Origin of the sequence: Variovorax sp. J22R115, assembly GCF_030317005.1 — a bacterium.
In the GTDB taxonomy this organism is placed as follows: domain Bacteria; phylum Pseudomonadota; class Gammaproteobacteria; order Burkholderiales; family Burkholderiaceae_C; genus Variovorax.
This window is the reverse complement of the sequence record NZ_JASZYM010000011.1, coordinates 165,815-276,702: the sequence shown is the minus strand read 5'-3', so window position 1 is coordinate 276,702 and position 110,888 is coordinate 165,815. Positions and strand designations below refer to the sequence as shown.

At 65.0% G+C, this 110,888-nt stretch carries 112 protein-coding genes and 1 tRNA gene (2 of these 113 running past the window's edge); 74 read left to right on the top strand and 39 right to left on the bottom strand.

From position 1 onward, the window contains the following. Window positions 1-20 carry the 3' portion of a cytochrome c gene (locus QTI04_RS20935; RefSeq protein WP_286617405.1) on the top strand. It extends 427 nt beyond the left edge of the window, so the window shows 20 of its 447 coding nt (coding positions 428-447); its start codon lies off the left edge, out of view; it ends in the stop codon at window positions 18-20. A 143-nt stretch (window positions 21-163) separates the two neighbouring features. Here QTI04_RS20935 and QTI04_RS20930 read toward each other — a convergent pair whose 3' ends face one another. Then, a complete protein-coding gene (locus tag QTI04_RS20930) occupies window positions 164-661 on the bottom strand; it encodes a TlpA disulfide reductase family protein (protein WP_286617403.1) in 498 nt (165 codons plus the stop codon). A gap of 99 nt (window positions 662-760) precedes the next feature. Between QTI04_RS20930 and QTI04_RS20925 the strand changes: the two genes are divergently transcribed. The 8 genes from QTI04_RS20925 (at window position 761) to QTI04_RS20890 (ending at window position 7,126) form a co-directional block, all read left to right on the top strand. After that, window positions 761-1,300, top strand: coding sequence for a hypothetical protein (locus tag QTI04_RS20925; RefSeq protein ID WP_286601436.1), 540 nt, complete (start codon window positions 761-763; stop codon window positions 1,298-1,300). A gap of 110 nt (window positions 1,301-1,410) precedes the next feature. Next, window positions 1,411-1,866, top strand: a complete 456-nt coding sequence (locus QTI04_RS20920) for a PTS sugar transporter subunit IIA (protein ID WP_028250934.1) — start codon at window positions 1,411-1,413, stop codon at window positions 1,864-1,866. Then, on the top strand, window positions 1,835-2,104 hold the full coding sequence (locus QTI04_RS20915) for an HPr family phosphocarrier protein (RefSeq protein ID WP_286601437.1): 270 nt from the start codon (window positions 1,835-1,837) through the stop codon (window positions 2,102-2,104). Before QTI04_RS20920 ends, QTI04_RS20915 begins: the two co-directional genes overlap by 32 nt. A gap of 145 nt (window positions 2,105-2,249) precedes the next feature. Next, on the top strand, window positions 2,250-4,052 hold the full coding sequence (gene ptsP, locus QTI04_RS20910; protein ID WP_286617400.1) for a phosphoenolpyruvate--protein phosphotransferase: 1,803 nt from the start codon (window positions 2,250-2,252) through the stop codon (window positions 4,050-4,052). 110 nt (window positions 4,053-4,162) lie between these two features. After that, a complete protein-coding gene (locus QTI04_RS20905) occupies window positions 4,163-4,618 on the top strand; it encodes a Spy/CpxP family protein refolding chaperone (protein WP_286601439.1) in 456 nt (151 codons plus the stop codon). Further along, the gene (locus QTI04_RS20900) at window positions 4,619-5,122 is read left to right on the top strand and encodes a DUF4260 domain-containing protein (RefSeq protein WP_286617398.1); all 504 of its coding nucleotides are present in this window, start codon (window positions 4,619-4,621) and stop codon (window positions 5,120-5,122) included. 34 nt (window positions 5,123-5,156) lie between these two features. Further along, the gene (locus QTI04_RS20895; RefSeq protein WP_286601441.1) at window positions 5,157-5,846 is read left to right on the top strand and encodes a response regulator transcription factor; all 690 of its coding nucleotides are present in this window, start codon (window positions 5,157-5,159) and stop codon (window positions 5,844-5,846) included. After that, window positions 5,843-7,126, top strand: a complete 1,284-nt coding sequence (locus QTI04_RS20890; protein WP_286617397.1) for a HAMP domain-containing sensor histidine kinase — start codon at window positions 5,843-5,845, stop codon at window positions 7,124-7,126. Before QTI04_RS20895 ends, QTI04_RS20890 begins: the two co-directional genes overlap by 4 nt. Here QTI04_RS20890 and QTI04_RS20885 read toward each other — a convergent pair. Then, a complete protein-coding gene (locus QTI04_RS20885; RefSeq protein ID WP_286601443.1) occupies window positions 7,101-8,057 on the bottom strand; it encodes a helix-turn-helix domain-containing protein in 957 nt (318 codons plus the stop codon). The two genes, QTI04_RS20890 and QTI04_RS20885, sit on opposite strands and share 26 nt — an antisense overlap. Window positions 8,058-8,241: 184 nt before the next feature. On the opposite strand from QTI04_RS20885, the gene QTI04_RS20880 reads away from it, so the two are divergent. From QTI04_RS20880 to QTI04_RS20850, 7 genes are all read left to right on the top strand, one after another. Beyond that, window positions 8,242-9,435, top strand: coding sequence for an amino acid ABC transporter substrate-binding protein (locus QTI04_RS20880; protein ID WP_286617396.1), 1,194 nt, complete (start codon window positions 8,242-8,244; stop codon window positions 9,433-9,435). 2 nt (window positions 9,436-9,437) lie between these two features. Beyond that, window positions 9,438-10,313, top strand: coding sequence for a branched-chain amino acid ABC transporter permease (locus QTI04_RS20875; protein ID WP_286617394.1), 876 nt, complete (start codon window positions 9,438-9,440; stop codon window positions 10,311-10,313). Continuing rightward, window positions 10,310-11,245 (top strand): branched-chain amino acid ABC transporter permease, encoded by a 936-nt coding sequence (locus QTI04_RS20870; protein WP_286617392.1) that lies wholly within the window; start codon window positions 10,310-10,312, stop codon window positions 11,243-11,245. The genes QTI04_RS20875 and QTI04_RS20870 overlap by 4 nt, the downstream gene beginning before the upstream one ends. Continuing rightward, entirely contained in the window at window positions 11,238-12,005 is a 768-nt protein-coding gene (locus QTI04_RS20865) for an ABC transporter ATP-binding protein (RefSeq protein ID WP_286617390.1), read from the top strand. The genes QTI04_RS20870 and QTI04_RS20865 overlap by 8 nt, the downstream gene beginning before the upstream one ends. After that, window positions 12,002-12,712, top strand: a complete 711-nt coding sequence (locus QTI04_RS20860; RefSeq protein WP_286617388.1) for an ABC transporter ATP-binding protein — start codon at window positions 12,002-12,004, stop codon at window positions 12,710-12,712. The genes QTI04_RS20865 and QTI04_RS20860 overlap by 4 nt, the downstream gene beginning before the upstream one ends. Before the next feature lie 36 nt (window positions 12,713-12,748). Further along, entirely contained in the window at window positions 12,749-14,200 is a 1,452-nt protein-coding gene (locus tag QTI04_RS20855; protein WP_286617386.1) for an aldehyde dehydrogenase, read from the top strand. A 91-nt stretch (window positions 14,201-14,291) separates the two neighbouring features. Then, a complete protein-coding gene (locus QTI04_RS20850) occupies window positions 14,292-15,326 on the top strand; it encodes an NADP-dependent oxidoreductase (protein ID WP_286617385.1) in 1,035 nt (344 codons plus the stop codon). On the opposite strand, the gene QTI04_RS20845 is transcribed toward QTI04_RS20850, so the two are convergent. The 8 genes from QTI04_RS20845 to QTI04_RS20810 form a co-directional block, all read right to left on the bottom strand. Then, entirely contained in the window at window positions 15,327-16,178 is an 852-nt protein-coding gene (locus QTI04_RS20845) for a DMT family transporter (protein WP_286617383.1), read from the bottom strand. Between the two features lie 72 nt (window positions 16,179-16,250). Next, the gene (locus QTI04_RS20840; protein WP_286617381.1) at window positions 16,251-16,961 is read right to left on the bottom strand and encodes an AraC family transcriptional regulator; all 711 of its coding nucleotides are present in this window, start codon (window positions 16,959-16,961) and stop codon (window positions 16,251-16,253) included. 37 nt (window positions 16,962-16,998) lie between these two features. Further along, window positions 16,999-18,126, bottom strand: coding sequence for an SLC13 family permease (locus QTI04_RS20835; RefSeq protein ID WP_286617380.1), 1,128 nt, complete (start codon window positions 18,124-18,126; stop codon window positions 16,999-17,001). Continuing rightward, window positions 18,107-19,651, bottom strand: a complete 1,545-nt coding sequence (locus tag QTI04_RS20830) for a class I adenylate-forming enzyme family protein (RefSeq protein ID WP_286617379.1) — start codon at window positions 19,649-19,651, stop codon at window positions 18,107-18,109. The genes QTI04_RS20835 and QTI04_RS20830 overlap by 20 nt, the downstream gene beginning before the upstream one ends. 112 nt (window positions 19,652-19,763) lie before the next feature. After that, window positions 19,764-20,762, bottom strand: coding sequence for a lipoyl synthase (gene lipA / locus QTI04_RS20825; RefSeq protein WP_286617378.1), 999 nt, complete (start codon window positions 20,760-20,762; stop codon window positions 19,764-19,766). 19 nt (window positions 20,763-20,781) lie between these two features. After that, window positions 20,782-21,438 (bottom strand): lipoyl(octanoyl) transferase LipB, encoded by a 657-nt coding sequence (gene lipB / locus QTI04_RS20820; RefSeq protein ID WP_286617420.1) that lies wholly within the window; start codon window positions 21,436-21,438, stop codon window positions 20,782-20,784. A gap of 26 nt (window positions 21,439-21,464) precedes the next feature. Further along, complete coding sequence (locus QTI04_RS20815) at window positions 21,465-21,764, bottom strand: YbeD family protein (RefSeq protein WP_286617377.1); 300 nt, start codon at window positions 21,762-21,764, stop codon at window positions 21,465-21,467. Further along, window positions 21,761-22,666, bottom strand: coding sequence for a D-amino acid aminotransferase (locus QTI04_RS20810; protein ID WP_286617376.1), 906 nt, complete (start codon window positions 22,664-22,666; stop codon window positions 21,761-21,763). The genes QTI04_RS20815 and QTI04_RS20810 overlap by 4 nt, the downstream gene beginning before the upstream one ends. A gap of 171 nt (window positions 22,667-22,837) precedes the next feature. Between QTI04_RS20810 and QTI04_RS20805 the strand changes: the two genes are divergently transcribed. The 19 genes from QTI04_RS20805 to QTI04_RS20715 all read left to right on the top strand — a co-directional run bounded on the left by QTI04_RS20805 (window position 22,838) and on the right by QTI04_RS20715 (window position 42,979). Then, the gene (locus tag QTI04_RS20805; protein ID WP_286617375.1) at window positions 22,838-23,326 is read left to right on the top strand and encodes an ATP synthase subunit I; all 489 of its coding nucleotides are present in this window, start codon (window positions 22,838-22,840) and stop codon (window positions 23,324-23,326) included. A 12-nt stretch (window positions 23,327-23,338) separates the two neighbouring features. Beyond that, window positions 23,339-24,208, top strand: a complete 870-nt coding sequence (gene atpB, locus QTI04_RS20800; RefSeq protein WP_286601466.1) for a F0F1 ATP synthase subunit A — start codon at window positions 23,339-23,341, stop codon at window positions 24,206-24,208. Between the two features lie 55 nt (window positions 24,209-24,263). Beyond that, window positions 24,264-24,530, top strand: coding sequence for a F0F1 ATP synthase subunit C (atpE, locus tag QTI04_RS20795; RefSeq protein WP_170855569.1), 267 nt, complete (start codon window positions 24,264-24,266; stop codon window positions 24,528-24,530). Window positions 24,531-24,610: 80 nt separating this feature from the next. After that, window positions 24,611-25,081 carry a F0F1 ATP synthase subunit B gene (locus QTI04_RS20790; protein ID WP_286569560.1) on the top strand — a complete coding sequence of 157 codons (471 nt, stop codon included), beginning with the start codon at window positions 24,611-24,613 and terminating at the stop codon, window positions 25,079-25,081. 7 nt (window positions 25,082-25,088) lie between these two features. Further along, window positions 25,089-25,622 carry a F0F1 ATP synthase subunit delta gene (locus QTI04_RS20785; RefSeq protein WP_286601468.1) on the top strand — a complete coding sequence of 178 codons (534 nt, stop codon included), beginning with the start codon at window positions 25,089-25,091 and terminating at the stop codon, window positions 25,620-25,622. Between the two features lie 37 nt (window positions 25,623-25,659). Next, window positions 25,660-27,213: a F0F1 ATP synthase subunit alpha gene (gene atpA, locus QTI04_RS20780; RefSeq protein ID WP_286601469.1), complete on the top strand. Its 1,554-nt coding sequence runs from the start codon at window positions 25,660-25,662 to the stop codon at window positions 27,211-27,213. Window positions 27,214-27,234: 21 nt separating this feature from the next. Then, window positions 27,235-28,110: a F0F1 ATP synthase subunit gamma gene (gene atpG / locus QTI04_RS20775; RefSeq protein WP_286601470.1), complete on the top strand. Its 876-nt coding sequence runs from the start codon at window positions 27,235-27,237 to the stop codon at window positions 28,108-28,110. A gap of 43 nt (window positions 28,111-28,153) precedes the next feature. Beyond that, window positions 28,154-29,569 carry a F0F1 ATP synthase subunit beta gene (atpD, locus tag QTI04_RS20770; protein WP_286601471.1) on the top strand — a complete coding sequence of 472 codons (1,416 nt, stop codon included), beginning with the start codon at window positions 28,154-28,156 and terminating at the stop codon, window positions 29,567-29,569. Between the two features lie 9 nt (window positions 29,570-29,578). Beyond that, a complete protein-coding gene (locus QTI04_RS20765) occupies window positions 29,579-29,998 on the top strand; it encodes a F0F1 ATP synthase subunit epsilon (RefSeq protein WP_286569566.1) in 420 nt (139 codons plus the stop codon). A gap of 225 nt (window positions 29,999-30,223) precedes the next feature. Next, window positions 30,224-31,393: an ROK family protein gene (locus QTI04_RS20760; protein WP_286601924.1), complete on the top strand. Its 1,170-nt coding sequence runs from the start codon at window positions 30,224-30,226 to the stop codon at window positions 31,391-31,393. Continuing rightward, window positions 31,390-32,922 carry a sugar ABC transporter ATP-binding protein gene (locus QTI04_RS20755; protein WP_286617374.1) on the top strand — a complete coding sequence of 511 codons (1,533 nt, stop codon included), beginning with the start codon at window positions 31,390-31,392 and terminating at the stop codon, window positions 32,920-32,922. Before QTI04_RS20760 ends, QTI04_RS20755 begins: the two co-directional genes overlap by 4 nt. Further along, window positions 32,891-33,913, top strand: coding sequence for an ABC transporter permease (locus QTI04_RS20750; protein ID WP_286601473.1), 1,023 nt, complete (start codon window positions 32,891-32,893; stop codon window positions 33,911-33,913). Before QTI04_RS20755 ends, QTI04_RS20750 begins: the two co-directional genes overlap by 32 nt. Window positions 33,914-33,966: 53 nt before the next feature. Continuing rightward, the gene (locus QTI04_RS20745) at window positions 33,967-34,929 is read left to right on the top strand and encodes a substrate-binding domain-containing protein (RefSeq protein ID WP_286617373.1); all 963 of its coding nucleotides are present in this window, start codon (window positions 33,967-33,969) and stop codon (window positions 34,927-34,929) included. Window positions 34,930-35,061: 132 nt separating this feature from the next. Beyond that, window positions 35,062-36,228, top strand: coding sequence for a Gfo/Idh/MocA family protein (locus tag QTI04_RS20740; RefSeq protein ID WP_286617372.1), 1,167 nt, complete (start codon window positions 35,062-35,064; stop codon window positions 36,226-36,228). A gap of 100 nt (window positions 36,229-36,328) precedes the next feature. Then, the gene (locus QTI04_RS20735) at window positions 36,329-37,390 is read left to right on the top strand and encodes a ligase-associated DNA damage response exonuclease (protein ID WP_286617371.1); all 1,062 of its coding nucleotides are present in this window, start codon (window positions 36,329-36,331) and stop codon (window positions 37,388-37,390) included. Then, window positions 37,387-39,033 carry an ATP-dependent DNA ligase gene (locus QTI04_RS20730; protein ID WP_286617370.1) on the top strand — a complete coding sequence of 549 codons (1,647 nt, stop codon included), beginning with the start codon at window positions 37,387-37,389 and terminating at the stop codon, window positions 39,031-39,033. The genes QTI04_RS20735 and QTI04_RS20730 overlap by 4 nt, the downstream gene beginning before the upstream one ends. Next, window positions 39,030-41,681: a ligase-associated DNA damage response DEXH box helicase gene (locus QTI04_RS20725; protein WP_286617369.1), complete on the top strand. Its 2,652-nt coding sequence runs from the start codon at window positions 39,030-39,032 to the stop codon at window positions 41,679-41,681. The genes QTI04_RS20730 and QTI04_RS20725 overlap by 4 nt, the downstream gene beginning before the upstream one ends. A gap of 37 nt (window positions 41,682-41,718) precedes the next feature. Further along, window positions 41,719-42,381 carry a ligase-associated DNA damage response endonuclease PdeM gene (pdeM, locus tag QTI04_RS20720; protein ID WP_286617368.1) on the top strand — a complete coding sequence of 221 codons (663 nt, stop codon included), beginning with the start codon at window positions 41,719-41,721 and terminating at the stop codon, window positions 42,379-42,381. Beyond that, window positions 42,323-42,979 carry a Crp/Fnr family transcriptional regulator gene (locus QTI04_RS20715; RefSeq protein ID WP_286617366.1) on the top strand — a complete coding sequence of 219 codons (657 nt, stop codon included), beginning with the start codon at window positions 42,323-42,325 and terminating at the stop codon, window positions 42,977-42,979. Before pdeM ends, QTI04_RS20715 begins: the two co-directional genes overlap by 59 nt. A gap of 12 nt (window positions 42,980-42,991) precedes the next feature. Here the strand turns inward: QTI04_RS20715 and QTI04_RS20710 are convergent, their stop codons facing one another. The 3 genes from QTI04_RS20710 to QTI04_RS20700 are packed head-to-tail and all read right to left on the bottom strand — an operon-like array spanning window position 42,992 to window position 45,090. After that, window positions 42,992-43,510 (bottom strand): TPM domain-containing protein, encoded by a 519-nt coding sequence (locus tag QTI04_RS20710; protein ID WP_286617364.1) that lies wholly within the window; start codon window positions 43,508-43,510, stop codon window positions 42,992-42,994. A gap of 2 nt (window positions 43,511-43,512) precedes the next feature. Then, window positions 43,513-44,475 (bottom strand): YgcG family protein, encoded by a 963-nt coding sequence (locus tag QTI04_RS20705; RefSeq protein WP_286617362.1) that lies wholly within the window; start codon window positions 44,473-44,475, stop codon window positions 43,513-43,515. An 18-nt stretch (window positions 44,476-44,493) separates the two neighbouring features. After that, window positions 44,494-45,090: a LemA family protein gene (locus QTI04_RS20700; RefSeq protein WP_286601483.1), complete on the bottom strand. Its 597-nt coding sequence runs from the start codon at window positions 45,088-45,090 to the stop codon at window positions 44,494-44,496. Between the two features lie 45 nt (window positions 45,091-45,135). Here QTI04_RS20700 and QTI04_RS20695 point away from each other — a divergent pair, with 45 nt between their 5' ends. The 4 genes from QTI04_RS20695 (at window position 45,136) to QTI04_RS20680 (ending at window position 48,003) form a co-directional block, all read left to right on the top strand. Continuing rightward, window positions 45,136-45,909, top strand: a complete 774-nt coding sequence (locus QTI04_RS20695) for a hypothetical protein (RefSeq protein ID WP_286617360.1) — start codon at window positions 45,136-45,138, stop codon at window positions 45,907-45,909. A 76-nt stretch (window positions 45,910-45,985) separates the two neighbouring features. Next, window positions 45,986-46,438, top strand: coding sequence for a nuclear transport factor 2 family protein (locus QTI04_RS20690; RefSeq protein WP_286601486.1), 453 nt, complete (start codon window positions 45,986-45,988; stop codon window positions 46,436-46,438). Next, window positions 46,438-47,421, top strand: a complete 984-nt coding sequence (locus QTI04_RS20685) for a YheT family hydrolase (RefSeq protein ID WP_286617358.1) — start codon at window positions 46,438-46,440, stop codon at window positions 47,419-47,421. The genes QTI04_RS20690 and QTI04_RS20685 overlap by 1 nt, the downstream gene beginning before the upstream one ends. 36 nt (window positions 47,422-47,457) lie before the next feature. After that, a complete protein-coding gene (locus QTI04_RS20680) occupies window positions 47,458-48,003 on the top strand; it encodes a DUF2946 family protein (RefSeq protein WP_286617356.1) in 546 nt (181 codons plus the stop codon). A gap of 64 nt (window positions 48,004-48,067) precedes the next feature. Here QTI04_RS20680 and QTI04_RS20675 read toward each other — a convergent pair whose 3' ends face one another. The 4 genes from QTI04_RS20675 to QTI04_RS20660 form a co-directional block, all read right to left on the bottom strand. Next, window positions 48,068-48,721, bottom strand: coding sequence for a cytochrome c5 family protein (locus tag QTI04_RS20675; protein ID WP_286601489.1), 654 nt, complete (start codon window positions 48,719-48,721; stop codon window positions 48,068-48,070). Between the two features lie 79 nt (window positions 48,722-48,800). Then, entirely contained in the window at window positions 48,801-50,153 is a 1,353-nt protein-coding gene (locus QTI04_RS20670) for an efflux transporter outer membrane subunit (RefSeq protein ID WP_286601492.1), read from the bottom strand. Between the two features lie 140 nt (window positions 50,154-50,293). Beyond that, a complete protein-coding gene (locus QTI04_RS20665; protein WP_286601494.1) occupies window positions 50,294-53,446 on the bottom strand; it encodes an efflux RND transporter permease subunit in 3,153 nt (1,050 codons plus the stop codon). Window positions 53,447-53,459: 13 nt separating this feature from the next. Then, entirely contained in the window at window positions 53,460-54,704 is a 1,245-nt protein-coding gene (locus QTI04_RS20660; RefSeq protein ID WP_286601496.1) for an efflux RND transporter periplasmic adaptor subunit, read from the bottom strand. A gap of 160 nt (window positions 54,705-54,864) precedes the next feature. On the opposite strand from QTI04_RS20660, the gene QTI04_RS20655 reads away from it, so the two are divergent. The 9 genes from QTI04_RS20655 to QTI04_RS20615 all read left to right on the top strand — a co-directional run bounded on the left by QTI04_RS20655 (window position 54,865) and on the right by QTI04_RS20615 (window position 61,699). Continuing rightward, a complete protein-coding gene (locus QTI04_RS20655) occupies window positions 54,865-55,503 on the top strand; it encodes a TetR family transcriptional regulator (protein ID WP_286617354.1) in 639 nt (212 codons plus the stop codon). Between the two features lie 44 nt (window positions 55,504-55,547). Further along, window positions 55,548-55,622, top strand: a tRNA-Arg gene (locus QTI04_RS20650). 178 nt (window positions 55,623-55,800) lie between these two features. Next, entirely contained in the window at window positions 55,801-57,027 is a 1,227-nt protein-coding gene (locus QTI04_RS20645; protein ID WP_286617352.1) for an integrase arm-type DNA-binding domain-containing protein, read from the top strand. Between the two features lie 72 nt (window positions 57,028-57,099). Continuing rightward, the gene (locus QTI04_RS20640) at window positions 57,100-57,717 is read left to right on the top strand and encodes a hypothetical protein (protein ID WP_286617351.1); all 618 of its coding nucleotides are present in this window, start codon (window positions 57,100-57,102) and stop codon (window positions 57,715-57,717) included. A 187-nt stretch (window positions 57,718-57,904) separates the two neighbouring features. Further along, complete coding sequence (locus QTI04_RS20635; protein WP_286617349.1) at window positions 57,905-58,267, top strand: AlpA family transcriptional regulator; 363 nt, start codon at window positions 57,905-57,907, stop codon at window positions 58,265-58,267. A gap of 9 nt (window positions 58,268-58,276) precedes the next feature. Next, window positions 58,277-58,552 (top strand): hypothetical protein, encoded by a 276-nt coding sequence (locus QTI04_RS20630; protein ID WP_286617347.1) that lies wholly within the window; start codon window positions 58,277-58,279, stop codon window positions 58,550-58,552. Continuing rightward, a complete protein-coding gene (locus QTI04_RS20625; protein WP_286617345.1) occupies window positions 58,549-61,023 on the top strand; it encodes a toprim domain-containing protein in 2,475 nt (824 codons plus the stop codon). The genes QTI04_RS20630 and QTI04_RS20625 overlap by 4 nt, the downstream gene beginning before the upstream one ends. After that, on the top strand, window positions 61,023-61,349 hold the full coding sequence (locus QTI04_RS20620; protein ID WP_286617343.1) for a hypothetical protein: 327 nt from the start codon (window positions 61,023-61,025) through the stop codon (window positions 61,347-61,349). The genes QTI04_RS20625 and QTI04_RS20620 overlap by 1 nt, the downstream gene beginning before the upstream one ends. A gap of 137 nt (window positions 61,350-61,486) precedes the next feature. Further along, entirely contained in the window at window positions 61,487-61,699 is a 213-nt protein-coding gene (locus QTI04_RS20615) for a hypothetical protein (protein WP_286617341.1), read from the top strand. 495 nt (window positions 61,700-62,194) lie between these two features. Here the strand turns inward: QTI04_RS20615 and QTI04_RS20610 are convergent, their stop codons facing one another. Further along, window positions 62,195-62,494 (bottom strand): hypothetical protein, encoded by a 300-nt coding sequence (locus tag QTI04_RS20610; protein ID WP_286617340.1) that lies wholly within the window; start codon window positions 62,492-62,494, stop codon window positions 62,195-62,197. 173 nt (window positions 62,495-62,667) lie between these two features. Between QTI04_RS20610 and QTI04_RS20605 the strand changes: the two genes are divergently transcribed. The 5 genes from QTI04_RS20605 (at window position 62,668) to QTI04_RS20585 (ending at window position 67,374) form a co-directional block, all read left to right on the top strand. Next, window positions 62,668-62,970 (top strand): hypothetical protein, encoded by a 303-nt coding sequence (locus QTI04_RS20605; protein WP_286617338.1) that lies wholly within the window; start codon window positions 62,668-62,670, stop codon window positions 62,968-62,970. A 621-nt stretch (window positions 62,971-63,591) separates the two neighbouring features. Beyond that, window positions 63,592-64,128 carry a hypothetical protein gene (locus QTI04_RS20600; protein WP_286617336.1) on the top strand — a complete coding sequence of 179 codons (537 nt, stop codon included), beginning with the start codon at window positions 63,592-63,594 and terminating at the stop codon, window positions 64,126-64,128. A gap of 1,131 nt (window positions 64,129-65,259) precedes the next feature. Further along, window positions 65,260-65,847, top strand: coding sequence for a recombinase family protein (locus QTI04_RS20595; RefSeq protein ID WP_286617334.1), 588 nt, complete (start codon window positions 65,260-65,262; stop codon window positions 65,845-65,847). Beyond that, a complete protein-coding gene (locus QTI04_RS20590) occupies window positions 65,844-66,758 on the top strand; it encodes an ImmA/IrrE family metallo-endopeptidase (RefSeq protein WP_286617332.1) in 915 nt (304 codons plus the stop codon). The genes QTI04_RS20595 and QTI04_RS20590 overlap by 4 nt, the downstream gene beginning before the upstream one ends. A gap of 103 nt (window positions 66,759-66,861) precedes the next feature. After that, a complete protein-coding gene (locus QTI04_RS20585) occupies window positions 66,862-67,374 on the top strand; it encodes a hypothetical protein (RefSeq protein WP_286617331.1) in 513 nt (170 codons plus the stop codon). Between the two features lie 532 nt (window positions 67,375-67,906). Here QTI04_RS20585 and QTI04_RS20580 read toward each other — a convergent pair. From QTI04_RS20580 to QTI04_RS20565, 4 genes are all read right to left on the bottom strand, one after another. Then, complete coding sequence (locus QTI04_RS20580) at window positions 67,907-68,863, bottom strand: HEPN domain-containing protein (RefSeq protein WP_286617330.1); 957 nt, start codon at window positions 68,861-68,863, stop codon at window positions 67,907-67,909. 555 nt (window positions 68,864-69,418) lie between these two features. Continuing rightward, window positions 69,419-70,327, bottom strand: coding sequence for a hypothetical protein (locus QTI04_RS20575; RefSeq protein WP_286617329.1), 909 nt, complete (start codon window positions 70,325-70,327; stop codon window positions 69,419-69,421). Further along, entirely contained in the window at window positions 70,324-70,920 is a 597-nt protein-coding gene (locus tag QTI04_RS20570; protein WP_286617327.1) for a hypothetical protein, read from the bottom strand. Before QTI04_RS20570 ends, QTI04_RS20575 begins: the two co-directional genes overlap by 4 nt. A 628-nt stretch (window positions 70,921-71,548) precedes the next feature. After that, entirely contained in the window at window positions 71,549-73,396 is a 1,848-nt protein-coding gene (locus tag QTI04_RS20565) for a methyltransferase domain-containing protein (RefSeq protein ID WP_286617325.1), read from the bottom strand. Window positions 73,397-73,917: 521 nt separating this feature from the next. Between QTI04_RS20565 and QTI04_RS20560 the strand changes: the two genes are divergently transcribed. From QTI04_RS20560 to QTI04_RS20545, 4 genes are read left to right on the top strand one after another with little or no spacing between them, the layout of a single operon-like run. Beyond that, complete coding sequence (locus QTI04_RS20560; RefSeq protein ID WP_286617324.1) at window positions 73,918-76,437, top strand: type I restriction-modification system subunit M; 2,520 nt, start codon at window positions 73,918-73,920, stop codon at window positions 76,435-76,437. Next, window positions 76,428-77,762 (top strand): restriction endonuclease subunit S, encoded by a 1,335-nt coding sequence (locus tag QTI04_RS20555; protein ID WP_286617322.1) that lies wholly within the window; start codon window positions 76,428-76,430, stop codon window positions 77,760-77,762. The genes QTI04_RS20560 and QTI04_RS20555 overlap by 10 nt, the downstream gene beginning before the upstream one ends. 14 nt (window positions 77,763-77,776) lie before the next feature. Continuing rightward, window positions 77,777-80,932 (top strand): type I restriction endonuclease subunit R, encoded by a 3,156-nt coding sequence (locus tag QTI04_RS20550; RefSeq protein ID WP_286617320.1) that lies wholly within the window; start codon window positions 77,777-77,779, stop codon window positions 80,930-80,932. After that, on the top strand, window positions 80,932-81,648 hold the full coding sequence (locus QTI04_RS20545; RefSeq protein ID WP_286617319.1) for a M48 family metallopeptidase: 717 nt from the start codon (window positions 80,932-80,934) through the stop codon (window positions 81,646-81,648). The genes QTI04_RS20550 and QTI04_RS20545 overlap by 1 nt, the downstream gene beginning before the upstream one ends. Before the next feature lie 295 nt (window positions 81,649-81,943). On the opposite strand, the gene QTI04_RS20540 is transcribed toward QTI04_RS20545, so the two are convergent. The 3 genes from QTI04_RS20540 to QTI04_RS20530 all read right to left on the bottom strand — a co-directional run bounded on the left by QTI04_RS20540 (window position 81,944) and on the right by QTI04_RS20530 (window position 84,296). Beyond that, window positions 81,944-82,411, bottom strand: a complete 468-nt coding sequence (locus QTI04_RS20540) for a HEPN family nuclease (RefSeq protein WP_286617317.1) — start codon at window positions 82,409-82,411, stop codon at window positions 81,944-81,946. A gap of 367 nt (window positions 82,412-82,778) precedes the next feature. Continuing rightward, complete coding sequence (locus tag QTI04_RS20535) at window positions 82,779-83,144, bottom strand: hypothetical protein (protein WP_286617316.1); 366 nt, start codon at window positions 83,142-83,144, stop codon at window positions 82,779-82,781. A 933-nt stretch (window positions 83,145-84,077) separates the two neighbouring features. Beyond that, on the bottom strand, window positions 84,078-84,296 hold the full coding sequence (locus QTI04_RS20530; protein ID WP_286617314.1) for a helix-turn-helix domain-containing protein: 219 nt from the start codon (window positions 84,294-84,296) through the stop codon (window positions 84,078-84,080). 197 nt (window positions 84,297-84,493) lie between these two features. Between QTI04_RS20530 and QTI04_RS20525 the strand changes: the two genes are divergently transcribed. Next, window positions 84,494-84,985, top strand: coding sequence for a tripartite tricarboxylate transporter substrate-binding protein (locus QTI04_RS20525; protein WP_286617312.1), 492 nt, complete (start codon window positions 84,494-84,496; stop codon window positions 84,983-84,985). Between the two features lie 12 nt (window positions 84,986-84,997). On the opposite strand, the gene QTI04_RS20520 is transcribed toward QTI04_RS20525, so the two are convergent. Beyond that, a complete protein-coding gene (locus tag QTI04_RS20520; RefSeq protein ID WP_336621898.1) occupies window positions 84,998-85,597 on the bottom strand; it encodes an isochorismatase family cysteine hydrolase in 600 nt (199 codons plus the stop codon). Window positions 85,598-85,659: 62 nt separating this feature from the next. Continuing rightward, a complete protein-coding gene (locus QTI04_RS20515) occupies window positions 85,660-86,481 on the bottom strand; it encodes an alpha/beta fold hydrolase (RefSeq protein ID WP_286617309.1) in 822 nt (273 codons plus the stop codon). A 151-nt stretch (window positions 86,482-86,632) separates the two neighbouring features. On the opposite strand from QTI04_RS20515, the gene QTI04_RS20510 reads away from it, so the two are divergent. The 3 genes from QTI04_RS20510 to QTI04_RS20500 are packed head-to-tail and all read left to right on the top strand — an operon-like array spanning window position 86,633 to window position 88,646. Continuing rightward, complete coding sequence (locus QTI04_RS20510) at window positions 86,633-87,568, top strand: pseudouridine-5'-phosphate glycosidase (protein WP_286617307.1); 936 nt, start codon at window positions 86,633-86,635, stop codon at window positions 87,566-87,568. 42 nt (window positions 87,569-87,610) lie between these two features. Next, the gene (locus QTI04_RS20505) at window positions 87,611-87,880 is read left to right on the top strand and encodes a hypothetical protein (RefSeq protein ID WP_286617305.1); all 270 of its coding nucleotides are present in this window, start codon (window positions 87,611-87,613) and stop codon (window positions 87,878-87,880) included. A 37-nt stretch (window positions 87,881-87,917) separates the two neighbouring features. Then, window positions 87,918-88,646 carry a glutathione S-transferase gene (locus QTI04_RS20500; RefSeq protein WP_286617304.1) on the top strand — a complete coding sequence of 243 codons (729 nt, stop codon included), beginning with the start codon at window positions 87,918-87,920 and terminating at the stop codon, window positions 88,644-88,646. Between the two features lie 21 nt (window positions 88,647-88,667). On the opposite strand, the gene rsmI is transcribed toward QTI04_RS20500, so the two are convergent. Next, entirely contained in the window at window positions 88,668-89,603 is a 936-nt protein-coding gene (gene rsmI / locus QTI04_RS20495; protein ID WP_286617302.1) for a 16S rRNA (cytidine(1402)-2'-O)-methyltransferase, read from the bottom strand. Between the two features lie 40 nt (window positions 89,604-89,643). Here rsmI and QTI04_RS20490 point away from each other — a divergent pair, with 40 nt between their 5' ends. Continuing rightward, the gene (locus tag QTI04_RS20490) at window positions 89,644-90,000 is read left to right on the top strand and encodes a YraN family protein (protein ID WP_286617300.1); all 357 of its coding nucleotides are present in this window, start codon (window positions 89,644-89,646) and stop codon (window positions 89,998-90,000) included. Window positions 90,001-90,096: 96 nt separating this feature from the next. Continuing rightward, window positions 90,097-90,732 carry an SIS domain-containing protein gene (locus QTI04_RS20485; protein ID WP_286601511.1) on the top strand — a complete coding sequence of 212 codons (636 nt, stop codon included), beginning with the start codon at window positions 90,097-90,099 and terminating at the stop codon, window positions 90,730-90,732. A 10-nt stretch (window positions 90,733-90,742) separates the two neighbouring features. Here QTI04_RS20485 and QTI04_RS20480 read toward each other — a convergent pair whose 3' ends face one another. Further along, entirely contained in the window at window positions 90,743-92,224 is a 1,482-nt protein-coding gene (locus tag QTI04_RS20480; protein ID WP_286617298.1) for a patatin-like phospholipase family protein, read from the bottom strand. 361 nt (window positions 92,225-92,585) lie between these two features. Here QTI04_RS20480 and QTI04_RS20475 point away from each other — a divergent pair, with 361 nt between their 5' ends. After that, on the top strand, window positions 92,586-93,344 hold the full coding sequence (locus tag QTI04_RS20475) for a BON domain-containing protein (protein ID WP_286617297.1): 759 nt from the start codon (window positions 92,586-92,588) through the stop codon (window positions 93,342-93,344). Between the two features lie 17 nt (window positions 93,345-93,361). On the opposite strand, the gene QTI04_RS20470 is transcribed toward QTI04_RS20475, so the two are convergent. Genes QTI04_RS20470 through QTI04_RS20460 form a run of 3 tightly spaced genes read right to left on the bottom strand, consistent with a single transcriptional unit; the run spans window position 93,362 to window position 96,531 of the window. Continuing rightward, entirely contained in the window at window positions 93,362-94,282 is a 921-nt protein-coding gene (locus QTI04_RS20470) for an NAD(P)-dependent oxidoreductase (RefSeq protein WP_286601515.1), read from the bottom strand. A 33-nt stretch (window positions 94,283-94,315) separates the two neighbouring features. Next, window positions 94,316-95,452 carry a PilT/PilU family type 4a pilus ATPase gene (locus tag QTI04_RS20465; RefSeq protein ID WP_286601516.1) on the bottom strand — a complete coding sequence of 379 codons (1,137 nt, stop codon included), beginning with the start codon at window positions 95,450-95,452 and terminating at the stop codon, window positions 94,316-94,318. A 35-nt stretch (window positions 95,453-95,487) separates the two neighbouring features. Further along, window positions 95,488-96,531, bottom strand: a complete 1,044-nt coding sequence (locus tag QTI04_RS20460; protein ID WP_286601517.1) for a type IV pilus twitching motility protein PilT — start codon at window positions 96,529-96,531, stop codon at window positions 95,488-95,490. 39 nt (window positions 96,532-96,570) lie between these two features. On the opposite strand from QTI04_RS20460, the gene QTI04_RS20455 reads away from it, so the two are divergent. After that, on the top strand, window positions 96,571-97,257 hold the full coding sequence (locus QTI04_RS20455; RefSeq protein ID WP_286601518.1) for a YggS family pyridoxal phosphate-dependent enzyme: 687 nt from the start codon (window positions 96,571-96,573) through the stop codon (window positions 97,255-97,257). A 52-nt stretch (window positions 97,258-97,309) separates the two neighbouring features. On the opposite strand, the gene QTI04_RS20450 is transcribed toward QTI04_RS20455, so the two are convergent. Both QTI04_RS20450 and QTI04_RS20445 read right to left on the bottom strand, forming a co-directional pair. Then, window positions 97,310-97,528: a 4-oxalocrotonate tautomerase family protein gene (locus QTI04_RS20450; protein WP_286601519.1), complete on the bottom strand. Its 219-nt coding sequence runs from the start codon at window positions 97,526-97,528 to the stop codon at window positions 97,310-97,312. Between the two features lie 24 nt (window positions 97,529-97,552). Continuing rightward, the gene (locus tag QTI04_RS20445) at window positions 97,553-98,269 is read right to left on the bottom strand and encodes an SDR family NAD(P)-dependent oxidoreductase (RefSeq protein WP_286601520.1); all 717 of its coding nucleotides are present in this window, start codon (window positions 98,267-98,269) and stop codon (window positions 97,553-97,555) included. A 159-nt stretch (window positions 98,270-98,428) separates the two neighbouring features. On the opposite strand from QTI04_RS20445, the gene QTI04_RS20440 reads away from it, so the two are divergent. Then, window positions 98,429-99,346 carry a LysR family transcriptional regulator gene (locus QTI04_RS20440; RefSeq protein ID WP_286617295.1) on the top strand — a complete coding sequence of 306 codons (918 nt, stop codon included), beginning with the start codon at window positions 98,429-98,431 and terminating at the stop codon, window positions 99,344-99,346. On the opposite strand, the gene QTI04_RS20435 is transcribed toward QTI04_RS20440, so the two are convergent. Further along, window positions 99,343-99,822, bottom strand: coding sequence for an Lrp/AsnC ligand binding domain-containing protein (locus QTI04_RS20435; RefSeq protein WP_286601523.1), 480 nt, complete (start codon window positions 99,820-99,822; stop codon window positions 99,343-99,345). The two genes, QTI04_RS20440 and QTI04_RS20435, sit on opposite strands and share 4 nt — an antisense overlap. Window positions 99,823-99,916: 94 nt before the next feature. Here QTI04_RS20435 and putA point away from each other — a divergent pair, with 94 nt between their 5' ends. From putA to QTI04_RS20415, 4 genes are all read left to right on the top strand, one after another. After that, window positions 99,917-102,892 (top strand): bifunctional proline dehydrogenase/L-glutamate gamma-semialdehyde dehydrogenase PutA, encoded by a 2,976-nt coding sequence (gene putA, locus QTI04_RS20430; protein ID WP_286617294.1) that lies wholly within the window; start codon window positions 99,917-99,919, stop codon window positions 102,890-102,892. Window positions 102,893-102,977: 85 nt separating this feature from the next. After that, a complete protein-coding gene (locus QTI04_RS20425; protein ID WP_286601527.1) occupies window positions 102,978-104,249 on the top strand; it encodes a Glu/Leu/Phe/Val dehydrogenase in 1,272 nt (423 codons plus the stop codon). Between the two features lie 7 nt (window positions 104,250-104,256). Next, complete coding sequence (locus QTI04_RS20420) at window positions 104,257-104,883, top strand: nucleoside/nucleotide kinase family protein (protein ID WP_286601528.1); 627 nt, start codon at window positions 104,257-104,259, stop codon at window positions 104,881-104,883. A 211-nt stretch (window positions 104,884-105,094) separates the two neighbouring features. Beyond that, window positions 105,095-105,634, top strand: coding sequence for a DUF2242 domain-containing protein (locus QTI04_RS20415; RefSeq protein WP_286601529.1), 540 nt, complete (start codon window positions 105,095-105,097; stop codon window positions 105,632-105,634). A gap of 10 nt (window positions 105,635-105,644) precedes the next feature. On the opposite strand, the gene QTI04_RS20410 is transcribed toward QTI04_RS20415, so the two are convergent. Then, entirely contained in the window at window positions 105,645-106,046 is a 402-nt protein-coding gene (locus QTI04_RS20410; RefSeq protein WP_286601530.1) for a response regulator, read from the bottom strand. Window positions 106,047-106,169: 123 nt separating this feature from the next. On the opposite strand from QTI04_RS20410, the gene QTI04_RS20405 reads away from it, so the two are divergent. Beyond that, a complete protein-coding gene (locus QTI04_RS20405; RefSeq protein WP_286617292.1) occupies window positions 106,170-106,430 on the top strand; it encodes a hypothetical protein in 261 nt (86 codons plus the stop codon). Here QTI04_RS20405 and QTI04_RS20400 read toward each other — a convergent pair. Continuing rightward, window positions 106,403-106,630: a hypothetical protein gene (locus QTI04_RS20400; RefSeq protein WP_286617291.1), complete on the bottom strand. Its 228-nt coding sequence runs from the start codon at window positions 106,628-106,630 to the stop codon at window positions 106,403-106,405. The genes QTI04_RS20405 and QTI04_RS20400 overlap by 28 nt on opposite strands. Before the next feature lie 186 nt (window positions 106,631-106,816). Here QTI04_RS20400 and QTI04_RS20395 point away from each other — a divergent pair, with 186 nt between their 5' ends. After that, on the top strand, window positions 106,817-107,194 hold the full coding sequence (locus QTI04_RS20395; RefSeq protein WP_286601534.1) for a VOC family protein: 378 nt from the start codon (window positions 106,817-106,819) through the stop codon (window positions 107,192-107,194). Window position 107,195: 1 nt separating this feature from the next. On the opposite strand, the gene rocF is transcribed toward QTI04_RS20395, so the two are convergent. Both rocF and QTI04_RS20385 read right to left on the bottom strand, forming a co-directional pair. Further along, a complete protein-coding gene (gene rocF / locus QTI04_RS20390; RefSeq protein ID WP_286601535.1) occupies window positions 107,196-108,101 on the bottom strand; it encodes an arginase in 906 nt (301 codons plus the stop codon). A 120-nt stretch (window positions 108,102-108,221) separates the two neighbouring features. After that, window positions 108,222-109,787, bottom strand: a complete 1,566-nt coding sequence (locus QTI04_RS20385; protein WP_286601536.1) for a wax ester/triacylglycerol synthase family O-acyltransferase — start codon at window positions 109,785-109,787, stop codon at window positions 108,222-108,224. A gap of 303 nt (window positions 109,788-110,090) precedes the next feature. Here QTI04_RS20385 and QTI04_RS20380 point away from each other — a divergent pair, with 303 nt between their 5' ends. Both QTI04_RS20380 and QTI04_RS20375 read left to right on the top strand, forming a co-directional pair. Beyond that, window positions 110,091-110,645, top strand: a complete 555-nt coding sequence (locus QTI04_RS20380) for a hypothetical protein (protein ID WP_286601537.1) — start codon at window positions 110,091-110,093, stop codon at window positions 110,643-110,645. Window positions 110,646-110,697: 52 nt separating this feature from the next. Continuing rightward, window positions 110,698-110,888: the 5' portion of a phasin family protein gene (locus QTI04_RS20375; RefSeq protein WP_286601538.1), read on the top strand. The gene runs 265 nt beyond the window's last position; the window shows 191 of its 456 coding nt (coding positions 1-191); its start codon is at window positions 110,698-110,700; its stop codon lies beyond the right edge, outside the window.

Genomic DNA, 110,888 nt, shown 5'->3' with positions numbered 1-110,888 from the left:
ACACCTTCAGGAACAAGTAGCTCGACGAAAGCCAGCGCCTTCCGCCCGAGCGCCAAATTGCCAGAAACACTGCGGAACCGGCTCTGCCGGGCCGCCGGTGTTGCCCCCGGCAGGAGGTGGGCGAAGCGACGCGGAGTGCGCGAAGCCTGAGGGCGAGCCTGTTTTACGCCTCGGCGAGGAGCTTTTCGATGAGCTTGTGGAGTTCGGCGAAGTCGGGTTCGCCTACGTAGCGCTTGACGATTTCGCCGCGCTTGTTGACGACGTAGGTGGTGGGGGTGAGCTTCACGTCGCCCCACGCCTGGGCGACGGCGCCGGTGTTGTCGATCGCGACCTTGAACGGCAGCTTGCGCGTTTCGACGAAGTTGACGACGTAGCTGGGCGGGTCGTAGCTCATGGCCACGGCGAGGGTGTCGTAACCCTGGCTCTTGTATTTGTCGTAGGTCGCGATGACCTTGGGCATTTCGGCGACGCAGGTGACGCAGCTCGTAGCCCAGAAATTGACCAGCGTCACCTTGCCCTTGAGGTCCTCGCTGGACTTCTTGCTGCCATCGAGGAGCACGAAGGTCGAGGCGGGCGCCGCGGAAACCCCTGTGTTCAGGTACACGCCGACACCGACGGCCAAGGCGAGCGCGGTTGCGGCAGCGTAGATGACTTTGTTCATGGTGATCGAGGGAGGCGGTTGATTTTAGTTCCCATCGCCTGACCGCGTCCGGACCTGGGCGCAGGGCTGTTCGGCATGCGTTCGATAATCGATCTCCCGATGCCCTTTCCCTCAACCTCCCGTCTCGCGGCCATCGCCTTGGCTGCCGTCGCCTTCGCGTGCAGCCCCACTTTCAACTGGCGCGAAGTCCCGGTCGGGGACGCCGGCGTGATCGCGCTGCTCCCCTGCAAGCCCGACCGCGCAACGCGGCAGTTGCCGCTCGGCACTGACGCAGTGGCCGTCGACATGGCGGGCTGCAAGGCCGGGGGCGCCACCTTCGCCGTGGCGCACGCCTCGGCCGGCAGTGTGGCGCAGGCCGAAAGCTGGATGCGAGCTTGGCGGGCGGCGACGGCCCAGCAGCTTGCGGGCACGCCGGTCGCAGAAACTTCGGCAAACCTGCCTCGGGCATCGACTTTGGTCGCGCCGGTGCGTCTCGATACCCAAGGGCCCGCGGGAGCCGGTCACGCCGAGGCGGCTCACGTCCTGTGGTTTGCTCAGCAGCGTCCGGACGGCATGGCCCTCTACCAGGCGACGGTGCTGGGAACGCCGTCGTCGTTCGACGCGCTCCAGACGTTCTTTGAAGGATTGAGACTACCGTGATCCGGGAAACGCGAAGGGGCGCTCATGACCGGTTTGTGGGATGCTGCGTGTTGTCCTATTTCTACATCCGGCGGACGCCCCCGCATAATTGACGGGACTCGCCGACCTGCATGAACAGCATCTTCATCATCGCCCATTCGCCGCTCGCTCAAGCGTTGCGGCAATGCGCGCTGCATGTCTTTCCGGACAGCGAGCCGTCGATCGTCGCGCTCGACGTGCTGCCCAATGTCTCGCCGGAAGAAACCCTCGCTGCGGCGCGCATCACGCTGGCGCAACTCCAGCGCGCGCCGCGCTCCCAGGTGCTCGTGCTGGCAGACGTCTTCGGCGCAACGCCCTGCAACGTGGCGCAGAAGCTGGTCGACGGCATCCGCTCGCGGCTCGTGGCGGGCGTCAACCTGCCGATGTTGCTGCGCGCGGTGAGTTACCGTAACGAACCGCTCGATACGCTGGTGCAGCGCGCGGTGACCGGGGGCACTGCGGGCGTGATGCAGGTGGCGGTGGCGGCACCGCAGAATCAAGCAAGAAGAAAGCACAGTGACCAAGACATCCGTGACCATCAGCAATAAGCTGGGCCTGCACGCTCGGGCCTCGGCCAAACTCACCAAGCTTGCGGGGAGCTATCCCTGCGACGTCTGGCTCGCGCGCGGCGACCGCCGCGTCAATGCCAAGAGCATCATGGGCGTGATGATGCTGGCCGCAGGCCTCGGTGTGACGGTGGAAATCGAAACCAATGGCGATCGCGAGCAGGAAGCGCTCGATGCCATCGTGGCACTCATGAACGACAAATTCGGGGAAGGCGAGTAAATGGCTGACCCCCAGACTTTTTCACTGCGTGTAAACGCCCACCCCCTTTCCGGGGGCAATGCCCGCCGCCCGGCGGAGCCGGTTCTGCGGCATTTCATCAACGGCGCTTGCGCTTCGCGCTCGCTTATTTCTTAGGGGCGGCTGCATGACGTTTGCGATCCACGGACTGCCTGTTGCCCGTGGCATTGCCATCGGGCGGGCGGTCCTCGTGGTGTCGAGTCGCATCGATGTGGCGCACTACTTCATCAAGCCGGAGCAGATCGAGACCGAGATTGATCGCGTTCGCATGGCTCGCGACGCGGTGGCCGAAGAGTTGCAGAAGCTGCAGGCCAGTGTGGCGCTGATGGGGCCCAACGACGCGCCGCACGAACTCTCGGCGCTGCTCGACGTGCATCAGATGCTGTTGCAGGACGAAGTGCTCACGGGCGGCGTCAAGCATTGGATCGTCGAGCGGCTCTACAACGCCGAGTGGGCGCTGACTACGCAGCTCGAGGTGGTGGCGCGGCAGTTCGACGAGATGGAGGACGAATACCTGCGCGAGCGCAAGGCCGATCTGGAGCAGGTGGTCGAGCGTCTCCTGCATCGCATGAAAGGGACGGCGGCGGTGCTCGCGCCCAACCCGCCCCGGCGCAAGCGTGCCGCCGAAAACGAAGACGGCGAGCAGTCCGATCCGACCGCGAACGATGCATTCGATGCGCCGCTGGTTCTCATCGCGCACGACTTGTCGCCGGCCGACATGCTCCAGTTCAAGAAAAGCGTGTTCGCCGGCTTCGTGACCGACGTGGGCGGGCGCACCTCGCACACCGCGATCGTGGCGCGGAGCATGGACATCCCCGCCGTGGTCGGCGCACGCAGCGCCAGCCAGCTCGTGCGGCAGGACGACTGGGTGATCATCGATGGCGATTCCGGCGTGATGATCGTCGACCCCTCGCCCATCATCCTGGCCGAGTACGGGTTCAAGCAGCGTCAGGGTGACCTCGAGCGCGGGCGGCTGTCGAGGCTGCGCCACAAGCCGGCCATCACGCTCGATGGGCAGCGCGTCGAGTTGCTCGCCAACATCGAAATGCCGGAGGACTCGGTCGGCGCGGTCAAGGCCGGCGCGGTCGGCGTGGGCCTCTTCCGCAGCGAATTCCTTTTCATGGGCCGCGAGGCGCAGCGCATGACGCGCCTGCCCGACGAGGAAGAGCAGTACCAGGCGTACAAGCGCGCGGTCGAAGGCATGCAAGGCATGCCCGTCACGATCCGCACCATCGACGTGGGCGCCGACAAGCCGCTCGACGGCAAATCGGTGCGCGACGATGCACACCTGAATCCGGCCCTGGGACTTCGCGCCATCCGCTGGAGCCTCGCCGATCCGGCCATGTTCCTCACGCAACTGCGCGCCATCCTGCGTGCGGCGGCGCACGGCGAGATTCACCTGCTGATCCCGATGCTTGCCCACGTGAGCGAAATCCGCCAGACGCTTTCGCTGATCGACTTCGCGCGCGCGGAACTCGACAACCGCGGCGTGGTGCACGGCAACGTGAAGATCGGCGCGATGATCGAGATCCCGGCGGCCGCGCTGACGTTGAAGACCTTCCTCAAGTACTTCGACTTCCTGTCGATCGGCACGAATGACCTGATCCAGTACACGCTGGCCATCGATCGCGCCGACGAATCCGTGGCGCATCTGTACGACCCGGCGCATCCAGCGGTGCTGCGTCTGGTGGCCGACACGATTGCCGAGTGCCGGCGCCAAGGCAAGGGCGTGAGCGTGTGCGGCGAGATGGCGGGCGACGTCGTGTTCACGCGGCTCCTGCTGGGCCTGGGGCTGCGCAGCTTCTCGATGCACCCCTCGCAGATCCTGGCGGTCAAGCAGGAAGTGCTGCGGGCCGACACGAGCAAGCTCGAAGCCTGGGCGCAGGGCGTGCTGGAGGCGGAAGATCCCGCGGCGGCGCTGGTTCGCTAGCCGCAATAAAACGAAACACGCCGAAACCGCCGCGAAAGGACTTCGCGGCGGCCCGAACGCACCATCGGGTCTCCCTGATCGATTCCGATCGTTGTTGAAGGAAGACTCTCATGAAACGCTGGTTCAAACGTTCCCTTTTCGGTATCGCGAGCGCGGCACTGGTCGCCGGCAGCCTCGCGGGTTGTGGTCATCGCCATGGCTGGAGCGGCGCATCGGAGCAGGACCGGGCCGAGTTCCGCACCAGGATGGTCGAGCGCGTGAGCGGCAAGCTCGAACTCGACGTCTCGCAGAAGCAGAAGCTGACGGTGCTCACCGAGAAGCTGCAGGCGCAACGTGCGGCATTGCGCGGCGGCGGCGATCCGCGCGCTGAGTTCCGCTCGCTGTTCGCCGGCGCCAAGCTCGACCAGGAGCGCGCGAAGAAGCTGGTCGAGGACAAGACGGCGGCGATACAAGCAGGCAGTCCCGAGGTGATTGCCGCCGCAGCGGACTTCTTCGACAGCCTGAACCCCGCGCAACAGCAAAAGGTGCGGGACTTCATGGAACGCGGTCGTCGCTGGAGGGGGTAGATGCTCGCCCCCAGGCTGCGCGCACTTCGTGTCGCTTCGCCTACCCTCTACCGGGGACGGGCCGGCCGCTTGGGAGCGGCCCTGCGCGGCGGCCCTCTGGAAGGGGAGGACGGCGCTCTGGTCGGTGCTGCCTCGGGCGGCGTTCGTTGGGTGTTGCGGGTCGAGGGTCTGGTTGTACTCGTGGCGGCAGTCGTTGCCTATGCACAGCTCGGCGCCGGCTGGGGCGCCTTCGCCATGCTGTTCCCGTTGCCCGATCTGTCCTTCCTCGGCTACCTGGCCGGGCCGCGGGTCGGTGCGGCGGCGTACAACACGGCGCATTCGTACATCGGGCCGGTCGCGATGCTGGTGATCGCTTCGCTGGGTGATGCGCCGGTGGCCATGGCCGCCGGGTTGATCTGGTGCGCCCACATCGGCTTCGACCGCGCGCTCGGCTACGGCCTCAAGTACGCGACGGGCTTCGCCAACACGCATCTCGGCCGCATCGGCCCGGTCGATCCGTGGTGATGCCCGGCGTGCTGAGGGCGAGCGAGAATGGTTCATGCCGCGCATCCTGCTGATCGACGATGACGAGCACCTCGGCGCTCCGCTGGCGAGCTACTTCGCTCGCTTCGACTGCGTGCTCGACAGTGCAACGAGCCCGAGCGACGGCCTCGCCAAGCTCCGCGCCGAAAGCTACGACGCCGCCATCCTCGACGTGATGCTCCCCGAGATGGACGGCTTTGCGTTATGCCGCGAGATCCGCAAGGAAAGCGACATCCCGATCGTCATGCTGACCGCCCGCGGCGACGTGATGGACCGCGTGGTCGGCCTGGAACTCGGTGCGGACGACTACCTGCCCAAGCCCTTCGAGCCGCGCGAACTGGTCGCGCGGGTGCAGACCATCCTGCGGCGTCAGCGCACCGTGCCCGCGGCGGCGCCAGCGCAACGCCGAGTGTTCGAAGGACTGTCGATCGACCTCGACAAGCGCGAGGTGCTGCGCCAGGGCGAGCGCGTCGACCTGACCAGCACCGAGTTCGAGTTGCTGGCCTTGCTCGCGGACCAGCCCGGCAAGGTCTGGAGCCGTGACGACATCCTGAACCGCCTTCGCGGCCACGAAGCCGAGCTGTACACGCGCGCCGTCGACATCGTGGTGAGCCGGCTGCGCCGGAAGCTGGAGCCCCTGGACTGCATCAAGACGCTGCGCAACGCCGGCTACACACTGGCCGTCGGCCGGAGCGGGCCGGCGTGAAGGCGGGACGAAGCCATCGCTGGCATCACCGCTGGCGCCATTCCTTGCGCGTGCGCCTGATCATCGTCTTCGTGCTGCTCGCGCTGGCGATGGCGGCGGTCTTCCTCGGCGGCATGCAGCGCGCTTTCTCGACCGGCTGGCGCGACGCGGCCCGGCCCGTGGTTGCCGACTACATGGACCGCATCGTGACCGAGCTGGGCACACCGCCCGACGTGGCGCGCGCGCAGGCGCTGGTGGCGCGGCTTCCGATCTCCATCCGCATCGAAGGCCCGAGCGTGAACTGGGACTCGCATCCCGACCGCCGTGCCCACGGATTCGGCCCGCGCGGCGACTGGCTCAGCCGCACCACCGCCGACGGGCATCGCGTGAGCTTCGGTGTCGGCACCTTGCCCTGGCAGCGCGAGCCGCAGGGCATCGGCTGGATCACGCTGGCCTTGCTGCTGGTGCTGATCATGCTGGCCTATGCCTACGTCCGCCGGCTGCTGCGACCGCTCGACGACATCCGCGCCGGTGCCGAACGTTTCGGCCGCGGCGCGTTCGACGTGCCGATCCCGCTGCGCCGCCGCGACGAGTTGGGCGATCTGGCGCAGCGCATCAACACGATGGCGCGAGATATCCAGGGCATGCTCGATGCCAAGCGCGCGCTGCTGCTGGCGCTGAGCCACGAACTGCGCTCGCCGCTCACCCGTGCGCGACTCAACGCCGAATTGCTGCCGGCGACGCCCGAAGGCGAGACCGAGCGTGCCGCGCTCCTGCGCGATCTTGCGGAGATGCGCGACCTGATCACCGACCTGCTCGAAAGCGAGCGGCTCGCCAGCCCGCATGCGGCGCTGCACCGCGAGCCGGTCGATCTGGCGGCGCTCATTCGCGAGGCGGTGAGCGAGCATCCCGACGGCCAACGCATCACGCTGGATTTCGCGGCGGACCTGCCGACGCTGACCCTCGACAGGTCGCGCATCCGCCTCCTCGTGCGCAACTTGCTCGACAACGCGCTGCGGCACGGCGCCGAGGCCGCACAGCCGCCGCGCATCGCACTGCGAAGGGCGGGGCAGGGCGTCGAACTTGAAGTGCGCGATTTCGGTCCGGGCGTCGATGCCGCGCAACTGGAGCGCCTGACAGAGCCTTTCTACCGGACCGACAGTGCCCGCCAGCGCGCCACCGGCGGCGTTGGGCTCGGCATGTACCTCTGCCGGCTGGTTGCCGAAGCCCACGGCGGCACGTTCACCGTGCGCAACGCCAGCCCGGGCCTCGCCGTCAGCGTCGTGCTGCCTGCCGCCTGAACTCGCTCGGGCTGCCGCCCGTGTGTTCGCGGAACACGCGGCTGAAGTGCGAGAGATTGCTGAAACCCGAGGACATCGCGATGTCCGTGATCGGACGCGTGGCGTTCGCGGGGTCCTGCAAGTCGCGGATGCTGCACGCCAGGCGCTGGTGAAGGATGTAGCCCGTCAGCGTGTCGTCGTCGCCCGCGAAGGCGTTGTGCAGATGGCGCTTGCTGCAACGCAGCGCCTGGGCGATGCCTTCGATCGAGAGTGCGGGGTCGCGCAGGTGTTGTGCCACGTGCTGCCGGATGCGGTCCTTGAGCGCCTCGCGCTGCGTGCGCGGCGTGTCCTGCCCGGCCAGTTCCATCAGCGAGAGCCGCACGAGCTGGATGATGAGTTCGCCCGCGCCGCGCGCTGCCGCCTCGCTCATGTAGGGCAGCTCCAGATAGGTGTTGCGCATGGTCTCCAGCGCCACGCGCGAGATGCCGCTGCCGCCGCCGACACGGCGCGCCACCAGGTCGCCCAGCGGAAGGCCGGGTGCTGCGACCTGCTCCTTCGGCAGCATCACGATGAGATGGTCGCTGCGCTCGGGGTTGGCGACGGTGTAGTCGGCGGTGGTGTCATAGAGCGTCCAGCCGCCGGCACGCACAGCAGCCTCGCGGCCCCGCTGCGCCACTTCCGCCGAGCCTTGCCAGGGCGCCACGATCTTCAGATAGGCCGCCTCGCTACTGCGCGCCATCTGCGGCGTGCGCAGCACGCGATGCCGATTCGCTTCGAGGCGCGTGAGGATCACGTCGCCGGCATGCGAGGCCGCGAGATGCCCGTCGAAATCGCGGTCGCCGTACAGGTCCGACTCCAGCCCGCCGAAGTGTCGCCACACCCACTCGCGCCAGACCGGCGCGCGTTCGCGCGGAGGGACGCCGTCGGTCGACAGAAGGAGGGACGCGGTCATAGGTTGGTTCGTTAAAAGGCTGTGCCTATTTTCCGGTGCACGACTCGCGCCCGGGCTTGCGGGTTAACCACTAGCGGCGTGCACGCTGCGACAACTGCTTTGTGCGCAGCGGGCACAGCGCGCGGAGGCCATTCTTCCTAGGATGCCGGGACCGGACGCACCTCGACGCCCGGAAGGAGACCGTATGTTTCGCCACGCCAATCGCCGCCGCTGGATCCAGGGAACCGCCACCGCTCTCGGCGCTGCCGCCGTTGCACCGCGCCTTTTCGCGCAGGGCGCGCCGGTGCGCGTCGGTTATGCCATCGCCCGCACCGGTCCATGGGCCGCGGGCGCGCAAGTCAGCCAGGAACCCAACTACCTGCTGTGGGCCGAACAGGTCAACGCCGCCGGCGGGCTCTCGGTCAAGGGCGCGAAGCGGCCCATCGAACTGATCGGCTACGACGACCGCAGCGAAACCGAAACCTGCGTGCGCACCTACGAGAAGCTGATGGGCAGTGACAAGGTCGACCTCATCTTGCCGCCCTGGGGCTCGGGCGCGAACTTCGCGGTGGCGCCGCTCGCCAACCGCTTCGGCTATCCGATGCTGGCGCCCACCGCGCTGTCGCGCAAGCTGATCGACATGCGCCTGCCCTACTTCTTCTCGTTGCTGCAGCAACCCGACAAGATGATGGGCGCGCTGGTCGACCTGATGGTGGCGAACAACGTGAAGACCATCGCCATCGTCTACATGGACGACCTGTTCGGCCTGGAGAACTTCGCGGCGCTCAACAACGCGCTCAAGAAGACCAGCATCCAGGTCGTGGACCGCAAGAGCTATCCGCTCGGTGTGAAAGACCTGGCGCCCGTGCTGCGTACGATGAAGGACCTGAATCCCGACGCCTTCATCGGCATCACCTACCCGCCGGACACCATCCTTGCGAGCCGCCAGTCGCGCGAAGTGGGATTCAACCCGAAGTACTTCTACGCCTCGGTGGGGACCGCCTTCCAGCTCTACAAGAATGTGATGGCCGGGAATGCCGAAGGCGTCATCGGCATGGGCTCGTGGAACGCCAACACCAGCCCCGAGGCCAAGGCCTACTTCGAAGCCCATAGCAAGAAGTTCGGCAAGGAGCCGGACCGCTGGGCCAGCGGCCACGCGTGGGCAGGCCTCGAGATCCTGCAACAGTCGGTGGGCAAGGTGGGGCTCGACCGCAAGGCGCTACGCGACCACATCGCGAAGAGCGAGTTCAAGACCATCCTGGGCCCGATCCGCTTCGACGGCAGCGAGAACGCCTCGATCCCGGGCACCGTGGCCCAGTGGCAGAACGGTGAATTCGAAGTGGTGTGGCCCAAGGACCGCGCCACCGCGCAGCTGAAGCCGAAACAGGCCTGGAAATAAGCGTGTCGCTGAGTGGATGGGCCGAACTGCTGGCCGGCGGATTGATCACGGGCGGCATCTATGCGCTGGTGGCGATCGGACTGAACCTGCAGTACGGCCTGATGCGCATCATGAACATCTCGCACGGCGAGTTCCTGATGCTCGGCGCCTTCCTGACCTGGTGGGCCCACACGACGTGGGGCATCTCGCCGCTGGTGTTCCTGCCGGTGGCCTTCGCAGTGCTGATGCTGATCGGCATGGCGGTGCACTGGCTGTGCTTCCGGCAAGTCGCGGCGAGGGCGCCCAACGTGGATGTGTTCGAGGCGCGCAGCCTCATGGCCGGCTTCGGCCTGATGTTCCTCGTGCAGAACACGGCGCTGCTGATCTGGGGCGGTGACCTGCGCGGCTACGAGTACCTGGCGGAGCCGGTGCAGGTTGCCGACATGCGCTTCACCGCCAACAAGCTGGTGCTGTTCGGCATCGCGCTCGCGCTCAGTCTCGCACTCATCGCATTGCTCAAGCTCACGCTGCTGGGCAAGGCCGTGCGGGCGCTGATGCAGTCGCCCATTGGCGCGCAGCTGGTGGGCATCAACACCAAGCGGCTGCATCCGCTCATGTTCGGCATCGGCTTGGGCCTGTCGGGCGTGGCGGGTGCGCTGCTGTCGATGACCTACGAGATATCGCCCTCGATGGGCGAGCCCTACACCGTCACGGCGCTCATCGTCATCACGCTGGGCGGCTTCGGCAGCATCGCGGGCAGCCTGGTCGGCGGATTGTTGCTGGGCGTGGTCGAAGCGCTGGGCATGTATTTCACGAGCCCCTCGCTCAAGATGCTGCTGTCGTACGCCGTGTTCATCGGTGTTTTGATCTGGCGGCCCAACGGATTGTTCTCGCGATGAAGGCACCTCTTGCCAACAGGCCCTGGCTGACGCTGGGCCTCGGCCTGGCGCTCGCCGCCGGGGTGCCATGGATCGCCTCCGATTTCGTGGTGTCGGTGGCCTTGAGCTGCCTCATGTACATCGCACTCGCGACGAGCTGGTCGCTGTTCTGCGGCGCGACGCGCTACCTGTCGCTCGCGACCTCGGCCTTCTTCGGCCTCGGGGCGTATTCGAGCGCGAGCTTGCTGGAGTTGCTGCCCTGGCCACTCGTCATCGTGAGCGGTGCGGTCGTGGCGAGCGTGGTGGCCGTGGTCATGGGTGCTGCCGTGCTGCACTTGCGCGGCACCTATTTCGCCGTGCTGACCTTCGGCATGACCGAGCTGATCCGCCATGCCGTCACCTTCGTCGAGAAGCAGGTCTCGGGCACGGTGGGCCGCGTGCTCGCGGTCGTGCCGTCGAACGAGACGGTCTACCTGACGGTGCTCGCGATCGCCGGCGCCGCCATCGCCACCGCGATCGCGGTGAAGCGCAGCCGCTTCGGCCTCGCGCTTGCGGGCATCGGTGCCGACGAGCAGCGCGCGCAGACGCTGGGCGTCGATACGCGGCGCTACAAGATCGCCGGTTTCGCGCTCACGGCCGCCTTTGCCGGTGCCGTCGGCGCGGCGATGGCGGTGCGCTGGACCTACATCGAACCGGCGGCGGTGTTCAGCCCCTTCATCGGCTTCCAGACCGTGCTGATCGCGTTGATCGGCGGCGCGGCGAGCATCGGCGGCCCGGTCGTCGCTGCGGTCGTCTTCAGCCTGCTGGCGGAGACGCTGCGGCTGCAGTTGCCTTACGGCTACATGATGGTGCTGGGGCTGTTGCTGATTCTCTGCGTGATGTACCTGCCCAACGGGTTGGCGTCGCTGTGGCAGCGCAAGGCCGCCGCGTTGCGGGGGAATGGCCATGACTGAAGCGCAGGTGATGGCCGCGATCCCCTTGCTCGAAGCCCGCGAACTCACGGTGCGCTTCGGAGGATTGACTGCCGTGGATGCCGTCAGCGCACGGCTGCATGCGGGGGAACTGGTCGGCATCATCGGCCCCAACGGCGCGGGCAAGACCACTTTCTTCAACGCCGTCTCCGGCGTCGTCCCGCCGACCTCCGGCAAGCTGCTGGTGCAGGGCGCGGTCGACCTCACGGGGCGTGGTCCGCACCACTACGCCGCGCACGGCATCGCACGCACCTTCCAGACACCGCGCGTGATGGCCGACCTGACGCTCACCGACAACGTGCGCTTCGGCATGCAGTTCGCGGGGCGCCATCGCACGCCGATCGCCGGCCTGCGCAGCGAGGGTGACATCCTCGACATGCTCGGGCTTTCCGCGCTGGCCGATCGCATCGCGGCGGACGTGACGCCGTCGCAGCAGCGCCTGCTGGAGATCGGCATGGCGCTCGGCACGCGGCCGCGTGTGCTGCTGCTGGATGAGGTCGCGGCAGGCCTGACCGAAGCGGAAGTCGACGCAATGGCGCGCCGCATTCGCCGGCTGCGCGACGACCACGGACTCACGGTGGTGTGGATCGAGCATGCGGTCACGACGCTGCTGAAATACGTAGAGCGCGTGCTCGTGCTGCACCAGGGCCGCAAGATCGCCGACGGCACGCCGGCCGACGTGGTGCGCAACGCCGAGGTGGTCGAGGCTTACCTGGGTGACGAGATGGAGGGCGCGGCATGAGTTCCAGCGAGCTACGGGTTCGCGGTCTGGCCGCGGGCTATCACGGCTTCCAGGTGCTGCAGGGGCTGGACCTCGACGTGCTCCCGGGCATCACCGTCGTGCTGGGGCCGAACGGCGCCGGCAAGACGACGCTGCTGAAGGCCCTCGCCGGATTGCTGCCGCGAGACGGCGAGGTCGTGCTCGACGGCGTGGCACTGCCTTCGGGCGAGGCCACGGCCTGTGTGCGCCAGGGGCTCGCGCTGGTCGCCGAGGGCCGGCAGCTCTTCCCGCAGATGACGGTCACCGAGAACCTGGAGTTGGGCGCCTGGCTCTCGCCGCCGCGCCTGCGCACCGAACGCCTCGCCCGCGCCTTCAAGGATTTCCCGCGCCTCAAGGAGCGCTCCACCCAACTCGCCGGCACGATGAGCGGCGGCGAGCAGCAGATGGTGGCCGTCGCTCGCGCCATGATGAGCGGGCCGCGCCTGCTGATGCTCGACGAGCCCTCGCTCGGCCTCGCGCCGCGCATGGTCGATGAACTGCTTGCCATCGTGCGTCGCATCGCGGCCCAGGGCGTGACCGTGCTGATGGTCGAGCAGAACGTGCGCAAGGCGCTGCAGGCGGCAGACCGCGGCTATGTACTGGAACGCGGAAAGATCGTCGCTTCGGGCGATGCGCAAGACCTTCTTCATTCCGACGTGATCCGGCAGGCCTATCTCGGTGTGGCCTGAATCACCCCAATCCCTTTTTCAGCTAGAGGACTTCGCATGACCACCATCTCCATGCTCATCAACGGCGAGCGGCGCCAGGCCGCGGGCGGTGCCAGCTTCGAGCGGCGCAATCCGCTCGACGGAGAAGTTGCCACGCGCGCGCCGGCGGCTACGCCGGCAGATGCGATTGCAGCCGTCGAAGCCGCGCACGCCGCTTTTGCTGCATGGTCGCAGACCGGGCCGGGTGAACGTCGTGCCTTGCTGCTGAAGGCGGCGCATGCGCTCGAATCCCGCACCGACGCCTTCGTGCAAGCCATGGCGCGCGAGACGGGCGCCTCGGCGATGTGGGCCGGCTTCAATGTCCACCTGGCCGCCGGCATCCTCACCGAAGCCGCCGCGCTGACGACGCAGATCAGTGGCGAGGTCATCCCGTCCGATGTGCCCGGCAGCCTCTCGATGGGCGTGCGGCAGGCGGCCGGCGTGGTGGTCGGCATCGCGCCGTGGAACGCGCCGGTGATCCTCGCCACCCGCGCCATCGCGACGCCGCTGGCTTGCGGCAACACGGTGGTGCTCAAGGGATCGGAGCTGTGCCCCGAGACGCACGCGCTCATCGTCGACGCCATCAACGAGGCCGGCCTGCCGTCCGGCGTGGTGAACTTCGTGACCAACGCACCGGCCGATGCGGGCGCGGTCGTCGAGGCGATGGTGGCGCACCCGGCGGTGCGCCGCGTCAACTTCACGGGCTCCACGCGGGTGGGCCGGATCATCGCGCAGACCTGCGCCAAGTACCTCAAGCCCGTGGTGCTCGAACTCGGTGGCAAGGCGCCGTTGGTCGTGCTGGACGACGCCGACATCGATGCCGCGGTGAATGCCGCTGCCTTCGGCGCTTTCGCCAACTCGGGGCAGATCTGCATGTCGACCGAACGCATCGTGGTGGACGCGGCCGTCGCCGACGAGTTCGTCGCCAAGTTCGCGGCCAAGGCCAGGAGCCTGCCGGTGGGCGACCCGCGAGAGGGCCCGGTGGTGCTCGGCTCGGTCGTCGATGCGAGCACGGTGACGCGTTGCAACGCACTCATCGACGACGCGCTTGCCAAGGGCGCGAAGCTGGTGTGCGGTGGCCGCGCCGAGAACACGCTGATGCCGGCCACGGTGCTCGACCACGTCACGCCCGACATGCTCATCTACCGCGAGGAATCCTTCGGACCGGTGAAGGCGGTCGTGCGTGTCGACGGCGTGGAGCAGGCCGTCGCGACGGCCAACGACAACGAGTTCGGCCTTTCTTCCGCAGTGTTCGGCCGCGATGTGGCGCGCGCCTGGAATGTCGCGCGTCGCATCGAGGCCGGCATCTGCCACGTCAACGGCCCCACGGTGCACGACGAGGCGCAGATGCCCTTCGGCGGCGTCAAGGCCTCGGGCTACGGCCGCTTCGGCGGCAAGGCCGGTGTGGAGGCTTTCACAGAGTTGCGCTGGATCACGGTGCAGACCACACCGAGGCATTACCCCTTCTGACGGCCTGCTGCTTGTCGCCTTCGCTACCGGCGTGCGAGGAGGCCGGGGCTACGATCTGGCTGCCCCAGACAGCTCCCAAGGAGACATGAGCATGAGCAGCACCCTCACCAATCACCAGGTCCGCCTCGCCAAGCGGCCCGAAGGCATGGCCACGCGCGACAACTGGCAGTTCACCACCGAGCCGGCGGGCGAGCCGGCCGAAGGCGGAGTTCTCGTCAAGACGCTGTCGCTCTCGCTCGACCCCGCCATGCGCGGCTGGATGAACGAAGGCAAGAGCTACATCCCGCCCGTCGAGATCGGCGCCGTCATGCGCGCCGGTGGCGTGGGGCGTGTCACGGCCTCGCGCAACCCGGCGTTCGCGGTCGGGGACATCGTGTACGGCACGCTCGGAGTGCAGGAGTACGCGCTGGTCCCACAGGAGGAGATCAAGCGGGCCGGCCTCACGAAGATCGACCTGAATGTCGGCTCGATCACGCAATGGCTCAACGTGCTCGGCATGCCGGGCATGACCGGGTACTTCGGCCTGATGGACATCGGCGAACCCAAGCCCGGCGAAACCGTCCTGGTCTCCGGTGCCGCTGGCGCGGTCGGCCAGACCGTCGGCCAGCTCGCGAAGATCAAGGGCTGTCGCGCGGTCGGCATTGCCGGCGGTCAGGCCAAGTGCGAGTGGGTCGTGAAGGAACTGGGCTTCGATGCCTGCATCGACTACAAGGCCGGCCCCGCTGCCGTACGCGAAGGCCTGAAGACGCACTGCCCGAAGGGTGTGGACGTCTACTTCGACAACGTCGGCGGCGAGATCCTCGACGCGGCGCTGGCCAAGCTGGCGCGCGGTGCCCGCATCATCATCTGCGGCGCCATCAGTCAGTACAACAACACGACGCCGGTGCAGGGCCCGAAGAACTACCTGAGCTTGCTGGTGAACCGGGCGCGCATGCAGGGCATGGTCGTGTTCGACTACGCCGATCGCTATCACCTCGCGGTGGCGGAGATGTCGGGCTATCTCAAGGATGGCCGCATGAAGAGTCGCGAAGACGTGGTCGAAGGCATCGAGACCTTTCCCGAGGCTCTGACGAAACTCTTCACCGGCGAGAACTTCGGCAAGCTGGTTCTCAAGGTCGCCGACTGACTACCCTCGCGCCCGTGTCCCCATCACCGCAGCCGCGATGATGAGGACTGCGGCGAGCGCGATGGTCCAGCTCAGCGGGCGCTGCGTCACGATCAGCAGCAATGCGGTCGACGCCAGCGGCGTGATGTAGCTCAGGATTCCGATCTGCCGCGCGTCGCCGCGCTTGAGCGCCATGTCCCAGAAGAAGAAGGCGGCGCCCAGCGGGCCGAGTCCGCACAACGTCACGAGCAGCCAGTCGCGCGATGAGAGCGCGATGGAGGGCTCCAGCAATGCGTGGCACCCCAGCGAGAGCGCACCCGACACCAGTCCGAAGAGGCCGATCGCGGTGGTCGGAAAGGCGGCCACGCGCTGCGTCCACAGCGAGTAGCTGGCCCAGATGAAAGCCGAGCCCAGCGCGGGCAGAAAGCCCCAGTAGCTGCCACCGGCGGCGCTCGTCGAGATGCCACTGCGTGCACCGAGGATCGCGATCGCCGCGCCCGCGAAGCCCAGCAGCGCCGCCACCACGTGGAGCGGACGCAGCGACACGCCCGGCAACAGCACCGGCGCCAGCACCACCATGAACAAGGGCCACAGGTAGTTGACGAGATTGGCCTCGACCGGCGGCGCGTGCCGCAGCGCGATGAACAGCAGGAAGTGAAAGCCGAACAGGCCGTAGATGCCCAGCGCCAGCGTGCGCACCGGCACCGCCCATGCGCGGGGATTGCGCAGCACCAGCGGCCAGCTCATCACGCTGCCGATCATCAGCGCGAGGCCGGTCAGCAGGAAGGGCGGCAGATGCGAGAGCGATGTGCCGAGCGAGGCAAGCGTGGCCCAGAGTGCGATGGCGGCGAGAGCGTTCAGCGTGGAAGACATGGCGGCCGAGCTTAAGCCGACCGATCGTCGCGCAACGCCGGACCATCGTCGCGCGGCGACGATTCGGCGGCGTCAGTCGTCGCGGCCGGTGGCTCTGCGCAGCGCGGCCGTCAGTGCCGAAGGCGAGCGGTAGCCGGTGCGACGTGCCGTCTCGGCCACGGCCATCCCGCCTGCGCGCAATTGCCTCGCGTGCATGAGCCGTTGCGTGCGCAGCCACTGCATCGCGCTCATGCCCAGCTCGTCGCGGCAGCGCTGGGCGAACTGACTGGGGCTGAGGCAGGCGACCGACGCCAGGTCCGCGACACTCAGCGGCCTGTGCCAGTGCGACTGCGCCCACGCGGAGAGGGCGCGCCAATCGATGGGTCGACCGCGACCGTTCGGCACCGATGGCCCCCAGGCCTCCAGCAACAGGGACTGCGCGTGATGGAGCGCCAGGGTGGGCGTCGATGGCTGCGACAGGCAAACCGCAAGGTAATGGCCCAGCGACAGCACCTGCGGCGCAAGCGGCGAGCGATCGGCGCATTGCGCCCACAGAGCCTGTGTCGTATCGAGGACGAGGCAGCGGCTGCCGTCCTTCGACTCGAAATCATGGGAGTCGCCGGGCTGGACGACGCAGCCGTCCCCGGCTCCGATGCGTCGACCGCGGCCTTCCACTTCCAGCTCGAGCACGCCATCGAGCCCGACCAGCACCTGGAAGTGATCGTGCGCATGGCTCCCGCGCGAGGCGCCGTAACGGCGCAGCGTGAGGCCGGATGAACTGGATGGAGCGTCGCGGAGCTGCATGGGAAGCCGGCGATTTTCCTCGCCTTGCCGGCGCCTGTCACCCCAGGCGCAAGAGCAGCGCCGACGCGCCGCACACCAGCAGGAACGGGATGCTGATGCGATGGAATTCGCGCAGCCCGTTCGGCACTTTCGCGAGGCGCAACGCGATCAGGTTCGCCAGCGAGCCCAGCACGCACCCGAAGCCTCCCACGCTCACACCCGCCGCGAGAGCGGGCAGATCGTGCACGAAGCCCTCGAGCAGGATGGTCGCCGGCACATTGCTGATGAACTGCGAAGTGACGATCGCCGCGAGATAGGCGCGCCATCCTTCGCCGATCGGCATCTGCCCCAGCAACGCCGCGACTGCGGGAAGCTCCGCCAACTGCCGCAGGTCGACGAACATCAGCGCGATGATCGCGAGCAAGGCCCAGTCCACGCCGAGCAGCACGCGCGGACGCAGCAGCAGGAACGCGCCGAAGACGCCTGCCAGCCCGACAAGCAACCAGCGCTGGTCGAGCGCGATGACGAAGCCCACGAAGAGCACACCCGACAGGGCCAGCAGGCGCGGCTGCATCGGCACCGCTTCGGTCGACGGCTTGAGTGTGATCGGCGCGCGAGGCACCAGGAAGCGGATCGCCGCGAAGAGCCAGAACAGCATCACTGCCACGGTCGGCGCCATCATGGCCATGAAGCCGACGAAGCTCTCGCCCGATCGATGCCAGAGGAAGAGATTCTGGGGATTGCCGATCGGCGTCAGCGCCGACCCCGCGTTGACCGCCAGGGCCTCGATGACGACCAGCCGTGCCAGCGGTAGATGGGCCTGCGTCGCCAGCACGCGCGTGAGCGGCACCAGGAGAAACAGGCTGACGTCGTTGGTCACCAGTGCCGACAACACGGCAGCACTTGCCGCGAGGAGGAAGACCAGGTTGCGCAATTCGGTCGTGCGCGACAGCAGCCGCGCCGCGGCGGCCTGCAGCATGCCGCTGCGCTCGACGCCCTGCGTGATCGCCAGCAGGCCGGCCAGCGCGCCGACGGTCTGCCAGTCCACGAGCCGGAGGTAGTCCATCGGCGCACGCGGACGGACCACCGCGAAGACGACAGCCGCGGCCAGCAACACCCACAGAAGGCCGTTGCCGCCGCCGTGCTCGGCGTCGGCCGGCGCCGCCTCAGCGGGCGTCGAGTTCACGCAGTTCGCGCTTGAGCACCTTGCCGATCGCGCTGCGCGGAAGTTCGTCGATGAACTGCAGGCGCGCGAGCCGTTGCGTCTTGCCCAGCTGAGCGTTGACCCACTGCAGGAGTGCCTCGGCCGTCGTGGCGTCCCCGGCGCGCCGCACCACGAAGGCCACGGGCGTCTCGCCCCACTGCTCCGAAGGCACCCCGATCACGGCGGCATCCGCCACCGCCGCATGGCCACGCAGCACCGCTTCGAGATCGCTCGGATAGATGTTGAAGCCGCCGCTGATGATCATGTCCTTCTTGCGATCGAACAGCGTGAGAAAGCCGTCATCGTCGAAGCGGCCGACATCGCCGGTGCGGATGAAGCGCTTGCCTTCCGGATCGAACCACTCGGCCTCGCGCGTCTTGGCGGGCTGGCGGTGGTAGCCGACCATCATTCCGGCCGAGTGGCCCACGACTTCGCCGGCCTCGCCACGCGCGACTTCCTTGCCGGCTTCGTCGATCAGCCGGATGTCGCTGCCTTCGGCCGGGCGGCCGACGGTGTGCAGCTTGTCCGGGTGCAAATGGGCTTCCAGGATGCAGGTGCCGCCGCCCTCGGTCATGCCGTAGAACTCGATCAGGCCGCCGGGCCAGCGCGCGAGCACGTCGCCCTTCAAGGCTGCGTTGAAGGGCGCGCTGGTGCTGAACTTGAAGCGGAAGCTCGAAAGATCGTGCGCGCCGAAATCGGGGTGCGCCATCAGCCGCTGGTATTGCACTGGCACCAGCATCGTGTGCGTCACGCGATGGCGTTCCGCCAGCTTCAGGTAACCGGCGGCGTCGAACTTCGGCATCAGCACGACGCAGCCGCCGAATGCGATGGTCGGGAAGAACACGACCAGCGTGGTGTTGGAATAGAGCGGCGTCGACAGCAGCGTGACCGTGTCGGGCCCGTACTCGTACTTCGCGCCGCGCTTCACGTGCGCCCAGCGCATGCCGTGGCCCTGCACGATGCCCTTGGGCTCGCCGGTGGTGCCGGACGAATAGATGATGTTGAAGGGCGACGAAGGTTGCAGTTCAACCGCAGTCGGCCGCGCGCCGGCCGACTCGAGCCAGGCCTCGAAGTCGACGCCCGCGCGGGACCCGTCGAGCGCGATGCGCGGGATGGCGCCGGACGCGGCGGGTCCGATGACTTCCGCTGCCGCCTCGTCGACGAACAGGATGCGCGCACCGGCGTCCTCGATCATCCGCGCGAGACTCGCGGGCGTGGAGCCGGGCGCCAGCGGCGCGACCGCAACGCCCGCACGCAGCGCACCCAGGAACACGGCCGCGTAGTTGACGCTGGATGCCGCGCAGACCGCGATCGCATCGCCGGCCTGCAAGCCGTCGCGCTGCAGACTGGCCGCGATGCGGTCCATCAGTGCGTCGAGTTCGCCGTAGCTGAACGTGCGAGTGGCATCCGCGAGTGCTGCCCGTTCCGGGCTTGCCTGCGCATGGAGATGGACAAGCTCGGCAATCACGCCAAAGTCAAGGTTGATGGCTGTCTCGAAATCGCTCATATCTTGCTCAATGGATTCAGCAACTCGGCCGGCGAAGCCAGGCCCCTTCGCGAAACACCGCGGAGCCGGCTTTGCCGGGCCGCCGGTGTTGCCCCCGGTAGGGGGTGGGAGGCTACACGGAGTGAGCCGACCTGGGGGTGAGCCCATGCGCCTGCTGGTCCGCGTGGTAGCTGCTGCGCACCATCGCGCCGACGGCGGCGTGGCTGAAGCCCATCTTGTAGGCCTCTTCCTCGAACATCCTGAAGGTGTCGGGATGCACGTAGCGGCGCACCGGCAGGTGGCTGTTGCTGGGCGAGAGGTACTGGCCGATCGTCAGCATGTCGATGTCATGCGCGCGCATGTCACGCATCACTTGCAGGATCTCTTCGTCGGTCTCGCCGAGGCCGACCATGATGCCGCTCTTGGTCGGCACGTCGGGGTGCAGCGCCTTGAACTTCTTCAGCAGGTTGAGGCTGAACTGGTAGTCGCTGCCCGGGCGTGCTTCCTTGTAAAGGCGCGGCGCGGTCTCGAGGTTGTGGTTCATCACGTCCGGCGGTGCGGCCTTGAGGATCTCAAGCGCGCGGTCGTCGCGGCCGCGGAAGTCGGGCACCAGGATCTCGATCTGCGTCTGCGGCGAGAGCTCGCGGATGTTGCGGATGCAGTCCACGAAATGCTGGCTGCCGCCGTCGCGCAGGTCGTCACGGTCCACGCTCGTGATCACCACGTACTTCAGACGCAGCTTCGCGATCGTCTTTGCGAGATTGAGCGGCTCATCCTTGTCGAGCGGGTCGGGGCGGCCGTGGCCGACGTCGCAGAAGGGGCAGCGCCGCGTGCACTTGTCGCCCATGATCATGAAGGTCGCGGTGCCGTTGCCGAAGCACTCGCCGATGTTGGGGCACGAAGCCTCTTCGCAGACGGTGTGCAGGTTGCTTTCGCGCAGGATCTGCTTGATCTCGTAGAAGCGGGTCGTGGGCGAGCCGGCCTTGACACGGATCCATTCGGGCTTCTTGAGGACTTCGCCCTGGACCACCTTGACGGGGATGCGCGAGAGCTTGGCCGCGGCCTTCTGCTTGGCGAGGGGGTTGTAGTCCTCGGAGCTCTGGGCGTCGCGGACAACATTGAGTGTGCTCATGGCTTCTCTTTGGCGGGGCTCAAGGTGCGAGGTAGGCGCCGAGCTTGTTGCCCAGCACCTGCGCGGCTTCGTCCCAGGTTGTTTGAACGCCGATTGTAGAAAGATCGACGGTTTTCAGCCCCGCGTAGCCACAAGGGTTGATGCGCGAGAAGGGTTCCAGGTCCATCGCCACGTTGAGCGCGACGCCGTGGTAGGTGCAGTGGCGGCTGACCTTGATGCCGAGTGCGGCGATTTTTCCGAGGCCGCGAAACGGGTCGTTGGGATGCACGGGGCCGGTGAGCGCGGCATGCGAGAAGGGATCGTCGAGCCGCACGTAGATGCCGGGGGCACCGCCCACGCGGTGGCCGGTGACGCCGAAATGAGCGAGCGTGCGGATCACCGATTCCTCGATGCGGTAGACGTATTCCTTGACGTAGTAACCGGCACGCCGCAGGTCGATCAGCGGGTAGGCGACCACCTGGCCGGGCCCGTGATAAGTCACCTGGCCGCCGCGGTCGGTCTGCACGACCGGAATATTGCCCGGGTTCAACAGATGGTCGGCCTTGCCCGCGAGGCCCTGGGTGTAGACCGGTGCGTGCTCGCAGAGCCAGAGCGCGTCGGCCGAGTCCGCGTCGCGCTCCTGAGTCCATTGCCGCATCGCGGCGTAGGCCTCGGCATAGTCGACGCGGCCGAGCAGCGCGACATCGGGCGCCCAGGCAGCGATCAGAGCACCACCTTCACCATCGGATGGCTCGACAGGGCGCGGTACAGGTCGTCGAGCTGCTCGCGGCTGGTGGCGGTGACGGTGATCGTCACGCCGAGGTAGTTGCCGGCCTTGCTGGGGCGAAGTTCGATGGTCGTCGCGTCGAAGTTCGGGTCGAACTGCTCGGCGATCAACGTCACGGCGTGCACGAAGCCGTCGACCTTCGCGCCCATGACCTTGATCGGGAACTGCGAGGGGTACTCGATCAGCGATTCCTTGCGCGCGTCGATCGGCGCTTCCGGCGGGGTGGGGGTGTTCATGCGGTGACTCCGTTGTCTTGCGTGCTGCGCGCCTTCGCCTGCTCATAGCCGGCATGGAGCGCCTGGTAGATGGGGCCGGGGCGACCGGTGCCGATCGTTTGTCCGTCGAGCGTCACGACGGGCAGCACTTCCTTGCTGGCAGATGACAGCAGGAGCTCGTCGGCGTCGAACACTTCGTTGCGCGCGATGCGTCGCAGCGTGAACGGGATTCCGGCGTCGGCGCAGATCCGCTCGATCAGCCCGTAGCGAATGCCGGCCAGCACCAGCTCGTCCCTGGGTGGGCCGAACACTGCACCGCGCTTCACCACCCAGACGTTGCTGGACGAGGCCTCGCTGAGCCAGTCGCCGCGGAACATGATGGTTTCGGCCGCACCGGCCTCGACGCTGATCTGTCGCGCCAGCACCGCACCCAGCAGGCTGGTGCTCTTGATGTGTGCTTTCTGCCAGCGGAAGTCCTGCGCGCTCACGCAGGCGACGCCCTTGGCACGAACCGCTTCAGGCACCGGCTTCATCGGATTGACCATGACGAACACCGTCGGCGTGAGGCCCTGCGGCATCGCGTGGTCGCGGGGAGCCACGCCGCGCGTCACCTGGATATAGACGCCTTGCATGCCCGCACGCACCGCGGACGGTGCAGCATCGATCAGGCGAATGGCAACCGCACGCCATTCCGCGTGGGAGAGAGGGTTCTTGATCTGCAGCTCGGAGAGCGAACGATCGAGGCGGGCCATGTGCTCGTCGAAGCAGAACAGACTCCCACCGTAGACGGGCACGACCTCGTAAACGCCGTCGCCGAAGATGAAGCCCCGATCGAGCACGCTGACCTTGGCATCCCGCAGCGCGGTGTAGCTTCCGTCGAGGTAGCAGAGCGAGTCGGGGAGGGCGTCTGTGATCGGGTGCATGAGGAATTATCGTGGGGGCGCTTCCGCGGATTCCAACCCTGGGGCGATACCGCAGCGGGGCGCAAGGATCATTTCCTCCACTGCCCCTCGAACTCGGCGGAACCCCGTGGCTTTTTACCTATAATCAATGGCTTTGTAGAAATTCTGGGTCGTCATCCGGGCTTCATTCCAATGAAAACAATCGCCCGCGATGTCTCGAAGAACGTCCATGAGGACAGTTCCGATCTGGACGAGGATTTCAAGCCGTTGACCGCCGAGGAGGCCCAACGGCTACGCGACAGGAAGCCGTTGATCTCGCCATGGCGCGTGATCGCGGTTCAGGTCGTTGCGGGACTGCTGGTGGCGTTGGTCGCTTGGGGTCTGACAGGGAGGCAAAATCTGGGATGGTCCGCCGGATACGGCGCACTGGCAGTGGTTATTCCATCTGCGGTGTTCGCACGGGGGCTGACCGGACGGTTTTCGTCCCTGAATCCAGGCACTGCGGTGTTTGGGTTCTTCTTGTGGGAAATGGTCAAGATGGCCTTGACGGTGGCGATGCTGATCGCCGCGCCAAGGCTGGTAGTGGCGCTGAGCTGGCCGGCAATGCTGATCGGCTTGGTGGTGACAATGAAGGCAGCTTGGGTGGCGGTGATGCTGGCCCCCAAGCGCCTGAAACTTTGAGACGAGTAACGGATGGCTGCTGAAAACGCTGCGGAACACGGTATGACCGCTGGTGAATACATCGTTCACCATTTGACGCATCTTCAAAGCTCGAAGCCCGGAGGCGTCGCCGACCTCTCCGTATTCAATTTCGATTCGCTGTTCTTCTCGATCGCGCTCGGCGCGCTCGGCTGCTGGCTCCTGTGGCTGGCCGCGCGCAAGGCCACCTCTGGCGTGCCGGGGCGATTCCAGGCCGCGGTCGAGATTCTGGTCGAAGTCGTCGACCAGCAGGCCAAAGGCATCGTGCACAACGCCGAGAGCCGCAAGTTCGTGGGTCCGCTGGCGCTGACGATCTTCCTGTGGATCTTCATGCTCAATGCGATGGACCTGCTGCCCGTCGACCTGCTGCCCGCCATCTGGGCGCAGCTCTTCGGCGCGACCGGCCACGACCCGCACCATGCGTACCTGCGCGTCGTGCCGACGGCCGACCTCTCGGTGGCCATGGGCTTCTCGGTCACGGTGCTGTTGATCTGCATCTACTACAACATCAAGATCAAGGGCCTGGGCGGCTGGGTGCACGAGCTCTTCACCGCGCCGTTCGGCAACCACTGGGCGCTGTACCCCTTCAACTTCGCGATGCAGATGATCGAGTTCATCGCCAAGACCGTGTCGCACGGCATGCGTCTGTTCGGCAACATGTATGCCGGCGAACTGATCTTCCTGCTGATCGCCCTCATGGGCGGCGCATGGACCCTGTCGGCTACCGGGGTCTTCCTGGCCCTGGGTCACATCATCGCGGGTACGGCCTGGGCCATCTTCCACATCCTGATCATCACGCTGCAAGCCTTCGTGTTCATGATGTTGACGCTGGTCTACGTGGGCCAGGCACACGATCACCACTGATCATCCCGTTCGTTTTCGTTTTTCTTTTCTCTTCAACCAAAGTCCTCTAGGAGTCATCATGGAAGTTATCAGCTTTGTCGCACTGGCCGCCGGCCTGATCATCGGTCTGGGCGCGGTCGGTGCTTGTATCGGCATCGGCATCATGGGCAGCAAGTACCTCGAATCGGCTGCACGTCAACCCGAACTGATGGGCGAACTGCAAACCAAGATGTTCCTGCTGGCTGGTCTGATCGACGCCGCGTTCATTATCGGTACCGGTATCGCGCTGTGGTTCGCAACGGCCAACCCCTTCCTCTCGCAAATCGCCAACCTGCCGAAGTAATCGGGTCCAGGCTTTCTCGTCGAACCCATGTCGTTCTTCGTTGAATGGCCGCGGATTCATTCCCAAAGAGAGGGTGAAAAGTGAGCATTACCGGTACCCTGATCATCCAGATGATCGTGTTCCTGATTCTTGTCGGGTTCACGATGAAGTTTGTGTGGCCGCCGATCGCGAAGGCGCTGGACGATCGTGCCCAGAAGATCGCCGAAGGCCTCGCAGCCGCCGACAAGGCCAAGAGCGAACTGTCTGCCGCCAACAAGCGCGTGGAAGTCGAACTCGGCCAGGCGCGCAACGAGTCCGCCCAGCGTCTTGCCGATGCCGAACGTCGTGCGCAGGCCATCGTTGAAGAGGCCAAGGCCCGCGCCACGGAAGAAGGCAACAAGATCGTTGCGGCCGCCCGCGTGGAAGCCGACCAGCAGGCCCTCAAGGCGCGTGAAGCACTGCGCGAGCAGGTCGCTGCGCTGGCCGTCAAGGGCGCTGAGCAGATCCTGCGCAAGGAAGTGAATCCGGCCGTCCACGCCGATTTGCTCGCCCGCCTGCAAACGGAACTCTGATCAAGCCATGGCAGAACTCGCCACCATTGCACGTCCCTACGCCGAAGCGCTGTTCAAGGCGTCTTCGTCGGACCTGGCAGGTGCCGGCGCATGGCTCGAAAAAGTCGCAGCCATCGCCAGCAACCCAGAGCTCCAGCAGTTCGCGGACAACCCCAAGGCCACGCCCGAACAGGTGCTCGGCGTCGTCGCCGGTGCCCACGGTTCGCCGCTGCCGCCCGCAGCGAACAACTTCCTGACGGCGTTGCTCGAGAACGGTCGCTTCACCGCGCTGCCGGAAATCGCGAAGCAATTCCGGACGCTGGCGAACGCGCAGAGCGGCTCCTCCGATGCGGTGGTGTACAGCGCCTTCCCGATCGATGCCAGCGCTCTGGGAACCGTTGCCGCCACGCTCGAAAAGCGCTTCGGCCGCAAGCTGCAGGTCACGGTCCAGCAGGATCCGTCGCTGATCGGCGGCATTCGTGTGGTGGTCGGCGACGAGGTGCTCGACACCTCCGTCAAAGCGCGCCTTGAACAAATGAAAGTTGCGCTGGCAGCCGCCTGAGGCCGTCAGCCCCTTACAAAGAAAGAAGGAAAGAGTCATGCAACTCAATCCCGCAGAAATTTCCGAACTGATCAAGAGCCGCATCGAGGGTCTCGGCGTCAGCGCGAACATCCGCAACGAAGGCACCGTGGTGTCGGTGACCGACGGCATTGTGCGCGTGCACGGCCTGTCGGACGCGATGCAGGGTGAAATGCTCGAGTTCCCGCCCAGCGCCGACGGCACGCCGTCGTTCGGCCTCGCGCTGAACCTCGAGCGCGACTCGGTCGGCGCCGTGATCTTGGGCGAGTACGAGCACATCTCCGAAGGCGACACCGTCAAGTGCACGGGTCGCATTCTCGAAGTGCCGGTCGGCCCCGAACTCATCGGCCGCGTGGTGAATGCCCTGGGCCAGCCGATCGACGGCAAGGGTCCGGTCAACGCCAAGATGACCGACGTGATCGAAAAGGTCGCTCCCGGCGTGATCGCCCGTAAATCGGTCGACCAGCCGATGCAGACCGGCCTGAAGTCCATCGACTCGATGGTGCCGATCGGCCGTGGCCAGCGCGAGCTGATCATCGGCGACCGCCAGACCGGCAAGACAGCCGTGGCGATCGACGCGATCATCAACCAGAAGGGTCAGAACATGACCTGCGTCTACGTCGCGATCGGCCAGAAGGCTTCGTCGATCAAGAACGTGGTGCGCGCTCTGGAACAAGCTGGCGCGATGGAATACACCATCGTGGTTGCCGCCTCCGCTTCGGAATCGGCCGCCATGCAATACGTGTCGGCCTACTCGGGCTGCACGATGGGCGAATACTTCCGCGATCGTGGCCAGGACGCGCTGATCGTCTATGACGACCTGTCCAAGCAAGCCGTGGCATATCGCCAGGTCTCGTTGCTGCTGCGCCGCCCGCCAGGCCGCGAAGCCTATCCCGGCGACGTGTTCTATCTCCACAGCCGTCTGCTCGAGCGCGCAGCCCGCGTGAACGCCGACTACGTCGAAGCCTTCACCAAGGGTGAAGTCAAGGGCAAGACCGGTTCGCTGACCGCACTGCCGATCATCGAAACGCAAGCCGGCGACGTGTCCGCCTTCGTTCCGACGAACGTGATCTCGATCACCGACGGCCAGATCTTCCTGGAAACCAACCTGTTCAACGCCGGTATCCGCCCCGCCATCAACGCCGGTATCTCGGTGTCGCGCGTGGGTTCGTCGGCGCAGACCAAGGTCATCAAGGGCCTGTCCGGCGGTATCCGTACCGACCTGGCGCAGTACCGTGAACTGGCTGCGTTCGCGCAGTTCGCTTCGGACCTCGACGAAGCGACTCGCAAGCAGCTCGATCGCGGTGCCCGCGTGACCGAACTGCTGAAGCAGGCGCAGTACAGCCCGCTGCCCATCTCGCTGATGGGTGCCTCGCTGTTCGCGGTCAACAAGGGCTTCATGGACGACCTGGACGTGAAGAAGGTTCTGTCCTTCGAACACGGCCTGCACCAGTTCCTCAAGTCCAGCCACGGCCCGCTGCTCGACAAGATCGAACAGGCCAAGGCCATCGACAAGGACGCCGAGGCCGAGCTGACCGCAGCCGTCACGTCGTTCAAGAAGTCGTTCGCCTGATCGACCACGCAAGGAGCCCCAATGGCAGCTGGTAAGGAAATCCGCGGCAAGATCAAATCGGTGGAGAACACCAAGAAGATCACCAAGGCCATGGAAATGGTGGCCGCGTCGAAGATGCGCAAGGCGCAGGAACGCATGCGTGCCGCCCGCCCCTACAGCGAGAAGATCCGCAACATCGCGGCCAATCTCGGCCAGGCGAACCCGGAGTACACGCACGCCTTCATGAAGACGCACGACGCGAAGGCGTCGGGCTTCATCCTCGTCACGACCGACAAGGGCCTGTGCGGTGGCATGAACACCAACGTGCTTCGCGCCTTGACTGCCAAGATGCGCGAGGAGCAGTCGGCTGGTGTCGCCATCGAGGCGGTCGCGATCGGCAACAAGGGCCTCGGGTTCCTGAACCGAGTCGGCGCGCGCGTGGTCTCGCATGTCACCCAGCTGGGCGACACGCCGCATCTCGACAAGCTGATCGGCCCCGTCAAGGTGCTGCTCGACGCGTACGCCGAAGGCAAGCTCAGCGCGGTCTACCTCTGCTACACCAAGTTCATCAACACGATGCGCCAGGAGTCGGTGGTCGAGCAACTGCTGCCGCTGCAGGCCGACTCGCTGAAGGTCGAAAAGGGCCAGCATTCGTGGGACTACATCTACGAGCCCGATGCGCAAAGCGTGATCGACGAGCTGCTGGTGCGCTACGTGGAATCGCTGGTGTACCAGGCCGTGGCCGAGAACATGGCTTCGGAGCAGTCGGCGCGCATGGTCGCGATGAAGTCGGCCACCGACAACGCGGGCAACGTGATCAACGAACTCAAGCTGGTCTACAACAAGACCCGCCAGGCAGGCATCACCAAAGAGCTGTCGGAGATCGTTTCGGGCGCCGCGGCGGCCGCGGGCGTCTGAGCCCTTCGGACCTCAACAGATTTAAATTTTTATCGGAGCAGACATGGCTCAAGCAGAAGCAGTTCAAGGCAAGATCGTTCAATGTATCGGCGCCGTGGTCGACGTGGAGTTTCCGCGCGACAAGATGCCCAAGATCTACGACGCCTTGAAGTACGAAGGCGGCGGGCTGACCCTCGAGGTGCAGCAGCAACTCGGCGACGGCGTGGTGCGTACCATTGCGCTCGGCTCGTCCGACGGCCTGCGTCGCGGCCTGATCGTGACCAACACCGGCGCACCCATCACGGTGCCCGTCGGCAAGGCGACGCTCGGTCGCATCATGGACGTGCTGGGTCGTCCCATCGACGAGCGTGGGGACGTGGGCCAGGAGCTCACCGCCTCGATCCACCGCAAGGCACCCGAGTACGACGAACTCTCGCCCTCGCAAGACCTGCTGGAAACCGGCATCAAGGTGATCGACCTGGTTTGCCCGTTCGCCAAGGGCGGCAAGGTGGGCCTGTTCGGCGGCGCCGGCGTGGGCAAGACCGTGAACATGATGGAGCTCATCAACAACATCGCCAAGGCGCACTCGGGTCTGTCCGTGTTTGCCGGCGTGGGTGAGCGCACTCGCGAAGGGAACGACTTCTATCATGAGATGGCGGACTCCGGCGTCGTGAACCTCGAGAACCTGCCTGAGTCGAAAGTGGCCATGGTCTACGGCCAGATGAACGAGCCCCCGGGCAACCGTCTGCGCGTGGCGCTGACCGGCCTGACCATCGCCGAGTCGTTCCGCGACGAAGGCCGTGACGTTCTGTTCTTCGTCGACAACATCTACCGCTTCACGCTGGCCGGTACCGAAGTGTCGGCTCTGCTGGGCCGCATGCCTTCCGCCGTGGGCTACCAGCCGACGCTGGCCGAGGAAATGGGCCGCCTGCAAGAGCGGATCACGTCGACCAAGGTCGGCTCGATCACCTCGATCCAGGCCGTGTACGTCCCTGCCGACGACTTGACCGACCCGTCGCCCGCCACGACCTTCGCCCACTTGGACTCGACCGTGGTGCTGTCGCGTGACATCGCCTCGCTCGGTATCTACCCAGCCGTGGACCCGTTGGACTCGACCTCGCGCCAGCTCGACCCGCTGGTGGTTGGCGAAGAGCACTACAACGTGGCCCGCGCCGTGCAAGGCACGCTGCAGCGCTACAAGGAACTGCGCGACATCATCGCGATTCTGGGCATGGACGAACTGGCACCGGAAGACAAGCTGGCCGTGGCGCGCGCCCGGAAGATCCAGCGCTTCCTGTCGCAGCCCTTCCACGTTGCCGAAGTGTTCACCGGCTCGCCTGGCAAGTACGTGCCGCTGTCGGAGACCATCCGCGGCTTCAAGATGATCGTGAACGGCGAAGCCGACCACCTGCCGGAACAAGCGTTCTACATGGTGGGCGGCATCGACGAGGCGTTCGAAAAGGCCAAGAAGGTCGCTTAAGGAATCACCATGGCAGGCACCATTCACGTGGACGTGGTCAGCGCCGAGGAGTCCATCTTCTCGGGCGAGGCCAAGTTCGTCGCGCTCCCCGGCGAAGCTGGCGAGCTCGGCATCTACCCGCGCCACACGCCGCTGATCACGCGCATCCGCCCCGGCGCGGTGCGCATTGAAACGGCCGACGGCGGCGAGGAATTCGTCTTCGTGGCCGGCGGCATCCTGGAAGTGCAACCCAACACGGTGACCGTGCTGTCCGACACCGCGATCCGCGGCAAGGACCTCGACGACGAGAAAGCCAACGTGGCCAAGGCCGCCGCCGAGGAAGCGCTGAAGAACGCCAAGACGGACATCGACATCGCGATGGCTCAGTCGGAACTGGCCGTGATGGCTGCCCAACTGGCCGCACTGCGCAAGTACCGCCAGAAGAAGTAAGCGGCACCGCTCGCTTCGAACAAAAAGCCGCCTTCGGGCGGCTTTTTTCATTTGCGCGTCGCTTTAGCGTCACTTCGGCTCGAATTTGTCCGAAGTTAAGTCTTGTTCGGCTGAAGCTCCGACCCTAGTATTCGCCTGCGCTCCGACCTGTCACACCGGCGGAGGCAAAGAAGAACACGACGGAGACAACGCTTGGCCCCTTGGAGCCGACTGACCGCGGACGAGATGCAACTGCTGGAGACCACCTTCTGGTCAGCCGGCGGGTCGCGCCATGGCATGGCCGAACAACTGGGTTTCTCCAAGAGCAAGGCCAACTCGCTGATCGCCGGCCTCGTCGAGCAGGGGCTGCTCGCGGAAGCGGGACTGCAGCGGTCGTCGGGCGGCCGGCGCCCCGAAAACCTGCAACTGCATGGCGGCCTTGGCGCGCTGGTGGGTGTCGACATCGGCGCCACGAGCCTCGATGTGGCCGTTCTTGCCCCCGACCTGGCGGTGCTGGCGCACCACGCGGAACCTACCGACGTGCGCGAAGGCCCGGGTGTCGTGCTGGCCCGCGTACGCGTGCTGGTCCGCGAGCTTCTGGCGCGGGCGGGCTTCGACGCCAGGCAGGTCATCGGCATCGGCATCGGTGTGCCGGGCCCCGTGAACTTCGAAATCGGGCAACTGGTCAACCCGCCGCTGATGCCGGCCTGGGACAGCTTCTCGATCCGCGACTATCTACGCGAAGACTACGCAGCGCCAGTGTTCGTCGATAACGACGTCAACCTGATGGCGCTGGGCGAACTGTGGCGGCTGAAGCGTTCGCTCTCCAACTTCCTCGTGATCAAGGTGGGCACCGGCATCGGCTGCGGCATCGTGTGCCATGGCGAGGTGTATCGCGGCGCCGCCGGTTCTGCCGGCGACGTCGGCCACATCTGCGTCGACCAGGAAGGCCCGCGCTGCCACTGCGGCAATCTCGGATGCGTCGAGGCGATGGCGGCGGGTCCGGCGATCACCCGCATGGCGGTTCAGGCAGCCGAAGCCGGCGAGAGCGCGGCGCTGGCCGAATGCCTGCGCACGCAAGGCCGCATCGAAGCAGTGGATGTCGGCCAGGCCAGCCGTGCCGGCGATGCGGCGGCCAACGCCATCGTGCAGCGCGCCGGCAGCCTGATCGGCCAAATGCTTGCGTCGATCGTCAACTTCTTCAATCCGTCGCACGTGTTCATCGGCGGCGGCATCACGCGCATCGGGCCGCTGTTTCTCGCGGCCGTGCGCCAGAGCGTGTATCAGCGCTCGCTGGCCCTGTCGACGCGGCACCTGGAGATCCAGTACACGCCGCTGGGCGCGCAGGGCGGTCTCATCGGCGCGGGCGTGCTGGCCATGCAAGAGACGCTCAAGGCCCGGGGAGTGGCGCCATGAGCCCATCGAACCCCCAAGTGCTGAGCCCCAAGGCGGCCGTCTCTGTCGAATTCGAGAAGGTGGTGAAGTCCTTCGGCCCCGTCGAGGTGCTGCACGGCGTGAGCTTCTCGCTCGAACCCGGCCGCATTTACGGCTTGCTCGGCGAGAACGGCGCGGGCAAGTCGACGCTGATGAAGATCCTAGCGGGCTACGAATCGCTGACGGGCGGCAGCTTGCGAGTCAACGGCGAGCTGCACGAGTTCGCCAGTTCGCGTGATGCGGAGGCGCTGGGCATCGTGCTGATCCACCAGGAGTTCAACCTTGCGGAAGACCTGAGCGTCGCGCAGAACATCTTCCTCGGCCACGAAAAGAAGAGGGGCTGGCTGCTCGACGACGTGGCGATGGAGCGCGACGCCGCCGCCGCGCTCGCGCAGGTCGGGCTGAATATCGATCCGACGAGCAAAGTGCGCCGACTGATCGTCGCCGAAAAGCAGTTGGTCGAGATCGCCAAGGCCGTCTCGCGCCATGCGCGCCTGCTGATCATGGACGAGCCCACCGCCACGCTCACGCCCGGCGAAACCGAACGCCTCTTCAAGCTGATCGCGCAACTCCGCGCGGACGGCGTGACCATCGTCTACATCTCGCACAAGCTCGACGAAGTGGAGCGCGTGACGGACGAAGTGATCGTGATGCGCGACGGCCGCTTCGTGACCCGGGCGCTGACGTCGGACGTCACACGCCACCAGATGGCGAATCTGATGGTCGGCCGTGAGTTGGCCGACCTGTATCCGCCCCGTGATGCGGTGGTCACGGACTCCGCGCCCGCGATGCAGGTGCGCAACTTCACGGTGCCTGGCTGGGCCGACAGCGCGAGCTTCGAAGTGCGCCCCGGCGAGATCCTCGGCTTCGCAGGTCTGGTGGGTGCCGGTCGCACGGAGCTGTTCGAAGGCCTGCTGGGCCTGCGCCCCGCGAGCGGCACGGTAGAGATCCAGGGCCGCGCGGTGAGCCTGCGCAACCCTCGCCAGGCTGCCCTGCACGGCCTGACCTACCTCAGCGAAGACCGCAAGGGCAAGGGCCTGCACGTGCACCTGGGCCTGCGCCAGAACCTCACGCTCATGGCGCTCGAACGCTACGCCAAGCCGTGGCTCCAGCCCGACGCAGAACGCGCCGCGCTGGCCGACGCCGTGAAGGACTACGGCATTCGCACCGGCGATCTCGATGCGCGCGCCTCGTCGCTCTCTGGCGGCAACCAGCAGAAGCTGGCGCTCGCCAAGGTACTGCAGCCACAACCCAAGGTCGTCGTGCTCGACGAGCCGACGCGCGGCGTCGACGTCGGTGCCAAGCGCGACATCTATTTCCTGATCCAGCGCCTGGCCCGCCAGGGGTTGGCCGTGATCGTCGTCTCGTCCGAACTGATGGAGTTGATCGGCCTGTGCCACCGCGTCGCGGTGATGCGGGCCGGCCGGCTCGTCACGACGCTGGACGCCGACCATCTCACCGAAGAGGAGCTCATCGCTCATGCCACCGGAACCGCCCCCAGCCACGCCTGAGGCCGCTGCGGCCCATCGCGGCGACGCCAAAGCGCACTGGCTTCACCGCCTGCACGGCTTCGGCCCCGTCATCGGCCTGGTGCTGTTGTGCATCGCCGGCACGCTGCTCAACGGTGATTTCGCCACGCTCGACAACGCGATGAACGTGCTCACTCGCACGGCCTTCATCGGCATCATCGCGGTCGGCATGTGCTTCGTGATCATCTCCGGCGGCATCGACCTGTCGGTGGGCTCGATGGCCGCACTGATCGCCGGCTGCGTGATCATGTTCATCAATGCCATGGGCCCGGCGCTCGGCTCGCCGCTGTTGGCGGTGATGCTCGGCGCGGTGCTCGCCGTGGTGCTGGGAGCGACCTTCGGCCTTGCGCACGGCCTGCTGATCACCAAGGGGCGTATCGAGCCCTTCATCGTGACGCTGGGCACGCTCGGCATCTTCCGCGCGTACCTGACCTACTTTGCCGATGGCGGCGCGCTCACGCTCGACAACGAACTCTCGGACCTCTACGCGCCCGTCTACTACGCGAGCCTGCTGGGCATTCCGGTGCCGGTGTGGATCTTCTTCATCGTCGCGGTGATCGGCGGCGTGATCCTCAACCGCACCGCTTACGGCCGCTATGTGCAGGCGATCGGCTCGAACGAGCAGGTGGCGCGCTACGCCGCCGTCGGCGTGGACGGCGTGAAGATCCTCACCTACGTGCTGCTCGGCGTCTGCGTCGGCATCGCGACCCTGCTCTACGTGCCGCGGCTCGGCTCGGCATCGCCGACGACCGGGCTCCTGTGGGAGCTGGAGGCGATCGCCGCGGTGATCGTCGGCGGCACCGCGCTCAAGGGCGGCGCGGGCAGCATCACCGGCACCGTGATCGGCGCGATCCTGCTTTCGGTCATCAGCAACATCCTGAACCTCACCAGCATCATCAGCGTGTACCTCAACGCGGCGGTGCAGGGCATCGTGATCATCGTCGTCGCCTTCCTGCAGCGCGGGCGACGCTGATGCGCGTGGATTTCCGTCCGTTCCATTTCATTCACCACAAGGAGACAAGCAGCATGACTTCCATCACCCGACGCCTGGCGCTGAGCGCCGTCGCCGCCGCGAGCTTCGCGGCCTTTCCGGCCCTCGCGGCCGAGCCGGTGAATCTCGGCGTGTCGATCCCGGCGGCGACGCACAGTTTCATGGGCGGCATCAACTACTGGGCCAACCAGGCAAAGAAAGACCTGGAGAAGGAGCACAAGGACCTGAAGATCACCATCAAGACGGCAGCCAACGCGCCCGAGCAGGCCAACCAGCTGCAGGACTTGTCGACGGTGACGAAGATCAACGCGCTGGTGATCTTCCCCTTCGAGTCGGCCGCGCTGACCAAGCCGGTGGCCCAGGTCAAGGCCAAGGGCACCTACGTCACCGTGGTCGACCGCGGCCTGACCGACACCAGCGCGCAGGACGCCTACGTCGCGGGCGACAACACCGCCTTCGGCAAGATCCCGGCCGAGTACATCGCGAAGAAGCTCAACGGCAAAGGCAACGTTGTTGCGCTGCGCGGCATTGCCACCACGCTCGACAACGAGCGCATGGACGCCTTCAACAGCGTGCTCAAGAATTACCCCGACATCAAGCTGCTCGACGCCAAGTACGCCAACTGGAACCGCGACGACGCCTTCAAGGTCACGCAGGATTACCTGACGCGCTTCAAGAACATCGACGCCATCTGGGCCGCTGACGACGACATGGCCGTCGGCGTGCTGAAGGCGGTTGAGCAGGCCAAGCGCGACGACATCAAGGTGATCTTCGGCGGCGCCGGTGCCAAGGGCATGGTCAAGACCATCATGGACGGCAAGGACAAGCGCATCGACGCGGACGTGAGCTATTCGCCGAAGTTCATCTACGACGCGATCAAGCTCACGGCAGAGGCGCGCCTGAAGGGCGAGAAGCTGCCGGCGACGACGATCATTCCTTCGGTGCTGATCACGAAGGACAACGCGAAGAGCTTCTATCACCCTGATAGTCCTTTCTGAGCTCGCCCCCCAGGCTGCGCGCACTTCGTGTCGCTTCGCCTACCCCCTGACCGGGGGCGACACCAGCGGACCGGCAAAGCCGGTTCCGCGGTGTTTCACCAACGGCGCGCGCTTCGCGGCGCATGAATACCCATGACTCACGATACTTTTCAACGCAGGCTGCGCTACGCCATGGTTGGCGGGGGGCGTGACGCTTTCATCGGCGCGGTGCATCGCAAGGCGATCGCGCTTGACGGACAGGTCGATCTCGTTGCGGGCGCGCTGTCTTCGAGTCCGGAGAAGGCCAAGGCGTCGGGGCGCGACCTGTTCCTGGCGGACGACCGCAATCACGGTGATTGGCAATCCTTGCTCGACGACGAAGTGAAGCGGCCGCTCGATGAGCGGGTCGACTTCGTTTCGATCGTCACGCCGAACCATGTGCACTTTCCGGTGGCGCATGCCTTTGTGGAGGCGGGCTTTCACGTGGTGTGCGACAAGCCGCTCGTGCATACCGGCGAACAGGCCGATGCGCTGGTGGACGCGGTGGCGCGCAGGGGCACGGTATTTGGCGTCACGTACAACTACACCGGCTACCCCATGGTCAGGCAGGCGCGGGAGATGGTGCGCACTGGCGAGTTGGGCGAGATCCGCAAGGTGGTCGTCGAATACAACCAGGGCTGGCTTGCGACGCGGCTCGAAGGGGAAGGCAACAAGCAGGCGGCCTGGCGCAGTGATCCGGCGCGCAGCGGCGCGGCAGGTGCCATCGGCGACATCGGTTCGCACGCGGAGAACCTGGTGGCCACGGTCACGGGGCTGGAGATCGAAAGCCTCTGCGCGGACCTGAGTTCGATGGTGGCCGGGCGTGCACTCGATGACGATGGCAGCGTGCTGCTGCGCTTTCGGGACGGCGCGCGCGGCGTGCTGATTGCATCGCAGATCAACACGGGGCTGGAGAACGACTTGCGGCTTCGCGTCTCGGGCTCGCTGGGCACGCTCGAGTGGCGGCAGGAGCGGCCGAGCGAGTTGGTGCATCTGCCGCACGATGGGCCGAAGCGCATCCTCACGCGGGGAGCGCCCTGGCTGTGCGAGGCGGCACAACGCGCGAGCCGGTTGCCGGCCGGGCATCCGGAAGGCTTCATCGAGGCTTTCGCGAATGTCTATGGCGGCGTCGTGGCGGATATTCGCGCGCGGCTCTCGGGTGTGCCGGTCGATCCGCTGGCCACGGACTATCCCCGCGTAGAGGACGGCGCGCGTGGGGTGCGTTTCATCGAACGCACTGTGGCTTCGGCGCAGAGCGAAGCCAAGTGGACGGCGTGGTGAACTGAGCCCTGCCGCCAAGGCGTAGGCCCCTACCGACAACGTATCGCGCCGGGGCCGCGACGCAGGATCGGGCAGCACGACCTAGGATGGCGGTCGCGCCATGACCCATCCATCGACCGATGTCCCCGCTTCAAGCGACCTCGTCGTCGCTCGGCCCGAGGGCCTCTACTGCCCGCCGGGCGATTTCTACATCGACCCGTGGCGCCCGGTCGATCGCGCCGTCATCACGCACGCGCATTCGGACCACGCGCGCGTGGGGCACGGCCACTATCTCGCGCACACCGACAGCGCAGGCACGCTGCGCAACCGGCTCGGCGAGATCGCGCTGCAGACGCTGGCGTATGGCGAGAGCATCGTCCACCACGGCGTGCGGCTGTCGCTTCATCCGGCAGGCCACGTGCTTGGATCGGCACAGGTGCGGCTCGAGCATGGCGGGCGCGTGTGGGTCGCGTCGGGCGACTACAAGACCGAGCCCGACAGCACCTGCGTGCCCTTCGAGCCGGTGCCTTGTGACACCTTCATCACCGAGTCGACCTTCGGCCTGCCGATCTACCGCTGGCCGACACAGCAGGTGCTGTTCGCCGAGATCAATGACTGGTGGCGGTCCAACGCGCAGCAGGGCAGGGCGTCGGTGCTGCTCTGCTATGCGTTCGGCAAGGCGCAGCGGATCCTGCACGGCGTGGACGCGAGCATCGGACCGATCGTGGTGCACGGCGCGGTCGAGCCGCTGAACGCCGTCTATCGCGCAGCCGGAGTCGCCTTGCCTCCCACTTTGCGCGTGAGCGATCCGGGTGTCGATGCGGCGCTGCTCCAGCGTGCGCTGGTGCTCGCGCCGCCGTCGGCGCAAGGCACGCCATGGATGCGCCGCTTCGGCAACTACTCGGATGCCTTCGCGAGCGGCTGGATGCAGCTGCGCGGCACGCGGCGGCGCCGGGGTGTGGACCGCGGCTTCGTGATGTCGGACCACGCCGACTGGCCCGGTCTGCAGCAGGCCATCGCCGGGACCGGCGCGGAACGCGTGTTCGTCACGCACGGCAGCGTGGCCGTGATGGTGCGATGGCTGAGCGAGAACGGCCTGGATGCGCAAGCCTTCCGGACCGAGTACGGAGATGAGGACGCAGAGAGTGGCGCAGAGGCCGCAGCGACCACGGCAACGCCATGAAGCAGTTCGCCGCGCTCTACCGTGAGCTGGACGCGACCACTTCAAGCCTGGCGAAGCAGGCGGCCCTGCAGCGCTATTTGCAGAGCGCCGCGCCAGAGGATGCCGCTTGGGCCGTGTACTTTCTCTCCGGCGGAAAGCCGCGGCAACTCGTTCCCTCCAAGTTGCTGCGGCTGCTGGCGCAAGAGGCCGCAGGCTTGCCCGAGTGGCTCTTCGACGAAAGCTACGAGGCCGTCGGCGACCTGGCCGAGACCATCTCGCTGTTGCTGCCCCCGCCCGACGAAACGCACGACCTCGGGCTTGCGGCCTGGATCGAGCAGCATCTCCTGCCCCTGAGAAAGACCCCGCCCGATGCACTGGCGGACGCCCTGCGCTCGCAATGGAAGCGACTGGCCGCGGAAGAGCGGCTGGTGTACTTCAAGCTCATCACCGGCGGCTTTCGCGTCGGCGTCTCTCGGCTGCAGGTCACTCAAGCCTTGGCGGCCGTCGGCGGGCTCGATCCCAAGCGTGTCGCGCAGCGGCTCATGGGCTACACGCACGTCAGCGGCCAGCCGACGGCTGCCGACTACGCCGCATTGATCGCGCCGGAAAGCACGGGCGAACTCGATCAGCAGACGAGCGGACAGCCCTATCCCTTCTTCCTTGCGCATCCGTTCAACCTGCCTGTCGAAGCATTCCAGACCACGATCGGCCCGCCGTCGCAATGGATCATCGAATGGAAGTGGGACGGCATTCGTGCGCAACTGGTCAAGCGCGCCGGGCAAGTGTGGCTGTGGTCGCGCGGCGAGGAGCTTGTGACCGATCGCTTCCCCGAACTGGCGGTGATGGGCGAGACGCTGCCCGAAGGCACGGTGCTCGACGGCGAGATCGTGGTGTGGCGCGACGATCGGGTGCAGCCCTTTGCCGAATTGCAGAAGCGCATCGGGCGGAAGACGCTGGGCCCGAAGCTGCTGCGCGAGATCCCCGTCGTGCTGCTGGCCTATGACCTGCTCGAATGGCAGGGGCGCGACCTGCGCGCGCTGCCGCAGCAGGAGCGCCGGGTGCAGCTCGACGAACTGCTCGCCGACGCGCAGCACCCGGCGCTCCTTGCCAGCCCGATGCTGCACGGTGCAAGCTGGGACGATTTCGCACGCCAGCGCGAAGCCGCTCGCTCGATGGGCGTCGAAGGGATGATGCTCAAGCAACGCCATGCGCTCTACGGCGTCGGCCGCACGAAAGACGTGGGCGTGTGGTGGAAGTGGAAGATCGATCCGCTCTCCGTCGACGCCGTGCTGGTCTATGCCCAGCGCGGCCACGGCCGTCGCGCGAGCCTCTACAGCGACTACACCTTCGCCGTGTGGGACGGGCCGTCCGAAGCCGGGGATCGCAAGCTCGTTCCCTTCGCGAAGGCCTACTCGGGGTTGACCGATGCCGAGATGGCGCGCGTGGATGCGGTGATCCGCAAGACCACCGTGGAGAGCTTCGGCCCGGTCCGCAGCGTGCGGCCGACGCTGGTGTTCGAACTGGGCTTCGAAGGTATCGCGCGAAGCACCCGGCACAAGAGCGGCATCGCGGTGCGCTTTCCGCGCATGCTGCGCTGGCGGGAGGACAAGCCGGTGGAGGAAGCCGACACCTTGCAGACGCTCGCCGCGTTGCTGCCCTCATGAAGGTGACAAAGCGCGCGCTGGATGAGTGGTTCGCCGCACGCGGCTGGACGCCCTTCCGGTTTCAGCGCGAAGTGTGGAAGGCGATCGCAGACGGCCAATCGGGTCTGCTGCACGCCACCACGGGTGCCGGCAAGACCTACGCGGCCTGGCTCGGTGCGCTGCTTGCGTTTGCGGGTGAAGCGCCGAAGCGCCGCACCGGCGCAGGTGCTCGCCAAGCGGCGCCGCTCACCGTGCTCTGGCTGACGCCGATGCGCGCGCTGGCGGCCGACACCTTGCGCGCCTTGCAGCAGGCCCTGGACGGCTTCGGTGCAGAGGCGGACGCCTGGAGCGCCGGTGCGCGAAGCGGCGATACCAGCGCGGCCGAACGCAGCGCACAGAACCAGCGGCTTCCCACCGTGCTGGTGACCACGCCGGAGAGCCTGTCGCTGCTGCTCTCGCGCGCCGACGCGAAGGAAGTGCTCGGTACGCTGCGCATGGTGGTCGTCGATGAATGGCATGAACTGCTCGGCAGCAAGCGCGGCGTGCAGGTGCAGCTTGCATTGGCTCGACTGAGGCGCTGGAACGCAGGGCTTCGCGTGTGGGGCATGTCGGCCACTCTGGGCAATCTGGATGAGGCGATGCGCACGCTGCTGGGCAGCGAGCCGGGCGTGCTGGTGCAGGGCGAGGTGCCCAAGACGCTGGTCATCGATTCGCTGCTGCCCGGCCGCGCCGAGCGATTTCCGTGGGGCGGGCACCTGGGTCTCACGATGCTGCCGCAGGTCATCGACGAGATCGCGGCCAGCACCACCACGCTGGTCTTCACCAACACGCGCTCCCAATCGGAGATCTGGTATCAGGCGATGCTCGAAGCGCGGCCGGACTGGGCCGGGCAGATCGCGCTGCACCACGGCTCGCTCGATCGTGCCGTCCGCGAATGGGTCGAGCTTGGCCTGAAGAACGGCGAACTGCGTGCGGTGGTCTGCACGTCGAGCCTGGACCTGGGCGTGGACTTCCTGCCGGTCGAGCGCGTGCTGCAGATCGGTTCGCCCAAGGGCGTGGCGCGACTGCTGCAGCGCGCCGGGCGCTCGGGCCATGCGCCGGGGCGGCCGTCGCGGATCACGCTGGTGCCGACCCACAGCATCGAAATCGTGGAAGGCGCGGCTGCACGCGCCGCGATCGCGGCCGGCCACATCGAGGCCAGGACTTCGCCGGAGCAGCCGCTGGATGTGCTGGTCCAGCACATGGTAACGATCGCGCTGGGCGGCGGTTTCCTGCCCGATGCGCTTTACGACGAGGTGCTTGAGACCGTCGCCTATGCCAACTTGTCGCGCGAGAGCTGGCAGTGGTGCCTGGATTTCGTGTCGCAAGGCGGTCCATCGCTCTCGGCCTATCCGGACTACCGACGCGCCGTGCCTGATGCGGCGGGCGTCTGGCGTGTGCCCGATGCACGGCTCGCGCGTCGCCATCGGTCGAACATCGGAACCATCGTGAGCGATGCGAGCATGTCGGTGCAGTTCGTCAGCGGCGGCAAGATCGGCAGCGTGGAGGAGGGCTTCGTCGCGCGGCTGAAGCCCGGCGACTGCTTTCTGTTCGGCGGACGCCTGCTGGAACTGGTCCGCATCCACGACATGACGGCCTGGGTCCGGCGCGCGAGCGGAAAGCGGCCCGCCGTGCCGCGCTGGAATGGCGGGCGCATGCCGCTGTCGAGCACGCTGGCCGATGCCGTGGTGCAGCAGCTCGCGCTTGCCGGCGAAGGCCGCTACGACACGGCCGAACTCCGGTGCGTGCGCCCCTTGCTCGACATCCAGCAGCGCTGGTCCGCGGTCCCGACGCCGCAGACACTGCTCGCCGAAGTGCTGAGGACGCGCGAGGGATGGCACCTGTTCCTCTACCCGTTCGCCGGGCGACCCGTGCACCTGGGCCTCGCGAACCTCATTGCGTGGCGCGTTGCGCAGCACGAGCCGCGCACCTTCTCGATCGCGGTGAACGATTACGGCTTCGAACTGCTGAGCGCGACGGAAGTCGACTGGCCGACCCTGCTGCCGCAGGTGCTCGTGGCCGGACATGACGCCCAGGCGCTGGAGGCCATCGCGCAGCATGACGAGCGCACGGCGCTGCTGCACGAGGTGCTCGCGTCGCTGAACGCGAGCGAGCTCGCACGGCGGCGCTTCCGCGAGATCGCGCGGGTGTCCGGCCTCATCTTCCAGAGCTTTCCGGGTGAAAGACGGAGCAACAAGCAGCTTCAGGCGTCCTCCTCGCTGTTCTACGAGGTGTTTCGCAAGTACGACCCGGCGAATCGCCTGCTGCAGCAGGCCGAGGAGGAATTGCTCGCGCAGGAACTGGAAATCGGCCGCCTCCGTGCCAGCCTCTTGCGCATGGCGACGCAGCGGCTGGTCGTGCAATCGCCGACGCGTCCCACGCCCTTTGCCTTTCCGTTGATGGTGGAGCGATTCCGAGAAAAGCTCTCCAACGAAAGCGTGGCGGACCGCATCGCGCGCATGGTGCAGCAACTGGAGACGGCCGCGGGCGGTGGGATGCAAGTCGGCGATGCGGAACAGGTCAGGGAGACGCTGCGCTTCGGCCAGGAGCAGACGTCGGACGCGAACGCGCCCGGGGACGCGGCTTCGCACAGAAAGCGCAAGGCCTCCCGGCCGCTTCCTCCGCTGTGAGCCGGCTGGGCAGCCCGGCATCTGGGAAACTCGAAGCGTGACCTCCACCCCGAAAGCCTGCCGCGTCGAATTGGCGGGCCAACAGATCGAACTCCTGCCCGACCCGGCCCTGTGGTGGCCGGCCGAACGTGTGCTGTTCATCGCCGATCTCCACCTGGGCAAGGCGGCCACCTACCGTGCGCTCGGCCAGCCGGTGCCCAGCGGCACCACGCAAGCGAATCTGGCGCGCCTCGATCGGCTGATCGATCGCCATGCGCCGGGCGAGATCGTGTTCCTCGGGGACTTCCTGCACGCCGCCCAGGCTCGCACATCGCAGTTGCTGGCCGCGGTCGAGGCATGGCGTGACCGGCATCCGGCGCTGGCCTGTACGCTGGTGCGGGGCAATCACGACAGCCGCGCCGGCGACCCACCCGCCTCGCTGCGAATCGGCGTCGTGGACGAGCCGCATCCCGTCGGGCCGTTCGCCGCCTGCCATCACCCTCAGCGACAGCCTGCGCGCTTCGTGCTGGCGGGCCATGTCCATCCGACCTTGAAGTTGCACGGACGCGGTCGCGACAGCGTGCGACTGCCGTGCTTCGTGCAGGAGGGCGACCAGCTGATACTGCCTGCCTTCGGCGAGTTCACCGGTGGCTGGCGGGTCGATGCCGCACCGGATCGCCGTCTCTATGCGGTCGGCGGTGATGCCGTATGGAAGGTGTGAAATCGATGTGCAAAATGGCCCCATGGACAACCCTGGCGAAGTGAACCCCGGCGTGGATCTGCGCGAGCACGCCGTTTACCTGTTGACGGAAATCGCGCCGATGGCCGACATGGCGTTCGAAGAGGCGCGCGTCGTGGTCGATGCCATGCGGCCCGTGCACGTGCTGGCCGACACACTCCTGTTTCAAGAAGGGGATGCGGTCGGCAACGACTACATGGTCCTCGTGCTGGAGGGCCAGGTCCGCGCGGAGACGAGCACCGGCATGCCGGGCGAGGACGTGGTGATCTCCGTCATCGGTCCGGGCAGCCTGATCGGCGAGATGGGCGTCATCGACGGTGGCCCGCGCTCGGCGAGCTGCACGGCGATCACCGACGTCAAGATGGGCGTGCTCTCGCGCGCCGCTCTCATGACGCTGATCGCGGAACACCCTGCCGCGGCGGCGCGCCTGATGCTGGGCTTGTCCAAGGGGCTCGCCGAGCGGCTGCGCGAAAGCAATCGCCGGCTGCGCACGGTCTCGCAGGTCACGCGCGCCTTGCAGTCCGAACTGGACGCGGCGCACTCGGTGAACCGCAGGCTGCTTGATTCGCAGGATCTCTGAAGTCTCTCCGCCTCAGAGCACCACGGGCTCGTCAGGCAGTTCGTTGCTGTCGGCCTGGCCTTCGGCGAGCGGGAAGTGCTCGACCAGCAGCGCCGAGACTTCTTCGAGCGCCTGAGTGAGGCCGTCTTCGAAGCGCCCTTCGCGGAAAGCCGCGCCCATGCGCTGCGCCATCGCGGCCCACTGGTCGTCGCTCACGCGCGCGTCGATGCCGCGGTCGGCCACGATCTCGATCGCGTGCTCGGCGAGCAGCAGGTAGATCAGCACACCGTTGTTGTCCTCCGTGTCCCACACGCGCAACTTGCCGAACAGCGTGATCGCGCGCTCGCGCGGCCGCGCGTCGCGCCACAGGTAGGACATCGGCAGGCCGGCCTCCACGCAGATGCGGATCTCGCCACTGTGCCGCCGCTCGCTCGCGCCCACGCGGCGCTCCAGGCGGTCGAGCAGATCGATCGGCAAGGCGCGGCGCACCTCGGCTTCGTCGATCCAACGATGGCGCCAGAGCCGCGCGAGACGGGAAAGCATCGATGCCATGGTCACCAGTCTCCCGAGGCGCCACCGCCACCAAAGTCACCACCGCCACCCGAGCTGAATCCTCCACCCGAGGAACCGCCGCCCCACCCTCCGCCGCCGCCGCGTCCTGCGCCCCAGCCCCCCAGGCCGCCGCCCAATGCGCCGCCGCCCAATGCGCCGCCGCCGAAGCCGCCGCCGCGCCGCCCGGCGCCCGCGCCGAAGGCCATTGACAGCAGGGTGAAGAGCAGGGCGCCCAGGCCGGCCAGCACCGCGATCACGATGCTGGACGTCAGCACCATCACGACGACCCCGGTCAGCCCGCCCATCGCGAGCGAGCCCGGGATCTTGCCGAGGATGCGGCGCGCGATCGGCCCGCCCACCAGCACGGCGATGAAGAAGAACACCGCGAGGTCCTGCCAGTTGAATCCCTCGCTGCCGCCGCGGCCGTCGCTGAAGTCACCGCCGCGCGCATCCACCTCGGGCAGCGCCTCGCCCTTAACCCTTGCAATGAGCTGGTCGGCCGCGGCGTCGAGCCCGCCGGCGAAGTCGTTCTGCCGGAAGCGCGGCTTCATCGCGTCATCGATGATGTGCGCGGCCGCGAGGTCGGGCACCGCGCCCTCCAGCGACTTCGCGACCTCGATGCGCATCTTGCGGTCGTTCTTGGCGACCACCACGAGGATGCCGTCGCCGACCTGCTTGCGGCCGATCTTCCATTCGTTGCCGACCCGGTTGGCGTAGCTCGCGATGTCCTCGGGCTGCGTGGTCGCGACCATCAGCATCACGATCTGCGAACCCTTCTGCTGCTCGAAAGCCTGCAGCTTGGCTTCGAGCGCCGCGCGCTGCGCTGCGCTCAGCGTGCCCGTCTGGTCGATGACGCGCGCGTTGAGCGCGGGCACCGGCAGCAGATCCTGCGCGTGCGCACCGAAGAGCGCGCACGCCAGCAGCAGAAAGGCCGTCAGCGCGTGCCGAAAGCGGACAGCCGTCATGGCGGGTCGCTGCTGCGCCTACTTCTTGGGTGCGTTGAAATCGACCGTCGGCGGCGTCGAGATCTGGGCTTCGTTCTGCACCGTGAAGTTGGGCTTGGGGTCGTAGCTGAACACCTTGGCCGTCAGATTGGTCGGGAAGCTGCGCGCGAGCACGTTGTATTCCTGGACGGTTTTGATGTAGCGGTTGCGTGCCACGGTGATGCGGTTCTCGGTGCCTTCCAGCGTCACGCGCAGATCGCGGAAGGCCTGGTTGGCCTTGAGGTTGGGGTACTGCTCGGCCACGACCATCAGGCGCGACAGCGCGCCCGATAGTTCACCTTGCGCCTGCTGGAACTTGTTGAAGGCCTCGGGGTTGTTGAGCGTCTCGGGCGTCACCTGGATCGAGGTGGCCTTGGCGCGCGCCTCGATGACCCTGGTGAGCGTTTCCTGCTCGAAATTGGCTTCGCCCTTGACCGTGGCGACGATGTTCGGCACCAGGTCCGCGCGGCGCTGGTATTGATTGAGCACTTCGCTCCAGGCCGACTTGCTCGCCTCGTCGAGACGTTGGAAATCGTTGTAGCCGCAGCCCGCCAGCGTCAGCGCTGCGAGGATGATCAATAGCCAGCGTTTCACCATGATGGCGCTCCCAGGTTGCGAAGTTCGCGAAGGTAGCATAGATGGATGGCGGTCGACCCTCTTCAAGTCCTGCAGGCCGCGAATCGCAGGCCAGCGCCAAGCCTTGCGCCCGGCGATTCGGCGGGCACCTTGCTGATCGCCGGCGCCACCGGCGCGCTCGGCCATGAACTGGTGCGGCGCCTTGCCGGCAGGCATCGCTTCGACCACACCCGCGTGCTGGCGCGCGAGCCCATTCGCGACGGGCTGCCGGGCGTCAAAACCGTGGTCACGCCGAGCACTCCGATCGCGCAATGGCCGGTCCTGAAGGCCGATACCGCGTTGATCTTGTTCGAGCCGCCGCGTCTCTATTACGACCGCGAACGCGCGCTGTGGACGCCGGAGCCCGCGCAGCTGCCGGCGCTCGCCGCCTGGCTGCGCGAGTGCGGCGTGCAGACCCTGGCCGTCGTGCAGCCGCATGCGCAAGGACGGCTGCCGGAAGCGCTGAAGCGCGGCCTCGCCAGCCTCGACGAACAGGCGGTCGTGGCACTCGGCTTCGATCGTGTGATCCTCGTGCGCTCGGCGCAGAAGCCGGCACCGGAGCACTTTGCCAATCCCGCCGAGCGGCTCGCCGCATGGATGCTGTCCATCGGCCGGTTCATGGTGCCGGCGAGCGAGCAGCCGGTGCGTGCGTCGAAGGTGGCCGAGCTGGTCGACGTGGCGTTGCGCATCGCGCCGCCGGGCGTGCACGTCGCCGCGCCCGAATTGGTCTGGCGGGCGGCGCAGGGCGAACTGCGCGCCGTCGTGGAAGGCTGGGTGACGCCGGCATTGCCCGCTCCATGATGCGAAACGGCGCTACGCCGCGACACGTCGTCCTTCTCCGCCCGAGGCAAAATCGACGCATCCGACAGCACCATCCATGTCCACCAAGACCAAACTCCGTGCCGCCACCGTCGGCGGCACCGCCGACGACATCGAAACGGCCTTCTACGAGGCCTTGCAGCGCGGCGACGTCGATTCGCTGATGGACTGCTGGGCCGACGAGGAGGAAATCTTCTGCGTTCACCCCGGCGGCCCGCGCCTCGTGGGCGCCGACGCGATCCGTGGGGCGTTCGAGCACATGTTCGGCAATGGCGCCATCCATGCGACGCCGGCCCGCGTGCGCAAGGTCGAATCGCTCGCGAGCGCGGTGCACAACGTGCTGGAGCGCATCGAGGTCATCACCGCCGAAGGGCCGCGCCATGCCTTCGTGCTGGCCACCAACGTCTATCACAAGACCCCGCAAGGCTGGCGGATGGTCGCCCATCACGCCAGTCCAGGCAGCGCCCAGGATCCTGGGGACACGGGCGACGCACCCCAGACCATCCACTGATGCAATACGTCGCACCCCGTTGGTTGCCGGGCGGCAACCTGCAGACCATCTGGCCCGCGCTCTATGCGCGGCGTGTCGAGGCGCCTTTGCCCGACTACCGCCGCGAGCGCTGGACCACGCCGGACGGCGATTTCATCGACGTCGATTTTCTCGAAGCCGCTGCGCCGCGGCCGCTGGCGAGGCCGCTGTTGGTGCTGTTCCACGGCCTCGAAGGCTCGTCCCGCAGCCACTACGCCGAGGCCTTCGCCGCCTTTGCGATGGAGCGGGGCTGGGACTACGCGGTGCCGCATTTCCGTGGCTGCAGCGGCGAGCTCAATCTGGGGCCGCGTGCCTATCACTCGGGCGATTTCGAGGAAGTCGGCTGGATCCTCGCTCGGCTGCGCGCTCGGCAGGAACAGAACGGCGGCGGGTCGATGCTGGCGGCCGGCGTCTCGCTCGGCGGCAATGCGCTGATGCGCTGGGCGGAAGAGGCGGGCGGCGAGGCCTCGAAGCTGGTCAGCGCCGTCGCTTCCATCTCGGCACCGCTCGATCTCGCCGCGGGAGGCGAGGCCATCGGGCGGGGCTTCAATCGGCTGGTCTACACACGCATGTTCCTGTCGACCATGAAGCCCAAGGCGCTGGCGAAGCTGGCGCAGCATCCTGGGCTTTTCGACCGCGACAAGCTCCTGGCGGCCCGAAATCTGTACGACTTCGACAACATCTTCACGGCACCTCTGCACGGCTTTCGCGACACGGACGACTACTGGACGCGTGGCTCGGCCAAGCCGCTTCTGCATACGATCCGCGTTCCCGCGCTCGTGGTGAACGCCGCCAACGACCCCTTCGTCCCCGCGAGCAGCCTGCCGCGCAAGGGCGAGGTCGGAAGCCACGTCACGCTATGGCAGCCCGCGCACGGCGGCCACGTCGGTTTTCCGCTCGGCTCGCCGCCAGGGCACGTCCGAGGCATGCCCGAGCGCGTCGTCGATTGGCTGGCCGGACGCTGATCCCCAGCCTGCTCCCGGGCGGAGCAAAATGGCCCAATGGATGACATCGTCAAACAGGCGCTTGCCAAGTGGCCGAATGTGCCGCACTGCTACGGCTGGCTCGGGCTCGACGCGCGGGGCAACTGGTACTTGCGCGACGACCGCACGCAGGCCACCGGGCCGTTTCCCGTTGCCAAGGGCTCGCTGCTGCAGCACGAAAAGCTGATCGACTTCATCCAGCGCAACTACGAGCATGACGCGCAGGGGCAGTGGTTCTTCCAGAACGGTCCGCAGCGCGTGTACGTCGAGCTTGAAGCCGCACCCTGGATCTGGCGGCTCGGCGGAGATTTCTCCGTCAAGTCCCATTCGGGCCTGGCCGTCGAGCCATCGGCCTGCCTGCTCGACGAGGAGGGCAAGCTCTATCTGGTTGCGCCCATCGGGTTGGGCCTGATCCACACGCAGGACACGGGCCTGGCCGCCGAGGCCGTCGAGCAGGGGCGTTGGGTGCCGGAAAACGTTCGCGCTGCGGATTTGCCTGCGCGCTTCGGGCACGTGATGAGCCCGGCCGCGAGCCAGCCGGCCAAGCCCGCTGCGCCGGGCTGAGCGAAAACGGCGCAATGAAAAAGCCCGCAGGACGCGGGCTTTCTTGTCTGGGAGGCGGAGGTTCTTACTTGCCGTTCGTCGCGGTGGCGGCGGGAGCTGCCGGCGCCGCGGCGGGCGCAGGTGCCGCAGCATCCGCGGCGGCAGGTGCTGCAGCGGCCGCTTCGCCCGCCGCCGGGCGTTCGGGCGTCGGGAACTTGGCGCCCCCTGCATTGGCCAAGTAGGCCACGGCACGGCCGATTTCGAGGTCTTCGAAGTCTCCGCCGCCTTGCGGAGGCATCGCGCCCTTGCCCTTCAGCGCATGCTCGAGCAGCGTGGCAAAGCCCTGCCCAATGCGAGGGCCCCAGGCCGCAGCGTCGTTCAGGTGCGGTGCGCCGGGGATGCCCGGGCTGCCGTGACAAGCCACACACTGGGCCTTGAACACGGTTTCGCCGGTGGCGAGGGGACGGTTGGCATCGCGAATCTCGATAGAGCCCACCTTCTTGAGGCGTTCTGCGATCTCGCGATCCCGGGCTTCCTTCGAAACCCCGTAGAGCGACATGCTGTCACCCTCTGCGGAACCCGAGGGATGGGTGCCGGAGACCACGTACGAAACGAGGGCAGCAATGATCAGGATGGGCGCAATGAAGGAGAAAAATACCGCCAGCAGGAGTTGCTTCGGGTTCTTGATCGGGCCGGTGTGGGCTTCTTCTGTCGCCTGGTAGTGCGGTTCTGCGCTCATTGCGTCCTCGGTATCGGGGGCTTTTTTCGGATCAACCGGCGATTATAGAGAGGCGCCCTGGGCGCCCCCCTTTCACCCGTCAATGTGTGGCCCAGCCGCCACCCAGCGTCTTGTACAGCGTCACCTGGTTCTGCAGCAGCGACTGCCGCGTCTGCGCCGTCGCGAGTTGCGACGTGAAGAGCGAGCGCTGGGCGTCGAGCAGGTCGAGTCCGCTGGCGATGCCGTTGCGATAACGCATGTCCGACAGCCTGAATCGCACCTCCTCGGCATTCGTCTGCGCCACGAGTGCGCGCAACTGATCGTCGAAGGTTGCGCGGCCCGCGAGGGCGTCGGCGACTTCGCGGAATGCCGTCTGGATGGTCTTCTCGTACTGCGCCACCGCGATCTCGCGTCCAGCGCGTGCCGAGTCCAGGGTGGCCTGGTTGGCGCCCGCATTGAAGATCGGCAAGGTGATCTGCGGCGCAAACGCCCAGGCCTTCGATCCGCTCTTGAAGAGACCCGAGAACTCGGTGCTCGCCGTGCCGATGGACGAGGTCAGCGTGACGCGCGGGAAGAAGTTCGCACGTGCCGCGCCGATGTCGGCGTTGGCCGCGATCAGCTGTTGCTCGGCGGCGCGGATGTCCGGGCGTTCGCCCAGCAGGTCGGACGGCAGCCCGGCCGGCAGGTCCTGCATCGGCGCCAGGGCCTTGAGCCCTTCCTTGCTGCCTACGATCGCCTCGGGCGGCACCGGGGCACCGATCAATTGCGCGAGGGCGTTCTCGTTCTGCATGCGCACGCGCTGCTGCTGTGCATAGGCTGCGCGCGCCGTTTCCGCCTGCGATTCCGCGAACCGGAAGTCGATCTCCGACGAGACGCCGTTGTCGAAGCGCAGCTTCGTGAGTTTGAGCGACTCGTCGCGCGTCGCCATCGTCTGGCGTGTGATCTCGAGCACTTCGTCATCGCCCAGCACCGCGAGCCATCCGTTGGCCACGGCGGCGATCAGGCTGATCTGCGCCGCCTTGCGTGCTTCCTCGGTGGCGAGGTACTGCGCGAGCGCGGAGTCCTTGAGGCTGGCGATGCGGCCGAAGAAGTCGATCTCCCATGCCGTGAAGCCCAGCCCGACCGAGTAGCTTTCGGACACTCCCGGCCCGAGCAGCGATGGCCGCTGCCGAGTGCCGCTCGCAGTCGCGTCCACTGCCGGGAACAAGGCCGAGCGCTGGATCTGGAACTGCGCGCGCGCCTGCTCGATGTTGAGCACCGAGATCCGCAGGTCACGATTGTTGGCCAGCGCCAGTTCGATCAGCTTCTGGAGCCGCGGATCCGTGAAGAAGTCCTGCCACGCAATCGTGGAAGTCAGCGGCTCCCCCGCACTCGAAGGCTGCGCGTTCGGAAAAACCGCCGGCACCGGCGCCTCCGGCCGCTCGTACTTCGGAATCAGCGAACAACCGCTCATCAAAAGTGCTGCGCCAAGCGCAGCGAGCCGAGTTCGTGAAACACCGCGGAACCGGCTTTGCCGGGCCGCTGGTGTTGCCCCCTGCAAGGGGGTGGGCGTAGCGACACGAAGTGCGCGAAGCCTGGGGGTGTACTTGGTCATCATGCTTCCTCGATCCCAGCCGCCTGCGCATGGCGCTTGTCGGCCTCGTGCTGGCGCTCGCTGCCCTTGAACAGGCTGCGCACGACCACGAAAAACACCGGCACAAAAATCACCGCGAGCGCCGTGCCGGTCAACATGCCGCCCAGCACGCCGGTGCCGATCGCGCGCTGGCTCGCCGAGCCTGCGCCCGTCGCCAGCACCAGCGGCAGCACGCCGAGGCCGAAGGCCAGCGAAGTCATCACGATCGGCCGGAACCGCAGGTGCGCCGCGGCCAGTGCCGACTCGATCACGCCCTTGCCCTGCGCCTGCAGGTCCTTGGCGAACTCGATGATCAGAATCGCGTTCTTCGCCGAGAGGCCGATGATCGTGATCAGCCCCACCTGGAAGTACACGTCGTTCGCCAACGAGCGGAACAGCGTTGCCAGAAGCACGCCCAGCACGCCCAGCGGCACCACCATGATCACCGCCAGCGGGATCGTCCAGCTCTCGTACAACGCGGCCAGGCACAGGAACACCGCCAGGATCGCGAAGCCGTAGAGGATGATGGCCTGGGAGCCCGCGAGCTTTTCTTCGCGCGACTGGCCGGTCCATTCGTAGCCGAAGCCCGGGGGAAGTTGCGCGGCCAGCTTTTCCATCTCGGCCATCGCAGCGCCCGAGCTGAAACCATGTGCCGCCGAGCCCGAAATGCGGATCGCCGGATAGCCGTTGTAGCGCACCGTCTGCTGAGCGCCCGTGATCCAGCGCGTCGTCGCAAAGGCCGACAGCGGCACGGGCAAGCCCTTGCTGTTGCTGGCGTTGAGCTTGAGCAGATCCTCGGGCTGCATCCGCGCCGGCGCATCGGCCTGCACCACCACCCGCTGCAGACGACCCCGGTTGGGGAAATCGTTCACATAGGTCGAGCCGAGCGCGGTCGACAGCGTGGTGTTGATCGCATCGAAGGTCACGCCCAGGGCGTTCGCCTTGTCGCGGTCGATCTCGATCTGCAGCTGCGGCGCATCTTCGAGGCCGTCCGGCCGCACCTGTGTGAGGATGGGGCTCTTGCTCGCCATGCCCAGCAACTGGTTGCGCGCATTCACCAGCGCCTCGTGGCCCGCGCCGGCGCGGTCCTGCAGGCGGAAGGTGAAGCCGCTCGCGTTGCCCAGTTCGGGAATGGGCGGCGGGCTCAGCGGATAGATGAAGGCATCGCGCACACTCGAGAGCGCACCGAAGGCCCGCCCCGCGAGGGCATCGGCCGACTGGCTTTGCTCATGGCGCTTGTCCCAGTCCTTGAGCGTCACGAAGGCGAGACCGGCGTTCTGGCCCTGGCCCGAGAAGCTGAAGCCCAGCACCCCGACCATGCTCTGCACTTCAGGCTGCTTGAGGATGTAGGCCTCGACGTCCTTGATCACCGACAGCATGCGTTCCTGCGTCGCACCCGGCGGCAGCTGCACGTTGATGATGATGTTGCCCTGGTCTTCCTGCGGCAGGAAGGAGGTCGGCAACTGGCGATACACCACCACGACCGCGCCGATGATCGCCGCGTAGATCACGAGGTAGCGTGCCGCGCGCTTGAGGATGCGCGCCACCACGCTCTCGTAGCCCTTGGCCGTGCGCGAGAACCCACGATTGAACCAGCCGAAGAAGCCCTTCTTCTCGTGGTGATGACCGGCTTCGACCGGCTTGAGCAAGGTCGCGCACAGCGCCGGCGTGAGCGACAGCGCCATGAAGGCCGAGAAGCCGATCGACGCCACCATCACCGCCGAGAACTGGCGGTAGATGTTGCCGGTGGAACCCGCGAAGAAGGCCAGCGGCACGAACACCGAGATCAGCACCACCGTCACACCGATGATGGCGCCCGAGATCTGCCGCATCGCCTTGCGCGTGGCTTCGAGCGGGGAGAGTCCTTCCTCGCTCATGATGCGCTCGACGTTCTCGACCACCACGATCGCATCGTCCACCACGATACCGATCACCAGCACCATGCCGAACATCGTCAACACGTTGATCGAGAAACCCAGCGCGAGCAGCGTCGCGAAAGTACCCAGCAGCGCGATCGGCACGACGATGGTCGGGATGATCGTGTAGCGCCAGTTCTGCAGGAACAGGAACATCACCAGGAACACCAGCGCCACGGCCTCGAACAGCGTCTTGACCACTTCGGTGATCGAGATGCTCACGAAGCGCGAGCTGTCGTAGGGGATGGTCCACTTCACGCCTTCGGGGAAGAAGCGCGAGAGTTCGTCCATCTTGGCGCGGATGGCCTTGGCCGAAGCCAGCGCATTGCCGTTCGGCGCGAGCTGGACGCCGATACCGACGGCCGGCTCGCCATTCAGGCGCGCCGACGTCGAATACGACTGGCCACCCAGCTCGATGCGCGCGACGTCGCGCAGCCGCACCGCCGAACCATCGGTGTTGGCGCGCAGCACGATGCTGCCGAACTGCTCGACCGTCGTGAGCTGGCCGTTGACCACCACCGTGGCGGCGATGGCCTGGCCGGGCGAATTGGGCAGGTCGCCGATGATCCCGGAGGACACCTGCGCGTTCTGCGCCCTGATCGACGCGTTCACGTCGGCCGGCGACAGGTTGAAGCCCTGCAGCTTGGCCGGATCGATCCAGATGCGCATGGAGCGCTCGGTGCCGAACAGCTGCGCCTGGCCGATGCCGGGCACGCGCTGCAGTTCAGGCACCACGTTGCGCGCCGCGTAGTCGCCCAGCGCGATCGGGTCGTAGGCCGGGTTGTCCGACGAGAGGATCGTGAACAGCAGGAAGTTGTTGCGCGACTTGTCCACGCGCACGCCCTGCTGCGTCACCGCCGCCGGCAGCCGCGGGGTGGCGCGCGACAGGCGGTTCTGCACGTCCACCTGCGCGAGGTCGGGATTGGTGCCCGTCTCGAAGGTGATCGTGATCGTGCCGGTGCCGTCCGCCTGCGCGACCGACTCCATATAGATAAGACCTGGCGAGCCGTTCATTTCGCGCTCGATCACCGACAGCACGCTGTCTTCCAGTGTCTGGGCCGAGGCGCCGGGGTAAGCCGTGTTGATGACGATGGCCGGCGGAGCCACCGGCGGGTATTGCGAGATCGGAAGCTGCGTGATCGCCACGCTGCCCATCACGATGATGAACAGCGCGATCACCCACGCAAAGATCGGACGGTCGATAAAGAACTTGGCCATGCGGGCGCGCTCCTTACTGCTTCGCGGCGGGAGCCGGAGCGGCGGCTGCCGCGGCAGCAGGAGTGGCCGGTGCAGGGGCCTTCCACGGCACTGCCTTCACGGGCGTGCCGGGCGGCATCATCTGGAGCTTCTGGAAGCCGTCGACCATCACCTGTTCGCCGGCCTTCAGGCCTTCGAGCACCACCCACTGGTTGTCTTGCGCGGCGCTGATCTTCACCGTGCGCTTGCTGAGCTTGCCGTCGGGCTCGACCACGGTCAGCGTGTCACCTTGCTGCGTGCGCGTGACAGCCTGCTGCGGAACGGTGATGGCGTTGGCCGCCTGCGCCTGCTCCAGCCGCACGCGCACGTACAGGCCGGGCAGCAGCTCGCCCTTGGGATTGGGAACCTCCGCGCGCAGCGTGACCTGGCCCGTGGTCGCGTCGACCGTCAGGTCGGAGAACAGCAGCCGGCCGGGCAGCGCGTATTCGGTGCCGTCTTCGAGCACCACGCGAACGCTCGCGGCATTGGGGCCGCTCGCGCGCTTGAACTGGCCGGCCTCCATGGCGCGGCGCAGACGCAGCACATCCGTCGCCGACTGCGTGAAGTTCACGTACATCGGATCGATCTGCTGGATCACGGCCAGCTCCGTGGCGTCGTTCTGGCCCACCAGCGCGCCTTCGGTCACCAGCGCGCGGCCGATGCGGCCGGAAATCGGCGCGGTCACGGCGGCGTAGCTCATGTTGATCTTGGCGGTCGTCAGCGCGGCGCGGCTCACGCCCACGTCGGCCTCGGCCGTCTTCTGCGCCGCCACCGCGTTGTCGTATTCCTGCTTGCTTACCGCGTTGGCTGCGACCAGCGGCTTGTAGCGCTCGGCCAGCGCCTTCGCCTGCGCCGCATTGGCTTCGGCGCGCGCCAGGCTGGCCTCAGCGCTGCGCTGGGCTGCGGCGTAGGGGGCCGGATCGATGCGGAACAGCGGCTGGCCCGCCTTCACGTCGCTGCCTTCCTTGAACAGCCTTTCGAGCAGGATGCCGGCCGCACGGGCACGCACCTGCGAAACGCGCGAGGCTTCGAGCCGGCCCGGCAGTTCGGTGATCAGGCCGACGTTGGTCGGCGTGGCGACCACCACGCCGACTTCGGGCGGTGGCGGCGCGGCGCCACCGGCTCCCGGGGCGGCGCCCTTGCCGCAGGCCGTCAGTGCCAGAAGCACGGCGGTGGCGGCGGCAGCGGCTGCGAGGCGCGGGGAGAACAATGAGTGGCGCGAGACATGCAGGACGGGCATGCGATTCCTTTGAAGCGAGGAAGATGACGATGCATGGTTCGCGCCAGCGCCTAAAGCAACACGGCGAACATGACCATCGGGAAAGGGCTGTAGTTTACATACATTCATGCATGTATAGTGACAGCCGTGCGCAATTGCGCATTCTAAGAAGGGAGACTAAGTGGTTCGTCGTACAAAGGAAGAGGCGCTCGAGACGCGGCATCGGTTGCTCGATGCCGCCGAAGTGCTCTTCCAGGCCCAGGGGGTGTCGCAGACCTCGCTGCAGCAGATCGCGCAGCAGGCTGGAGCCACGCGCGGCGCGATCTACTGGCACTTCAAGGACAAGGCGGACCTGTTCAACGCCATGATGGACCGCGTCAAGCTGCCGCTGGAGGCAGCCGCGCAGCAGGTGACCGGTGGCCCCGAAGCCGACCCCATCGAGGACGTGGAACGCATGATGGCCGAAGCCCTGAAACTGATGACCTCCGACCCCCAGGTGCGCCGCGTTTTCGACATCGCCACGCACAAGGTCGAATACACGCACGACATGCAATCGGTGCATCAACGGCACCTGGACGCCCGCAACGCCTGCGTGATCGATTTCGAGAAAGCCATGCTCGCCGGCGCCCGCCGCGCCCGCATCCGGCTGCCGATCCCCGCGGCGGCGGCGGCGCTGGGGCTGCATGCGCTGATCAGCGGATTGATCCAGGACTGGCTGCTGGACCCAGAGGCCTTCGACTTGGTATCGACCGGGCGGCGGACGTTCCGGGTCTACCTGTCAGGGCTGGGTTTTGTCAGGCCTTTGGCGAGCGGCGGCTGATAGGCGATAATGGAGGGCTTCTGACCTCGTCAGGAGACAACCATCTCGCTGTATTTCAACGGATAGAATTCGGCCCTCCGAAGGCTGAGATCCAGGTTCGATTCCTGGCGGCGGGACCAGTTGGCGAGATCACAGCGTCTCAATAAGCATCAAAACCCGCACGTTTCCCCAGCGTAGCGGGTTTTTCTTTGCCTCAAGTCGCCTCACGGCGTAACATCCCATCGCAGCGAAATACCATCATTTTTGTTGGTAGTTCTGGTAAACCAAAAAACGGATACCAACACAGGGGGATCAGCGATGGCACTCAACGCCACCTTCGTGAAGCAGCAAGCGCACAAGGGATCAAGTAACGGGGAGAAGTACGCGGACGGGGGTGGCATGTATTTGCACGTCACAGCGACGGGGAAGTACTGGCGGCTGAGCTACCGGTTTGCTGGCAAGCAGAAGACCCTTGCCCTTGGCACCTATCCCGACGTTTCCTTGATCAAGGCCCGAGATCGGCGCGCCGCTGCAAGGACCTTGCTGGCTGATGGGATTGACCCGGGGGTTGCAAAACGCGAAGAAAAGCAAAACAAGGCCGAGGCGGCGGCGAACACCTTCGAGGCGGTGGCGCGTGACTGGCTGGCCAAGTCGGCGAATCGTCGCGCAGCAGTGACACAGGCCAAAGTCACCAATTGGCTGGAGAAGGACGTATTCCCCTTCATCGGCACGATGCCAATCACGACCATCAAAGCCAAGGATGTGCTGGACAGGGTCGCCCGCCGGATGGAAGCGCGTGGAATCCACGAGAGCGCGCATCGGATCGTGCAAATTTGCTCGCAGGTTTTTCGCTTCGCAGTGGCGACTGGCGTCGTTGATCGCGACGTTACTGCGGACTTGCGTGGAGCGTTGGTGGCGATCAAGAAAACGAACTACGCCGCGATCACCGAGCCGAAACCGGTCGGCCAACTCATGCGGTTGATCCATGCTTACAGCGGGCATCCGACCGTCGTCGCGGCGTTGAAGCTTTCGCCGTTGGTGTTCCTGCGCCCAGGTGAGTTGCGGGCAGCGGAGTGGTCTGAGATCGATCTCGACGCAGGGCAGTGGCGCTTGCCCGCCAGCAAGATGAAGATGAAGATTGAACATGTTGTGCCGCTTTCGCGCCAGGCAGTCGCGATCCTGCGCGAGGTGCAGCCGGTCAGCGGCCATGGACGCTACGTGTTCCCCAGCATCCGCACTGGCGAGCGCTGCATGAGCGAGAACACCATCAGCGCAGCGCTGCGCGGCATGGGATATTCAAAGGATGCGATGACCGCGCATGGTTTTCGCGCCATGGCCAGGACGATCATGGACGAGGTCCTGGGGGAGCGCCCAGACTTGATTGAGCACCAACTCGCGCACACCGTCAAAGACCCCAATGGCCGCGCCTACAACCGCACTGCGCACCTTCCCGCACGCAAAGAGATGATGCAGCGTTGGGCGGACTACTTGGACAAGCTTCGTGTTGGTGCGGAAGTGATCGAGTTCCGCAAGTCCCATCGATAGCCCGCTTTTTGCTCAGAAAGCAGCAGGTGTAAAGGGCCGTTTCTGGCCGATTTTCAAGGTGTGGAGGAAAAATTGAGGAAGAACTACGTGCGTCGCAGCGACGTGACCTTGCTTGTCGATCTGACCGATCGTATCAAGGAAGAGATGGGCATGGATTTAGCCGAGGCTGCTCACGTTGTCCACGCCTGCTTGCCAACTGCCATGTGCGAGGCCGAGGTCTGGATCTTGCCCGCTCGAGGTGAATCTCCATACCTGTCCGATAGCGAGCCCAGCGAGTTGATCTCACGCTACATCAGTTCCAAGTGGTGGCTGTATCGACGCGCCCCAATTGACCCTTTGCAGGGCGGCGGCCCCGTTGACGAAATCCGCGAGATGGGGCTTCTACAGCTTGACGCGGAGGAACTTGTCCGGCGCGTTCATGAGTATGTTGGTGATCCGACTCAGATCCCCGATTTACGGCACGGATACATGAACCCTTTGCATCCACGCTACGCGCCCAAGTTGGCCGCGGCTGTGCGCGCGTGGCAGGCCGTCGATGACGAAGGCAAGACGAGTCCGAAGCAAGCGCTCGAAGGATGGCTTCGGGCCCATGCAGACGATTTCGGGCTCACAAACGCAGCCGTCGAAGAATGCAGCAAAGTGGCGAATTGGAAAGCTCAGGGTCGCGCCCCCAAGACCCCTTCTGCGTAACCTACCCACCCCCTGGGGGCTAACCTACCCCCCCCTTGGAGGCCGCGCCGCTGTTGGGTTTCCAGGGTTTTGGGGCTGATCTGAAGCGATTGTTTCGGCCTAGATCCTCTGCGCAATTGTTCGAGGGGGATGGGTAGGTTTTCGCAACCTGCCCACCTATTCGGCAGCGTCCGACGTGAAGATATTCGTGTCCTTCTACACCACAGGACGACACGAAATGTCTCAGAAACCCAAGTGGATGCTGACCGCGATCGCAGCCGCAATCCCGCCTCAATTGGCAGCATCCAGCATCCCCACTGAAAAGCCCGCGCAGATCACCCAGTCGATTTTTGATGCGCTTCCCGACAGCGCATTCATCCGCGAAGCTCAGTTGGTGCAAAGCCCCAAGCGGCCCGACACCCCCGCGCCGTTGCCCTTCAGTGCAGCTACGCTCTGGCGCAAGGTGAAATCCGGCACTTTCCCGGCGCCGTGCAAGCTTTCTGCGCGCGTCACCGCGTGGGAGGTGCGGGCCGTCCGGGCTTGGATCACCGCGCAATCCGTGGCGGACTGAAGGTCGGAAATGGACACGAACTCCAGCATCACCGAGAAGCGCATTGGGGACGTAGCGGATCTCGCAGGCCAAATCGGCCCTCACACTGAACTGAAGCCGGGCAACATCGACAAGGCATTCGCCACGCTGACGGCGCTATACGCGCTCAAGGGCTACGAGTTGATCAGGGGCAACCCGGCCGACGGTGCAGCCGCCTACTACGCCATGCGCTGGGACATGGTCAAGGTCTTGCCCACCCTCGATGCAGCACGCGCATTCCTGGCGCAGATCGGGGGCGCGGCTTGATCGACGCCATCCAACAATTCCGCGCGGCGCTCGCATTCCGCGGCATCGTTCCCCCGGTCGAAATCATTGCTGATGGCGAATTTCATCGCTGTGATGCCGCCGGCAAGATCGGTCAACACGACGCGACCTACAAACTGCACCTCGACGGTGTGCCTGCCGGTGGCTTCGAAAACCACCGCGACGGGCTCGGCTGGCAAGCCTGGAAGGTAGATATCGGCCGCCCCCTCAGCGCTGCCGAGACGGAGGCTCAACGCGCCCGCGTTGACGCCGCCCGCCGCGTCCGCGAGCAGGCCGAGGAAGTGCGTCACGAGGCTGCAGCGACCGACGCGAGCGTGCTCTGGAGCAAGTCCAAGACCGCCGCGCCCAACCACCCATATCTGGTCAAAAAGGGAGTCAACAACTACGGCCTGCGCGTTGATGGTGGCGACCTGATCGTCCCGATCACGGACGTGAAAGGCAAGCTGACGACGGTGCAGCGCATTGACGAGAACGGCGAGAAGCGCTTCCTTCAATACGGCCGCAAGCGCGGGAGCTACTTTGGCATCGGCAACCCGGTGGGCACCATCTACATCGTCGAGGGCTACGCCACTGGCGCAAGCGTTCACGAGGCGACCGAGCACGCCGTTGCAGTCGCCTTCGACTGCGGCAACTTGCTGCCGGTGGCCAAGGCTTTGCGCGCCCGCTTCCCGGAGATCCAGATCGTGCTGGCCGCCGATGACGACATCGAGACCGAAGGCAACCCCGGCATGACCAAGGCTCGGGAAGCCGCCAAGGCGGTCGGTGGTTCCGTCGCGATGCCGGCGTTCGGCAGCAGTCGCAAGCCGGGCCAGACCGACTTCAACGACTTGCACCAGGCGCAGGGGCTCGATGCGGTGCGGAAGTGCTTCGCGAAGGTCCTCGACGAGGCGCCCGACGACGAACATCCCGACCTTCATCGCAATGCCCCCCGTGCTGATCCGGCCGCCCTGTACGGCCTGATTGGTGAGATTGCCCGCGCCGCCGCCGAGACGACCGAGGCGAACCCCTTTGCCGTGGCGTTGAACGTCATCAACTACCTGAGCGCGGCGGTCGGCCGCGTTGCCTACCTTCCTGTGGGCAACACCTGGCACCACCCACGCTTGTTCGGGATCCACGTCGGACGCACCGGCCGGGGCCGCAAGGGCGATGCCGTCAGCATCGTTCACCGCATCGACATGGCAATCCGTGCGAAGGACGAGTACATCGCGCCGCAGGTTCACCGCGGCGGGTTGTCGTCCCGCGAAGGTCTGGCCTACCTGATCCACGACGGCTACATGGACGGCAAGACCGAGGTCGCGCCGATCCACGACAAGCGCTTGTGGGTGGTCGAGTCGGAGTTCGCCAATGTCCTGAGCCAGACCAAGCGCGAGGGCAACACGCTGTCGGCCGCACTGCGCGATTGCTGGGACGGCGTTTCCATCCGGCCGGCAACCAAGACCAGCCGCGTCTGGGCGTCCGATCCGCACGTCACCTTGTCGTGTGCAGTGACGCCCGGCGAGCTGCGTTCGATGCTCGCGGCCCGCGAGTTGACCAACGGCTTCGCGAACCGCTTCATGATGGTGTATGCCGAGCGCGACCACTACGTGGCATTTCCCCAGGCAACACCGCAGGACAAGATCGACGACTTCGCGAGCCGGATCATCGATGTCCTGAGGACGGTTGGCGCCGATCGCCATGTGGAGACGGATGCGCGCCGAATGCAACTCACGCCGGCCGCGCAAGAGCTGTACGAAAAGCTCTACCTCGGCGAACTCAACGACCAAAGCGCAGGCGAACTCGTCAACGCGCTGATCGAACGCCGCGCCCCGACGCTGCTGCGCCTGGCGATGTTGTTCGCGATCTTCGACAAGAGCGAGGCAGTCGATGTGCCCCATGTCGAGGCCGGGCTGGCATGGGTTCGCCTCTGGACGGACTCCGTCAAGTTCGTCTTCGCGAGCGCGCTGGACGAAGTGACGGCGGCCGAGACCAGTGCCACCGCCGACAAGATCATCAAGTTCCTGGCCGACAAGGGCAGCGCCAGCCGCAAGGCGATCACGGTCGAGTGCTTCGGCGGTCATCTGTCCAAAGACAAGATCGACGCAGCGCTGGACGAGTTGCTCTTGACCACGCCAGCACGGATCGAGGTTGAAACGGCGCCGACCGCCGGCCGCCCTGCAAAGATTTACCGACTGACGGACGCGAACAAAGCGAAGGTGGCGAAGGATCAACAACGGCGCGCCCTGCAGCCCGATTCGCATGCCGGCGAGTATTGCGAAGCAGGCGAAGAAAGCTACCTCACCCAGGACGATGTCGAGGCCTTCGTTAGCGACGTTCGCCTTGTTCGCGACGCCCAAGAGCAGGCCGCAACCCGCATGGATATTGGTAGTTCGCCAAGTTCGCCTAGTTCGCACGGCGAACTGGAGATCGCCACCCAAGAACCCCTCACCGCAACCGCAACCATGGAGAAAATGTAATGAAACCAGAATCCAACCTCGCTCAACCCGGGCAACCGACTGCCCGTACGTCCGGCAGTGCGCTGCGCAAGCGGCAGCGCAAACCGTTGGGGGGCAAGTCGTTGCTGAATGGCCTTGACTTCCTGAATCACGTTGACCGCAGGGCTTTCGATCACCTGACGGATTCGCTCGAACTCGCGATGCACGCAACTGACCTATGTGCCAAAGGAAAAGCCGACCGCGAGGCAAAGCGCGCCGAACTGCTGGAGTACTTCCGTCAGAAGTACGGTGTGAATTTTCTTCGTAGTGTGACGGAGTCGCAAAGCCGCAGGAGCAGTGCTGCGTAACCCACATCGCAGTCTGTTCAGGCCCCAGCGGCGTTCCGCGGCCGATTCGAGCGCGGAACGTCAACCTGGGGCTTGTCCTTTCGACTTCAGTCCTGCGTGCGCACACGCACGCATGCGTCCATTTCAGGAATCCCCCTATGCCCCGACAAAAGCCCCCTCCCATCTCCGCCTCCATCTCCGGCGACCTTCGCCGCCGCGTCAACCAGATCGCTCACGCCCAGGGGATGAAGCATGAGCTTGCGGCCCGCACGCGCATCGTCGATGAACTGCATCGCATTGCAGCGGACGACACCCTGAATGACCCGGTGAGCACGATCGCCACCTACCTGAAGGCGCTTGAGGGCGCATAGGAACGGCAAGACGCGCCCCCTTGCGCCGGGCAAGTGCGACGACAGCGTGCAGCTCGTTGTCGTCCATCCACCTTTTGCGCGCGCGCACGCGCCCGCGTGCGTAGATGGCGGAAATCATCGTGAGCGCCCCCCCACGGCCGCGGCGGATCTGGCGAACGACCCTTACCGCACAGCAAGGGTGGCCGTTTGATCGAGGCGCACATGATTGCCTGCGTTCATCGCGCCGGGCAAAAGCTGCAACTGTTCGTCAAGCAGAGTCGGTCGCAGCGCTGAGGTACGTGCTACTTGGGGAGCGCCGCTGGACTGCAGATGACGTTCCCCGATGCGACGGCGCCGATGCACATCACGACGCGGTTGTTCGCCTTGTCGTACAGCCAGACATTCGACTGAGTGCTCGACCCGCCGACCCCGATCGCGATCCAATCGGGATGAGGCGTCGGAGCGACGGAGCCGATAGCCACCCCGAACGATGACCACGCGCTGTCCACGAGCCGGTCAAGGCCGGTTGAGCCGACGAAATTCCGCCTCCATCACATCCAGTTCGCTGCGCTCCCACTGCTCCATGTCGGCCCCGTGCTCCGGCTTGAGTTGGATGAACTCGCTGCGCACCACCTCGTCCGCCTCATGCTCCCGAAACCCCTGTTGCATCAGCTCCAGCAGCCGAGCCTGCGCCTGCTTGCCCACCGTCTGCAGCGTCGATTCCAGATCCCCGTCCGCCTTCAGTGCGGCCACCTTCCGCGGCAGCCATTTCGTCCAGTGCTTCCGGGCCATCGCCGCGTAGTTCTCTGCGCTCATCGTCGCTCTCCGTTTCGTTTTCGTCAGTATCTGCGTCGGCTTCGCATTCGACAACCTCGCCCAAATTGACAACGCGCTGAGGCGGACGCGATCGATACCGTCCTGGATTGCCTGGGGCGGCGCGGATAGCATCTGCCAAGTCGCAGCCCCCCCCGATCCGAGGAGTCGATGTAATGGCCAGCAACCGGATAGCGCCCTTGCCGGCAGAACTGCCCGTGAAGCCGGTCGGATGGAACAAGCGCATGTCGCTGCACATGAAGACCAATGGCGGCGGCGTGGCGGTGTACGACATAACCGATGACAGGGGCGAGCCCATGCCGATCGGGTTCGGCTATTGCTTCGACCGCGTAAATCAGGGGAAATCACGCAGCGGATTTTTCCTACACGGCGGCCCCGCCGACAGCTACCTGAGTTGGGCCGAAATGCGTGAAGCATGGCCTGCCTACTTCCAACGCTTGGAAGGCGAAGACTTGTGACGCCCAGCCCGAAAGCGCGATGGCCATGATGAGGCAGTTCCGACCCGCCGAAAGCGAGGAGCGCTGGATGCGCAACCCGGCGTTTGTCCGTGGTGCCAAAAGAGGATGACGGGCTTTCAGCGCACTAATTGATAGACCCAATCACTAGCTGCGGCGCCTATTTATTCCGCCACCACAAAGCCGGTTGCACTGGCAGGGCGATGCCAGCAAAGCTATCGCGGAACATGCGACCGAACACCGCCGCTGGGTTGGCGAAGGGAAGTGCTGGAGGTAAACCTGCAGGCCGCCGATGTAGAAAGCCACCAACTGCGCAACCTTGCCTGCTGGCCAGTGCAGGATCACAAGCACCAAGCCCGTGCCCGATGTCGCCACCAGTTTAGCCAACCGTTGCTCCGACCCGTAGCGTGCCTCGGCACTCCATTGCAGCAAGCTTAGATCGAACATTGCGTGGGGCAGCCACGCCCTCAGCATCGCGCCCGTCAATTGCGCCGCCACGTAAGCGCCCAGGCTCCCCGCCGGCAGCTCGCAGGGCAAAGCGACGCGACCGGCGGCGCCGTGTTCGGTTTGCTACGGCTGTATCGCCAAGTACCATCCTGCGCTATACAGATGGAGGAGAGCGACATGGAAGCACTGCTTGTGCCGCTGATCATCGGCGCGGTGATTGCGGTTGGGGCACTTATATGCCGGCTCGTGCTGAGCGAGCGCTGGGCAGCATTTCATACGCGAACGCTGGCCGTTGTCATATTTGCGTTTGGCGTGTACCTGGCAACGCTGACGGGCACGAAGACGCAGTTCGTGTTGCCGGGCTTTGGCGCGATGGGGCTGGGTGCCGTGGCGGGCGGTGCGATCGGCTTTGGCACTTATCTGGTCGTTGGGGCGGTTGGCCTCGCCACTGGCGGTGTCGGTTTGGCCCTGGGCGCAGGGGCCATGACCCTAATCGGGGCAGGCGTCGGGGCAGCGGGTGGAGCTGCCGGGGGCTTCGGGTTTCGGGTGGTTGAGTACCCGCTCGTCAGCCCGTTCGTTTGGGGGCCGATCCTGATGTTCGCGGTCTATCTATTCGTGACCGTGAGGCGCAACAAGCTTGGAGCGCCTGCACTGCCCGGGGGCCCCGATGCGGCCGGGAAGCTTCAGCCGGCGCCGTCCCAAGACCCCCACTGACTTCCCCTTTCAGCACGCTCGCGGGACCGGCCTGCGCCACACGCACTACTCTTGGTATTGAACCCTGCCCGTGACAAAAACGGAGTAGGTGCCATCGAGCGTGTTGCGAGTCGGAGCGGCATTGATGTCGCCGAGGAAGATGGGCTTCATGGTCCTACCTTCTTGCTTGGCGAGTCGCTCAGCGGTTCGGAGAAAGCACTGCTTGGCGCCCTGTACCGGCTGGTCCGCTGACGACAGGAACTTGTACTCCTTGTAGAAGACCTCCAGTGCGAACCCTGCCTTTTCGGTGGGCTCTATGCGATATCCGCAGCTTGAGGGGTCGACTGGGTCACGCACGTATCTGTCGGGAACAGTTGTGCAACCGGCCATGCCAAGGCCAATCGCAAGGGAAAGTATTGAGCAGGTTTTCATTCCAAGGGGCTCGACTAAGTAACGGGGATTGTGGCTGACGACGGGGGGCCGCTTTGGATAGCGGACGATGTGAAGCGCTTTTCCGTTTTCCGGTTCGTGAGAGATCTCACGATTGTCCAGGCCGCTCGAAAGGCAACATTGCGCATGTCCGCGGGATCGTTTTGCGCACGTCGCTCGACGCGGCCCTGCGCCTTCTACAAGTGCTGCTCGGGCGGGGGAGCGATTTGCATTGTTTGGGCTCGCGCTGCATTCCCCGCCCCTTGATACGCCAGCAGGTCCGCAAAGACAAGCGGCACCCGAAGGTGCCGCTTGCTGCCTACAGTCGAACGCATGTCGTGGTGCCGTTTTCCTGATTGTTGGCGTACCCGCAGGTAGTAGCAAACGCCTGGTCATCAGACGCGCAAGTCGATCTTATTCGGGAACCCTCTTGACCATGGCCGTGGACTTCATCAAAAGGCCCCCGGGCGCGCCGTCGCGCCCGAAAGTCCTCGTCCTTCTTCTGACGGTCTCCTCGACCAGGCCGCGGAGAAGGGGATTCTTTTTCAAATCGTCGAGCTGGATACGTCTCTGTCGGCAGATCGTCCATCTGGAGTACACCCGTATACGACATAGGGGAAGCCGCACGACTGTGTCTATTTAGGATTATTTTTGGAATTGATTGACATATTCCATAATGCCTCTTAGAGTCCAGACATACAGAACTTAGGAACTTCCCTCCCCATGAGCACACAGCGCCAGACGGACGCGCGGCACACTGGAAAACACATTGGCTACGTTCGGGTTTCCAGTGTGGACCAGAACGATGCCCGGCAACTGGACGGTGTTGAGCTGGACAAGACCTTCACCGATAAGGCGAGCGGCAAGGACACCCAGAGGGCTCAGCTTCAAGCGATGCTCGACTATGTACGCGAAGGCGACCACCTGTTCGTCCACAGCATGGACCGCCTTTCGCGGTCCCTGAAGGACTTGCAGGATGTGGTGGAAGCACTGACGGCCAAGGGAGTGTCAGTGACGTTCACGAAGGAACGTCTCACTTTCGCGAGGAACGACAGCGACCCGATGTCGATGCTGATGCTGCAGTTGCTTGGCGCGATCGGTCAGTTCGAGCGATCTCTGATCAAGGAGCGCCAGCGCGAAGGGATTGCTATCGCCAAGGCCCGAGGGGTCTACAAGGGGCGCAAGCCAGTGCTCGACGCCGACGCCGCCAAGACGCTCCGGGAGATGGCTGCGCGGGGCGTTCCGAAGGTGGACATCGCGCAGGCCCTCGGCATCTCCCGGGCCAGCGTGTACGAGTACTTGAAGGCATGACCGCCCTCACCTCTGCGAGCGGAGCCAACTTGCACAAAGCATCGGTGGAGCAGACCGACTTGTTCGATGACCGCGTAACACGGTCTCTGCTCGATCAGTTGCTGGACGACTCCAGGCTGTATCGGAAGGGAGGCGACTACCAAGCATTGCTTGACTTTGTGGTTCGCCTGCGGAACTTCGCGCCCTTCAACGCCATGTTGCTGCAAATCCAGAAGCCGGGCCTGAGCCATGCCGCATCGGCGCCGGATTGGCGTGACCGATTCGACCGGCAGATCAAGGATGGAGCGCGACCCTTGCTCATACTTCGACCCTTCGGACCGGTCGCCCTCGTCTATGACGTTCTGGACACCGAGGGTGCCCCCTTGCCTGATGGCGTGGAAGCCTTTTCGGCAGAGGGTGGGACAACGTCCGCCACCTTGGAAGCCTGCTCCAAGAAGCTGGCTGGCAAAGGCATCGAATGGAATCGCGTGGATACCGGCGACAACTTTGCGGGGTCAATCCAACTGCTGGGGCGATCGGCCGACCCCGAGGTTCCTTCGCACTACCGCCTGAGTGTGAACCTCAACCACAACGCCGATGTGCAGTTCGCCACGTTGACCCACGAGCTCGGCCACCTCTTCTTGGGGCATCTCGGCGCCGACAAGTACCTCAACATTCCAGATCGCCCGAGGCTTGCGCATAGACAACAGGAACTGGAGGCCGAATCCGTCGCGTACGTCGTCTGCGGCCGCAACGGCGTCGAGAACAACTCGAAAACCTACCTCGCGGGCTATGTGCAGGAAGACACGACCGTAGAGAATCTCGACCTGTACCAGATCATGCGCGCAGGCGGGCAGGTTGAAACCTTGCTTGGGTTGGCGGCACGTGCCAGGTTCGACCGGCCAAGCAAGCAAGGCGCAGGGCCGTCTTGACCGGCCGGACTCTGGCACCTCGACGGGCAGGCGCCGCCAAAAGCAGACCTACGGAATCAGGCGCTGGTATCTGCACCAGCCACACTACGAATGCAAGGAAGCCTTGGAACTCGATTCAACGCCTGACCCGGGGGAAACTGCCGGACAACTGTGGGCACGCCGAGAGGCGATGCAGGCTGAGGCTTCATCGTTGCTTGGACAGATGCTCTTCGCGTTCTCGTACATCGATGTGAATTTGGGGCTCTGTCTGGCGTGGGTGGACAACGGGACAAAATTGGAAGCCCTATCGAGGTCGGTCGAAGGGCAGAACATTTATACAAAGCTCGAAGCGCTTTCGAGGCAAGTCGCGGAAAAGCTCCCGGCCGGTTCCAAGCGCCGTGCGGCCTATGAGCGCTGGATTGAGCGTGTGCATGCCGCTCGGGTGCAGCGCAATCAGATGGTCCATGGACGATGGGGCATCGAGGCGCACCGTCTCAAGGTCGTCAATGTGATTGGACTCCCCTCCGGCACGCAGCAAAGCATTGACTACACCCTTGCGGAATTGACCGCGTTCAACCAAAAGTTGCGCGCATTGGAGCGAGAGCTAGCCAGGCTAAGAGAACGCTGGCCTCTCTAGGCAGTTCGCCTAACAGGCGGAATCATCGCGTCAATGTGGTGTCCGATGAGAACAAGATAAAGGTGTTGCCGCCTGGAAGCACTTGGACGTAGCCGGCGAATCAACCCCCCAATACGTGGGCAAAGAGCAAAGGATCATGCTGCGACTCAGAAAAAAGTGATGGTCAAAACCGGCACGGAAATGGCCAAGTGAAGTCTGGCCTTTCTTGCTGAGCTTTGTGACCACACATCGCTTATGAACTCAGCGGTTGGCAACGGCATGGTGGCGAAAAGACATAGAAACCAAGACTGGCTTTGATCGACTGCGGCCGTCTTGAGAAAAATCAAGCCATTCATCCAGGATTGGCCCAGGTATCAAGCGCAACTTCAGTTTGCCGTGACGGCGCCTGGTCGCGCCGTCCGCAGGTGATTGTTGCGCAGTGAACCGCATCGCTCGTTTCGGTTGGCTAGATTCGTCGTTCCGCGAACGGCGCGTTGCTGCAGATTCGTCGCATGCGGACCCCAGAATAACTGGGTACTTTTGCCGCGGCTGCTCAAGACAAGTCAGTCGTCGTTTCAATGCCAAAAATCAAGTTCAGCATGTGAGCGTCCAGCAACCCGTTCGAGCCGCTATTAAAGAGCCGCCTTAAGTCTGCATCTTGGAGGATCTTCAGAAGCAAGGCACGGGCCACTTCGTCACACACGTGTGCAATCTCCACCAAGCCAGAAATTAAGCCTGGAGAAAGGACATCACCATGGACGATCTTTGACCTCACGCTGTAGGCCCTTTTTACTTGTCTGAATAGACGCAACCTTTCGCTTGGCTCCCCCGACAGCAGAAAAGCCACCCGCTCCGCTAGCTGATGGGAAAGTTCAGAAGCCGACGTGCTCAACAGCGCCTCGAAGAACGAACAATAGTTTGCGATCTTCTGGCCCAGGTCCTCCGACGATCGAGCTTGTTGAAGGAACCTCGCGGCACGATCAGTCCGTGTGAAGGTATTTCTGAAGGCTGTATGGGCAGGAAAGTCCTGCTCCTTAATGCCCTGGAAAGATGTGGCATGAAAGGCGCAGATTTCCGACAGTGATGCCGTGTCTACCGATATTTCCTTTCGTCCCCCTGAATGATCCGTGTACTGCAGCGCCAATGAATTGCTATGTACGTTTCCATCTGGTTCTTGGGAGAAACCGAAAGCCATCTCGCAGTTGGCGCTGTTGTCCTGCTTCAACCACGTGGCGGTCAAAAATGCTTGTGTCTCCCGGAGAAAGTTGATTACCTCCTCCGGGCCGCGCGAAGTATCCGAAAATTCGTCGATCCGATACAGCACCGTGTCGCCGTTCGTGAACGGACGAGTCTCCATTGATCCGATTGTCACGATGTGACCTGGCTTCATGAAGCCCGCCAAATGCGCGGGATTGTTAGTGACGAACAAGCCACTCTTGATTGGCATAGGGTTCTTGAGAACTTGAGCGATTTTGAAGTCCACCAATGCCGTAGCAAAAACATATTTCATCGAAGACGAGCTTAAGAAGGGATGCAAGACTGTGCCGGCGGCATCCGGGCCGGAGACTGCCTCAGAACACTGGACTCGCTGCTGAGTCCAGGAAGACGCTCATGAAAGCTTCGGGCACGTGATTTCAGCCAGCCGCGAAAGTATGTCGAGTGCACGGGCAGGGTCGGGAGGTCGTCCGGCCTCGGGGTCCCATTCGGCCACGCTGGCGAGCCAGAGGGACATGTTCTCGGCATTGCGCTCTAGCAGGTCGCGCACGACCTCGCGAAACTCTCGCGTGACCCTGTTGACGCCCCCCTGGGACGCCCGCTGCCCGGCACGCGTCCGCGCTTCCTGGCGGGCTCGCTGTTCGCGGTGGCGTCCGCGACCAACTCAGAATCCCGAGCGAGTGTCATCAGCGTTTGCGATTCGATCGCGTTGATCTCGTCGGCATGGTCATTTGCCAATGGTGGCAATTGAGAAAGGCGTTGTCACGCACCCGGATGACGGCACCGCTGCTGCACTAAAGGTCGGCCGTTTAGCGCCGGGAACTTGGAATGATTTGTGGTCGCAAGAGCGTCAGGACTCGCCCCACCCATGCGCGGTCAAGTTCGCTTGATATTTTTCCAAATCAATAGCCAACGTCAATGCTGAACCAACCGAGCCATCTGGGCGATGGTTCGTGAAATTCGACATTATATATCGAATCTGTTGTTCAACTTTTTTGCCTTTCCCGTCGTTCTTGTAAACGGGGAGAATCGTTATTTGCCGAACATAGGTTTCTTCATTTGCCAACTCGACATTGAGCATGAATTTACCGCGTACGCCGTTCACCTCAAACTCAAGGCCGAATCTCTCGCAAAATCGCCTTAGAACATCGACAAGATCCTTCGCATTCTTAAGATCTATGTCATCAGCGTAAATTCGCCACGCCTGATGCACATGCAATGTCAGCCCTGCACGCTGTCCCGCCACAAGCATCATGAAATTCCGGTACGGGAACTTATTTGTGTACGATTTGGCAAATAGAGAAATCAGCGTTGGCTCTCCTCCATGCTCCTCAGGTCCAAAGTGTTGCTCTTGGTCGGCAGCCTTGACAGTGTTCGAAATAATATCAAATTCGCTAGCCCAGTGTCGCTTATATATGTCCTGGACTTGATCGATGATTTTTAGGACGTATAAGTCAGAAGGGACCTCTCCCTTCTTGGCCATATTGTCCAAGACGGTATCGACATTCGTTTTTCCGGTCAGATTGATTAGTTCGTCATCAATGACATCGCTGAGAAGTTCGATGGCACGGGGCGATTGGTCATCTGGGGCCAGCCCCGCCCGGCGCCTGACCTCGGCAATCACTTCTTGTAGAACACGATCGTAAGCGGGATCTGGAGTTTCCTCGCCGATCGGGTCTTCATATTCGATCGAAAACGCCGCACGCGCCAATAGATTTGCTGCGGTGCGTTGATCTAAATTTTCGAGTGCTGATATCATCGTCGAATCTCAATGACGTCAAATTCATTTGGCAAAAGATCGACTATTTGGAGTTCAGGGCCGTATGCCGCACGATTCTTGTGATTAACCGATTTTATTCGTGCGGGGTCAATTAGGTCTTTTGCGATAGTAAAAAGCACCGGCCGCCAAATTTTCCAACTTTTCGACTCAACTGTCGCAACAATGTCATCTTTTTGTTGTTGATTTATGGCTCCATTGGCCAACCACTGGGCGCTCAGGATTCGGAATTTCTTCTTGTACCCTTTAATTAAGAAGCTATGGGTATCCTCGCCGTCCACATCGCGCCACAAATTATCGTAGATCAATTTTGGGTTTGAACTCGGCGCTATGGCAGCAGCTCCAGTTCCAGGCGTTGCAGCCGTTGCATCAAAATGCTCAGAAACCCAAGCAAAGTGAACGCCTTTCAAATACTTAACCGCTATTTCGTGCGATATCCAAGGATTTGTTGAATATAAAATCGGACCAGCCATCTCAATTTGATTCGTTATTGTTTCTGCCGCCTGCTTGGAAGGGCGCGCACCAAAATTTGCGCCGTGTCTCCAGCAGATGACGTACGGGATCGATCGTTGCATCCCCGGGCGACCGTGTCTAGCTGTCGGAGTCACGAGGCGCCAGGAAGATACGCACTCTTACACACCTTGTTACTATTTTGCAAGGAGAGCGGGCCGACATGATTCATCGTGGCCCGAGGTGAGGATGGTAAGTTAGTGCCCGCCTACTTACGTGATCCTTGGGTGAGCGTCTCAGCGGCGAAATATGGCTTGATTGCGCGCAATCACATTTTTGGTGTCTCGGCCGACCACAACCCAGTGCAAGGCTGCGTCAGTGTGCGCAAAAAATGGATTGTTAAATCAGCGAAGCGCGCATGAAGAGCGGGTTGAAAAATCGATGACGCACACCCTGGATGGCGAACCCGGGGGTAGGGATGCAGCCCCATCCCCTTTCATTGCGACCCCGCCCGATTTTTCGCGCAACTCGCTGCGATGTTTGGCGGTCGTCGAGGTCCGGGACCTGAAGGTCGGTAGGTCGTGCCGCTGTGTTCCAAAAAACGGCGAACACTGGCGTTCGAACCGAGACGATCAGTAGTCCCTCGCGAACGTCCCGCCTAAGAGACCGCTGCATCTTTCGCCGAAGCGTTTGCTTGAGCCGATGGCTGGCCAACCGAAGTCCACTCCACTTCATCGACATAAACACCGTCGATCACTTGCCGTCGCGAGGCATCCATCGCTCGGCGCCTCGTTGCAATGCCACTATCTCTACGGCCTGACGTATTCGCGCAAACAAGTCGTCCTGCCAGGAGAGATGGCCGCCGATCTCTCGCCCTAGCAATTGAGAGGCTTGTCGCTGAAATGCTTCGGGGGCCGCGGCCCGCAGCAGCGTCCAACACGCGATGATCGATTCGCGGCGGGACACAAGGAGATCCGCAGCAGGTAACTTGTCGGACTTGTCCCGGTTGACTACACCATCGACTGGCAGCAGGTTCCAGAGATCATTGCAGCCCCATAGCGCGAACGGAATCACATGGTCCACCGCAAAGCCTGCGCCGAGTAATCTATCGCTCCACGCGCAGCGCGTGACGCCAGCCTCGATGAAGACTCGTCTGGCAAAGCCATTGGCCCGCTCCTCTGTCGGCTGTGCAAGAAGCAGAGGGAGTACATCGCCCGCTGTTATGCCCTGCCGGTACGAGAACCGCTCGCTCAACGCGGCCCATCGCAATATCACGGCATCGATGATCCAGTGACCCTGGAGACTCAGCTCGCGCCAGATACCTGCCGTCACGAGCACTTCTCGCGCGGCACCGTCGTACTCAAACACTAAACCGGAATCGAGCGAGCCGCCGGCGAAGGCGACGGGACCGCCGACTATCGTCTTGCTGATGCTGCTCAACGCCGCAGAAGTCATTCGACCGACATCGGCGTTCAACTTGCCTGCAGACCAGGCGAAGTGCCAAGCAGACAGGCCGCCATGCTCCCCTTGTCCCTTGAATACATCCATCAGGGCAGTCGTCGGCGCCCTGAACGCAACTGGGTTGCGCTCGCCCTTTCCTTCGGCAGCGGATTGAGGCATGAAACGGGCGCTGGCAAATATAGGCCAGTAGTAGAGCAGCCATCGCTCGGCTATGTTGCTTAGCGGCACGCCCACTCTCCCGTCGGTGCGCCAGGACATTGCGCGAGGTTCCAGTAGCGCAATTTCAGCGAGCGCCCGGAACAGCGCCAGCTTGTATGTCGCAACCTTCTTGTCCCGGTTCAGAATTCCCTCAATCTGATCTACGGCTCTCACCGCCCCACCGGCGTGCAGCTCAAACAGCAGCGTGTACCAGGTCGTTCCGGTGCGACCCAGTGCGTCACCGGTATTCCACCTGCCGATCTGCTGGAACCCCAGTCGCTCAAGCACAAGGCGCACATACTCGGGCGGATAGTTCTTGAAAAGCCGCCCGGCATCATCGCGCTCGCCAGAAGCTATGTCCCCGCGGGTCAACGGCAGAGAGACCAAGAGCCGACCATGTGGCCGCAATAAGCGGCGCAATCCCAACACTGAATCAAAGAGATCTTCTTCGGGCACATGCATGAGCACCGCACTGCAAAGGACGCCCTCAAAGCCGCCGCCGAAGGGTTCCCCAATGCAAGGCAACGAACCGGGCATCAGCCGGCCCACAAGCTCTTTGTGATTCGCTGAGGCGGCGCCGCGGAGTGCGTCGATTGGCTCTACTCCGTAGGCATCGTAACCAAGCGCAATTAGCGCGGCGAGATCGCGCCCGCTGCCAGCCCCAACATCGAGCACGCGACTTCCACGCGGAAATGCCAGTGAAAAATACGGCTCCATCGGACTGGCCGCGGCGTCGTATCGAGCCGCGATTTCAGCGGCTCCCTCGGTGTAGTACGTGGCAGTGGGTTCATCCATAAAGTGGGCGACAGTGACTAACAAAGCCCAGATTCTGCGGCCTCTGAGCACGTCACCGCAGCAGCGACGCCCCCGCATCGCGATGAAGCAACCGAGATGCATGGCCGCCGAGATCGCCACCTTCGGCGCCCGCGTGGTCCGCTTCATAGCGCGGGGCTTGGGCGCGTCCGAGGCCTAGCGACGAACGTCTATCGCGGACATAGCAAGCATGTTCCGCCGGGCCTTTCATGGACCCTGAATTGGGCTGTGGCCGAGGGCTTCGCCGTAGGCCATCGCGGCATCGCTGAGAGCCGCCGCCGATCAGCAAAGGATGCTCGACGCGCTCAAGCGCGCCGCCACTCGGGCCTGCGACCACTGGGGCGACAACGACGACACCAGGGCGAAGATGCGCGTCCAACGCCTGGCGCTGCCCATTCAACTTCAACGCGACCTGCTGGAGCATTTCGAGCGCGAGTACGCCCAAGTCCTAGCATCGAACCCTGACCATTCATGCGATCAGGCAATGCAGGAGGGCGCGCACTGGCTACAGGCTACGTGTGCGACGTGCGACCGGAAGCGCCTCCTTGTGCGCGCCATCTGCAGATTGGGCCGGCTGGGCCGGCGCAACGCAGGCCAAAATTCAACCGGGCGACAGGTATGCTCACGGCTTAGATTGCAGTCCTTACAGAATGGCCCTCAAGAAATCCGAACTCTATTCATCGCTCTGGCAGAGCTGCGACGCGTTGCGCGGCGGCATGGACGCCAGCCAGTACAAGGACTACGTGCTGGTGTTCCTGTTCATCAAGTACGTGAGCGACAAGTACGCCGGCAAGCCCTATCAGCCGCTCACCATCCCGCGCGGCGCCAGCTTTGCCGACATGGTGGCGCTGAAGGGCAAGAACGACATTGGCGATCAGATTAACAAGAAGATCATCGCGCCGCTGGTGGCGGTCAACAAACAGCTCTCGTTGTCCGACTTTCCAGACTTCAACGACGCCACCAAGCTTGGCAGCGGCAAGGAAATGGTGGACCGGCTCACCGACCTGGTAGCCATCTTTGAAAGCAAGGCGCTGGACTTCTCAAAGAACCGCGCGGATGGCGACGACATCCTCGGCGACGCCTACGAATACCTGATGCAGCACTTCGCCACCGAGAGTGGCAAAAGCAAGGGCCAGTTTTACACGCCGGCCGAAGTGAGCCGCATCATCGCCCAGGTGCTGGGGGTCGGCGCCGCGCAGACGAGCCACGAAACCACCGTGTACGACCCAACTTGCGGCTCGGGCTCCCTGCTGCTCAAGGTGGCGGATGCGGCGCACAGCAAGCTCACGCTCTACGGCCAGGAAAAAGACTCCGCCACTAGCGGCCTGGCGCGCATGAACATGATCTTGCATGACAACCCCACGGCAGAGATCAAGCAGGGCAACACCCTGGCCGACCCCAAGTTTCGCGAAGGCAAGGCCAACAACGAGAGCATCAAGGTTTTCGATTACGTGGTGGCCAACCCACCTTTCTCCGACAAGCGCTGGAGCACCGGCATAGACCCGCTGCACGACCCCTGGAAGCGCTTCGAGGCCTTCGGCGTGCCGCCGGCCAAGCAGGGCGACTACGCCTACTTGCTGCACATCGTGCGCTCGCTCAAGAGCACTGGCCGTGGCGCCTGCGTCCTACCGCATGGCGTTCTTTTTCGCGGCAATACCGAGGCCGACATCCGCCGCGCGCTGGTCCGCAAAGGCTACATCGAGGCCATCATCGGCCTGCCTGCCAACCTGTTCTATGGCACCGGCATCCCGGCCTGCCTCGTTGTCATCGACAAGTCGCGCGCCGCCGAGCGCGTGGCCGCTGGCACCGGCATCTTCATGATCGACGCCGCTCAGGGCTTCATGAAAGACGGCCCCAAGAATCGCCTGCGCGAGCGCGACATACACCGCATCGTCGATGCCTTCCAGCGCCGCCAGCCCGTGTTGCGCTATGCCCGGCAGGTGGACCTAGAAGAGATCGAGGAGAACGAATACAACCTTAACCTGCAGCGCTACATCGACAGCCGAATAACCGAAGATCGTCAGGACATCGAAGGCCACCTGCGCGGCGGTATTCCCGAGGCGGACGTCACCGCGCCGGACAGCCTGGTCAGCCGCTATTGGGCGGTGTGCCCGCAGCTCGAACGCGCGCTATTCACAGCCGGCCGTCCAGGCTACCTGGAACTGGCCGTGGACAAGGCGACCATCAAGCCCACCATCCACTGCCATCCTGAGTTCGCCGGCTTCATCAGCCGGATGAACGCGCACTTCACCGCTTGGCGAGAAGTGCAGGCCAAGGCGCTCAAGGCCGTGCGCCCGCGCACGCCCAAGGCCCAGCCCAAGCGCGTGATCGCCGAGTTGTCTGAGAGCCTACTGGCCCACTACTTGGGCCAGCCGCTGATCGACTGCTACTCGGTCTACCAGCACCTGATGGACTACTGGGCGCAGACGATGCAGGACGATGCCTACCTGATCGCGGCCGAGGGCTGGCAGGCACAGACCTACCGCGTCATCGGGACCGACAAGAAGGGCAAGCAGAAAGACAAAGGCTGGGCTTGCGACCTGGTGCCCAAGGCGCTGATCGTGGCGCGTTACTTCGCCAAGGAACAGGCAGCGCTGGATGCGCGGCATGCCGAGCTGGAAGGTATTAGCGCGAAGCTGACCGAACTGGAGGAAGAGCATGGAGGCGAGGACGCGGCCTTTGCTGGCTTCGACAAGATCAACGTCGCAGCGGTAAAGGATCGCCTGCGCGAGATCGAGGAAGAAGTGAAGGCCGAGATCAAGGCGGCGAAGGCGGGCAAGGGACTGCCAGCCGTTACCGACGAGCAGCAGGAACCGGTGGCGGATGAACTGCGCGTGCTGCTGGAATGGCTAAAGCTGGCCGCCGAAGAGTCGGCGTTGAAGAAGCGCGTAAAGGAGGCCGACACTGCGCTGGATGCGGCGGCCTATGCCCGATACCCCAAGCTCACCGCAGCCGAGGTGCAGGCGCTGGTGGTGGACGACAAGTGGCTCGCCGCGCTGGATGCCGCCGTGCACAGCGAGATGGACTGGCTGAGCCGGCAACTCACGTCGCGGGTGAAGGAGTTGGCGGAGCGGTATGAAGCGCCGGTGCCGCAGATAAATGAACGGGTGTCGGAACTGGAGGCGCGGGTGACCCGGCATCTGGAGAAGATGGGGTTTGCATGGACGTAGACGAACCCCGCTCGCGATATGGCAGCGACGGCGAAGGTTACAAGTCCACCGATATCGGAGTCATACCTTGTGATTGGTCAGTTGGAGCCATTGGCGACATAGCTGAAACATCTTCAGGAACGACACCTTCGCGGGCTGCATATGACCGCTATTACAAGCGCGGCCATGTCGCGTGGGTCAAGACGCTTGATCTGAACAACAGAGAGATTCGTGTCACCGACGAGATGGTGACATCCGCTGCACTGGCTGAAACCAGTCTTCGCGTCTATCCACCTGGGTCAGTTCTTGTCGCAATGTATGGTGGGCTGAACCAGATTGGGCGCACCGGTCTTCTGTGTATTCCAGCGGCAGTCAACCAAGCGTTGACTGCGATCAGGCCACACGACGGCAAGGTCGATTCCGACTATCTTCTGCGAGTACTCAACCACCGCGTTGATTATTGGCGCAGCGTGGCAAGTAGTAGCCGGAAGGATCCGAACATCACCAGCAAAGATGTTCGGGCATTCTCATTGGCGCTACCGGATATTCCGGAACAACAAGCCATCGCCAAGGCGCTCTCCGACGCAGATGCCCTGATCGAATCCCTGTCGTTGCTGCTGGTCAAGAAGCGCCAGATCAAACAAGGCGCCATGCAGGAACTACTTACCGGCAGAAGGCGCCTGCCTGGGTTCGATGAAGCATGGTCTCAAGTACCTTTGGGGGAGCTGTTTGACTTCAAGAATGGACTGAACAAGGCCAAGAAATTCTTCGGTCACGGCACCCCCATCGTGAATTACATGGATGTCTTTTCCAAACCGGCACTGTTCGCAGAAAAGCTTGCTGGACAGGTTTCTGTTGGATCTGACGAAGTTCGGAACTTCGACGTACGCAAGGGGGATGCTTTTTTTACTAGGACCTCTGAGACCATCGCCGAAATCGGACTCGCCTCGGTCATGCTTGATGAGACCGAAAACACGGTATTTAGCGGTTTTGTCCTTCGCGCCAGGCCGCGCGACAACCGTTTGAACAGTCGATTTGCCGTGCATGCACTTCGGTCAGCATACGTCAGAGAACAGATCGTAGCTCGGGCGTCCTACACCACTCGCGCATTGACAAATGGCCGCCTGCTTGGGACGGCAAGGTTGCGGATGCCGTCACCTGAGGAACAAGAAGCACTTGCGGAAATTCTTGAAGACATGGATGCGGCGACTCTTGCTGTGCAAGCCAAGCTCGAAAAGGTTCTTGACCTTAAGGCGGCAATGATGCAGGCATTGCTTACCGGCAGCATCCGTCTAGTGCAGCCGAATGCCAGCCGTTGTTCGGCGGCTGACGCGACCGTAGCCTAAGGAGTACCCCCGCCATGCCTTCGATTGGACAACCGGAACGCGCCACGCAGAACCGTGTGATTGCGCTGTTCCGCGACGAACTTGGCTGGCGCTACCTGGGCGACTGGTCGGATCGCGAAGGCAATGCCAACATCGAGGAGAGCCTGCTTTCACCCTGGCTGCAGAAACGCGGAGCGACGCCGGCGCAGATCAGCGCCACGCTGCTGCGCCTCCGCACCGAGGCCGGTAACCACCATCGTACGTTGTATGCGAACAACCAAGCCGTCTATGGCCTGCTGCGATACGGCGTGCCAGTCAAGACGGCGGCCGGCGAGCAGACCCAGACAGTGCAGCTAATCGACTGGCAGCACCCCGAGGCGAACGACTTCGCCATCGCAGATGAGGTGACGCTTAAGGGCGACCGCACGCGGCGGCCCGACCTGGTGATGTACGTCAACGGTATCGCCATCGGCGTGATCGAGTTGAAGAACAGCCGCGTGTCAGTGGGCGACGGCATCCGCCAATGCCTGTCGAACCAGCAGCCGATGTTTCACCAGGCCTTCTTCGGCACCGTGCAGATCGTCTTCGCGGGCAACGATTCCGAAGGACTTCGCTACGGCACGGTCGGCACGCCGGAGAAGATGTTCCTCCAGTGGAAGGAGGACGAGGCGGAAGACAGCCGGTTCAAGCTGGACAAGTACCTGCTGAAGATGTGCGACAAGGCGCGGCTGGTCGAGCTGATGCACGACTTCGTGCTGTTCGACGGCGGAGTGAAAAAGCTTCCGCGCGTGCACCAGTACTTCGGCATCCGGGCGGCGCAGGCCCATGTGCGTGAGCGCAAGGGCGGCATCCTGTGGCACACGCAGGGCAGCGGCAAAAGCATCGTGATGGTGCTGCTTGCGCGCTGGATCCTGGAGCACCAGGCACAGGCACGCGTAGTGATCGTGACCGACCGCGACGAGCTAGACAAGCAGATTCACCGTGTGTTCACCGATGCCGGCGAGAAGCTGCTCCGCAGCCGCAGCGGGCGCGACCTGATGGCGCAGCTGGCGCAGCCCGCCCCGCGTCTGCTGTGCTCGCTGGTGCACAAATTCGGTGTGGAGGCGCGCGGGCGTGATAAGCGCGGGTTCGAGGTCTTCATCCAAGAGCTGGAGGCGCAGCCTGCGGTGGCGCCCGGCGAGCTTTTCGTGTTCGTGGACGAATGCCACCGCACCCAGAGCGGCCGGCTACATCGGGTGATGAAGGCGCTGATGCCCAATGCGGTGTTCATCGGCTTCACCGGCACGCCGCTGCTCAAGGCCGATAAGCAGTCCAGCCTGGAAGTGTTCGGCGGCTACATCCACACCTACAAGTTCAGTGAGGCAGTGGAAGACGAGGTGGTGCTGGACCTGGTATATGAGGCGCGCGACATCGACCAACGGCTGGGGTCGCCCGCGAAGATTGACGCCTGGTTCGAGGCGGCGACCGAGGACCTAAATACCTGGCAGAAGAACGAGCTCAAGGCCAAGTGGGGCACCATGCAGCAGGTGCTGAGCTCGCGCTCACGCATGCAGCGCGTGGTGGACGACATCAAGTTTGACTTCAGCGTCACCAAGTTCGGCAAGCCGCGCCTGTCCAGCGGGCGAGGCAATGCCATCCTGGTAGCCTCCAGCATCTTCGAGGCCTGCAAGTATTTCACGTTGTTCAATGCGGCCGGCACTGGCTTCAAGGGCAAATGCGCCCTTGTCACCTCGTACAGCCCGTTGGTCAAGGACGTAACCACCGAAGAGGTAGGCGCCAATACCGAGAGCGACAAGCAGCTAATCTTCAATACCTACAGCGAGCTGCTGAAGGGCGTGGAAGCCAGGCCCGGCATGAGCGCCACCGAGACCTACGAGGAGAGGGCCAAGGGGTTGTTCGCCAGGGAACCGGCCAACATGAAGTTGCTGGTGGTGGTGGATAAGCTACTCACCGGCTTCGACGCGCCGCCGTGCAGCTACCTCTACATCGACAAATCGATGCAGGATCACGGTCTGTTCCAGGCCATCTGCCGCACCAACCGGCTGGACGGCGAGGACAAGGAGTTCGGCTACATCGTCGATTACAAGGACTTGTTCAAGAAGGTGGAGAAGGCCATTGCCGTCTACACCTCGGAGCTGGATCACAGCGCCGGCGGGGCTGACCCCGAGGTGCTGATGCAGAACCGACTGGAGCTGGGCCGCAAGCGCCTGGACGACGCAGTGGAGGCGCTGGCGCTGCTGTGCGAACCGGTGGCGGCGCCTCGCGGCGAGCTGGAACACATCCGCTACTTCTGCGGCAACACCGAGATTGCAGACGAGCTGGCGGCGCGCGAACCGCAGCGCGTGATGCTCTATCGGGGCGTGGTCGCGCTGCTGCGCGCCTGGGCAAACGTTGTCGATGAATTGCTGGCGGCCGGCTATTCCGAAGCCGACGGCGTTCGCCTGCGCAGCTTGCTGGACCAATACGTGAAGTTACGCGAGATCGTGCGCAAGGCCAGCGGCGAAACGCTGGACCTGAAGCCTTACGAGGCGGACATGCGGCACCTGCTCGATACCTACATCGAGGCCGAGGAGCCGCGCCAGATCTCACCGTTTGAAGGTATCGGCCTGCTAGACCTGATCGTCAAGACCGGCATCGCCGATGCCATTGCCGCCAAGCTCGGTGAGCTGAAGGGCAACCGCGACGCCATTGCCGAGACGATCGAGAACAACGTGCGCAGCAAGATCGTGAAGGACCATCTGAACGATCCGGCGTTCTACGAGCGTATGTCGGCGCTGTTGGACAGCATCATCAAGCAGCGCAAGGAGAAGGCGGAGGAGTACGAAAAGTACCTCCAGCGCATTGCACAGCTGGTGCAGCAGGTGGAGATAGGCCAGGCAGAAGACGCTCCCGTTGAGCTGACCACGCCGGGGCGGCGGGCGCTGTTCAACAATCTCAAGCCTTGGCTCGGTGCAAAGCCCGAGCCGCATCATGTGGCGGAGCCGATACCGGCTTATGGCGCCGGTACTCCCCACCCCGCGCTGGCGCTGGCCTTGCGGATCGACCAGACCGTCAAGGCGGTCCGGCCGGATGGCTGGAGAGGCCATCCCGCGAAAGAAAACACGATCAAGGCCGCTTTGTTCGCGCTGCTCCAGGATGCCGAGCAGGTCGAGTGCATCTTCCTGATCATCAAGGCTCAGGCCGAGTACTGATGACCTCCCGCATCGCCCTGGGCGCCATCGAGGCGGACGTGGTGTTCAAAGACATCCGCAATGTGCATCTGACGGTGCTTCCGCCGAAGGGGCGAGTGCGCATCTCGGCGCCACGGCACATGCAGCTCGACACGGTGCGCGTCTTTGCCTTGTCCAAGCTCGCGTGGATTCGGGACCAGCGGACAAAGTTGGCAGGCCAGGAACGTGAGGCGACGCGCGAGTTCCTGGAACGTGAGAGCCACTACGTGTGGGGTCGCCGCTATCTGTTGAAGCTGGTCGAGGTCGAAGCCGTGCCGTCGGTCGAACTCCGCCATCGCAACCTGGTGCTGGCCATGCGGCCGCACGCCGATGCTGTTGCCAAGGAGGCACTGCTCTCCCGCTGGTATCGCGACCAAGTCAGGGCGCGTGCAGCAGGATTGGTAGCCGAATGGAGCCGCACCCTTGGAGTAGACACGCCGCGCATCCATGTTCAGCACATGAAGACAAGGTGGGGAAGCTGCTCGCCGTTGCGCCGATCGATACGCCTCAACACGGAGCTGGCCAAGAAGCCACCAGGGTGTCTGGAGTACATCGTCGTGCATGAACTGGTGCACCTGTTGGAGCCGACCCACAACGAACGCTTCAAGGCTCTCATGCGGACCTTCCTGCCGGAATGGGAGGCCCGGCGTCGTGAACTAAATGGATTGCCCGTCGGGCACGAAGAGTGGCTTTACTGAAGCGCCGAGTCTCGCGCGTCCCCGCAAGCAATTGCGTAGTGCCGCTGTGCTTCAGCAGCGCACGGCTTCCCAACGTGCCCACGAATCAGCCAGAGCTTTGTGCCGAAATGGCGCGTCCGCTGAAAAATCGCCAGATGGTACCTAGCAGCAAATGTGGGGGTGGGATCGCACGAAGGGGGGGGTGGAAAGCTCTTACCTGGTCATTGAAATATGCGGCCATAGCCCTTTCAATTTCCAAGTCGTCGAATCGCATGCCGAGTTGGAAGCAAAGAATGCTTTTTCTTAGGCTAACTTCTCACTGATACGTTTCGCGATTCAGGAGAAGCTCAATAAACCTCTCGGTGATGGCGTCGAGGTCTGCAATGGATAGTTCAGCCCTCCATGTCTCCGTGCCCTTAAGATTGGTGTTCCAAACCGTCAGCGTCTTGATCTCGTTCTCGGCATCTGGACGAAATGCAAGGTTGAAGTGTGCAATCGCGTTGCGCAGCATACGGACCAAATCTCGAAGATCCTCTACCTGTGGATGGTTACCGGTAACCTTCGGTACGGGCCACCCTTGCTCTTGCAATTCCGCGAGAGGTGTCCTTGGGATGCGGTCCACATAGCGCTGTTGCGGGAATACCAATAAACCCAGCATTGAATTGATCAGTTGTGTCACTTCATAGACTGGAGCTTCGCGATTGTTCTGGCGAATTTCCCGAATGGCTCTCAAGTTCGCGGATGTGCGCGCTGCAAGATCGGCAACTATGTCTTCGTACATCATTTGAGCCACCCACCTTCCGTCATCAACTGCGCGAGCAGCTCTTCAGCCGCTCGGCGGGGGAAACACATCGCTACGAACCCAGCAGCGCGTCGATGACGCAGGAGCACGGCGATCATCGTGGTGGTCGGACCAGTGCGCGGCGCCGCAGCGCATCGTAGCAACAAGACGATGCTTGGAAAGCGCACACCGAAGCGGCATGTCAACACTCATGCTCGTCACCGCGTCCGACCAACGCGATCATTCGGTTAACGGGAATCTGATCGCGCGCGAACGTTTCCCAGCGCGGGCCTGCCGACCAGAAATCCGACTTTTCTGATCGTCATACTCGACGCAGCCAAGTCGAGCACAAGCCACGGACATGGCCGCATCAGGGGGTCTGGCTGGCGAGATAGGCTGGCGCCTGCGCGTGCACAAATTCGATTTCAATGAGCGTGGCCGGGGCCCGACCACCGCCCATGTCGTCCATGTGCTCCATGCGGGCCAGCTTGGGCGCCGCGAATTCGGCAAGCTTCGCCAACAGATCAAGTGCACGCGCAGGGTCGGGAGGGCGTCCGACCGGGGGATCACCTTCTGCGACAGCATCGAGCCAGAGTGGAATCTTGTCGGCAAAGCCTCTGAGCAGTTCGTTCACCGTCTCGCGAAACTCGCGCGTCACCAGGTTCGGCGTGCCCTTCAGTCGGCCACCGGATTTCCGGGAGCCGACTGGCTTGCCGCGCTTGCATGGCGTACTCATGGCGGGATTGTGGAACGGGGCAGCCGCCACGCCAAGTGCCAGTGCGTCCCATCCCCGCCCGCCATATCTACTTCAGAAATTCGTTCGCGTGATTTCGTACGACAACAATCGTGGATTGATGCACACAAAAACTCCGGCGCACCTTGGCCGTGCGGGTTGCTGGCCTCCCTCTATGAGAATCGACTCCCGCACCCGAATGGTCGCCACTACTTGCACTACGAAATCTGAAATCCGCGGCACGACTTAATGAGTGGCATCAATCAGGCCGCGGCTGCGCATCTGCGCGCACGTCACCGTCTGTGCTCAAGCCATCACACCGCTGCCGCAGCATCGATAACCCTGTACTGGTGGCTACATGGTGGCTACTGCGATTGGTGCCGGAGAGCTGAATCGAACACCCGACCTTCTCATTGCGAATGAGTTGGCGACTTCGCCGCCATCACTGCTTCAGGTTTCAGCCGTTTTCCGTCTGACCGCACGGGCGGGACACTCTTTGGCTTGAGGTCCTGAGGTCCTGAGGTCCTGAGGTCCTGGCGCCATCAATTTTTGTGAGATCCTCGCGGCCGCAATGCCAACAAAAAGCGGCCACGTCCTGCGTGGACGTTGCACCCGCGCGACACGTTGAAGTTTGTCGGTATTTTTGTCGGTATTGCGAAGTATGAAATCTCATCTTGCCAGCATGCACGCGGGTTTTGGAAGACATTTCGATTCCTGGCGGCGACCAAATTTGAGGCCGGAAGCATGCAAATGCTCCCGGCCTTTTTCGTTTCTCCCAGAGTCCACGCACTACCAGTCTTGCGAGTGCGTGCGTCCAACTTGGCAGCACGCTTGGCCGGCGGTGGGCTCGCCTTGCTTGGAGCAGATCTCTCAGCCAACGGTCCATGTGGCCATCGAACAAGGACGGCGTGTCGTCAGTGCGCAGACAAACAGTGCTCATAAAAGCTGATTGATCAGCGCCGCTGGTGAAACGCCGAGCGCTTTGCACACATCCATGAATTCGACCACGTCGAGTTGCCGCTCTCCGTTCTCGTATTTCGACACGAAGGACTGGGGTCGCTTCAAGCGATTCGCTACCTGCGACTGTGTGATGCGGGTCTCGTCAACTCGCGCATCTGTACGCGCGAAACGTGGGGCTCTTCGCGGCAGTTCCAACAACGAGTTTCAGGGAGACACCATGCACCACTTACTCAGACACCTCGCCCTCGCCGCCACATCCTGCTTGCGGCAGACGGCCCAGGCGTTCGAGCCACCTGCCTCGACCTACCCCACCCGCCCGATCCGCATGGTTGTCGGCTCCTTACGCAGCGGCGCCATCGAAAACATCGCGCGGATGGTGGCTGGCAAGCTCGGTGCCGAGTTCGGTCAGCCGGTCGACATTGACACCCGGCGTGGGTGGCACCTTGGGACTCGCGGCAGTGGCGCGGGCGGCGCCGGATGGCTACACGCTGCTGATGAGTAGCACCACGACGATGTCGATCGCGCCGCAGATCTTCAACCAGCGCCCAAGCAACCCGCGCGCCGCCTTCGTGCCCGTGGCGCTGGTCAGCCTGTTGCCATGCGGCGTGGCGGAGAATTCGTCCACGCCCGTGCCCGACCTCCAAAGCCACATCGAGTGGCTGAAGAACAGTGGTGGCAAGGTCGACGGCATCTACGCACCACCGGGCACGCCCGGCGCGATCGTCGACAAGCTGGCCGACGCGATCAGGCGCATTGTTAGAACGGACGACGTGCGGGCGCAATTGGTGAAGCAGGACGTCGACCTCGTGCTTCTCACGGGGCCTGCCGCCCGTGTTTTCCTCGACCAGGAAGACGAGAGTCGAGCCGCGGCAGTGCGTGCCTGACCCTCGGCCGTGTCACCCACTTTCGCCGCCGCTCCATGTCGCGAGCAACTCGGCGGTCGTCACGATCGCATGCGCATACGTCGGCCCGTTGATCTCATGCGCGACCTTCATCGCCTCCATGGAAAACGCCGCGGTCGCATCACGCACGAGCGTCACGTGATACCCCAGCTCCACCGCGAACTTCCCCGTCGTCTCGATGCAGGTATTCGCCAGCAACCCGATCAGCACCACCTTGCTCACCCCATGCTGCCGCAACTGAATATCCAGATCCGTATTCGCAAACCCGCTCGACCCGCGATGCTCCTTGATCATCACGTCCTCAGCCTCCGGCTGAAAATCCGGATGCCACTCCGCCCCCCAGGTGCCTTCGGCAAATAGCTGGATGCGATGCCCGCCCAGCTGATAGGGCGTCGGATGCGCCCACCCGCTGAAGTCCGAAGGCTTCGAGCGGTTATGCGGCACATAGAACACGCGGATGCCCGCCGTCCTGCAAGCCGCGACCACCTGGCGCATGTTGGCGATCGTGTCCGTCTGGTCGATCACGGCCTTGGCGCGGCCTTGCAGCTTGCCGCCCTCCGAGAGAAAGTCGTTGTACGGGTCGACCAGCAGCAAGGCAGTGCTCATGGTTCTCTCCTTCGAGGCGGCCGGCATCGGCCGCAGGAACAAACGCTCAATCAGCCCTTGATGAACGCCAACAAGTCCTTGTTGATCACATCCGGATGCGTCGAGCACATCCCATGCGGCAGCCCCGGATACACCTTCAGCTCCGCACCCTTCACCAGCTTCGACGACAGCAGCGCCGAATCGGCAATGGGCACGATCTGGTCGTCGTCGCCGTGCATGACGAAGGTCGGCACGTCGATCTTCTTCAGGTCTTCGGTGAAGTCGGTTTCCGAGAAGGCCTTCACGCAGTCGTAGTGCGCCTTGATGCCGCCCATCATTCCCTGCCGCCACCAGTTCTGGCGGATGCCTTCGGAGATCTTCGCGTCGGGGCGGTTGTAGCCGTAGAAGGGCAGAGTGATGTCGCGGTAGAACTCGGCGCGGTTGCCGGCGACGCCGGCGCGGATGCCGTCGAACACGTCGATCGGCAGGCCGCCCGGGTTGGCCTCTGACTTCACCATGATCGGCGGCACCGCGCCGATCAGCACGGCCTTGGCGACACGCTTCGTGCCGTGGCGTCCGAGGTAGCGCGCAACTTCGCCGCCGCCTGTGGAGTGCCCGACGTGGATGGCGTCCTTCAGGTCCAGCGCGGCGGTGAGTGCGGCGAGGTCGTCGGCGTAGGTGTCCATCTCGTTGCCGGTCCATGTCTGCGTCGACCGGCCGTGGCCGCGCCGGTCGTGCGCGATCACGCGGTAGCCCTGCGCCAGGAAGAACAGCATCTGGTTGTCCCAGTCGTCCGCCGACAGAGGCCAGCCGTGCGAGAAGACGATCGGCTGGCCCTGGCCCCAGTCCTTGTAGTAGATCTCGGTGCCGTCTTTGGTGGTGATGAAGGGCATGGTCAAGCTCCTTGTGGGAATGGGTTGGGGGGAGGATGGCGGAGCCGGCAGTATGCTCGGATACTCCGCAAAAGTGGCCCCCCCGAGGGGAGGCTCCGACCCCTCCCGAATGCGGATCGGCGCATTGGCCTTTGGAGATAGAGACACCCCGATGGCTCCCGAACTTGCCCGCTCCTGGCTGACCTTCAGCGCTCCCGTGGCCGCGGCGCAGGCCGCCGGGCGCCCGGTCGTGGCGCTCGAATCGACCATCATTGCCCACGGCATGCCGTACCCGGAGAACGTCCGCACGGCGCGCGAGGTGGAAGCGCTGATCCGCGGTCTGGGCGCCGAGCCCGCGACGATCGCGGTGATCGGCGGACGCATCCGCATCGGGCTGTCCGATGACGAACTGGAACTGCTCGGCCGCTCGAAGGAGGCGCAGAAGGTCAGCCGCCGCGACCTGCCGGCCGTGCTGGCCGGCAGCGGGCTCGGCGCGACCACGGTGGCCGGCACCATGATCTGCGCGGCGCTCGCTGGCATCGAGGTTTTCGTGACCGGCGGCATCGGCGGCGTGCACCGCGGTGCGCCGGAGAGCTTCGACATATCAGCCGATCTGCAGGAGCTGGCGAAGACGTCGGTGGCCGTGGTGTGCGCGGGCGCCAAGTCCATCCTCGACATCGGGCTCACGCTCGAATACCTGGAAACGCACGGCGTGCCGGTACTCAGCTGCGAGCAGGACAACTTCGCGGCCTTCTACACGCGCGACAGCGGTTTCAGCGCGGACTACCGGTTCGACGACGCGGAGGCGCAGGCCCGCTTCATCTGCACCAAGTGGGATCTGGGGCTTGCAGGCGGCGTCGTGCTGAGCACGCCGGTCCCCGAGTCGGCCGCGATGCCGCGCGAGGAGATCGACGCGCTGACGCGGCAAGCGCTCGACGAGGCCAAGGCGCAAGGCATCGCGGGCAAGGCGGTGACGCCCTTCCTGCTGGCGCGCATCAAGGCTCTGACCGGCGGGCGCAGCCTCGCGACCAACATCGCGCTGGTGAAGCACAACGCCGAGGTGGGTACCCAGCTGGCGCTGGCATTGGCATCGTTGTCGCGTCGTTAACATGCCCGATCAAATGATCAATCCAAGGGAAGCAGAGGCCGCATGACGAACGAGAGCAACCAAAGAGCCGCCGAGCTGAAGAAGATGACGCTCTGCGCCTCCTGCGCTGGCATCCAGCGGAACTGGCGCCGCGCGCCGGGGCACGCCGAACTCGTGCAGCAGTCCAGCCGCAAGGCCGTGCGCAGCGATGCAGATGGCGGCAGCCACACGGTCACGCTGACCAGCTACCGCTGCGACGCCTGCGGCACGCGCTGGGAATACGAGAACGACAAGACGAACCAGGAAGCGGGCTGGTCGGTGGTCGGACAGTAGGCCCGGCTTACCCGGCGGCTTGTGGCGCGGAGGGCGTGTGACGTACCAACTGCACTACTGGCCCACGATCCAGGGCCGCGGCGAATTCGTGCGTCTGGCGCTGGAGGCTGCCGGCGCGGCCTATGTCGACGTGGCGCGCGAACCGCCTTCGAAAGGCGGCGGTGAGGCAGGGCTGGGGCGTCGCCTGGCCGATCCAGGCAATCCGCGTCCCTCGTTCGCGCCGCCCTTCCTGGTCGATGGCGACATCGTCGTCGGGCAGACCGCGGCGATCCTCCTGTACCTGGGTCCACGCCTGGGGCTTGCAGGTGTAGGCGACGCCGACGGGATCTGGGCGCACCAGTTACAGCTCACCATCGCCGATGCGGTGGCCGAGGCGCACGACACGCACCATCCGCTGTCGACGGGCCTCTACTACGAAGACCAGCGCGAGGCGGCACTAAAGCGGGCGAAGGCGTTTCGCGAGGAGCGCATTCCCAAGTTCCTCGACTGGTTCGAGCTGATCCTGCAGCGCAATCCCGCCGGTGACCTGCATCTGGTCAGCGACGTCCTGACCTACGCCGACCTGTCGCTGTTCCAACTCGTGGCGGGGTTGCGCTACGCGTTTCCGAAGGCGACGGCGCGGGCACTCGCGCGGACGCCCGCCGTCGCCAAGCTCGCGACGAAGGTGAGCCGCCGCCAGCGGGTGCAAGAGTATCTGCAGAGCCCTCGCCGCATCCCCTTCAACGAGGACGGCATCTTCCGGGCGTATCCCGAACTCGACGGCTGATCGCGAAGGGCAGCGAGGCGCCTAGTCGTTGGGCTCTTCGCGGATGCGCAGGGCCGCGTCGTAAAGCGCATTGCGCGGTGCGCCGCTGATCTCGGCTGCCACGCGCACCGCGCTCTTGACCGGCAGTTCGGCCAGCAGCAGGCGCAGCACGCGCTCGCCTTCGACACCGTCGTCAGCCGTCGCAGGCTTGGGATGCAGCACCAGGGCGAACTCGCCGCGCGTGCGATCGCGGCTTGCCGCGAACCAGTCGGGGAGGGCGGCCGCGGTAACGGTTGCGATTTCCTCGAACTGCTTCGTGAGCTCGCGGCCCACGGTGATCTGCCGCTCGCCGAGGGTCGCCAGGGCACGCGCCAGCGCCTCGATGCGATGAGGCGCTTCGAGCAGCACCACGCTGCGCGGCTCGTCGGCCAGTTCGAGCACGGCGGCATCGCGCTCGCCCGTCTTGCTGGGCAGGAAGCCGGCGAAGACGAATGCGCTGCCGGCGTCGCCCGTCGCAACCAAGCCCGCCGCACCGACCAGCGTCGTCACGCTGCTGGCACCGGGCAGCGGCAGCACGCGGTAGCCTGCCTCGCGCACTGCGGCAACCAGGCGTGCGCCAGGGTCGCTCACTCCGGGCGTGCCGGCGTCGCTGACGTAGGCAACGCGCTCACCGTTCGCCAGCCTGGCGATCACGGCCTGTGCAGCCTCGGCCTCGTTGTGCTGGTGAAGTGCCATGAGCTGGGCGGATGTGCGCTCGATGCCATAGGCGCGCAGCAGGCTTTGCGTGTGGCGGGTGTCCTCGCACGCCACGGCATCGACGATCTGCAGGACGTGCAGCGCGCGCAGCGTGATGTCCGCCAGGTTGCCGATCGGCGTCGCGACCACGTAGAGCGTCGCCTGCGGATAATGCTGCGCGCCCGCGGCATCGCGCGCGGCCTGCAGGGCAGCGCCGAACGAAGCGGGTGCGAGTGAGGTCAATGGGTTTCTCCAGAACAAGACGACAGGGAGGTCGCCGCAGGTGACGACAAAGCAGCGAGGCGACGCGGCGGAAGACGCCGCGCTCGACCACTTGCAGGCGGCGGGCCTGAGCCTGGTCGCGCGCAATTATCGAACCCCCGGCCGCGGCGGCGGCGAGATCGACCTGATCATGCGCGATCCACGCGACGGCACGCTGGTGTTCGTCGAGGTGCGACAGCGCGCCAGCGGCACGCATGGCGGCGCCGGCGGCAGCATCACCGGCGGGAAGCAGCGCCGCATCATCTTCGCGGCGCGGCACTACATCAGCCGGCTTCGCGTGCTGCCGCCGTGCCGATTCGACGTGGTGCTGATCGAGGAGCGCATCGAGTGGATCCAGGGCGCTTTCGATGCGGGCTGAGCCGTTCGCGGAACCCATCGGGCCGATCCCGGCTCCATTGCGGTACACGTTTTGTTTCACTGAGCGCGCTCCATCGCGCAGTTATCATCCCGCCCCATGCTTGAGCAACGCATCCAGCAGCATTTCATCGACAGCGCCGACCTGAAGTACCAGGCAGGCCCCCTTCTCGGTAAACCCATTTCGCAAGCGATGCAGGCGCTGCTCGCGTGCGTCACCAGCGGAGGCAAGATCCTCGCGTGCGGCGCGGGCGTCTCCGGCTTTCTGGCGGCGCAGTTCGCTTCGCAGTTCGTCGGCCGTTTCGAGCGCGATCGCCCCGAGCTGGCCGCGATCGCCTTGCCTGGCGACCCGACCGATCCCGCGGCCGACACGCCCGATGCACTCGACGCCGACCGCTTCGCGCGGCAGGTCCGCGCCCTCGGCCAGGCCGGCGACGTGCTGCTCGTCCTGAGCGCGAGCGGCCAGTCCGCCGCGGTGCTGGCGGCGGTCGAAGCGGCCCATGCGCGGGACATGACGGTCGTCGCACTGCTCGGCAACGCCGGCAGCTCGGGCGGAGGCTCGGGTGGGGCGGTAGGGCGCGCGCTGCGCGAAACCGATGTCCAGGTCACCGTGCCGCACGAGCGCGCGGCGCGCATCCACGAGGTGCACCTGCTGACGCTGCACTGCCTGTGCGACGGCGTCGACGCGCAACTGCTCGGCGATCAGGACAGCGATTCGTCGCTCCTGTCGGCCTGAGCCGGCGCAGTCACTGCGCTGCGGCTGCGCCTCGCTTCGACGGCGGGTTGCTGTCGTCGATTCTCTGCAGCAGGCCGCGATAGGTCGGAGATTCGCGCAGCAGCCGTCCACCGAGTGCGCGCAGACGGTCCACGGCCTCGTCCGGCAGCACGAAGCTGGTGGGCAGGTTCATGAAGTAGCGCTTCTCCTCGGGATCCTGGATTTCATCGAAGCTCACGTCGATGGCGTCAAAGCTCAGCTTCATCACCGACGCCTCGGCTTGGGTTTTCGACATCCCGCCCAGCCGCAGCTCGGCCACCGCCAGCTCGCGCTTGTCGGCCCAGCGCTGGGCAATGTCCTTGAGCAGTTCGACCGATTCGTAGGAGAAGTGATCGATCGGCACGCTCGACGATTGCAGCAGCTGCGAGACGATCCCCGGTGCAATGGCGCGGCGGTCCCAATCGGTGTCCGGCGCCGAGCGCGAGTTGACCACCACTACCACGATCCTGCGAATGTGCTGCAGCCCTACCTGCTGCTGAAAGGCCGGGCTCGCTTCCACCTCTTCCAGCGCTTCGAGAAGCCCGCGCAAGCCGAGGTTGTCGGAGACGCCGCCGTCGACCACGTGGAGATACGGGCGGTTCTTGCTGTCCTGGAAGCTCTGGATGTCCCGGTAGCGCAGCAGGGCGCGGCCAGCCGGGCGCTCGGGGCCCTCGGCCTTGGTGACGTCCTTCACCCACGCGGGCATGACCGCACCGCAGGTGCCACCGTAGTTGTGATACGTGACCGGCGACAGCACGGCGGGCACGGCGGACGAGGTTGCGGCTGCGCGCGCCAGCCTCACCCTGCCCAGGTCGGAGCACAGCAGGTCGAAGTGGTCCTGAGAAAACGGAAAGCGCGCGCCGGTCGAGAGGTCCGTGCCGGTGACGGCGGTCACCGGCGTGGGCTTGTCGAGGAGGTCATCGAAGGTCGCGCCGCCGAAGAGGATCTGGTCGTAGTAGTCGGCCGCGAACTCCGAGCGCCCGTAGAGGCCGCTGCCCAGCGCAAACCAGTTGAGGGGATTCAGCGCGCCCCAGGTGAGGGCACCCTGCACATTGCGCTTGAGGAAGCGCGGCTCGTATTCCGTGAACAGCCGGTCGCCATAGAGCGCGTAGGCCAGCGCGGTGAAACTGCCGCCGGAGACGCCGGCGATGGCATCGACCTCCGATAGGAGATTGACCGGCTGGCCCTTCACCATGACGTTCGTGCGCCGCAGTTCTTCGAGCACGCCATAAGAGAACGCCGCCGCGCGCGTGCCGCCGCCCGAGAAGGTCAGGAGAAACAGCGTGTCCGCATCGTTTTTGACGCCGTGGGTGCGCTTCAGCATGTTGCCGACGCGGTAGCCGCTGTCCAGGTCGACATGGTCGATGGGCGGGTTGACCGGTGCGAAGGAGTTGCATCCGCCGAGGACCAGCGCCGCGATGGCGCCCGTCATCTTTCGGAGAAATTGCGTCTGCGACCCAGGGGCTTGCTTCAAGGTGAATCCTTCCTCGTTCGCCACCTGCGAACCGACACGAATCGAGACTTGCAACAACTGCGCCACCACCTGGTGGGCGAGCCGCCGACGAGCGCGAATTGTAGGGAAGCACCTTGATGGCTGCGTGTAGGAGCTGGGCGATGACACGCGGTAACGGGCCTTCGAATTCGCTGGGCTAAACTCGCCGCGATCGGAGACAGGGAGCTGGCAAGGCACTGACCGGCGTGAGCCCGGGACAGAACTTTTGCGCACCGACCCCACTCATCCAGCAGCAGGACGTCAAACAGGTTTCCGAATGGGATGCCTCGGCCGGCCTGCGCATCATCCATCTCACACCCACAAGCACTGGAAGGTCCTATCTATGACGACGAGATCCACTCAACGCATCGCGATGGCATTGGCTGCAGGCGCCGTATTGGTCGCCGGCCTTTCCGCCTGCGTTCCGCTGGTCGTCGGAGGGGCCGCGGCTGTTGGCGTGGGCATGGTGGCGACGGACCGCCGCAGCTCCGGCGCGCAGGTGGATGACCAGGGCATCGAACTGCGTGGCGGCGCGCGCATCCGCGAGATCGCCAACGACAACATGTACGTCACCATCACGAGCTTCAACCGTCAGGTCCTGCTGACGGGCTCGGTAGGCACGGAGGCGGATCGCGTCAAGGTCGAGGAGGTGGTCCGCCGCGTCGACAACGTGCGCTCGGTCGTCAACGAGCTGACGGTCGGCCCGCCGGCGAGCTTCCAGGATCGTTCGAACGACACCTTCATCAGCGGCAAGGTGAAGGCCTCGCTGCTCGATGCTAAGGACGTCTTCGCGAATTCGTTCAAGGTCGTGACCGAGCGGGGCACGGTGTACATGATGGGCATCGCCACCCGCCGCGAGACCGATCGCGCCACCGATATCGCGCGTGGCGTGTCGGGCGTGACGAAGGTCGTGCGCGTGGTGGAGATCGTCAGCGAGCAGGATCTGGCGAACATCCAGAGCCAGCCACAGCAGCAGCCCTCGCAAGGCGGCGCCACGCAGGGTGGAACAGGCGGGGCTTCGAGTTCGCGCGTGCCGCTGCCGCCGATGGAGCCGCTGCCGTCGACGCCTTCCGGCGGTGCGACGACGTCGCCCGTCCGCTGAGGCGGCGCCTCTTTTCTTTACTTGAGCCGGGTGATCAGGCTCGACGTGTCCCAGCGATTGCCGCCGGACTGCTGCACATCGGCGTAGAACTGGTCGACCAGCGCTGTCACCGGAAGCCGGGCGCCGTTGCGCTTGGCTTCGTCGAGCACGAGGCCGAGGTCCTTGCGCATCCAGTCGACCGCAAAGCCGAAATCGAATTTGCCTTCGATCATGGTCTTGCCGCGGTTGTCCATCTGCCAGCTCTGAGCCGCGCCCTTGCCGATGACGCCGAGCACTTCGTTCATGTCGAGTCCGGCGCGCTGGCCGAAGGCGATGGCTTCGGAGAGGCCTTGCACCAGTCCGGCGATCGCGATCTGGTTGACCATCTTCGCGAGCTGGCCCGCGCCGCTCTCGCCCACCCGGGTAACGGCGCGCGCGAAGGCGGCCGTCACGGGCTTGACGCGATCGAAGGTGGCCGAGTCGCCGCCGCACATCACCGTCAGCACGCCGTTCTGCGCACCGGCCTGGCCGCCCGAGACGGGGGCGTCGATGAACTGCAGGCCGCGTTCGATCGCGGCCTTAGAGAGTTCACGCGCCACGTCGGCCGAAGCCGTGGTGTGATCGACGAACACCGATCCCTTGGCCATGCCCGCGAAGGCGCCGTTGTCGCCGAGCACGACCGAACGAAGATCGTCGTCGTTGCCGACGCAGCAGAAGACGATGTCCGCATTGGAGGCCGCGCCCCGCGGCGTGGCAGAGTGGGTCAGGGTGCCCTTGGCCTGCGGCTTGAATTCCTGCTGCCAGGCGATGGATTTGGCGTCGGTCCGGTTGTAGACCGTCACGTCGTGGCCAGCCAGCGCGAGGTGGCCGGCCATGGGATAGCCCATCACGCCCAGGCCGAGGAAGGCGACCTTTTGCGAGGGGATGGAGTCGTAGGATTTAGGGTTGAGGCTGCTCATGGGGCGATAGCTTATCGCCCCATGGGCCGCGCCCTAGACGATCGCGAAGTGCTCGGTTCCGGCCGAGAGGTCGGTCGTTCGGGCGCGCTGGCTATTGAGCTTGATCTGCAAGCGAAGGTCGTTCGCCGAGTCGGCATTGCGGATCGCGTCCTCGAAGCTGATCGCATTGCCTTCGAACAGGTCGAACAGCGCCTGGTCGAAAGTCTGCATGCCGAGGTTGCGGCTCTTCTTCATGATCTCCTTGATCTCGCCGACCTCGCCCTTGAAGATCATGTCGGAGATCAGCGGCGTGTTCAGCAGGATCTCGACGGCGGCGATGCGTCCATGCCCGTCTTCGGTCGGAATCAGGCGCTGGGACACCAGCGAGCGCAGGTTCAGCGACAGGTCCATCAGCAGCTGTGCGCGGCGCTCTTCGGGGAAGAAGTTGATGATCCGGTCCAGCGCCTGGTTGGCGCTGTTGGCGTGCAGCGTGGCCATGCACAGGTGGCCCGTTTCGGCGAAGGCCACGGCGTGCTCCATGGTCTCGCGGTCGCGGATTTCGCCCATCAGGATCACGTCGGGTGCCTGACGCAGCGTGTTCTTCAGCGCGGCTTCCCAGCTGTCGGTGTCGATGCCGACTTCACGTTGCGTCACCACGCAGTTCTTGTGCGGGTGCACGAATTCGACCGGGTCTTCCACGGTCACGATGTGGCCGAAGGAGTTCTCGTTGCGCCAGTCGATCAGCGCGGCGAGCGTGGTCGACTTGCCCGAGCCGGTCGCGCCGACCAGGATGGTGAGGCCGCGCTTGGTCATCGCCACATCCTTGAGGACCTGCGGCATGCCCAGGCCGTCGATGGTCGGCAGCTTGGCGGGAATGGTCCGCAGCACCATGCCGACCTTGCCCTGCTGCACGAAGGCGTTGACGCGGAAACGGCCAATGCCGGTCGGCGAGATCGCGAAGTTGCATTCCTTGGTGCGCTCGAACTCGGCCGTCTGGCGGTCGTTCATGATGGAGCGGGTGAGCGCCAGCGTGTGCTGGGCTCCGAGCGCCTGCTGCGACACCTTGGTGACCTTGCCGTCGACCTTGATCGCCGGCGGAAACTCGGCCGTGATGAACAAGTCGCTGCCATTGCGGCTCACCATGAGCTTCAGCAGGTCGTTGATGAACTGACTGGCTTGATCGCGTTCCATTTAGGTGCTCCGGGTGCGGCGGTTTCAGGGGCTGGTCAGCCAGGGAAATTCTCGGGGATCTTTGCCTTGCCCCGCGCTTCTGCGGAGGAAATGACACTGCGGCGCACGAGGTCCGTGAGGTTCTGGTCCAGCGTCTGCATACCCTGGCCACTGCCGGTCTGGATCGACGAATACATCTGCGCCACCTTGCCCTCGCGGATCAGGTTCCGGATGGCGGGCGTGCCCAGCATGATCTCGTGCGCGGCGACGCGGCCCTGGCCGTCCTTGGTCTTGCACAGCGTCTGCGAGATCACGGCCTGGAGCGACTCCGACAGCATCGCGCGGATCATTTCCTTCTCTTCGCCGGGGAAGACGTCGATGATCCGGTCGATGGTCTTGGCGGCCGACGAGGTGTGCAGCGTGCCGAACACGAGGTGGCCCGTTTCGGCCGCGGTCATCGCGAGGCGGATCGTTTCGAGGTCGCGCATTTCGCCGACGAGGATCGCGTCCGGGTCTTCACGCAGCGCGGAGCGCAGCGCGTTGGCGAAGGAAAGCGTCATGGGCCCGACTTCGCGCTGGTTGATCAGGCACTTCTTGGATTCGTGCACGAACTCGATCGGGTCCTCGACCGTCAGGATGTGGCCGTACTCGGTTTCGTTGAGGAAGTTGATCATCGCGGCCAGCGTGGTCGACTTGCCGGAGCCGGTCGGGCCGGTCACGAGTACCAGGCCACGGGGCTTGAGCGCGAGGTCGCCGAAAATCTTGGGCGCGTTGAGTTGCTCCAGCGTCAGGATCTTGGACGGAATGGTCCGAAACACCGCCGCAGCGCCACGCGCCTGGTTGAAGGCGTTCACCCGGAAGCGCGCCAAGCCGTCGATCTCGAACGAGAAGTCGACCTCGAGGAACTCTTCGTAATGTTTGCGGTGCGTGTCGCTCATGATGTCGTACACCATGGCGTGAACGGCCTTGTGGTCGAGCGCGTCGACATTGATGCGCCGCACGTCGCCGTGCACCCGGATCATGGGTGGAAGGCCGGACGACAGATGCAAGTCGGACGCCTTGTTCTTGACGCTAAAAGCGAGCAGTTGGGTAATGTCCACGCAATTCCTTGGTGACGTTTTGATACGACTTTGAAGATTATGACGATGATTGGCGACAAGCTCCAGCAAGTTCAGGCTCGAATCGTGACCGCGTGCACAGCAGTCGGACGCGATCCTGCGAGCGTGCACTTGCTTGCGGTTTCGAAGACCTTTCCAGCCGAGGCCGTGCGCGAGGCCCACGCGGCTGGTCAGAAGGCCTTTGGCGAGAACTACGTGCAGGAAGGCGTCGCCAAGATCGAAGCCTTGGCCGATCTGCGCGGCCAGCTCGAATGGCACTGCATCGGCCCGCTGCAGAGCAACAAGACGCGTGTGGTGGCGGAACATTTCGACTGGGTGCACAGCATTGATCGACTCAAGATCGCCGAGCGCCTCGCCGAGCAGCGGCCTGCGGATCTTCCGCCCTTGCAGGTGTGCCTGCAGGTGAATGTGGACGGCGGGGCCAATAAGTCGGGTGTGGCGGTCGGGGAAGCGCTGGCCCTGGCGCGCGCTGTGGCGGCGTTGCCACGTTTGCGGCTGCGCGGGGTGATGGCGATCCCTGAACCGGCTCCGGTTTTCGCGGCGCAGCGCGCGCTGTTCCTGCTCGCCGGGGCGGTGTTCGAGCAGATTCGGGCGGCCGGGATCGAGGTCGACACGCTGTCTTTGGGAATGTCGGGCGACCTCGAAGCCGCAGTCGCCGCCGGCAGCACCATGGTTCGGATCGGCTCCGCGATCTTCGGCCAGCGCTAGCCGGGGCTGCGGCGCGAGGTACCCCGCTGGCGTCTCGCTCCGAGCCAGCCCCTCAGGTTCGTCGGGCTGCGGCTTGTTCGCGGCGCAGTTCGGCAACGGTGCGGCCACCCACGCCCCAGTTGTCGAGATCCACTTCATCGATCACCACGAAGGTGGTGGCCGGGTCTTTGTCCAGCACGCGCACCATCAGTTCCGTGGCGCCAGCGATCAACTGCTTCTTCTGGTCCTGAGTGACGCCTTCGCGCGTGATTTCAATCTTGATGTAGGGCATGTTGGGTCACTGCGGTTTGCGAATTCACCAGTGACCAGCGGCTTGGCCACCGTCGACGTGAAGGATTTCACCCGTCACGAATGAAGCCTTCTCGAGAAACAGCACGGCATCGACGATGTCCTCGATGTCGCCCATTCGGCCCAGCGGATGCAGGCCGCCAAGCATGGCGTGGTTCTCCGCCGGATGCATCGGCGTCTTGATGATGCCGGGAGAGACCGCATTCACGCGAATGCCACGCGACGCGTATTCGATGGCCAGCGACTTGGTGGCGGCGTTCAGTCCGCCTTTGGTCAGGGACGCGAGTACCGACGGCACGCCGTTGATCGGCTGCTCGGCGAGGCTCGTCGTGATCTGGACGATGTGGCCCGAGCCCTGCGCTTCCATCCGCTTCAGAGCCAGTTGGCTGATGTGGAAGAAGCTGGCCAGGTTGGTGCCGATGTTCGCCGCCCAGTCCTCGCCGGTGAACTGGGTGAAAGGCTTGGCCGTGAAGATCCCGGCGTTGTTGACCAGAGTGTCGATGCGGCCGAAGCGATCCACGCCCTCGCTGAAGATCCGGTCGGCCGTTGCGGACTCCGCGGCGTCGCCCGCGATCGCCAGGATGTCCGGATCCGCGCTGGCGCCCATCGAGCGCGAGTTGGCGACGACCCGGAAACCGGCCTTGCGGTAAGCCTTGACGAGCGCTGCACCGATGCCGCTGGAGGCGCCTGTGATGACGGCGACCTTGGAAGTGTTGGAGGTCATGGAAACAGTCCTTTGAAGTGGAGGGTTGACAGAGCTGGGCGGGCCGCTGGATCTGTTACATCGACTTTATTGATGTTTTTTCATCGCTTAAAGTAGCAAAGAAGAACATCTATGAGTACATGATGTAATGAATAGACCGAATCAGCGGACCCATGCCCCATGAACCGACAGTTCGACGATGTGATGCTGGGCAGCATCGAACTGTTCTGCCTCGCCGCCGAGCAAGGCAGCTTCACGGCCGCGGCGGCGACTGCTTCGGTGACGCCTGCGGCCGTCAGCCGTTCGATCTCGCGGCTGGAGCAGCGGCTTGGCGTGCGGCTCTTCACACGGACCACGCGCCAGATGCGTCTGACCGAAGCCGGGCGCATGTATTTCGAACAGTGCCGGCAGGCCCTGAACCAACTGGTCGAAGCCGAGCGCGAAGTCACCGGCCACCAGGTCGCGCCGTCCGGCCTGTTGCGCATCAGCGCGCCGACGACCTATGGCCACTATCGCCTTCTGCCGCTGCTGCCTGCATTCCGCGAGCGTTTTCCGGAGGTGAAGGTCGAGGTCAACGTCAGCAATCGCAACATCGACTTCGCGGAAGAGGGTTACGACCTGGCGATACGGGCGCGTGCGACGGGCGACTCGACGCTGGTCGCACGCCATCTGGAGGACTCGCCGCTGGTTGTCGTCGCTTCGCCCGACTACCTGCTGCGCCACGGAATGCCCACGACCCTCGATGACCTTCGGGTCCATGAATGCATCCAGTTCGAACTGCCCAGCAGCGGGCGCACCATTCCCTGGCTGTTCCGGCGCGACGGGCAGGACCTCGAATTGCAGACCGCCGGCGGCTATGCATGTTCGGACGACGTCACCGCCGGTGCCACCCTGGCCCGCTGCGGTGCCGGCGTGTTCCAGGCCTATCGCTTCGTGGTCGAGGAGGACTTGCGCACGGGCCGGCTGGTCGAGTTGCTGCGGGACTTCAGCGGCCGTTCGCGGCCGCACAGCCTGCTGTATCCGCACCGGCGTTTCGTGCCGTTGAGGGTCCGCGTGTTCGTCGACTATCTGCTCGGCCAGCGTTCGGCGCAGCCCTAGCCAGGCAGCGGAATCCGGGCGCTGCTCTTCACCTCTTCCATCACCGCATAGGTCCGCGTCTCGCGCACGCCCGGCAGCTGCCAAAGCACCGTGCCCGCGAAGTCGCGGTAGGCCGCCATGTCGGCCATGCGGGTCTTGAGCAGGTAGTCGAAACCGCCCGCGACCATGTGGCATTCCATGATCTCGTCGCGCACCTGCACGGCGGCCTTGAACTCGTCGAACACGTTGGGTGTGGTGCGGTCGAGCAGTACCTCCACGAACACGGTGAAGCCGCGCCCGAGCTTGTGCGGGTCCAGTCGGGCTTCGTAGCCGAGGATGAAGCCGTCGCGCGCGAGGCGCTGCACGCGCGCCAGCACGGCGGTGGGTGAGAGTGCCACCGTCTCGGCCAGCTTGAGATTGGAAATCCGGCCGTCCTCCTGAAGAACCTTCAGGATTTTCATGTCGATGCGGTCCAGATCGGAGGGGATTTGATTCATGGATAGTGAATTATCCGGTTGAGCGTCGATTTATGGTGAATAACTCGATGGCGAAAGTCGGAGCATCGATCGATTCACTACTCGACTGCTTGCCATGCGTCTGCCCACCCCCTACCGGCCCGAAGCCGACATCGTTTCGCACCGCCTCGCCTCGTTGAAAGGCGCCCTCGACTGGGCACTGGTCGTGCCCGCCGCATCCCCATGGGTGCGCGCCGTGCGCGACAGGCCGCCGCCGTTCTGGGCCATGGAAAGCCTTCTGCGCGAGTACCCGATCTCGAGCGCGGAAGGCCTGGCGCTGATGCGACTGGCCGAGGCGCTGCTGCGGGTGCCCGATGCCGAAACGGCCATCGCACTGACCGCCGACCAGCTGGGCCGCGCCGACTTCGACGGCAGCGCCGATTCGACGCTGTCGCGCCTTTCCTCTTCAGCCATCGCGCTGTCGAAGAAGTTCCTGCCGCACCTTTCCGACGGGGTGGGCCAGGCGGAGGCCGAGCCGGGCCTGATGGCGAGGCTGGGCGCCCGCACGGTCGTGGCCGCGACGCTGCGCGCGGTGCAGTTGCTGGGCCGCCAGTTCGTGCTGGGCCAGACCATCGACGAGGCCATGGGCGAGGCCCGGTCGGCGCACCGCAAGCATGCCGCGCTGCGCTTCAGCTACGACATGCTGGGCGAAGGTGCGCGAACCGACGCGGATGCGCTGCGCTACCTCGACAGCTACGTCAACGCCATCCAGTCCATCGCGTCGGGCGCCGACCGCAGCGGCACGCCCGAGCACAACGACGGCATCTCCATCAAGCTCAGCGCGCTGCATCCCCGCTATGAGGACGCCCAGCGTGAGCGCGTGATGCAGGAGCTTGTTCCGCGCGTGTGGCAGCTGTGCGTGCTGGCGGCCGACGCGAACCTCAATCTCACGATCGACGCCGAGGAGGTCGACCGGCTCGAACTGTCGCTCGACGTGTTCGAAGCCCTCGCGGCGCTGGTTGCGGCCGAGCGCCCGCAGTGGCGCGGCTTCGGCCTCGCGATGCAGGCCTACCAGACGCGGGCGCTGGAGCTGGTCGAGAACGTCACGGCGATCGCGCGCAAGTACAGGCTGCGCCTGATGTGCCGTCTGGTGAAGGGCGCCTACTGGGATGCGGAGATCAAGCGCACGCAGGAATTGGGTCTGCCGCACTATCCCGTGTTCACGCACAAGCACCATACGGATCTGAGCTATCTGGCCTGCGCCCGCGCGCTGCTGGCGGCGCCGGATGCGATCTACCCGCAGTTCGCGACCCACAACGCGGCCACCATCGCGGCCATCGTGCAGATGGCGGGGGAGGTACCGTTCGAATTGCAGCGGCTGCATGGGATGGGCGAGGGCGTCTATCGCGAAGTGATGAAGAGCACCCATGCCCCGGTGCGCATCTACGCGCCGGTCGGCCAGCACAAGGACCTGCTCGCCTATCTCGTGCGGCGCTTGCTCGAAAACGGCGCCAACTCGTCTTTCGTGAACCAGTTGGGCGACGAATCGGTGGGCATGGATGAATTGCTGGTGTCCCCGCTGTGGCTGGAGCGCGAGGCGTCCTTACCTTTGCCGCACGAGCTTTACGGACCGCCGCCTGCGCGCCGCAACAGCAACGGCGTCGACCTGACGGTCGAGTCGATGCGCGCGCCGCTGCTCGACGCCCTGGCCGCCACCACCGTGCCGGGCGTACCGGAATTCGATGCGAATCACGCGGCGGATGCCGTCGCGGCTTCCGCTGCCAGCTACCACTCCTGGACGCGCGCGCCGGTCGCGCAACGCGCCGCCGCGCTGCGCCACGCCGCCGACGCGCTCGACGCCGCCCTTCCGCGCTTCTGCGCGCTGCTGGTCAAGGAAGCCGCCAAGACCTGGGGCGACGCCGTCGCCGAAGTTCGCGAGGCGGTCGACTTCCTGCGCTACTACGCCGACGAGGCCGAGCGCATCATGCAGCCGATCGCGCTGCCCGGACCGACCGGCGAAAGCAACGAGCTGCGCCTGACCGGGCGCGGCCCCTGGGTCTGCATCAGCCCGTGGAATTTCCCGCTGGCGATCTTCCTGGGCCAGGTGGCCGCCGCACTCGCGACCGGCAACACGGTGCTGGCCAAGCCGGCCGAGCAGACGCCGGCCGTGGCGTCGGAAGCCATCAAGCTGCTCCATGCCGCGGGTGTGCCCGCCGATGCGCTGCAACTGCTGCACGGCCCGGGCGAAACCGTCGGCGCCGCGCTGGTCGCGGCGCCCGGCGTGGCGGGGGTGGTGTTTACCGGGTCTACGCAGGTCGCGAAGATCATTCACCGCGCGCTCGCCGCGAAGGACGGCCCGATCGTGCCGCTGATCGCCGAGACCGGCGGCATCAACGCCATGGTGGTCGACTCCAGCGCGCTGCCCGAGCAGGTGGTCGATGCAGTGGTGCAAAGCGCCTTCCGCTCGGCCGGCCAGCGCTGCTCGGCGCTGCGCCTGCTGTTGATCCACGAGAGCATCGCCGACGACGTGATCGAGATGATCCGCGGCGCCGCCGAGGAACTGGTCGCCGGCGACCCGGCGCAGCTCGCGACCGACGTCGGCCCGGTGATCGACCGCGAGGCCTTCGACGGCATCCAGCGCCACCTGCAGCGACTGAATGCGGAAGCCAAGGTGCTCGTGGCCCCCGTGCGGCCGGCGCAGGAGGTGCCGAACCTGGTGCCGCCACATGCCTACGAAGTGCCGTCCATCGACAGCGTGACCTCCGAGATCTTCGGCCCCGTGCTCCACATCGTCCGCTGGTCGGGCGAACCCCAGGCGGTGATCGACCGGATCAATGCGCTCGGCTTCGGACTCACGCTCGGCATCCAGACGCGCATCGACAGCCGCGCCCAGGCGATGGCCGCGCGGGCCCACGTCGGCAACATCTATGTCAACCGCAACATCATCGGCGCAGTGGTCGGCGTGCAGCCGTTCGGCGGCGAAGGGCTGAGCGGAACGGGCCCGAAAGCGGGCGGCCCGCACTACCTGCTTCGCTTCTGCGCGGAGCAGACGCTCACCATCAACACCACCGCCGCCGGCGGCAACGCAGCGCTGCTTGCCGCTAGCGCATAACTGCCAAAGCAACGCGCATAGGCATGGCGCGGCGGTCGGCGGAGGACTATCGTCGCGCCTATCCGTTCAACAACAAGGGATCGCCATGAGTTCCGTACTGTCCTACGTCCAGCCGACCGCCAACAGCCCGTGGGGCACCTACCTGTCGCAAGTCGATCGCGTCGTGCCTTACCTGGGCGGACTGGCCCGGTGGGTCGAAACGCTCAAGCGCCCCAAGCGCGCGCTGATCGTCGACGTGCCGATCGAGATGGACGACGGCTCCATCGCCCACTTCGAGGGCTACCGCGTGCAGCACAACCTCTCGCGCGGCCCGGGCAAGGGCGGTGTGCGCTTTCACCCGGACGTCACGCTCGAGGAAGTCATGGCCCTCTCGGCCTGGATGACGGTCAAGACCGCGGCGGTGAATCTGCCGTACGGCGGGGCCAAGGGCGGCATCCGCGTCGACCCCAAGAAGCTGTCGCAGAAGGAGCTCGAGAAAGTCACGCGCCGCTACACCAGCGAGATCGGCATCATCATCGGCCCGCACAGCGACATCCCGGCGCCCGACGTGAACACCAACGCCCAGATCATGGCGTGGATGATGGACACCTACTCGATGAACGTCGGCGGCACCGCCACCGGCGTTGTCACGGGCAAGCCGCTGCACCTGGGCGGCTCGCTCGGCCGGGTGAAGGCCACCGGCCGGGGCGTGTTCGTGACCGGCCGCGAGGCGGCACGTCGCCTCGGGCTCGACCTGCGCGGCGCGCGGGTCGCGGTGCAGGGCTTCGGCAACGTGGGCTCGGTGGCGGCCGAACTGTTCGCCGAGGCGGGCGCCAAGATCGTCGCGGTGCAGGACCACACCGGCACGATCTTCAACGACAAGGGGCTCGACCTCGCGACGCTGGTGCCGCTCTCCCGCACCGACGGCGTCGTCGGCTTCAAGGGCGGCGACGTGATCGACAACGAGTCTTTCTGGGACGTGGCCTGCGACATCCTCATCCCCGCCGCCCTGGAAGGGCAGGTGACCGCCGAGCGCGCCCAGAAGACCAAGGCCAAGCTGGTGCTCGAAGGCGCCAACGGCCCGACCGTGCCGACCGCCGACGATATCCTGGCCGAGCGCGGCGTGCTGGTGGTGCCGGACGTGATCTGCAACGCCGGCGGCGTGACGGTGAGCTACTTCGAGTGGGTGCAGGACTTCTCGTCCTTCTTCTGGGACGAAGACGAGATCAACGTGCGGCTCGACCGCATCATGATGAACGCGCTCAACCACATCTGGGACAAGGCCGACGAGCACAAGATCAGCCTGCGCACCGCCACCTACGCGGTGGCCTGCGAGCGCATCCTGATGGCACGCCAGGAGCGCGGCCTGTACCCATGACGCGCCCATGATCGAGGTGCCCGCCGCGGAACTGGCGCGCATCGAAGCCCTGCTGGCCGACGGGCGGCGCAAGCTGCTCGGGCTGGTGGGCGCGCCCGGTTCAGGCAAATCGACGCTCGCGCTGGCTTTGCTGCAGGCATTGCCCGGCCGCGCGCAGGTGGTGCCGATGGACGGGTTTCATCTGGCCAACGTCGAACTGCAGCGCCTGGGCCGCGCCGGCCGCAAGGGTGCGCCCGACACCTTCGACGGCGCGGGCTATGTCGCCCTGCTGCGGCGCCTGCGCGAGCAAGGCCCGGACGAGATCGTCTACGCGCCCGAGTTCCGGCGCGAGATCGAAGAGCCGATCGCCGGCGCGATCGCCGTGCTGCCCCGGACGCAACTGGTCATCACGGAAGGCAACTACCTGTTGCTCGACGATGGACCGTGGGCTGGGGCGGCGCCGCTGCTCGACGAGGTCTGGTACGTCGACGTGGAGGACTCGCTCCGCCTGGACCGGCTCGTGCGGCGCCACGAGCAGTTCGGCCGTAGCCGCGCGGACGCGCTGGCATGGGTCGAGCAGACCGACGAGCCCAACGCCCGCCGCATCGCAGCCACGCGTGGCAAGGCGCATCGTGTGGTCCGCTGGGGCGACTGAGTGGTCTAGTTGGCGGTGAAGGGAACGCGCGAGCGCCCGGCATGTCAAAAGGGGCGCCGGCCGGCCCTCTTGCGGCTAGCATTCCGAGTCTCGTCTTCCCATGCACCTCATGCGCTTTCCGATTTCTCATGCAGCCGCTGCGGCGCTGCTGTTCTCGTTTTTCGTCGCAGGTTGCAGCACGGCTCCGCGTCGCGTTTCGTACGAGCCGGAAGTGTTCGATTCCACCACCACCCACACGCGCACCTACGTCGCGACCGAGGCTCAGACCTGCGAGGCCGCCCGTCGTGCGCTGCTGAGCCAGGGCTACATGATCACCGCCGGCAATCACGAACTGGTCACCGGCCGCAAGAGCTTCCAGCCGGCCGCCGAGGTGCACGTGGAAGTGGAATTCCGCGTGGTCTGCGCGCGGGAGCGCAATGGGCCGAACGGGCCGCGCAGCACCATCGCCTTCGCCAGCGCGTTGCAGGACCGCTATGGCATCAAGAAAGTCAACAACTCCGCGACGGTGGGTGTGGGTGCGATCGGATCGCTGTCGCTGCCGTTCTCGTCCAGCGATGAAGCCCTGGTCAAGGTGGCGAGCGAAACGCTGACCGACGAGCGCTTCTACGACCGCTTCTTTGCGCTGATCGATCGCTTCCTGCCCGAGGCGGCGGAGGAGACGCCGACGGAGGCGCGGCCGGTGCTGCCGGCGCAGCCGCCCATCGAAACCCCGTTGCTTCGGGACGTGCCTCTCTCGGCGACGCGCGGCTGAGCCTGCGGGGTCAGGCCCCGGCCCGATTCTTGGCCTGGGCCAGCGCCGACTCGAGTTGCTCGACTGTGAACGGCTTCTGAAGCCAGAACGTGCCCTCCATCGGCTCGGGCGGCGGCGGCCGCCCGGTCGCGAAGATTACCTCCAGCTTGCTGCGGACGCGCAGGCTCTCCACCAGATCCATGCCCGAGAGAGCGGGCAGCCCGATGTCGGTGACCAGCACGTCGAAGGCGCCGTCCAGGAAGCGGTCCTTGGCGGTTTCCGCGCTCCCGACGCCGGCGGCCCAATGGCCGAGCAGCTGGAGCATTTCGACGGTGGCCGCGAGAGCGCCGGGATCGTCTTCCACAACCAGTACGCGAAGCCCTTTGGCGCGTCCTGCCCGTTCGTCCGCCGCTTCTTTCGCTGTGCTTGCCATCGTCGTTTTCTGTGAGAACGTCAATCTACGGACGGCAGGCCGACGGCGGAATACCCGAAGCGCGGCTTTGCTTGTAGGAGGCCTGCCCTTGGATGTGGAGCCTGGTTGTGCGATTCTGCGGGGATGATCAAGATCGGAACACTGTGCTACGTGGTCCCGAGTTGCCTGGCCAGCCCGCTCACCCGGCAGGCCGTCGGCAGGATCGTCGAGGTGGTGTCGGCGCCCTACGAGGCGCCCGACGTGACCTACCTGCCGGGCACGTACTACGACGTGGCCTTCGAGGGCTGGACTTTCTACTGCCGCAGCGATAAGTTGCGCCCCATCTCGGACCCTGGCGCGGATGTGTCCGAGACGGATTACAGCGAAACCGAGCGCGCGGCGTAGGCCGGCAGGCCCGTCAGCCCGCACAGGCGCTGCATCACGCCATAGCCCTGGGCGAGGGCGGCGGAGTAGGTCGCGAACGAGCGCTCGGCGCGGTGCAGCGATTGGTAGCGGCCGTCCTGCCGTACGTCTTCGTGGATCACCCAGTAAAACGACCCATCGGTGGGTTGTTCCACCAGCAATGCAATCTTGCGCATGCTCATTCAAGTACCCCGAAATCCAGAAAAACGAATACTTAAGACTTTAATTCCTGGGCTCGATCTCCCGGCTGGAGAAAGTTCACGCTTCGATGGGATTTGACGGGCAGATGGCCGACGCGGCGTTTCGTCTTCTGCTGTCGCCTCGGTTCCGTGCGAGGTTGTACCCCCCGAATTTTGAAAGGAAGCACCATGCTGGGAACCAGAGATGCGGTCGCGAACGTCGCGGTCAAGAATCTCGAGACGGCCAGGAAGTTCTACGAGGACACGCTGGGCCTGAAGCCGGTCCATGTCGAAGGCGACGAGGTCATCGTCTTCCAGAGCGGCAATTCGACGATGAACGTCTATCGCTCCGCCTATGCCGGCACCAACCAGGCGACCGCCGTGACATGGGCCGTGGGCGATGACATCGAAAACGTCGTGGGCGAACTCAAGGGCAAGGGCGTGCGCTTCGAGCACTACGACATGCCGGGCATGCGCCTGGAAGGGGACATCCACGTTGCGGATGGCATGAAGGTCGCCTGGTTCAAGGACCCGGACGGCAACATCCTGAACGTGATCAGCGGCTGAGTCAGCGCGCCAGGGTCGACTTGCCGAACAGGCTTTCGATCAACTCGACCGCCACCTCCGCCGTGCGGTTGCGCACGTCCAGCGCAGGATTCAGTTCGACCACGTCCAGCGAACCGAGCCTTCCGGTGTCGGCGATCATTTCCATGCAGAGCTGCATCTCGCGCCAGGTCGGCCCGCCACGCACGCCGGTGCCGACGCCGGGTGCGTAGTCGGGGTCGAGGCAATCGAGGTCGAAGCTCACATGCAGGTGCGTGTCCTCGTCGACGTCCTGCAGCGCCTCGGTCATCGTCGTGCGCATGCCGTGCTCGTCGATGTGGCGCATGTCGAACACATTGAGCCCGAGCGCGCGGATTGCCGATTTCTCGTCGGCATCGACGCTGCGGATGCCAATGAAGCGGATGGCGTCGTGTTCGAAGGCCGCGCGCTCGCCGCTCCATCCCGTCAACGCTGCCGGCCCGTGGCCGAGCAGGCAGGAGACCGGCATGCCGTGCAGATTGCCGCTGGGACTGGTCGTTTCGGTGTTGACGTCGGAGTGCGCGTCGAGCCACAGCACGCGCAGCTTCTGCCCGCGCTGGCGTGCGTGCCATGCGATGGCGCTGATGGAGCCGACGGCGATGCAGTGGTCGCCGCCCAGGAGGATGGGCAGGTGGTTTGCGCCCAGCGCGTGGTCGACCGCGTCATAGACCAGGCGGTTCCATGCGACGACCTCGTCCAAATGATGCAAGCCTTCCGCGGGCGCGATCCAGGGGGTTGCCGGGCCGGCCAGATTGCCGCGGTCGACGACGTTGAAGCCAAGTCGCGCCAGCATGCCTGCCAGGTTGGCCACGCGCAGGGCGTCGGGGCCCATGCCGGCGCCCCGGGTGCTGGCGCCGATGTCGGTCGGCGCGCCAATCAGTTGCAGAGTCATGACTCGCCCCCAGGCTTCGCGCACTTCGTGTCGCTTCGCCAGCGCCCTGCCGGGGGCAACACCAGCGGCCCGGCAGAGCCGGTTCCTCGGTATTTCTGGAACTGGGTCATGGCGCGTAGCTTAGGCGGTGGCGGTCTTGCCGGCGACCGTCTTGCGGGCCACGGTCTTTCGCGGCGCGGATTTGCGGGCGGGTGTTTTGCGCTGACTCGCAGGGGCAGCCTTGGCGGCGGGCGAGGCGGGCGTCGCCTCGGCGGCGGCTGCCGGCGCGTCGAGCGCCTTCACCCTCGCCAGCAGCGCGCGGTGTTCCTCGATCAGGTAGTCGGCAATGTCGTCCACATCAGGCACCGCGCGCCGGCAGGCGATCAGGCCGAAATCCAGCATGCCGTTGTAGCTCTGCACCGTCATGTTGAGGGCCATGCCGTGGCTCGGGATCGACACCGGGTAGTAGGTCAGCAGCTTCGCTCCCGCGAAGTAGAGCGGGACCGGCGCGCCCGGCACGTTCGAGATCACCACGTTCGCAACCGGCGGGAGGCGGTCCGCGAAGCGCGATCGGCCGTACATCGATGCCAGCCCCGACATCAGCCACGGCGCACCGAAGGAGGGAAAGTCGGTCGGTATCGCGGCCTTGATGTTGCCCATCAACGACTTGGTCGCCGCCGACGATTCGGCGATGGCCTTGATGCGCTCGATCGGATCGGCCACGTCGGTCGCCAGGGTCATGACGGTCATCGAGACCTGGTTGTTCGAGGTCGTGTCGCCCGGCTCGCGCAGCGTGACCGGGATGGCAGCCGTCAGGGGCTTCCTGGGCAGCTTGCCGTGGTCGGACAGGTACTGGCGCAACGCACCCGCGCAGAGACCCAGCACCACGTCGTTGAGGCTCGCGCCCAGCCGCTTGCCGATCTGCTTCACTTCGGCCAGCGGAATGGAGCGCACGGCGTACGCGCGCTGGTTGGTGATGGCCACGTTGAGCGGCGTCCGCGGGCCGAGCAGGTTGAGGTTCTTCGGCAGCTTCCAGAGGCTGCCGGCCTGGTTTGTCGGTTGCGGGACGACCAGGCTCTTCACCGCGCGCGCCATGTCGGGGAAGGTCTTCACCAGCTTGACGTATTGCTGCAGCGTGTTGGTGAGCGCCGCGCCTGCGAGTTCGGCCACGCCGAGCTGGTAGCGATTGCGCCGCGCGGTCTGCCGCGGCGCCTTGATCGCGCGGGGCTCTGGTGTCAGGTCCATGATCGCCTCGGCGAAGGCTGCGCCGGCCTGCCCGTCGATGCCGGCATGGTGCAGCTTGGAATACAGCGCGACGCCGCCGCCCTGCAGCCCGTCGATCACGAAGAACTCCCACAGCGGCCGGCTGCGGTCCAGCAGCGTCGAATGCAGGCGGGCCACGTACTGCTCGAGCTGCCGCATGGTGCCGGGGCGCGGCAAGGTGACGCGCCGCACGTGGTAGTCGAGATCGACATCGTCGTCGTCCACCCACACCGGGTTCGACAGCTCGAAGGGCATCAGCGCGAGCTTGCGTGTGAATACCTCGGAGAGATGCATGCGGCTCTGCACGTGCGCCTTCACGTCCTCGTAGAAGTCGCCCTTGTAGCCGGCGGGCAGCTCCAGCACGTGAAGGCCGCCGACGTGCATCGGCGTCTCGGGTGTTTCGGTGTGCAGGAAGGTCGCGTCAAGGCCGCTGAGATGTTTCATTCGGGTGTCCCTCTTGGCGTTGTCGGCAGCGTCGGGCGTGGCGCGATCGGAAATGATCCCCAATGTCCGGAGGGCCGGATAGCGGGTAAGCCCGGTGGCGCGGGCGCTGCCACGGCGCACCTGCTCGTCGTAGCATTGCCCTGGCAGGAAATTGGGGCAGTTGGACTAACTATCGAACCGTTCTAGTTTTCAAGGCCTAGGGCTTTGCGAAGAAGATGACCCCATCGCGTCGGAATGCATGACGCGAATGCCGCAGGGACCGAATCCCGGCGGTATGTGTCCATCAACTTCCAGGAAAACATCATGTCCACGCAAAACATCTCCACCGCTGTCATCCACGTCGTCGGCCAGTACAACGACGCCGGCAAGACCCTGGTCAGCGCCTACCGCACTGGTGCCCACCGCCTGCTGGGCGGCGCCGCTTCGCGCTACAGCGACTTCCTCGGCAAGCGCGAACTGCCCCTGGTGAGCGAAGACATCAAGACCCGTCTGCTCGGCGCGCAAGAAAAGGTCACCGGCTTCCTGGCCAACCGCCTCGACATCGACACCAGCCGCGTCGTCAACCTGATGGACCGCGTCGCCACCGGTGCGACCAGCGGCATCGAATCCATCGCCAATGTCGTCGCACGCGTCGAAGCGCCGATGGGCGCCTCGGTGATCGAGACGCTCAACCGCGTGCATCAGCCGATCGCCGACGTGTCGGTGAAGATCGCCGACAAGATCGCCGCCGGTGCCAAGCAGATCGAAAGCCGCGTGGCCGGCACGACGACCACCGCCGAAGTGGTCAAGACCGTCAAGGCCAAGGCCAAGACGTCCACCCGCCGCGCTGTTCGCGTGACGACGCCCAAGGCGGACTGATCGCCATGCGGCCCGCCGCACTTCTCTTGAAACGTTTTCCTGGGAGCAACGCATGGCGACTCGCCGCGATGAAACTGTCAGCGTGAAGAAGAAGTCGGCGGCCCCGGCCACCAAGGCGACGCCGGCCAAGAAGGCTGCGCCGCGCAAGCGGGCTGCGGCCAAGAAGGCACCGGCGCCCGAATCCCTCCCCGCAAACCCGGCCGTTCCTTCCGAGCAGGCCGGTGCCAAGGGCCTGCTGCGTGC

What these genes read in the sequence shown, in the direction of transcription:
- QTI04_RS20540 (WP_286617317.1), bottom strand. Translation starts at nt 82,411, where the DNA reads ATGATGTACGAAGACATAGTTGCCGATCTTGCAGCGCGCACATCCGCG.
- QTI04_RS20760 (WP_286601924.1), top strand. Translation starts at nt 30,224, where the DNA reads ATGCAACTGCTGGAGACCACCTTCTGGTCAGCCGGCGGGTCGCGCCAT.
- QTI04_RS20605 (WP_286617338.1), top strand. Translation starts at nt 62,668, where the DNA reads ATGGCCAGCAACCGGATAGCGCCCTTGCCGGCAGAACTGCCCGTGAAG.
- QTI04_RS20685 (WP_286617358.1), top strand. Translation starts at nt 46,438, where the DNA reads ATGCAATACGTCGCACCCCGTTGGTTGCCGGGCGGCAACCTGCAGACC.
- QTI04_RS20645 (WP_286617352.1), top strand. Translation starts at nt 55,801, where the DNA reads ATGGCACTCAACGCCACCTTCGTGAAGCAGCAAGCGCACAAGGGATCA.
- QTI04_RS20735 (WP_286617371.1), top strand. Translation starts at nt 36,329, where the DNA reads ATGACCCATCCATCGACCGATGTCCCCGCTTCAAGCGACCTCGTCGTC.
- QTI04_RS20860 (WP_286617388.1), top strand. Translation starts at nt 12,002, where the DNA reads ATGAGTTCCAGCGAGCTACGGGTTCGCGGTCTGGCCGCGGGCTATCAC.
- QTI04_RS20740 (WP_286617372.1), top strand. Translation starts at nt 35,062, where the DNA reads ATGACTCACGATACTTTTCAACGCAGGCTGCGCTACGCCATGGTTGGC.
- QTI04_RS20575 (WP_286617329.1), bottom strand. Translation starts at nt 70,327, where the DNA reads ATGATATCAGCACTCGAAAATTTAGATCAACGCACCGCAGCAAATCTA.
- QTI04_RS20560 (WP_286617324.1), top strand. Translation starts at nt 73,918, where the DNA reads ATGGCCCTCAAGAAATCCGAACTCTATTCATCGCTCTGGCAGAGCTGC.
- QTI04_RS20830 (WP_286617379.1), bottom strand. Translation starts at nt 19,651, where the DNA reads ATGAGCGATTTCGAGACAGCCATCAACCTTGACTTTGGCGTGATTGCC.
- QTI04_RS20810 (WP_286617376.1), bottom strand. Translation starts at nt 22,666, where the DNA reads ATGCACCCGATCACAGACGCCCTCCCCGACTCGCTCTGCTACCTCGAC.
- QTI04_RS20745 (WP_286617373.1), top strand. Translation starts at nt 33,967, where the DNA reads ATGACTTCCATCACCCGACGCCTGGCGCTGAGCGCCGTCGCCGCCGCG.
- QTI04_RS20925 (WP_286601436.1), top strand. Translation starts at nt 761, where the DNA reads ATGCCCTTTCCCTCAACCTCCCGTCTCGCGGCCATCGCCTTGGCTGCC.
- QTI04_RS20840 (WP_286617381.1), bottom strand. Translation starts at nt 16,961, where the DNA reads ATGCAGCTCCGCGACGCTCCATCCAGTTCATCCGGCCTCACGCTGCGC.
- lipA (WP_286617378.1), bottom strand. Translation starts at nt 20,762, where the DNA reads ATGAGCACACTCAATGTTGTCCGCGACGCCCAGAGCTCCGAGGACTAC.
- QTI04_RS20400 (WP_286617291.1), bottom strand. Translation starts at nt 106,630, where the DNA reads ATGAGCATGCGCAAGATTGCATTGCTGGTGGAACAACCCACCGATGGG.
- QTI04_RS20715 (WP_286617366.1), top strand. Translation starts at nt 42,323, where the DNA reads ATGCCGCACCGGATCGCCGTCTCTATGCGGTCGGCGGTGATGCCGTAT.
- QTI04_RS20675 (WP_286601489.1), bottom strand. Translation starts at nt 48,721, where the DNA reads ATGAGCGCAGAACCGCACTACCAGGCGACAGAAGAAGCCCACACCGGC.
- QTI04_RS20410 (WP_286601530.1), bottom strand. Translation starts at nt 106,046, where the DNA reads ATGGCAAGCACAGCGAAAGAAGCGGCGGACGAACGGGCAGGACGCGCC.
- QTI04_RS20850 (WP_286617385.1), top strand. Translation starts at nt 14,292, where the DNA reads ATGAGCAGCACCCTCACCAATCACCAGGTCCGCCTCGCCAAGCGGCCC.
- QTI04_RS20600 (WP_286617336.1), top strand. Translation starts at nt 63,592, where the DNA reads ATGGAAGCACTGCTTGTGCCGCTGATCATCGGCGCGGTGATTGCGGTT.
- QTI04_RS20465 (WP_286601516.1), bottom strand. Translation starts at nt 95,452, where the DNA reads ATGGAACGCGATCAAGCCAGTCAGTTCATCAACGACCTGCTGAAGCTC.
- ptsP (WP_286617400.1), top strand. Translation starts at nt 2,250, where the DNA reads ATGACGTTTGCGATCCACGGACTGCCTGTTGCCCGTGGCATTGCCATC.
- QTI04_RS20580 (WP_286617330.1), bottom strand. Translation starts at nt 68,863, where the DNA reads ATGAAATATGTTTTTGCTACGGCATTGGTGGACTTCAAAATCGCTCAA.
- QTI04_RS20535 (WP_286617316.1), bottom strand. Translation starts at nt 83,144, where the DNA reads ATGAGTACGCCATGCAAGCGCGGCAAGCCAGTCGGCTCCCGGAAATCC.
- QTI04_RS20705 (WP_286617362.1), bottom strand. Translation starts at nt 44,475, where the DNA reads ATGACGGCTGTCCGCTTTCGGCACGCGCTGACGGCCTTTCTGCTGCTG.
- QTI04_RS20690 (WP_286601486.1), top strand. Translation starts at nt 45,986, where the DNA reads ATGTCCACCAAGACCAAACTCCGTGCCGCCACCGTCGGCGGCACCGCC.
- QTI04_RS20570 (WP_286617327.1), bottom strand. Translation starts at nt 70,920, where the DNA reads ATGCAACGATCGATCCCGTACGTCATCTGCTGGAGACACGGCGCAAAT.
- QTI04_RS20485 (WP_286601511.1), top strand. Translation starts at nt 90,097, where the DNA reads ATGCTTGAGCAACGCATCCAGCAGCATTTCATCGACAGCGCCGACCTG.
- QTI04_RS20900 (WP_286617398.1), top strand. Translation starts at nt 4,619, where the DNA reads ATGCTCGCCCCCAGGCTGCGCGCACTTCGTGTCGCTTCGCCTACCCTC.
- QTI04_RS20505 (WP_286617305.1), top strand. Translation starts at nt 87,611, where the DNA reads ATGACGAACGAGAGCAACCAAAGAGCCGCCGAGCTGAAGAAGATGACG.
- QTI04_RS20590 (WP_286617332.1), top strand. Translation starts at nt 65,844, where the DNA reads ATGACCGCCCTCACCTCTGCGAGCGGAGCCAACTTGCACAAAGCATCG.
- QTI04_RS20710 (WP_286617364.1), bottom strand. Translation starts at nt 43,510, where the DNA reads ATGGCATCGATGCTTTCCCGTCTCGCGCGGCTCTGGCGCCATCGTTGG.
- QTI04_RS20880 (WP_286617396.1), top strand. Translation starts at nt 8,242, where the DNA reads ATGTTTCGCCACGCCAATCGCCGCCGCTGGATCCAGGGAACCGCCACC.
- QTI04_RS20510 (WP_286617307.1), top strand. Translation starts at nt 86,633, where the DNA reads ATGGCTCCCGAACTTGCCCGCTCCTGGCTGACCTTCAGCGCTCCCGTG.
- QTI04_RS20455 (WP_286601518.1), top strand. Translation starts at nt 96,571, where the DNA reads ATGACGATGATTGGCGACAAGCTCCAGCAAGTTCAGGCTCGAATCGTG.
- rocF (WP_286601535.1), bottom strand. Translation starts at nt 108,101, where the DNA reads ATGACTCTGCAACTGATTGGCGCGCCGACCGACATCGGCGCCAGCACC.
- QTI04_RS20405 (WP_286617292.1), top strand. Translation starts at nt 106,170, where the DNA reads ATGATCAAGATCGGAACACTGTGCTACGTGGTCCCGAGTTGCCTGGCC.
- QTI04_RS20700 (WP_286601483.1), bottom strand. Translation starts at nt 45,090, where the DNA reads ATGGTGAAACGCTGGCTATTGATCATCCTCGCAGCGCTGACGCTGGCG.
- QTI04_RS20680 (WP_286617356.1), top strand. Translation starts at nt 47,458, where the DNA reads ATGGATGACATCGTCAAACAGGCGCTTGCCAAGTGGCCGAATGTGCCG.
- atpG (WP_286601470.1), top strand. Translation starts at nt 27,235, where the DNA reads ATGGCAGCTGGTAAGGAAATCCGCGGCAAGATCAAATCGGTGGAGAAC.
- QTI04_RS20665 (WP_286601494.1), bottom strand. Translation starts at nt 53,446, where the DNA reads ATGGCCAAGTTCTTTATCGACCGTCCGATCTTTGCGTGGGTGATCGCG.
- QTI04_RS20660 (WP_286601496.1), bottom strand. Translation starts at nt 54,704, where the DNA reads ATGCCCGTCCTGCATGTCTCGCGCCACTCATTGTTCTCCCCGCGCCTC.
- QTI04_RS20805 (WP_286617375.1), top strand. Translation starts at nt 22,838, where the DNA reads ATGAAAACAATCGCCCGCGATGTCTCGAAGAACGTCCATGAGGACAGT.
- QTI04_RS20615 (WP_286617341.1), top strand. Translation starts at nt 61,487, where the DNA reads ATGCCCCGACAAAAGCCCCCTCCCATCTCCGCCTCCATCTCCGGCGAC.
- QTI04_RS20380 (WP_286601537.1), top strand. Translation starts at nt 110,091, where the DNA reads ATGTCCACGCAAAACATCTCCACCGCTGTCATCCACGTCGTCGGCCAG.
- QTI04_RS20670 (WP_286601492.1), bottom strand. Translation starts at nt 50,153, where the DNA reads ATGAGCGGTTGTTCGCTGATTCCGAAGTACGAGCGGCCGGAGGCGCCG.
- QTI04_RS20695 (WP_286617360.1), top strand. Translation starts at nt 45,136, where the DNA reads ATGGCGGTCGACCCTCTTCAAGTCCTGCAGGCCGCGAATCGCAGGCCA.
- QTI04_RS20765 (WP_286569566.1), top strand. Translation starts at nt 29,579, where the DNA reads ATGGCAGGCACCATTCACGTGGACGTGGTCAGCGCCGAGGAGTCCATC.
- atpA (WP_286601469.1), top strand. Translation starts at nt 25,660, where the DNA reads ATGCAACTCAATCCCGCAGAAATTTCCGAACTGATCAAGAGCCGCATC.
- QTI04_RS20630 (WP_286617347.1), top strand. Translation starts at nt 58,277, where the DNA reads ATGGACACGAACTCCAGCATCACCGAGAAGCGCATTGGGGACGTAGCG.
- QTI04_RS20750 (WP_286601473.1), top strand. Translation starts at nt 32,891, where the DNA reads ATGCCACCGGAACCGCCCCCAGCCACGCCTGAGGCCGCTGCGGCCCAT.
- QTI04_RS20885 (WP_286601443.1), bottom strand. Translation starts at nt 8,057, where the DNA reads ATGACCGCGTCCCTCCTTCTGTCGACCGACGGCGTCCCTCCGCGCGAA.
- QTI04_RS20845 (WP_286617383.1), bottom strand. Translation starts at nt 16,178, where the DNA reads ATGTCTTCCACGCTGAACGCTCTCGCCGCCATCGCACTCTGGGCCACG.
- QTI04_RS20895 (WP_286601441.1), top strand. Translation starts at nt 5,157, where the DNA reads ATGCCGCGCATCCTGCTGATCGACGATGACGAGCACCTCGGCGCTCCG.
- QTI04_RS20550 (WP_286617320.1), top strand. Translation starts at nt 77,777, where the DNA reads ATGCCTTCGATTGGACAACCGGAACGCGCCACGCAGAACCGTGTGATT.
- QTI04_RS20395 (WP_286601534.1), top strand. Translation starts at nt 106,817, where the DNA reads ATGCTGGGAACCAGAGATGCGGTCGCGAACGTCGCGGTCAAGAATCTC.
- QTI04_RS20440 (WP_286617295.1), top strand. Translation starts at nt 98,429, where the DNA reads ATGAACCGACAGTTCGACGATGTGATGCTGGGCAGCATCGAACTGTTC.
- QTI04_RS20545 (WP_286617319.1), top strand. Translation starts at nt 80,932, where the DNA reads ATGACCTCCCGCATCGCCCTGGGCGCCATCGAGGCGGACGTGGTGTTC.
- QTI04_RS20450 (WP_286601519.1), bottom strand. Translation starts at nt 97,528, where the DNA reads ATGCCCTACATCAAGATTGAAATCACGCGCGAAGGCGTCACTCAGGAC.
- QTI04_RS20385 (WP_286601536.1), bottom strand. Translation starts at nt 109,787, where the DNA reads ATGAAACATCTCAGCGGCCTTGACGCGACCTTCCTGCACACCGAAACA.
- QTI04_RS20470 (WP_286601515.1), bottom strand. Translation starts at nt 94,282, where the DNA reads ATGAGCAGCCTCAACCCTAAATCCTACGACTCCATCCCCTCGCAAAAG.
- QTI04_RS20555 (WP_286617322.1), top strand. Translation starts at nt 76,428, where the DNA reads ATGGACGTAGACGAACCCCGCTCGCGATATGGCAGCGACGGCGAAGGT.
- QTI04_RS20855 (WP_286617386.1), top strand. Translation starts at nt 12,749, where the DNA reads ATGACCACCATCTCCATGCTCATCAACGGCGAGCGGCGCCAGGCCGCG.
- QTI04_RS20725 (WP_286617369.1), top strand. Translation starts at nt 39,030, where the DNA reads ATGAAGGTGACAAAGCGCGCGCTGGATGAGTGGTTCGCCGCACGCGGC.
- QTI04_RS20815 (WP_286617377.1), bottom strand. Translation starts at nt 21,764, where the DNA reads ATGAACACCCCCACCCCGCCGGAAGCGCCGATCGACGCGCGCAAGGAA.
- QTI04_RS20445 (WP_286601520.1), bottom strand. Translation starts at nt 98,269, where the DNA reads ATGACCTCCAACACTTCCAAGGTCGCCGTCATCACAGGCGCCTCCAGC.
- QTI04_RS20420 (WP_286601528.1), top strand. Translation starts at nt 104,257, where the DNA reads ATGATCGAGGTGCCCGCCGCGGAACTGGCGCGCATCGAAGCCCTGCTG.
- QTI04_RS20755 (WP_286617374.1), top strand. Translation starts at nt 31,390, where the DNA reads ATGAGCCCATCGAACCCCCAAGTGCTGAGCCCCAAGGCGGCCGTCTCT.
- QTI04_RS20865 (WP_286617390.1), top strand. Translation starts at nt 11,238, where the DNA reads ATGACTGAAGCGCAGGTGATGGCCGCGATCCCCTTGCTCGAAGCCCGC.
- atpB (WP_286601466.1), top strand. Translation starts at nt 23,339, where the DNA reads ATGGCTGCTGAAAACGCTGCGGAACACGGTATGACCGCTGGTGAATAC.
- QTI04_RS20595 (WP_286617334.1), top strand. Translation starts at nt 65,260, where the DNA reads ATGAGCACACAGCGCCAGACGGACGCGCGGCACACTGGAAAACACATT.
- QTI04_RS20870 (WP_286617392.1), top strand. Translation starts at nt 10,310, where the DNA reads ATGAAGGCACCTCTTGCCAACAGGCCCTGGCTGACGCTGGGCCTCGGC.
- QTI04_RS20930 (WP_286617403.1), bottom strand. Translation starts at nt 661, where the DNA reads ATGAACAAAGTCATCTACGCTGCCGCAACCGCGCTCGCCTTGGCCGTC.
- QTI04_RS20475 (WP_286617297.1), top strand. Translation starts at nt 92,586, where the DNA reads ATGACGACGAGATCCACTCAACGCATCGCGATGGCATTGGCTGCAGGC.
- QTI04_RS20730 (WP_286617370.1), top strand. Translation starts at nt 37,387, where the DNA reads ATGAAGCAGTTCGCCGCGCTCTACCGTGAGCTGGACGCGACCACTTCA.
- QTI04_RS20610 (WP_286617340.1), bottom strand. Translation starts at nt 62,494, where the DNA reads ATGAGCGCAGAGAACTACGCGGCGATGGCCCGGAAGCACTGGACGAAA.
- QTI04_RS20905 (WP_286601439.1), top strand. Translation starts at nt 4,163, where the DNA reads ATGAAACGCTGGTTCAAACGTTCCCTTTTCGGTATCGCGAGCGCGGCA.
- QTI04_RS20435 (WP_286601523.1), bottom strand. Translation starts at nt 99,822, where the DNA reads ATGAATCAAATCCCCTCCGATCTGGACCGCATCGACATGAAAATCCTG.
- QTI04_RS20785 (WP_286601468.1), top strand. Translation starts at nt 25,089, where the DNA reads ATGGCAGAACTCGCCACCATTGCACGTCCCTACGCCGAAGCGCTGTTC.
- QTI04_RS20565 (WP_286617325.1), bottom strand. Translation starts at nt 73,396, where the DNA reads ATGAAGCGGACCACGCGGGCGCCGAAGGTGGCGATCTCGGCGGCCATG.
- atpD (WP_286601471.1), top strand. Translation starts at nt 28,154, where the DNA reads ATGGCTCAAGCAGAAGCAGTTCAAGGCAAGATCGTTCAATGTATCGGC.
- QTI04_RS20515 (WP_286617309.1), bottom strand. Translation starts at nt 86,481, where the DNA reads ATGCCCTTCATCACCACCAAAGACGGCACCGAGATCTACTACAAGGAC.
- QTI04_RS20920 (WP_028250934.1), top strand. Translation starts at nt 1,411, where the DNA reads ATGAACAGCATCTTCATCATCGCCCATTCGCCGCTCGCTCAAGCGTTG.
- QTI04_RS20620 (WP_286617343.1), top strand. Translation starts at nt 61,023, where the DNA reads ATGAAACCAGAATCCAACCTCGCTCAACCCGGGCAACCGACTGCCCGT.
- putA (WP_286617294.1), top strand. Translation starts at nt 99,917, where the DNA reads ATGCGTCTGCCCACCCCCTACCGGCCCGAAGCCGACATCGTTTCGCAC.
- QTI04_RS20425 (WP_286601527.1), top strand. Translation starts at nt 102,978, where the DNA reads ATGAGTTCCGTACTGTCCTACGTCCAGCCGACCGCCAACAGCCCGTGG.